This is a genomic window from Streptomyces sp. ITFR-21 (assembly GCF_031844685.1).
GTDB lineage: Bacteria > Actinomycetota > Actinomycetes > Streptomycetales > Streptomycetaceae > Actinacidiphila.
Window position 1 is genome coordinate 3685205 of the sequence record NZ_CP134605.1, and the last position, 113520, is coordinate 3798724.

The window sequence follows — 113520 nt, forward strand, 5'->3', positions numbered from 1 at the left end:
CGGTTCACTGACGGCCCGCCCGGCGCCGTCGCCCAGCACCGCCCGGCCGCCCAGCGAACGGTGCCGCTCGCACCAGGCGCGCAGGGCCTCATAGGCGGCGTGGTCCATGAAGGAGCCGTCGAGCTCCACGACCACGTCGGCGTCCTGCGGAAGCTGGGCGAAGGCCCGGGTCAGCCGCGGCACCGCCAGGAACGTCAGCTGCCCGCTCACCCGCACCCGGTGGCAGCCGGCCTCCTCGCTGACGGCCACCCGGGTACGGGTGAGCCCGCGCATGGCCAGGAAGACGGCGACCGCGCCACCCGCCACGACGCCTTGCAGCACCCCGAAGACCACCACCGAGGCCAGCGTGGCCGCGTACACCGGCAACTCGCGGTGCCGCTGGACGTGCCGGATGTGCGCGAAGCTCACCATCCGCACCCCGACCAGCATCACCAGTGCGGCCAGTGCCGCCAGTGGGATCGCCTCCAGCGCCGAGGCGGCCGCGCCCGCGCAGAGCAGCACCCACACGCCGTGCAGCACCGTGGCCCGCCGGGTGCGGGCGCCGGCCTCGACATTGGCCGAACCGCGCATCGCGCCGCCCGCGATGGGCATGCCGCCGAGCATTCCGGAGACCATGTTGGAGGCGCCCTGCCCGAGCAGCTCCCGGTCCAGCCGGGCCGGCGGGGCGTGGGGTCCCGGGCGGCGGCCCTGGAGGGCGTCCACGGCCACCGCCGACAGCAGCGACTCCATGCTCGCCACAAAGGTGACGGTGACCACCGCCGCGATCACCCCGAGCACCGGGCCTTCCGGCAGCGCGGGCAGGACCGGTGCGTCCCAGCGCGGCAGCTCGACCCGCGGCATCGACAGTCCGGTCGCCACCGCGGTGGCCAGCGCGACGGCCGCCAGCGGCGCCGGGACCGCCCGCAGCACTCTGGCTCTGCCCCGCAGCCGTGGCCAGCCGAGGAGTACGGCCACGGTCAGGGCGCCGACGACCGGCGCTGTCGGGTGGCTGTCCGTCAGCTGGTCGGGCAGGGCGGCGATGTTGGCGACCGCGGAACTCTGCGGACTGCCGCCGAGCACCACATGCAGCTGGCCGACGGCGATGACCGTACCGATCCCGGCGAGCACGCCGTGCACGATGGCGGGGCTCACCGCCAGCGCGGCCCTGGCCACCCGCAGTACGCCGAGCAGGAGCTGCGCCAGACCCGCCAGCACGGTGATCGCGCAGGTGGCGGGCCAGCCGTAGTGCTGGATCAGGCCGGCGGTCACTACGACCAGGCCGGTCGCCGCGCCGCTGACCTGGAGCGGTGCGCCGCCGAGAAGCCCGGCCACGATGCCGCCGACGGCTGCGGCGACCAAGCCGGACTGCGGGGGCGCGCCGGTTGCCAGCGCGAGTCCGAGCGACAGGGGGACGGCGATCAGGAAGACCGTGATCGAGGCGGACAGGTCGGATCGGTGGGAAGTGGGTCGGTGGAGGGTGCGGAGTCTCATTTCCCGTCTCCTTCGCTGGGCGGCGGGAGGAGCCAGCGCGACATGAAGTCATCGCTACGCCCAAGTGCCAGTAAATGGAGAGTAATGGAATGGATGCGGAGAGTGAAGTCCAGAGGTTAAATTGGGAGTGTTTTACCGCTATCGAGTGAATTTTTGGGCGATCGACTTAGCTGTCCGTGCGACGGTGCGTGACGGAAGGCGCACGGGCTCGGCGGTGTCCGCCACGGCGGTCCGCACCCCACCAGCACCGCTCAGCGGGGCCCGGATGCGCATCTCGTCCTCGGGCGCCGGTTCACGGGTGCGCGCCCGGTCATGGCGGCCGTGGTGGCCGGCTTGGCTCCCACCGGCCAGGTCGCCGACGCTCCGCGGATATGCGCGGAGGTCAGCGTGGGGGCGTGGGGGCGTGGGGGCCTGGGGCCGCTGGGGCTGGGGCTGGGGCTGGGGCTGGGGCTGGGGCACGGGGCGGGTCGCCGTGGTCGGCCGGGGCGGACCGCGCGGGTGTCGGGCGCTTGGGCGGGCCGGGGCGTCGCGCGGTGCACGTGGTCACTGCCTTCGGCGCTCGGCGCCGCGTCACCTTGCTCCGGCGGCATCCGCAGAGGTGACCTCTCGGCGGACACGCGGGGCCTCGCGGGCGCCGGTGGCGGCGCCCGCGGACCCTGGACGTCGACGTCGAACAGGTGTCGCCGGGTGGGCGGGAGGAACGGCCGGGCCGTGCGACAGGCGTGCCACCCGGGCGGGTAGAGGTCAGGAACGCCAGGGATCAGGCGCTTGCTGTGACCTCCGGCAGGGACTCGCTCAGGACGAAGCCGGGGTCGATCTGGTCCGCCAGGTCGGCGCCGGTCTTCGCGTTGCCCCAGCTTTCGGCGTTCCGCTGGTGGAAGTGCACCATCTGGCGCGTGTAACGGTCCCAGTCCCTGGTCTCATATGCCTCGTCCGCGCGTGCGTGCATGGTGCGCAGCGCTTTCCGGTTGGACTCTTCCAGTCAGTCGAAGTGCGGCGGACGGCCCTTCTCCACGGCCCGCACCCAGTTCGAGTGCCCGACGCTGACCAACAGGTCGTCGCCCACCTCGGCCCGCAGGAAGGCCAGGTCGTCCTCGCCCTGCACTTTGTTGCCGATCACCGCGAGACTGACGCCGAAGTCCCGGGCGTACTCCTTGTACTGGCGGTAGACGGCGACGCCCTTCCTGGTCGGCTCGGCGACCAGGAACGTCAGGTCGAAGCGGGTGAACATCCCCGAGGCGAAGGAGTCGCTGCCCGCGGTCATGTCGACGACCAGGTACTCCCCGCGCCCGTCCACCAGGTGGTTCAGGCACAGTTCCACCGCACCGACCTTGGAGTGGTAACAGGCGACTCCCAGGTCGGACTCGTTGAACGGGCCGATGACCATCAGCCGTACCTCGGCGGTGTCCGCTCGGCCGCCGTCGTCCCCGCCGCCCCACCCACCGTCGAGCGCGGTCCGGTGGGCGCATGCCGCGTAGAGCGGATTGTCCTCCATCAGCCGCAGCAGCCGGGAGCCGCGGCCGGGCGGGGTGGTCTCGATCATGGCGTCGGCGGAGGTGATCCGCGGATTGGCGCCGCGCAGGTACTCCTTGATCTCCGTCAGGTGGGCGCCGAGCGCGGGAAGCGCGGCGGCCTCGTCCTCGTCGAGGCCCAGCGCGGGCCCGAGGTGCTGGTTGATGTCCGCGTCGATCGCGACGACCGGGACCCCGGGGGCGGCGAGATGGCGGATGAACAGGGACGACAGCGTGGTCTTGCCGCTGCCGCCCTTTCCAACGAAAGCGATCTTCAGGTTCGGTAAGCGTAGCGGCGCGGCCCTGGCCGGGGGCGATGTGGAGTGGGGAAGGCCACTCGATCGTGGTCGTGTCACTGCTTCGGCGGTGCGTAGGGTCGGGAGCATGGCTACGAACACAGCTTCAGCCGCTGCTCCCGAGGCGGGCGACCCGCTGGCCGTACTGGGCGCTCTGCCCGGCGTACCCGATGCGGTGGAATCGGTACGGCAGGCCGTGGACCAGGTCTACGGACACCGGGTGATGCGCCGCCGGTCCGACGAAGTGGCGTCCGAGGCGGCCCTGCGCGGCGCCCGCGCCTCGGCGGCGCTGGCCGGCGCCGACTGGTCGCTTGAGGAGGTCCGCCGGCGCAGCGACTTCTCCGTTGGCGGCGAAGCCCACACCGTCGGCGCGGCCCTTCGGCTGACGGCGGAGGCGGGCCGGCTCCTCGCTGTCTGGCGGCGGTCACCGGTCCAGGCGCTGGCCCGGTTGCATCTGGTGGCAGCCGGCGGCGTGGCCGAGGAGATCACGGTGGGCCGGCCGCGGCTGGCGGGGGAGACCGTGGCCGAGCCGCTGGTCGGACTCGCTGCGGTCCCGCTGCCGGAACCGGGCGAGGTGGCGGCCCGGCTGGACGCTCTGGCCGGGCTGCTGCGGACCGGCACGGCGGCGCCCGCGCTGGTGGCCGGTGCGGTGGTGCACGGCGAACTGCTGTGTCTGCGTCCCTTCGGCTCTTTCAACGGCCCCGTCGCCCGCGCCGCGGAACGGATCGTGCTGGTCGGCAGCGGACTCGACCCCAAGTCCGTCTGCCCGGCGGAAGTCGGATACGCGGAGTTGGGCCGGGCCGACTATCTGAAGGCCCTCGACGGGTATGCGTCGGGGACGCCCGAAGGAATGGCCGAGTGGATCGCGCACTGCGGCCGGGCGCTGGAACTCGGGGTTCGGGAGAGCGTCGCCGTCTGCGAGGCGCTCCAGAGGGGCGCGGCCTGACCGGAGGGCGGCGCGGTCACCGGACGGGCGCACCGGCTACGACCCCGGCATGGTTGCGGCGGCACCGGCAGGTGCCGCCGCTGCCACGTCCGTCGGGTTACCAGTGCGTGCGCGATTTCTGCCCAGCAGGCCGGACCTTCGCCCGTGACCTGATGCGGCTGGCCCGGTTGGCGGGTCGGCTACGCGTGGGTGCACGACTTCCGTGGCCGGTCCGTGGGGCCTACTGCTGTGAACTGCGGTCTTCCTCCCGGAAGTCCGTGGTCTCGCGGGCCGCTGTTTCCTTTGTACTGCCGCCCGGTGAGAAGCGGAACCCCTGGCTACCCTTTTTAGTTTTCACGGCACATCAGGACACAGCCACCGGCCGGCGGCGCCGCGCGGCCAGCCAGACCAGTCCGGCGGTGGCGGCGGCGGCCCCGACGGCGACGGCCAGCGCCGGTCCTGCCGGCATGGACAGCGACGGGATGCGCTGGTTCAGCCGCACCGGACGGTTGAAGGTGAGGACCGGCCAGTCGCGGGCGACCGCCTCCTTGCGCAGCGCGCGGTCGGGGTTGACCGCGTACGGATGCCCGACGGTTTCCAGCATGGGAATGTCGGTCACCGAATCGCTGTAGGCGAAGGACCTCTCCAAGTCGTAGCCCTCCAACTCGGCGAGGTCGGCGATGGCTTCGGCTTTCGCGGGACCGTAGACGTAGTGTTCGATCTCACCGTTGTACGCGCCGTTCTCGACGACCATGCGGGTGGCGACCACGTGGTCGGCGCCGAGCATCTCGCCGATGGGCTCGACGACCTCGGAACCGGAGGCGCTGACGATCACCACGTCGCGGCCGGCAGCGTGGTGCTCCTCGATCAGCGAGGCCGCCTCGTCGTAGATGATCGGGTCGATCAGGTCATGGAGGGTCTCCGCGACGATCTCCCGTACCTGCTGCACATTCCAGCCGCGGCACAGTTCGGAGAGGTATTTGCGCATCCCCTCCATCTGGTCGTGATCCGCACCGCCGACCAGGTACACGAACTGGGCGTATGCGGTGCGCAATACCGCGCGTCTGTTGATGAGACCGCCGTGGTAGAAGGAGCGCCCGAAGGCGAGCGTGCTGGACTTGGCGATCACGGTCTTGTCGAGATCGAAGAACGCCGCGGTGCGCGGGGGCAGGTGGTTTTCCACGAGACGAGCATAGGCACCCACCATTCGGCGTAAGCTCAGGCGCGTGGGTTTGCCTGTGGGGGCCTTCGGGTACACCATGGAAGTCACGGATCGTTCGCGACCGTGCTAACCCGGTCTGGCTCCTCCCCCCCCGAGTCAGATCGTGGGGACGACCCCCGCTCTCCCCCCCGGCGGGGGTCGTCGCATGTCCGGACACGTTTCGCCGCTCTCGGCCGAGTTCCGTCTCGCCGCCGTGCATGTCGATCTCCTTCGTACGCGTGTGCGTTTCCACTGTGTATGACGCGTGACGGACCGTAGTCGTTACCGGCTCGAGCGCAACTCACCCGTCCGAGTGGCGAAGTTATCCACAAAGGCCGAGTTGTCCACAGATTCCAACCGAGACCGTCCCAATTCCTCTCCTTGTCCCAAGCTGATCGCAGGCGCCACACACCGTGCGCGCATCACAAGCGACGGGGGACAGGAAAATGTCAGGAACCAGCAAGTTTGACCGGCTGCCGACTCCGGCGGAACGGCCGGGCGGACCGTTGATTGTCAGTGAGGACGAAAGTCTGCTGGACGATCTGCTGCGGCTGTGCGCGGCCGCGGGCACGGAACCGGAAGTGGTCTTCGCGGGGCCGCCACGCGCGTCCAGTTGGGACAACGCACCTCTTGTCCTGGTCGGAGCGGAAGCTTCCGGAAGAGTCCGGGGAGCCCCGCGGCGCAAGGGCGTACTGCTCGTCGGACGTGATCTGGACGACCCCGAGGCATGGCGCCGGGGTGTCGGCATCGGCGCCGATCATGTCCTTTTTCTGCCCGACGCGGAGAGTTGGCTGGTCGACCGGATCGCCGACATCGCGGAGGGAGTCGGCGAACCCGCACTGACCATCGGCGTGGTCGGCGGCCGAGGCGGCGCCGGCGCCAGCACGCTGGCCTGCGCACTCGCCGTCACCGCCGCTCGCACCGGCCGGCGGACCATGCTCATCGACGGCGACCCGCTCGGCGGCGGCCTCGACATCCTGCTCGGCGCCGAACGCACCGGCGGATTGCGCTGGCCCGACCTCGCGGACTCGCGCGGGCGCGTGAACAGCGGAGCCCTGGAGGAGTCGCTGCCCCGGCTGGACTCACTCAGCGTACTCAGCTGGGACCGCGGCGACTCCGTACTGATCCCGCCGCAGGCCATGCGGTCGGTCCTCGGCGCCGCCCGGCGCCGGGGCGGAGTGGTCGTCGTCGACCTGCCCCGCCGGGTGGACGAGGCCGTCGCCGAGACCCTCGCGCAGATCGATGTCGGACTGCTCCTTGTCCCTGCGGAACTGCGCGCGGTGGCCGCCGCCGCCCGGGTGGCGTCCGCGATCGGCATGGTCCTGAAGGACCTGCGGGTCGTGGCGCGCGGGCCTTTCGACTCCGGCCTTCGCGACCGGGAGATCGCCCGCCTCATCGGGCTGCCGCTCGCCGGTGACCTCCCGCCGGAACCCGCGCTCGCCGACGCACTGCCCGGAGCCGGACCACCGGGTGCCTCCGGCCGTGGCCCCCTCGCCCGATTCTGCGGCGCCTTCCTCACACAGGCGCTGCCGAGCAGCGGGAGCGTGCCGGTATGACCGCCGAACTCCTCGACGCCGTGCGGCTCCACCTTGCCCGAAACGGCGGCGAACCGACGCCCGCGCGGGTGGCCGCGGCGCTGCGCGCTCGGGGACGGCTGCTCGGCGACGCCGAAGTACTCGATGTCGTGGCCGCCCTGCGCTCCGAACTCGTCGGCGCCGGACCGTTGGAACCCCTGCTGGCCGACCCCGAGGTCACCGACATCCTGGTCAACGCACCCGACCAGGTGTGGATCGACCGCGGCCGCGGCCTGGAACGCAGCGACATCGGGTTCGCCGATGCCGCAGCCGTGCGCCGCCTCGCCCAACGGCTGGCCACCACGGCCGGTCGGCGGTTGGACGACGCCAGACCCTGGGTCGACGCCCGGCTGCCGGACGGCACCAGGCTGCACGCCGTTCTCCCGCCGGTCGCCGTCGGCTCGCCGTGCCTGTCCCTGCGAGTGGTACGGTCCCGGGCCTTCACCCTGAGTGAACTGGTCACCGCCGGCACGCTGGACAAGCAGACCGCGGCGCTGCTGCGGGCCGTGCTCGACGCCCGGCTGTCCTTCCTGATCAGCGGTGGCACGGGCTCCGGCAACCCCATGTTCACTTTGGAACACACCTAGATTTTCTATGCACGCGGTATGGGGGAGGGGTGGTGTTTCCGCAGGTCAGGTGCCCGGCCTCGCGTAGTCGGAGTGCTCCGTATGGGGCATGAATGGTTATGCGGAAAGGCGCCGATCATGGACAACGACGAAGGGGTCCTCATCAGTGAGGACCCCTTCCCGCTGTAAGGATCTGGCGGACCTTACGGACCTCCAGGTCATGAGCAGTTGCGTCCGTCGTCCTGACGGAGGCAGGGGTCCGGGCCAGTCCGGACTCCTGCGCGCCCGCGCGGGCCCCGAGCGAAGAGAAAGGGTACGCACTGGTGCGTACCCTTTGCTGCGGACAGGCTGTCCGCAGCAACCGTGGGTCTCTGCCCCACGGTTGCCGGGTAGTCGTGGGGCAGGAGCCACGACTGGGCATCGCCGCAGGTCGGGGAAGCTGCTGGTCGGAGCGGGTGTGAGATCCGGCGTTGTTTTATTACAGCGATCGTCACACCCGGGCGGTGTCCGCCTCGTCCCGTTTTCCCGGCTCCGGGAAAACGGCAGGTCACAGGGATGGACCAGTGAGACACTGGCTCGTCTCCCGGAGGATCGTTCTTGTCGGCATCGACATAAATGCAGGTCAGGACCATTTTGCCCAGATGGACAACTTGGTCTCGGACCTGGTCGGCACAATCTGCTGACCAGCCTCGCACGCACGGGCCGCCCCCTCGCCGACCTGCCGAGATTCGCGACACCCTTTGGGGGTGCCGCGAAATCCCCGTGTCGATATGAGCACGACTGCCGGGCCTGCATGGCGCAGAGCACCATGCAGCATCCCGCCCGCGCCCGCGTGGGGTGGACTTACTTCCTTCAAGGAAGTAAGTGGGATCGGGTCCCGAGCCCGCGCCCGCGTGGGGTGGACGGTCCGCCAGGGGTCAGCACAATCTGCTGACCCCCCGAGCCCGCGCCCGCGTGGGGTGGACCCTTCGCGGCGTGCGGCTTTGCGGGGGTCACGTTGACCCTCACAACGGCGAAGGCCCGCACCGTCGTCCGTGGCGGCAGTGCGGGCCGATGGGCGCCGGGGTGCGGCGACTACCCGCGCGTGGCCCTGTATGCCCTCCTGGACCACGTAGACGGGTGCACGGACTGCCGCGCCCGCCTGGAAGGCTGTCCCGACGGCGCCACGCCGCACTGACTCAGGTGCCGTAGGCGCCGCCGATGGCGCGGCTCCGGTCGGCCAGCGGGTCGTGCAGCTCGAAGCTGTGACCTCCCCGGTGCCCGGCGTACTCCATGCAGGGCTCGCCGCCGCCGACCGCGGGGCAGGGCGGCAGCACCCGCACTTGGGCCGGCACGGTGCCGTCGCACCAGCTGGCCCAGACCGCGCCGGTGTCGGGGCCGTCCAGGTCCAGGACGAACGCCTGGTGGTCGTCATCGCCGTGTGCCTGGAGCGTGCAGCGCAGGTCCCGCTCGACGTCGGCGGCCGAGGCGCGGCCGGGGTGCGGCTCCAGGGCAACGGCGGCGGGGACGAGTGCGGCGGGCAGGAAGCTGCGGCGGCCGCACACCTGCGGCTGGTCGGTGTCGGGCATGGGTGGTCTCTCTTCGGTCGCGGAGGGCGTGCGGTGGCAGGTGCAGCTGCACGCCGTCTCGGGCAGGACTGGCGCGCTGATGCCGGGCAGCCACATGGGGCCGTTGCCGCGGCACCTGGCGTGCTGCGCGGGAAAGTTCACGAGGTGGGCGCCGGCGCAGTACGGGCCGATGGCCGCTGTTGGGCTGTACGTCACGGCTGCTCGCTGCCGAGCTCGGCCCATAAGCCCCGGCCGTCAACGGCCGTTCCCTGGGCGGTGGACAGCTCGGTGATGATGACCCGGCCGGGCCCGTAGAGGGCCTGGAGCGAGAGCATCCGGTCACCCGATGCGGTGATCCGTAAGCGGATGCCCGCGGTGGACACGGTCATCTGCACCTTGGAGGGGTGCACCGCCAGTACGGCGATGAACAGTTCGGCGGTGATCTGCGGCGCGTCGGTGTGGCCGGTGTGGGTGCTCACCCATGCCCGTGCTTCGGCGGCCTGCGCCGCTTCAGGGGGGAAGGCGCGCTGCCAGCTCTGACCCGTTTCAGGCATGGGTGTGTCCCCAATTCCCGTAGCGTTCTGAGTACGGAAAACTTCTTTCTGTACTCAGAATCACGTGAGACTTGGCGCCGGTCAAGACGAACCAGCAATATGTGTGTACAGAAACGGGACGATCACTCACGAGGGTGGGCGCACGTGGCAGAGCGGCCGGAGTACCTCCGCATCGCGGCGGACATCCGCACCCACATCACCGACGCCACCTACCGGCCCGGCGACAAATTGCCCACCCTGCCGGTGCTGTGCGACACCTACGGCGTCAGCGAGACCACCATCCGCAACGCCCTGGCGGTACTGCGCGCCGAGGGCCTGATCGAGACCCGCACCCGCGCCGGGACCATCGTCCGCGACCGGCCGCCCGTCCACCGCCTCACCGCCGACCGCTACCGCACCCAGCCCGGCCCGCCGCAGACCGCCTTCACCCGCGACCAGGGCATCGGCTGGTCCGAGTACCGCCTCGACAAGCGCTTCGAGAGAGTCCGCGCCGGCGCCGACCTGGCGGCGCTCTTCGAATGCGAGGTCGGCGAGGCGCTGCTCGCACGGCACTTCGTCTTCTACGACAGCGACGAGCCCACCCAGATGTCCACCAGCTACGTCCGCTGGTCCGACGTGGCCGGCACCCCGGTGGCCGATCCGATCAACGAGCCCTGGCCCGGCGGGACCCGCGCGCAGCTCGCCCACATCGGTATCCGCGTCACCCGCATCACTGAGACGTTCACCACCGGCATGCCCACCGAGAAAGAGGCCACCGTCCTGCGGATCGGCGGCGCCGTCCCCGTGCTCCGCTTCACCCGCCGGCATCTGGCCGCAGACGGCCGCGTGGTCGAGGTCGCCCACCCCATCGTCAGGAGAGGCGACGCGACCGTGGTCGAGTTCGCCATCGACCTGGACTGAGTAAAAGGCCCCCGCCTCGGTGAGACGGGGGCCGGCCACCGCACAGCCACGTGGATGGGATACCGCCACCGTACCCGCAGGGTCCGACAGCGGGCATGACGAAAGGCCCCCGCCCGGACCCTGAGGTCCAGACGGGGGCTCAGTCGTTATTGCCAGGGCAGCAGTTCGAGGTCGTCGGGCGGCTCTGGCGGCGGACCAGCTGGGCCGGGGTCGATCTTCGCGGCCCACCGACGCAGGTCCACATACGCCCGGGTGAGGAGCTGCCGCTGTTCCCGCTCGTGCGTCAGCTCGCGGTCGAGCCGACGGGTGATCGTCGTGAACGATGACCGCCGGGACTGCCGCCACGCGGCGGCACCGCCGAGGACCGTAGCCACCGCGGTACCGACCGCGCCCAGGTCAATCACGGTCGCCCCCCTTCTTGTCGTACAGGATTCCGACGACCCAGGGCGGTTCCGACATCCCCGCGCACAGCACGATGAAGACGCTGAAGGCCAGCCAGGCCGCCGCCGAGCCACTTGACGACGGCAGGCCGCCGGCCCACGCCGAGCGGGCATAGGTCACGCCCCACAGGACCGCGGGTCCGGACAGTGCGGTGAACCCCGGGGCCTGGTACCGCATCCGCCGGCCCAGGCCCGCCAGGACCGCGACCGCGCCGGCGGCGACCCAGACCCAGCCCAGGCTCGACAGCGGGATGTACCGGGTGATGCCGGCCAGGCCGCGGGAGCGGGCGTACCCGGGGTCGGTGATGATCGACCGGCCGTAGAGGATCCAGCCGGTGCCGAGGACCATGAGGGCCGCGGGGCGCAGCCCCCCGACCAGGCGCACCGCGGCCCGCATCACAGCGCCGTGGTGGGCGGCACCGGAGCGACCGCCGGGGTCCCGCCGATGGCGATACCGCCGTCGGCGTCCGGGTAGTGCGGCGGGCGGGCGAGGCCGAGGAGCCAGCCCCAGGCCGGGGAGACGTGGGCCTCCAGGAGGCGGAACAGGGTGTAGTACGCGGAGCTGAACGCCGCGCCGAGCCACAGGGTCAGGGCCGCGCTGTCGACGCCGATCCCGGCGTGGGCGAGCCACGCGGCGAGGGTGCCGACGATCACGGGGACCAGGGTGCGCCACAGGGACGCGAGGGTGTCGTACACGGTCATGACAGTTCCGTTCTGCTGGTCAGCTGGTGGTGGGCTGGGCGCCGGTCACGTCCACGTCGACGTGCACGACGCTGCTGGCGATGGCGGCCTGGACGGCGGCCACGACGGCGGCGGTGTCGACGCCGGAGCCGATGAGGCGGCCGGCGAGGGTTTCGACGGTGGCGGTGAGGGCGCTCACCTGGGTGAGGAGGCTCTGGGTGTTCGCGGCGGCCTTGGCCGCCTGTCCGTACCCGGCCCAGAGGGCGCCGCGGACGGTCACGGTGTCGGCGCCGGGTTTGGTGGGGTCGTCGATGCGGGTGTCGAGCAGGGTCTTGGCGTCGGCCTGGCTGAAGGTCACGTCGTGCTCCTGGGGGGTGGTGTTGGTGGCCCAGGCGCGGAGGGCGGCCGGGCTGAGGTAGGCGAGGTTGCGGTCCACGGGGGTGCTGGTGAACTGCCAGACCAGCGGCTGGTGCCCGGACGGGGCCGGCCGGGGGCGGGCCGCGGCCTGCGCGTAGGTCATGGCGCCCGCCGGGTAGGCCGGGTACCACAGTGCGTCCGCGTTGCCGGGCATCCGGCCGGCCGCGATGTCCGCGGCCGAGGTGTAGACCCCGACGCGCTGCCCCGGAAACGCCCGCCGCACGGCGGCGATCCAAGCGGTGGCATACGCGCGGATCTGAGCGTTGGTGGCGCCCTGGTAGTTGGCGCCGTCGGTGCGGCGTTCCAGGTCCAGCCAGTGAAGGAACCCGGGCCGGGCGAACGGCCGGACCGCCTCCACGTAGTTGGCGGCCTCGACCGTCGGGCTCTGGTTGGGCCATCCGTAGTGGTACGCGCCAGGGATGAGGCCCGCGGCCAGGATGCCGGTGATGTGCACGGCAAACCGGGGGTCGCGGCTGTGCTGGCCCTCGGACGCCTTGGCGAACGCGAAGGCCAGGCCGTCCCTGGCGAGGGCGGCCCAGTTCTGCGGGGCCTGGTAGGCGGAGACGTCGATGCCGGTGCAGGTGTCCATACGCCCTCCCGGGATATGGCAAAGCCCCGGGCCGGGGTGGCGCGGGGCGGGCGGGACGCGGTGCGTGCGGGGTCAGGGGCAGCCGAGGGTGATGCGCTGCCAGTCGATGCGGGAGGGGGCGCCGACGGCGTCCCAGGTCTCGTAGGCGATCCCGACGTGGACGCGGTCGGTCTTGGCCATGTCGGAGTACGCGGCGAAGGTGTCGGGCCCGGTGATGTCGGAGATGGTGCGCCAGGTGATCCCGCCGTCGTCGGAGCGGCGCAGGGTGAGGTGCCGGCGGACGAGGGGGTCTTCGGGGGCGGTGTACAGCAGCGGGGCGCAGGTCACCCCCTGGGGGTATCCCGGGTCCTGGAGCAGGGAGCCTTCGACTTCGGGTGCGGGGACCTGGGGTGCGGGCCGGACCGGTGCGGAGAATGACGAGCCGGAGGTGAGGCTGTAGGTGTAGCCGCGGCCGAGCGGCGGGGTCAGGGACTGGCCGCCGACGTTGCGGGACAGGACGTACAGGCGTGCGTCGGGGAGTTCGGCGATGGAGGTCTCGCCCGGCCGGACCGGGTCGTCGGTCGCGCTGTGGTCGTCGGTGTCGCCGGTGCGCCAGGTCTGCCCGTCGTCGTCGCTGATCAGGGTCTGGATGCCGCGCAGGCCGGGGGCGGTGTGGTCGGCGGGGGCGACCAGGCGCCCCTTCGCCCGGCCGTACTGGATGGTCACTCCGTGGCCGGGGCCGGTGTTCATCCACCGCCACCCGGCCGCCTTGACAGAGGTGGTGATCTCGCGCCGCGCGGACCAGGTGACGCCGGCATCGTCCGAGGTCTGGACGAAGACCCGGCGGGCGTCCTGCGCACTGACGGTTCCGGCCTCGATCTCGGGCTGGGTGACGCTGCCGCCCTGGCGGTCGAAGACGAGGACGATGGTGCCGTCGTCGGTGACCATCGGGGTGGGGCAGTCGATGGTGTCGTACCAGTCGTCGGCGACCACCTGCTGCGGTGTCCAGGTGCAGCCGCCGTCGGTGCTGCGGCGCTCCAGGATCTCCACGTCGCCGCCGTCCGCGGCGCTGTTCTTGCGGCCTTCGGCGAAGGCGACCAGGGTGCCGCGGGCGGTGACGACGGCGGGGATGCGGTAGGCGGCGTAGCCGCCGGTGCCGGAGGCCCACAGCGTGCTGGTGCAGGCGGTCGCGGTGGCGGGCGCCGCGGTGGCGGCCGGGATGGTGGTGAGGGCGGCGAGCAGGGGAAGTGCTGCTGCCAGGGTGGCGCGTGCGCGAAGGCGCATGGGTGGGTGGGCCTCTCGTCAGGTGGTCGGGTAGGTGAGGGTGGTCAGGCTGATCCGGGTGACGGTGCCGGTGGTGGCCTGGATGGTGAGCAGTCCGGCGGAGGTCAGGGTCAGGTCGGCCGCGGCCGTGGTGGCGCCGCCGCCGACCCGCAGCTCGATGTCGCCGGCCGGCCAGTAGCCGGGGGGCAGTACGGCCACGGTGGTGCCGGCGGTGAGGGTGCCGGGGATGAGGGAGCCGATGAGGCGCACGACGCCGTTGGCTTCCATGCGGACGGCGGGTGCCGCCCAGGACCCGCCCGCCGGGGCCCAGCCGCCCGCGGTGGGGAGTTCCTGCCAGGCGCCGGTGACGGCGGAGCGGCGGGCCGCGCGCAGCTCGGCGAGCTGCCGCTCCAGGCGGGCGATGCGTTCGCCGAGCGCGCGCAGGCCGCCCGGCATCCGGTCTGCGGGCAGTGGCATCTCAGATGTCCTCCAGCAGGATCGGCGTGACGGCGTTGGCGCCCGGGTCGAGCTGCCAGCCGTAGGCGCGGGCGGTGATGTCGACGCCGGACGGGTGGCCCAGGCTCGCCCCGGGCTCGACGTGCAGGCCGATGGAGTCGCCCAGGGCCCAGTCGCGGCCGAGGCGGGGCGCGGCGGACGCGGCGGCGGTGACCGTCCAGGCCGAGGCGCCGGTGCGCAGGTCGGACAGGGCCTGCACCGCGGAGGCGTTGAGGGCGGCGGGGTCGGTGCCGCCGGCGGCGGGGGTGTAGCGGTAGACCCATCGGGGCCAGCCGGCCGCAATCAGGTCGGTGGCGGTGTAGACCGCGCTGTGCAGCCGGGCCGCGCCCTCCCCGGCTCCCCAGGCCAGCACCTGCGTGGCGCCCTTGCCCGCCTCGTAGGACTGGGCCTGGCTGTAGGAGGTGATGCACCCGGGCAGGTCGAAGACCGCGTCCGGGTCGGGCCGGACTACGCCGATGCGGGGGCGGATCCGCAGAACGAGCTGCACGGCGGACCGGCCGGCGTCCGCCCATTGGGTGTCGATGGTCCACTCGGGCCATCCGTCCTGCTGCTGGATCTCCTGCAGCACGGACAGGATGGTGCGGTCGTCGCCGTCGCCCACCGTGTAGGCGCCGGTGACACCCACGGCGGGTGCGTCCACGATGACCGGCGGTCCGTCCACCAGCAGTGCCTGGCTGACGCCGGTCATGATGGCCGCCTGGTCCGCGGTGGCGGTGTAGTCGCCGGTGTACCGGCGGTCCAGGTACGCCTCGGGGGTCGCCAGGCCGAGCGATGCGGTGATGGCGGTGCCCCGGTCCAGGGTGAGGACGATCCCGGTCCACACCGGCTGCTGGGTGAGGCGGTCGACGGCCACCAGCATGGACCGGCCGGGGGTGGTGGCGTACTCCCAGTCGGCCGGCGCCCCGGCCAGGCCCAGGTCCGCGGTGACGCTCGACGACGAGCCCAGACGCCGCTCCAGCGGCCCCGACGGCACCAGCGACAGCAGCTCTTCGACGACGACGCCCGTCATGAGGTCTGCGGCGTACCAGTCGAGTTCGTAGGCCGGCACTCAGGCGATCCGGTGCGCGCGCAGCCATGACCCGGCGCGCACGGTCGTCGCGGCGGCGTCGGAGACGGACTGCCCCCACTGGTAGGTGAGGCTGCCGGCGGTGGTCGTGGTGATGGTGCCGACCGGGCGGCCCGCCACGTTGGTCGTGCTGGGCAGGGTGGATGTCACGGTCCAGCCGCCGGAGCCGACGGCCGCCCGGATCCCCCCGGTGTCGGAGGTGCCGCCCGACAGCGCCCACGGCGACCACAGCATCGTCGCACCGGACGGCGCCGCCCACTGGGCCTTGAACTCGGCGTTGTCCGGGGTGCTGTAGATGATGAAGGCGTCGACGGCGTAGGCCGCGTTGGCTGCCAGGGGCACGGTGAGCTGGCTGTCCGTCTGGAAAGCGGTGCTGGCGCTGACCTGCTGGTCGGCGGTCTTGCGGGCGGTCAGGAACTGGCTGTACGGCACCCAGCCCGTCCCGGTGTACCGCTCCAGGGCGCCCGTGGCCGGGTTGTCCCGGTACTGGCCGGCGTAGTACCCGGACACGGCCCCGCCGGGGGCGATGCCGCCCGGCGCGACCGCGTAGGGGCGCAGATCCTGCACCGTCGGCGTGGTGCTCCCCGCCGGGACCGTGATGGCCGCCAGGGTGATGTAGACCTGCGTGCCGGACGGTGTCGGCGCCGTCCCGGACCCCGGCGTCCCCGCCAGGTACACCACATCGCCCTGGGTCAGGCCGGAGGCGTCCACCGCGCCGTCCCACACCCTCAGGTACACCAGGTCTATCCGGGTCAGGCTGGCGTGCGCGGTGGAGACGGTGCCGGTCCAGGTGGTCGGGCTGAAGGTCCGGTACACCCCCTGTCCGGGGTAAGCGATGGCGGCGACTCCGGCGGCCACGCTGATGGACATGCCGGCCAGGGAGGCCAGCAGGCCCGGATCTCCCGGGCGCACGCCTCCCAGGCTGCCCGCGGCACTGCCGTTGGTCATGAGCGACATGGCCTCGACCCGGCGCATCTCGGCGCCCGAGTATGTCAGGCCGTCGATCCAGACCGGGTCGTCGGTGAAGGGCACGTCCGCCTCCTATTTCCAGGCCGCCCGCCAGGTGGCGGTCAGCTGAGCGGTAGAGCTGTAGACGGGAGCGGAGAAGAGGATCTGCACCGACGACGCCGGGATCGAGGGCCACGGGCCGGACAGATACCGGCGCCGGGACGCGCCCCCGAGCACCGCGGTGTGCGCCGCACAGTCCAGGACCAGGACGTCACCGGCGCCGAGCGTCTGCGAGTACGCCAGGGTCGTTACGGTGCCGTCCGGGTACCGCACGCTGACACTGGGCTGCTGCACCGGCCCGGCGATCGACAGCGCCGGCAGGCTCGCGATGCTGCCCTCATTCGTTGCCGAGATGAAGCCCGTGACCGTGGTGGCGCTCAGCGTCCACGGGGTCGCGGCCGGCAGGACCAGGCCGCCGGTGGTGGACGGCAGCCCAGTGCTGGCTGTCCGCAGGTCGGTGCCGTACCGGCGCGGGTCCGGCGCCGTCACCAGCAGACTCCAGGTGACGACCGTGTCCGTCTCGTACTTGATCACCGGTTTCCCGGACTGCCGCACCATCGCCTGCTTGGGCACCGTCTCGTAGACGGTCAGCGTCGCGTACCCGGACTCCATGGGCACGGCGGCGAGCAGCTGCTCGACCGCCCCGTCCAGCAGCTGGGGCGACGGCGCGGCGATGGTGCCGCCCAGGGTGATGACCCGCTCCCCGAGATAGGTCGGTCCCATCCACGCACCGTGCGCCGCCTCCCGCTGTGTCACGCTCGACCGCACCTCGGCGCTGTCCCAGCCCTGGAGCCCGTCCGCCCCGATCCGCCAGGCCACTCCCTGGCCGTCGACCTGGCCGAGCTGCAGCGGTCCGAGGTCGACCCGCCGGCCGCCGAGCCCCATCCCGGGCATCATCCGGCCACCACCTTCTTCCGGTTCGGGCTGTCAGGCCAGGACGGTCATGTGCCGCAGCAGGTCCGCGCGCTGCTCACCCAAGCTCTGCTGGGCGCCGCTGAGGTGCACGTGCTGCGACCGGTCGACGTGCGTCGGCCCGGCCGGGGCGGTCGCGGGCCCGGCCCACCGGCCGGCGGGCACCAGCTGGTAGCCCTGCGCCGCCGCCGCGGCCGACAGCAGCCCGGCCGACCGGGCGGACCCGTTCTGCGGGATCCACCACTCCGGACTCCCGGCCTCTGCTGCCAGGACGGTCGTCGGCCGGGTCAGCAGCCCGCCACGCGCCATCGCCGTCGCACCGGACTGCCCGGCCAGCTCGGTCAGCAGTTCCGTCCGGTACGCCGCCGGCAGCGCCCGGATCTGGCCCATGATCCGGGGCGCCAGCGCCCGCACCGTGGCCGCGTCCAGGCCCGCGCCGGCCAGCGCCGCGAAGCCGGCGCCGGGCCGGCTCCGGAGGGTGGCCAGGAGGACCAGGGCATTGGCGAGGTCGTCACCCGTGAGCACGGCGTTGCTCTTGGCGACCGCGCTGCTGGCCGCCGCCGCGCCCTTCGCGGAACCGGCCGCCTGGTGGGCGAGGGCCTGCGCCGCGCTGTCGCCCTGCGCGGCCAGGGCCTGCGCGAGGTCGCCGTACCCCTCGCCCGCGAGCTTCTGCAGGTCTGCCGCGAACTGCGCGTTGACCTTGGTCGACGCGTTGACCTGGTTGTTGAAATCCGCGAGCGTCGCCTTGGCGATTCCGGCCGTCGCCAAGAGCTTCTTGGTGATGTCTGCGAACTGCCTGTCCGACGCCTTGGCGAGAGACTTGACCAAGGCGTAGCCGTCCTCCCCCAGGCCCTCCAGCACGCTCTCGATCTCGCTGCCGCCACGGCGGGCGATCTTGGCCAGGTTGGTGCGCCAGGCGTTGGTCGATGCGACCGAGATCGACAGCTGCTTCTGGTAGGCGGCGAGGTTGAAGGCGGGGTTGCGGGAGCCGCGGGCGACCCCGAGGGCGGCGTCTGCCGCGTAGACGTCGCCCTTCGCCGAGGACACCGCCTTGTTGGCGGCCGCCGACGCCTTCCGCGCGTCGGAGAGTTTCTTCTCCGCCGCCGCGAGCTGGGCCTCGGTGTGGTGCCCGCCGCGGACCCGGCGCAGGTTCGCCTCGGCGTCGTGCAACTGGGTGGTCTTCTTCGCCGCGTCCGCGAGGGTCTTGGTCAGCGCCGCCCACGCGGCCTTCAGCTTGTCGTTGGCGGCGTTGTAGCGGTCCATGGGGTTGCCCGTGCCGCCCAGGGTGGGTGACGCGGTGGGGGTGTAGGAGACTCCGCCGTTGGCGTACCAGGCGATGCCCTTGCCGCCGAGCAGCCGCACGGTCTCCTCGGCGATGGCACGCGACCGCCCCCGCTTGGACGGCGCCAGCGGGATGTAGCTCTCCCCGCCGGTCTCCGGCTCCGCCCACAGCCGCATCGCCCCGGCCGGGGCGATCTGCGCAACGTGCCGCTCCACCCCGCCGGACGCGAAGGCCCGGAAGATGTTGCCGTCGGCACTCGCCGCGTTCGGCCCCCTGCCACCCTTGCCGCTGTTGATGGTGCGGTTCTCGGTGGTCAGGACGATCGTCTTGTCCTGCAAGGTGGCCAGGTACGCCTGGATGCGGGCGACCGCGGCCTTCGGCCCGTCGGTGGGCACCGTGACCGAGATCTTCTTGCCAGGCAGAGCGGCAACCTTGAAGCCCAGATCCCTCAGGGCCTTGATCGCCTCGGCGGTCGGCGCCTTGACCGTTACGGTGTGGCCGGCAGGGATGCCGGCCAGCTGCTTCTTCACCGCCTCCAGGCCAGTCACCGCCGGGTCCGTCTTCGCGGCAACCGTGGTGGTGACGCCGGTCGGCACCTTGGCGTAGGCCGCAATGAGCTTGTTGACGACGTCGCGGGAGTAACCGTCCGCGATCATCTTCTTCCGGAGCTGGGCCACGTTCGCGGCCAGCGCCCTCGTCCCGGCCTCTTGGGAGCCGGTCTGCTGGGCGATGGCCTGCGCGTTCTTCTCGGCCGCCTGGGCGGCGTCCAGGAAAGCCTGGGCGTTCTTGCGGCCCTTGTCCGTGTGCTGGTCCAGGCTGTGCCCGTTGTCCTTCACGGACGCCTTGAGGTCGGCCAGACTGCTCTGGAAGTCGATCGAGCTGCTGGCCACGTCGATGTTGATGCCGTTGAGGGCGTCCAGGGCGTCGGTGAGCTTCTCCGCCTCGGTGCGGGTGTCCTGCAGGTCGTCGGCGGTGACCGTGGTCTGGTCGCCCAGCGCTTTCTGGCCGGCCGTTGTGAGCTTGCCCTGCGTTTCCAGTCCGGCCAGTGCGTCCACGTACTGGGGCATCAGCTTCTTGACGTCCGCGACGCTCTTGCCGTGTGCGGCCTCAGCGTCGGTCAGTTGCTTGAACGCGGCAGCGGCGATCTTGGCGTTGCCGGAGGCGACGAGGGCGGCGAGCGACTCGTCGAAGCCCTTGATGTTGTCCTTCGCCTTGTCGAGTTCGCTCGTCCCGAACTGGCCGAATCCGGTGCTGAGCTTGTCGAAGAACTGGATGGCCTTGTTGTTCGCGCCGGACGACGACAGCGTGGAGATGGCGTCGGTCAGGCCGCCGAGGTCTTCGCCGTACTTCTTGGCCAGCGCCCCGGAGACCTTGCCCTTCTGTCCGAGGTCGACCACGGAGGCCGTCAGTTCGTTGGCGCTGGGCCCGGAGCCGTCCATGATCGACTGGAGCTGTCGGGTTGCGGCGCCGAGCGCCACCAGCACGCCGATGACGGCAGAGACCTTGCCCACCGTCAGGAGGGCGGACCGGGTGCCGGCCGCGGTGACGCCCAGGCTGGACAAGGCGGTGCGGGTGGCGGCGATGCGGGGCAGCAGCAGGAGCAGGCCGGCCGCGGCGAGGCCGGCACCGCCGCCGATGCCCGCGAAGAGCGTTACCCCTTTCTGCAGGCCCGGGGGCAGGTCGGCGTAGGCGTTGACCAGCGCGGTGGTCCACTTGACCATGTCGCGCAGCGCGCCGGTCGCCGCGGAGCCGCCCTGGATGAGCGCCACCTCGATGGCTCCGCGCAGCCGCTCCATGTCACCGGAGAGGTTGTCGGTCTGGATCGCGGCCATCCGCGCGGCGGCACCCGAGTCGTTGACCTCGGCCACGTACTTGTTGACGCCTTGGGCGCCCAGCCCGTAGACCACGGTCGCAGCGCGCACCGCGTCCGAGCCGAAGATAACGCCCATCGCAGCGTTGCGGGCCTCCGGCGTGAGGTTCCCGAAGCTCTTCTGCAGCCTGGCCGCCAGCTCGGACAGGCCGACGAACTTGCCGCTGCTGTCGTAGGCGCTGAAGCCCAACTTGTCCATCATGTCCCGGGCTTCCTGGGACTGCGGGGTGAGGTGCTGCAGCATCGTCTTCAGCGACGTGCCGGCGTCACTGCCGATCAGGGCGTGGTCGGCGAACGCGGACAGCACGCCGACGGTGTCCTCCAGGGACAAGCCCGTCTGCTCCGCCAACAGGCCGCCCATCCGCAGGGACTCGCCCAGGCCGTGGACGTCCGCCGCGCTCTTGTTGGCGCCGGCGGACAGGACGTCGGCGATGTGGCCGACGTCCTTGCCCTGCAGGTTGAAGGTGTTCATGGCCTGCGCGCTGATGGTCGCGGCCTCGGCCAGGTCGAGCTGACCGGACGCGGCCAGCGCCAAGGAGCCCTTGAGGGCGCCGCCGGTGATGTTCGCCACCGACACCCCGGCCCGAGCCAGTTCCGCCTCGGCGTCGGCGGCCTCCGACGCGCTGTAGGCGGTGCTCTTGCCCGCGTCCAGTGCCGCGCTGCGGAGCTGTTCCATCTCCTTGCGGGACGCGCCGCTCACCGCGCGGACGTTGGACAAGGATTTGTCGACCTTCGCCGCGGCGCTGACGGCCAGGGCGAAGCCGGTGACCAGGGCCGCGGATGCGGCGGCGCCCGCGCCGGCCAGGGCGTTCGTGGATGATGCGGCCGAGCGGATACCGCGGGTGTAGCCGGAGATGTCCGCCCGCAGACGGACGGTCACAGTGCGGTCAGCCACCGTCAGACCCCCTTGCGGCGCTTGATGTGGACGTGCAGGCCGGCGGGGTTCCCGCCGCCGTCCTGGAATGCCTTGACCCGGGTCGCCGACGCCTTGCAGGCGTGGCAGCGGATCACCTCGGCGTCGAACTCGAACTCGTTCTCTGGGGCGGTCGCGTCGCCCCACTCGGTGCCGCAGTCCGGGCACCGGTCGGCCTCGACCTGGGCGAGCGCCAGGGCCCACGCCCGGTCGTCGGGCAGCCACAGCGGCTCGCCGGGCTGCACGACGCGCCCCATGAACACGGAGCGGGGCACGCCGTGCGCCCGTGCGGCTTCTACTTCTCGCCGCCAAGGCCCGCCAGGAGTGCGGAGGCGGCCAACGAGAAAGGGACAGCCTCGGGCGCGTCGTTGTGGGCGTCCCACGCCGCGTCGAACAGCTTCTTGATCTGGCCTTCGTTGACGACCTCGAACAGCTCCCTGGCCTGGTCCTCGGTCATCACCGGGTCGATGCAGGACGCGGCGATCAGCGCCGGCGGGAACGAGGCCGGGTCGAACGCCTCCTTGTGGTCGGCCGGCGGATGCGCGGCCAGCAGGTCCTGGTACGCGCGGTCGCCGATGTACCGGAACCGGAACTCGACCTCGGCCGCCCGCATCCGCTCCCTGGCGTCCGCGAGCTTGGCTGCGACCTCCCGGCCCGGGTGGACGGCGGTGAGGTCGCCCGGCTCCCAGTCCTCGGAGACCCGGGCCAGCTCGGCGGTGAGCGCGTCGACCTCGGCCGCGACGTCGCCGGCCGTGCAGATCCGGGTGACGGTCTCCCGGGGCCGGGCGGCGGCGAGGATGTCGGCGATGTCGGGCATCAGGCGGCCACCAGCGCGTTGGTCGCCGGCGCCGCGTACACCTTGATCGGCGACACGAACTTCATCACCTCGTTGGCGGCCGGCGACACGTTGGCGCGCTCACCGCAGACCACCGGGTAGACCTCGACCTGCTGGCCGGCGGCCCACGCGGTGGCGTAGTCCACGGCCCGGCGCACGATGACGTAGCAGTGCACGCCGTAGACCAGGTTCTGGTAGGGCCAGTCCTCCTGGGTGGTGGTGCCGCGCTTGAACGTCAACTCGGTGTCGTAGCCGACCCGGCCGACCTCCTTGGTGTCGAACGTCGATGCCAGGCTGGAGGTGTCGACGTCGGCGGTGGTCGGGTCGAGCTTCAGGCCGTCCGGGGTCAGGCGGGGGGTGATGTCCTGGGCGGCCGTGCACTCGGCGACGGTCGGCGCGTTGATGTTGGCGAGGGACAGGGCGATGGCGACCCTGGTCTTTCCGTCGCTGATCACGTCGGTCATGAGCCCTCCTCAGGGCATGAAAAAAGCCCCAGAAGGGGCGGAGACGGGGCGGGGCGGGGGCGGGGTGCGGTCAGATGCGCAGGGCCGCGACGGTGACGTTCGTGGTGGACGAGTAGGTGACGGTGGCCAGGCCGTCGGCGGGGCCGGCGAACAGCTCCCGCGGGATGGGGCCGATCATCACGTCGCCGGTGGTGGCGGGCACGGTCACGACCAGGTCCGCGACGAGCTGCCCGCGGATCTGACCGGTGGCGGTGAGGGTGACGGTCATCGAGCTGCCCGCGGTGTTCTTCACGTGCAGGAACGTCCGCTCGTCGCAGGCGATCTTCGTGCCCGCCGCGGCGGCCGAGTACGTCGGCGCGGTCCCGCCGAGCTTGATGGTCTGCACTGCCAGGGTGGCCATGAGGGGTTCTCCTTCAGGACGGGATGGATTGCAGCCGGTACTGCACCGGCGCGTAGAACAGGGGCGGGGTCACGTCGTCGTCGCGGGCCAGCGGCGGCCCCCCGAGCTCTTCCGGCCGCCACGCCACCCGGCCCTGGACCACCAGCGGGCCCGCGAGTGCGGCCCGGATCTTGTCCGCGACCCACAGGGCCTGCTCCGCGGTGGTGGCCACGCTGGTGATGGTGACCACCCCCGACCAGTGGGTGCGGGCGTCGGCCAGGGACTCGCGGACCGCCTGGCCGGGCTCGGGGTAGAGCACCGCGTACCGGTCGGCCGGCCTCGGCGGGGCCCCGCCGAGATACACGGTCAACCCGCCCGCGGCCAGCGCGGCCTGGACGGCGTCCACGTGCGGCAGCACCTGCGGTGCGGTCACAGCCACGCCAGGCCCCGGCCGACGATCAGGGCCATCTGCGCCTCGAAGCGGGGCGTTTCCGCGTCCAGGGCGCGCCCGCCGTCGCGGTGCGGCGGGTTGCGGGCCGACCCGTACTCCAGCAGGTTGCCCAACGCGCCCTGCGGGCCGGCCTTGTCCGGGCCGATGTCGGCGATCGTCACCGGCCCGGCCCGGTGCACGTCGAAACCGATCGCGTTGGGGTACTGCGGGGCGTGCTTGGGCGCAGACGCGCGGGCGTTGGCCTTCCAGTCGTTCTTGATGTTGACCGCGCCGCGCCGCACCGCCGCGATAGCGTCCCGCTCGGCCTGCGGCAGGAGCCGGATCAGGTGCGCCTCCAGCCGCCGCAGCTCGACGTCGTCCACAGGGTTCGCGCTCACGAACGGTCCTCCGTTTCGATACGCCACGCGGTGGCGGTGGCGGAGAACTGGACGCCGGTCACCCACAGCGTCAGGCCCGTCAGGCGGGCGTCCGGCGACGCGGCCACCTCGACCAGGTCGCCGGGCAGGATCCGCTGCCCTTCCGGCATCGGAGATCCCCACGGCAGCGCCACCTCGTACCGGTTGAAGACGACCTCCCGCTCCCCGGCCTCCTCCTCCATCGCCGTGGACAGCGAGGAGGGCTTCACCCGGCCCCGGCCGGGGCCGTAGAACAGCGTCTGCGGGCCGGGAACGGTGGTGCCGGTCGCCCGGTCGAAGACGCCCTCGCCCTGCCGGTACACCCGCACCGTGTCCACCATCAGATCCTCGTGCGCGGCCCGGCCCCGGGCCAGGAGCACGTCCAGGCCCCTCACGAGACACCCCACTGCGGTCCGGCGAACGCCTGGCGGATGGTGTCCGTCTCGCCCTGCAGGAGCGTGGCGCGGGCGTCAGCGAGGGTCTCGGCGTAGTCGTCGATCGAGCGCTGCCGGATCATGTCGGGGTTGATCAGGCAGCGCTTGACCGCGTCGCACGCCACCGACACCGCGACCTGGTACGCGATGTCGTCCTCGTCCAGACCGTGCGAGTACGTGACCGTCACCGGCCCCTGCCACACCCACCCGTCGAGGCGGGCCAGGGCCTGGCCGCCGTCCCAGGCCCACTGCGCGGCGGTCAGGCCGGCGACCTGGCTCACGTCCCTCACGGGTCGCTGCGGCAGCACCAGCCGCGCTGTGCACGAGCCCCGCAGGATGACCGCGTCGTGGTCCACGCGGGTGATCTGCTGGTAGCCGGCTGCCGCCCGGATCAGGTGGGACGCGTCGGCCAGCAGCCGGGTCGCCTGGGTGCGCTCCATCTCCGACAGTTCCCAGGACACCCGGCCGTTGAGGTCGTCGGCCGTCGCGAACGGCGGCAGCGCCATGTCAGTTCCCGTACTTGGTGATCAGCTCGGCCTTGGTCATCTTCTCGATGGCCGCGGTCTCGTCGCTGTCCTGGGCGCGGGTGGAGGCGTAGGCGCGCCAGTCGGCGACGGGCGCGGCCTGCGCCGGCCGGGGCGTCCCGCTGTCGGTGTCCGGCCCGGCATCCGGCTCGGCGGGCGGGGCGGTGGGCTGAAGGCCGCCGCCGGGCAGGCCCGGGGCGTACACCTCCGGTCCGTGCGGGTTCGCCTGCCCGGCGTTGACCGGCGGCCGGAAGTCCTGCGGCCGGGGGTCGACGGCTGCGTCCCGGGTGGGCGAGCCGACCACGGTGGTGGTCACCTCGCGCGGGTCGGCAACGGCCAGGGCCGGGCCGGCCGCGAGCGGGTTGGACCGCTCGCCGTCGACCAGGTAGCCGGCGCCGTGGCAGTAGCTGATCACCGCCGGGTCGTCGGTCTCGGCGACGCCGTCCACGAAGTGGATCCCGCCGGGGCCGTCGCCGGTGTAGCCGGCGACAGGGGTCTCGATGCGTGCCATGTCGGCGTTCCTCTCAGGCGGACTTGATGTTGCGCAGGACGGCGGCGGCCTTGGTCGCCTTCAGGACGACCGCGGCCGGGCCCAGCTCGACCTCGCCGGTCTTGACGGCGCCCGAGGTGGTGAAATCGGGCAGCCAGTTCTTGACCAGCGGGCGCCCGGCCATGGACACGCCGTGGAAGCCGTCCAGGCCGAAGCGGACCGCGAACAGGTCCCCGAGGTTGGTGATGGTGCCGCCCGCGCCGCCGGCGTCGGTGTCGCGGCTGACCAGGCCGATGACGTCGGTGTTCGCGCCGGCCTTCGCGCCGAGGTCGACCAGCGGGATGCCGTTGTAGCGCTCGACGGGGCGGCCGAAGGCGTCCTGGGTCTTGTCGTACTGGTCGGCCCAGATGGCGAGGGTCTTGAACGCGGCCAGGGTCTTCTTCGGGCCCATGATCGCGCCCGGGGTCTCGTCCATCGCGGACAGCCAGGCGTCCACGTGCCGGAGCTGGACCAGCGCACCTGCCTTGTCGGCGACCGCGGTCCAGTCGAGGTATCCGGTGCTCACGCCGTTGTTGAGCGGCAGGTACTCCGTCGAGCTGCCGGTGAGGATCTTGGACAGGCCGTCGAAGCCGGCGGCGTCCACGGCGGTGTCGCCGTTGATCACCGCGTCGGCGAACTTCGCGCGGGTCGCCTTGATCTTCTGCTGCATCTGCAGCGTGGTCTCCGCGGCGGCCGCGATCCCGTCCAGGACACGGTCGATCTGGAAGCTGCCGCCGAGCGGCTTGAGGTCGACGGTGTAGCGGGCCTTGGTGACCTCGGCCGGGGTGTACTCGGAGTTGATCGCGCGAAACGCCGCGTCGGCCTGGGTGATCAGGCGGGTGTAGCCGTAGGTCAGGGTCGCACCGGACCCGGCCTGGTTCACGACGTCATCGAACGTCATGTTGTCCAGCAGGAAGCTGGACTTCTGGAACTCGTCGATGACGAACGTGTCGATGTCGTCGGTCGCGTTGAGCTTCGCCTGAGCGAGCGTCACGGGCATGGTCTACTCCTGGTCGGTCGGTCAGCCGGACTTGCCGGCGAGCTTGGCTTCGATGGCCTCGCCGAGACTCCCGGCGGCCTTCTTGGCGGGCTTGCGGGCGCCGCTGTCGGCGCCGCCCTGGAATCGCCGGCCGGTGTCCGTCGCGGACTTCGCAGCCAGGTACGGCTCGTTTTCGAGCAGTTCGTCGATCAGCTCGGTGATCGCCTCACGGTCGGGCCGGCCCTTGTCGTTCTTCGGGATGTCGGACAGGTCCAGCAGCCGCGAGGCGAGCTGCGGATTGGCCAGGCGCCCGGCCGCAACCGCGATCGCCGCGGCATCCACCCGGTCGGCCCAGACCTCAGCCTGGGCCTCCTCGCGGGCCAGGCGCCGGATCTCCGCCGGGTCGTCGTCCCCCTCGCCGGTGCCCTGCCTGCCGTCCTGCTTGGCGGCCGGCTTGCCCGTCCCGGACTTCAGCGTGCGGTTCTCCGCCTTCAGGCTGCGGTTCTCCTTGCGCAGCGCCCGCAGCGCCTTGCGGCCCTTCTCCCCGAGCTGGTCGTCGTCCTGGTCGTCGCCGTCGCGGTCGTCGTCCTGGTCGTCGTCCGTGCCGCCGTCGTCGCCGGCGTCGTCTGCGCCGTCGTCCGTACCGCCGTCGGCCCCGTCCCCGCCGTCCGCGTAGAACACGCCGAAGGCGGCCCGACCGTAGGGGTGGGACCAGCCGGCGCCGTCGGCACCGAACAGGACACGGCGGGGCAGGGTGGTGTCGAGCATCGCGCTCTCCTGGGTGTCGTGGGCGGCGTCGCGCCGCACCGGGTCAGATGAGGTAGCCGTACTGCCGCAGCAGCGCGATAGCGTCCTCGCGGGTCGCCGCGGTCTGGTAGATCGCCTCCGGCGTCAGCCGGGCCCCGGCCAGCCGGAACGCGGGCAGGCCCTGCTGGGCCTCGATGCGGTCACGGGCGTACCGGATGCCGGTCTGCTGCGAGATCCGGGCGCGCTCGGCCCGGTAGTAGGCGCCCCGGCGGGTGGTGCCCTCGCGGGTGGCCTGCACCCGGCGGCCGTAGGCGTCCGTGGTCGTGTACAGCGCGCCGCGGCGGCGGATGTTCACCACCGCGTTGATGTCGGCGCCGTCGCGGATCGCGCGGGCCCCGGCCCGGCCGAACGTCGCCTCCTGCTGCGCCCGGGTCAGGCTGTGGAAGTAGGCATCCGGGTCGGTGTGCGGCCGCGAACGCCCCGCGATCGTCGGCTCGTTCGTGCAGTGGCAGTGCGGATGACGCCGGAAGGCGACCTCCGTGTGGAACGTCATCCCGGCCAGGATCACGCACCTGTTGCACGCGCCCGGGGCGATGACCCGCACGTAGCCGGTGCACGTCCGGTTGCTGGTGATGCCCGCCCCGGCCGCCGACCGGCCGGCGTCCGCGGTCTCCGACCCGACGATCCGCAGAAGTTGCACCCGGCCCGCGTCGAGCGCCTGCCGTGGCCCCGCACCGGCTGCCAAGTTGGTCAGCGTCGTGATCCTGGGCTGGTCGAGCAGCGACGCCAGCGAACGCCCGTCGGCCGCCCGGCCGGCGAACGCCGCAGGATTCAGGTCCCCGGCCGGATCGGACTCGCCACCCAGCTCGGTCACCACGTCGTCCACGTAGCTCTGCGCGCCCGCGGCGGCGGCCTGCTGCGCCGCGATGAGCAGCGCGGCCATGTGGTTGGCGATGGTCCGCCACGACGCGGTGATCCGCGTCGGGCTGACCTCCCGCCACAGCCGGTCGGCGGCCCGCATCGTGCGCAGCGCCAGAAGCTGCTGCTGCGCCCGCCGCCGCTCGGCGGCCCGCGTCGGCCCGGCCATCACGCGGCCTCGGGCACCGGCGCCGCATCCGCCGGCGGCACGTCGCCAGTGGTGTCCCCCTCGGGGACGCCGAACGCCAGCGCCCTGGCGGCCCGCGCGGAGTCCTGCTCCAGCATCACTTCCATGCGGTCGATCTGCGTGGGGGTGTAGCCGGCGTCCTCCATGAGCTGCCGCCACGGCACACCCAGCGTCTTCTTCTTCGCCAGGGCGTCCATGAGCTGGGCTTCGGAGCGGTAGGCGACGTTCGCCCAGATCGTCTCCGCGAGCGGGTTGTTACCGCGCTTGGTGTCGCCCTTGACCAGGAACGCCAGCCGCATGACCTCTTCCCAGTCCTCGCCGAGGAAGGTGGTCTTGTCCCCGCACTTGGCGACCAGGCCGGTCTCGGCCGCGGTCATCGTGTCCGCGGCGATGTTCTGGACCTTGCCCATGAAGTACGTCGCGGGCGTCCGGGACATCGCCGCGATGTGGCCGGTCAGCAGCTCGATGCCGGCCACGAAGTTGGACAGGTCGGCCGCGGCGAAGTTCCCGAACTTCGCGGCCGGGTTGGACGCGCGCAGCATCTTGTTGACGGCCAGGCGCCACAGCTCCGGATCATCAATCTCTTGCCCGGTGATCGGATCCTTCGGCAGGTCGATACCCGTACCCCAGCGGGCCGGGAACGCGCCCGCCTCGGCGGCCACCATCAGGTCCGCGACCAGCTTGTTCACCGCGTTCTGCAGCGGCATGACGCCCTTGTGCTCGGGCGTCGGATCGCTCACCAGCCGGGGGCGGTTGCGCAGCTCCACCATGGACACGCGGCCGAGCGGATTGGGGATGCGCTGCTGGTTCGGAGCGTCCCCGCGGGGCTGCCAGCCGGCCGTCAGCGATGCCGGAAGGGCCAGGCTGGAGCTGAGTGAGAAGCGGCGCCACTTCCAGATTTCGTCCGGCAGGTAGAGCGTCGCGTAGGTGAAGCCGTCCTCGCCGTCCCAGCGCTTGAGCGCGGCCTTGCGCCGGCGGCGCGACCCCGGCTCGTAGGCCACGATGCACTGCGTCGCGTCCTCGACCGTGATCTCCGGCTCCGACTGCTCGGCGTCCGGATCTTCCACCCACACCAGCACGAAGGCCCGGCTCTTCACCATGGCCTCGGTGTGGGCGACCTTCGCCCAGGCGTCCATCGAGCTGGCCTGCCAGATCCGCTGGGCGTCCTTGTCGGCCTCAGCCGGCTCCTTGTCGTCGCCGGTGCCGAACCGAAAGCCCACGGGGGTCAGCCGCTCCGCGGGGGCGTCGCAGACCACCTCGCACCAGTTGTCGGCGAAGGTCCCGAACAGCCCCCCGAAGGCGGCCTTGAAGCGGGGCGAGGCGAACCCGAGGTTGTGCTTGCCGCCGTAGTAGTCGTCCCACACGGCAATGTTCTTCTGCCGTTCGTCCAGCTTCTGTTCGAGCACACGGGTGATACGGAGGGCCTCCTGCGCGGGCACCGGCACCGGTGAACCTCCTATCCGTAAGCGGAGAACGAATTCGAGGTGGCCGCGGCCTCGCGCTTGAGCCAGTCCGCGCGGGCCTCGACCGCCAGCGCGGCCGTGACCGCGCTGTCGATCTTCCGGTCGTGGGACGGCTTGCCGATCGCGGTCCCGGACGGGCGCCGGACCGGCATCGCGTTGCCGACGTGGCCGGCCTGCGTCTCGTTGCCGTCGTGCGTCAGCTCGCCCGAGGTCACCGCGGTCTTGAGGCGATCCAGGGCCGGGCACATGCGGGTCGCCACCCGGGTCTCGAAGATGAGGAAGATGTCTTCGCCGAACTCCTCGGCCCACGCGTCACATTCGTCCCGCCAGTCCGGCGGGTCGCCGTAGGCGGCCACGACCCGGTAGGTCTGCCGCAGGTACGTCATCGCCGTCCGGACCTCGGCGCGCGGCACCCGCCAGGAGTCCGGGTCGCCTTGGTCCCACTTGGTCCAGATCATCTGCCGGCCGTCGGCGAACCGCGGGGTGAAAACGTACCCGTCCGACACGCGGCACGCGGTGATGGCGGTGCAGTCGTCATGGTCGGAGCCGTCGAAGCCGAGCGTGATCTCCGTGCCGGGCGCGACCTCCTGCGGCAGCGCGCACCGCTCCCACAGATGCCGGGACAGCCACGTGTCCGACATGCTGACCGGCAGGTTGAGGAAGTACCGGCGGAACTTCGCCCGATCCTGGGACGGCTTGTGCGCCAGGACCACCATGCGGTCCAGGTCCATCCACGACGCCGCCGGGCCATACGCCTGGATCAGCCCCAGCTTCAGCTGTACCGGGTCGTCGTAGACGGCATCCTCGATCAGGCTCGCCGGAGCCTGCCGGTGATCGAAGTGCAGCCGCGGCGCCTTGTGCGCCTTCGCGTCCCGGTGGGTGCGCTCGGCGATGCTGTCCTCGCCGATCGCGTACATGGTCGTGGTCTGGAGGCCCCACGGCTCCGCGGTATACCGCTTCATCGTGTTGCGCTGCACCGTCTCGTACATGTCGCGCAGTTCGGGCAGCACATACAGGTGCGTCTCGTCCGCGACGAAGAACGACTCCTTACCGCCGTCCTTCGCCGCGCTCGATGCGGTCGAGGGCCGGATCTCGCCGCCGCCCGGCAGGAAGACCCGGGTCGAAGTCTGCCAGTCGTTGCCGACGTCCACGCCGGGGTAATCCTCGGCCAGCGCCTCGGAGTGCTCCAGCATGTAGGTGACGTTGGCGTAGGTGTTGCCGGTCTGCGTCTCCTCGGTGGCCAGGCACCGGATGAACGCATAGGTGACCGGGCGGCCGACTGGCTCGCCCTTCTGGTACTCGTACCCCCAGTCGGAGATCTCCCCGGCCTCGGCCCAGTGGTCGAAGCGGACCGGCGCCAGGGCCTCGGCCACGACCAGCATCCCGGCGTACTCGCTCTTAGCGCGGCCCTTCGCCCGGGACAGCACGGCCTCGTCCACCCGCCGCCGGCCCCGGCCGTCGATCGCGTAGCAGCAGACGATGAAGCGCAGGATCTCCTCGTCGAGCTCGATCTCCTGACCCTGGACGTCGCCGGGGCCGTGGATCAGGTAGGTCTCGATCCAGTCCGCGAGGGCGTAGCCGAGGCTCCGGCGCACCCCCGGGGTCCTCATCCCTCGTCGCCGACCGCCCGAAGCCGGGCGCGGGTGTCACCAGTACGCCGCGGCGCTCTGGCGGCCCGCCGGCCGGCCGCGCCTTCGTCCCCGACCTCCCAGCGCAGCCTGGCCATGCTCATGGGGTTCAGACCGAGCCGGTCGGCAAGCATCCGCGCCTCCTTCGACGCGTCCAGATCCCCGAGCTCCGCCTTGATCTTCCACCGCACGTACTGCGCAACCTCGCGCACCGACCGCTGACGCTCCCACATCACCGCCTGCGGCAGCGCCCACAGGTCCGCCCACAGGCCGCCCTCCGCCGCCGCAGCCGCCTCCAACTGCCTGCCTAGGATGTTCGCCTCGGTCCGCGCCGCGTCCAGCTTCTTCTGCGCCGCAGTCCGCTTCCGCCCCGTCAGCTCCGGCTCCAGCAAGGCCAGCTCCAGCTCGTCCGCCAGCCGCCGCGCGGCATCGCGCCGCTCGACCATCGCCACATCGTCCAGCAGTGGCCACACCGGCGCCTCACCCTCGCGCCCGGCCGCCGGAAGCGGCGTCACCTGCTGCGCGTTCCGCCTGCGGGTCTGCGGATTCGGAACCGGTCCCGTGCCTGCCATGCCGATCACCCCTCCGGTGCCATCGCGGCACGTCAGCGCCCCGCCATCGCGGCCGGGCGCAGTTCACAGAGCGTCACTCGACGCATGATCCGAGGACCCCCAGACCCGTACACGCAGCGAGCCACCTCCCCGGCGGTCCGCCGTCTCTTGGCCTTGGGGGTCACCCCCCAGGGGCCTGGTCACCCTCCGTGTCGGCGCCCGGCTCGGTGCCGCAGCAGGCCGGGCAGCGAGCGCTCAGGGTGCAGGTGCAGACACGCTGGCCGATGCCCTCGGGCAGGGGCTGGGTCAGGGTGCGGCTGCGGGGAATCTTGAGCACCTCGTTGCGGTCGGGGTCGATGATCTTGGCACCGTGGGCGCCGACCTGGTGCTCGGTGTAGACGATCATCTGGCGGTCACCGACCTGCTCGATGGTCAGGCCGCACTGGTCGATGAGTCGGGGTTCGAGCCCGTTCGCTTTGGCCCAGGCGATCAGTGCGGGCCGGTGCTCGATGACGTCCTGCTCGGTGACGACGTGGATGACGGTCACTCGCCTGCTCGCAGGTCGGCGGTGGCGACAGCGGCGAGGTCGATGTCGTCGCTGAAGAGCATGATGCGGGCCAGGCCGAGTTGCTGGCGGAGTCCGGTCAGCAGTGGCGCGACTTCCTCATGGTCGATGCTCGGGGCGTTGCCGATGATGAGGACGTCGCCGGGCTTGACGAGGACGATGCGGGTGTCGCTCATGCGTTCCAGCCTCCGGGTTGGTGTCGTGCTGTCGCGCGGGCGTGGCAGGGCTGGCACAGACCGCGGCCGTACTGCGGGTCGTCGGGGTTCAGGCCGGCGGCGGCCAGTTCGCGGCGGCTGCGGGGGTAGTGGTCGGCATGCTGGCTGGGCGCCTGCTGGCACAGGACGCACACCGGGTCGCGGGCGAGTACGCCGGGCCGGAAGCGCTGCTCGTGTGCGGCGCCGTATCCGCGCTGCCTCGCGCTGCCGCGCTGCCGTTCGGCCTGGGCGCGGTGCTGTGCGCACCGGCCGGAGTCGGTGAGCTGGGGGCAGCCGGGGACGGAGCAGACGGTGCGGGCCCGGCGTCTGGCCACGGTGACCACCTCCGCGTTCTACGGTGTGGACCTACGAGAGGGGGTGCATCACGTGCGATGTGATGCTGCTCCGTGGTTCAGGCGTGGGTGGCGGCCTGTTGCCCGTCCCGGAGGCTGGGCCGCTCGTTTGTGCCCCTGCCGTGGCGCCTCCGTGGGCTGGGACGGGTCCGGGGCATGACGAAGGCCCCGGCGGTGTCCGCGCGGGGCCTGCTGTCCTTTGTCCGGACATACGTCTGCGGAAAGATCGTCACACCGGTTGTGACCTGCTGTCAAGCGGCGGCGCGCTCGGCGAGGAGCGCGAGCACCTGCTCGGTGTCGTAGTACGGCTGGCGCGGGCTTCCGCCGACGGCGGTGAGCCGGCCGCGGCGCCGGAGCTCGCGGATGCCGCCCAGGGTGATGCCGAGGGTGGTGGCGGCCTGGTGGGCGGACATGTAGCCGGGGGGCAGGTCGAGCGGTTCCATGCCCTCATGATGCCGCTGTGCGGCCCGGGGCGTGGGTGCCTCGGGCCGCACAGCGGGGTCAGGGGTGGATGTGCTGGCGGGGTGTGGGGGCGGTCTTGATGATGACCGCGGCCCCTTCTCCGATCTGCTCGGTGGTGTTGTTGGTGTTGTTGTTGGCGTGTTGACCTGCGGAAACAACGTCGACAGGGGGTGTCGGGAGGGGTGGGGGGAGCGGGGGCAGGTCGAGCCGGTGGATGCCGGTGGTGACGGCCGGGTCGGCGCCGGGGACGCGGACGGCCTTGGTGGGGATGCCGGCGGCGCGGCAGAGGGCGAGCACGTCGTACTCCCGGCCGGTCTCTTCGAACAGCTGGTGTCCGATCGCGGTGAGGTGAACGTTGCCGCCTCGGGCGACGTCGTGCACCAGTTCCGCGAACGCGTCCGTGTCGAGCAGTTGGTCGTCGTCCTCCATCTCGGCTTCCTCTGTGTCCTCCTGGTCCTCGTCGTCGGACTCGGTGTCGTCGGGTGCGCCGGCGACCCACACGGACAGGGCAAGCAGGCCGCCCGCGGCGCCCCACGCGATGGGCCCGAGTTCGTAGGCCAAGCCGCCGGTGAACCAGGCGGCCACTCCCCCGCCGGTGGCGCGGCCGAGGGCGGCACGGGTGCGGCCGGCGGTCTCGTGGTCGGCGGCGGTGAGCCATGCGCCGGCGGCGGTGAGGAGCTGGTCGAGGCCGCGCAGGATGCGGTCCGGCTCGGGGGTGCTGGTCTGGGTGGTCATGAGGCCATCTCCTGGGTGAAGACGGCGCCGAGCGCGTTGACCGAGGAGCCGAGGGGCATGGCGGCGGCGCCGGCGACGGTGCCGGACAGGGCCAGGCAGATCCCTGCAGCCAGGCCGAGCAGGAGCTTCCAGGAGCGCAGCTTCTTGGAGAACCTGGCGATGCAGACGAGGGTGACGGTCAGGAGGAGGACGACGACGTGGCCGCCGGGGTCGAGGACCAGCTGGTGGGCGCGGGTGACGTCCATGGTGGTGCCGCCGACTCCCCAGCTCAGGGCCTTGTCGCCGATCTGGTTGCCGCCCCACAGGGTGATGCGGGAGCCCCAGCCGAGGAGGCCGCCGCCGGAGAGGGTGATGAGCATGCCGTAGGCGATGGCGAGGATGACGGGGATCAGGGTGCGGGGCCGGTGCTTTTCGCGGTGCCACCAGTAGGTGCCGTAGATGATGAGCAGGGCGGTGCCGGTGGTGACGCCGCCGAGGGTGACGGCTGAGGTGATGTGCACGGGTGGTCCTCAGTGGAGTTGGGCGGCTGCGTAGCCGCCGATGGCGATGACGAGGGCGGCCGTGGTCATGACGGGCCGCAGGGCTCGCCGGTCGATGCGCAGGAGCCAGAGGGCTGCGGTGACGGTGGCGGTGAGGAAGAAGGCCAGGGCGAACGTGGTGACCACGGGTACTCCCGGGGCGCGTGCGGTGTGGTCGCGCGCGGGTCTGCTCGCCGGGTCTGCACGCCGCGCGGGGCGGGGTGCTCGCCGGGGCTCGCCGGTCTGCGGGCTGCGGGCGGCAGCCTCAGCCGGGGCCGTGCCGGGATGGCACGGCCGCGACTGGGGTTGCCGGTCAGCCGGTGATGCCGTCGTCGGCGGCGGTGCCGGTCTCTTCCTCGCGGGACAGGACGGCACCCCAGCTGCGGCGGACGCGCTCCTCGCTGCCGACGAATCCGTGCTCGCGGAAGACGGTCTTGGCCTGCCGGTAGGACAGCGGCGGGTCGTCGTGGTGGCGCAGCCACCGCAGGACGACGGCCAGCTGCTCGTCGTCCAGCGCCTCGCCCGGGACAGGCACGGGCACGCCCGCGACGAGGGCGAGCTCGGCGAGCGTCACGCCCGGGACGGGTACCGGGACGGGTACCGGGACGGCCGGGACGGCCGGGACGGCCGGGACGTGGTCCGGGACGGTGGGTGTCCCGGCGGGTGTCCCGGCCTCGTCCGGCTGGGCCGGGCCGGGGGTGCTGGCCTGCGTGACGGCATCCGGGACACCCGCCCCGCCGACCGTCCCGCCGACCGTCCCGGCCTCCGGTTCGGGTGCGGCCTCCAGGGCGGGCGCGGCCGGTCCTTCCAGGCTGCCCGGGACGCCCGGGACGGGTGCCGGGACGGTGGGCGTCCCGGGCGTGACGGTGGGCGGGACGGTGAGCCCGTACATGGCGCCGAGCGCGGTGTCGGCGGACTGGATCGTGCGGGCGCGCTGCACGGTGACGAGGCCGTCCCCCAGCTCCATGTCGTCCGCTCCCACCCGCCGGGCGAGCTTCCACGCCCGCCGCTCGGCCGACCGGCGCTCCTTCAGGTCGGGGTGGTGGGCGGCGACCGCCCACTCGTAGGCCAGGCGCCGGGTGGTCTCGGCGGTGCGCCGGCGGGCCTCGACATCGACGCCGCTGGTGCGGATGACGATCCGGCGGGCGATGAGCCCGCAGCCCTCGGCGGCCACGCACATCGCGACCGAGGAGATCGCGTAGACGGCGGTCTGGGCGGCGCCCTGGGCGACGGTGGCCCCGATGACGGCGGCGGCCGTCGGGAGCAGCCACAGCGCCACGCGGACGGTGCGGGGGGCGGTCTGGCCGAGCATGATCAGGGCGACGTAGGCGCCGGACAGGATCAGGGTGGCGCCTTCGCCGCCGGCGACCGCGCCGAGGGCGGTGCCGGAGCGGTGGAACGCGGCGCCGAGGTTGGTGTAGGTGCCGTAGGCGCCGGCGGCGCCGATGGCGAGGATCCCGGCGGCGGTGACGCCGAGGATGATCGCCTGGGCGAGCGTCAGCGGGCGTCCCCCGGCGGGCAGCGGGCCGGGTACGGGCGGGCTGGTGGTCATCGAGGTGGTCCTCACAGGAAGTCGCCGCCGCTGTCGGGCAGGGTGTCGTCGGTCTCGGTGACGGTCAGGTCGGGCACGTACTTGCGGATGCGCCCGATGCGTTCCTCCGCGAAGCCGGGGGCGTTGGTGGAGAACTCGTCCAAAAATTCGCCGCCGGGGCCGGTGACGCGGTACTTGGTCATCTGGAGTGCCATGAGGGTCCTTACGGGGGTGGGGTGGGGCGGGGGCGGGGCGATGCCCGGCCCCGCGGCGGGTGGGGTCAGCGGCGGCGGATACCGCGTTCGCGGTCGCGCTCGGCCTGCTGCCACTGCTGGGCGGCACGGTCGGCGGAGCGCGCGTTGCAGTGGTGGCGGCGGGACCGGGCGGCGGAGGCGCGCTCGTCGCGGGGGGTGGCGTGGCCGCCGAGCCACGCGAACAGGCCGCCGCTCACCGCGTCCCGGTCCCGCGGCAGGTGGTGCAGGTCCGCCAGGTGGTGCGGTGGGCGCCGCGGCCGGAGGTGTCCTCCGTGCGCCCGCCGGTGCCGTCGCAGTCCGGGCAGGGCCGTGCCGCCACGGGCAGCCAGTTCGCGGCGCTCACCGGCCCTCACCCGCCCCGGCGCTGCCGCCGTCCCGGACGGCCTCGCCGGCCAGGTCCTGCCACACCTCGTAGTCGACCGGGGCGGCGTCGATGCCGCCCCGGATCGTCTCGGTCATGGCGGCGAGGTGGGCCTGCAAGTTTCTGGGGCTGAGGTCGACGATCACTTGGGCCGCGATGCGGACCGTGGTGGCGCGGTCGGCGAGCAGTTCGTCGCGCCGCTGCCGCCGCTCCAGGATCTCCGCGAAGTCACCGCTGCGGGCGACCCGCGGAACGGTGAGGGCGTCACGGATTGCGGTGAGGAAGGCCAGGACGTCGCTGGACAACGTGGGCTCGCCCGCGGGCGCCTGGGTGGCGTCTCGGGTGCCCTTCGCGGCGGCGGTCTCGGCGTCGTGGTCGGCGAGCAGTTCCTCGGCGAGCTGTGCGGACTGGCGGCCGTGACCGCCGAGGACGAACAGGTCGGTCAGCCGCTCCAGCGGCGTCCCGGCGGTCACCGGGCACCGGCCAGCTGGCGGCCCTGGCGCAGGGCCTCGTCCGGGTCCGGGTCGGAGTCGTCCGGGTGGTCCGTACCGAGGGGCTTGAGAGTTCCGGCGCCGGCCGGGACCAGGGCGCGGTTGGCGAACGACCAGTGGCCGGTGTCGGCGGGCACCTCGCGGGTGTTGCGCATCAGGCGGTAGTGGCGACCCACGGCCTGCTTCGCCATGACGCGGAGCAGGCCGCCGACGCGGGGGCCGAACTCGATGCGCTCGCGGTAGCGGAACAGCGCAAGGAATGTCTCCTGCACCAGGTCCTCGGCGAGGTCGTCGTCGCGGGCGCTGAGCCGGCCGATGATGGTCCACCGGACCATGGCCCGGTGCTCGGCGTAGGCGGCGGTGAACAGCTCGTTGAACAGCTCCTCGGTGGTCTTCGGCGGGCACTGGTGGCCGGAGCTGAGGGGGCCCTTGCATTCGGGGCAGATCGTGTCCGCGTTCGCGGCGGGCGGGGTGCTGTCGGGCAGCACGTGGCGCATGGAAGAATCCATGATCAGCCGTCTCCTTGCTTGTGTCAGGGAGTTCGGTCAGGCCCTTGCCGGGGTGTAGGAGCCCCGGCTTGGGCCGTCTTCAGTTGTGGGGTGTAGCTACGCGGGCTTGGGGGCCTTCTTCTGATGTGCCTTGATGGCCTGGTTGACGCTGGAGCGCTCGATGCCGAGCGCTCGCGCTACTTCGGCCTGGGTGCCGAGTTCGGCGACTCCGTCCAGCAGGGCCTGGGCCCTGGCTGCGGTGGCGAGTTGGTATGCCGTCTGGGCCTTCTTCTGGTCCTCGACGGCTTGGTCATGGCGCTCTTTCCAAGTGGTCACGTCCCTCCTAGTACCGGAGGTGCTGGCGCTTCCACAACTGTAGGTACCCATTCCTACGTTTGTCAATACGGGTACCGACATCAGGCCGCGTCGCTATCGGCGTCACCGCCCGCCGGCCGGTACGCCCGTTGCTCCCGATCTCGGCGGCACTGCTTGCACTGCCGCGCCAAGGTGTCGGGGCGCAGATAGGTGTTGCCCTCATCGAACGGATGGCCGTTGAGGCAGTGCGTCCGACTCGCAAAAGTCAGGTGGGAGCGGTGCTGGTTCTCCAGCGGGCTGACCGCCTCTAGATGATTGAGTCCAAGGGTTGGGGTCACGGTTAGTGGTCGTAGGCGGTCAGGGATCGCTTGATGGGTTGCCCGGTTTTGTCGTTGAGCCAGATCGCGGCGGTCAGCGCGAGGACGCGGGACAGGACTCGTGCGGTGACGCCCGCCGGGCTCTTGCCGCCGTGCCGTTCCAGGTCGAGCTGGCCTTTGAGGGTCTGGTTGATCGACTCGATGGTCTGTCGCAACGGTTTGAACAGGTGCGCGCCGGGCCGTTCGGGTTCGCCCTTGCGGGCCGGTCGCAGCAGGTGCAGGTGACGTTCGGTGAGGTCGTGCTCGAAGTCGTGTCCGTAGTAGTTCTTGTCGCCGATGATCGTCTGGCCGGGGTGGGAGGCGGCCACGTCGGGTGCGGTGTCGAGCATGTCGCGCAGGGTCTCGCGTTCGTCGGCCTTCGCGCCGGTCAGCGCGAACAGGACCGGCAGGCCGCCCAGCGTGCACACCAGGTGCAGGCGCAGTCCCCAGAAATACCGGGAGTGCGACGCGCAGTAGCCGTACTCCGCCCAGCCGGCCAGGTCCGACCGTTTCGCGGTCTCCCGCGAGCAGCCGCAGCCGACCGGTGTGGAATCGACCACCCACACGTCGTCGGTCCACAGCGAGGTGTCCCGGGCCAGGATCCGGATGGTGCTGGTGAGCAGGGACGATGCGGCACGCAGTCGCTTGCCGTAGCCGGAGGGCTGGGGCACGTAGGGGAACATGCCGCGGAAGTCGCGGTCGACGCGGCGCAGCCACCGCCGCTCGGAGGTGTACCCGAGCAGCGCCGACATCACCGCCAGAGTGACCAGTTCAGCATCGCTGAGCGTAGGCGCGATCCCCACCTTCGGCCGCCACGGGGCCAGCCCCGGCGAAGCCTTCAACTCATCATCGATCCGGGCATAGAGTGCAGTCGCGAGGGTGTCCAGGTTTGTCTTCACACACCGACCATGGGCGCCCTCGCACCATGTCCGCAGGCGAACCCTTGGACTCATTCATCTAGGTGGTGCGGGTTGATGCACCGGCGGTGCAAGCACTTCAAGCCGCCAGCGCAGGTGACGTCCTCGTTGTGGCATCGGTGGTCGATCAGCATCCCCTCGGGGATGGGGCCGACGAAGTGCGCGTAGGCCGCACGGTGGGCGTAGAGCATCTTGCCTCGCTTACCGCCCGAGCCGATGGTTCCGTAGCCCTTGTTGTTCAGGTGGGCCGTCCAGATGATGCAGCAGTTCGGTCCGGCTGCGACTTTCTCCAGCAGCCGGTCCACGAGCGGTCGGGTGCGGTCGAGCTTCGTGAAGGTGCCGGCCTTGACGGCCTGCTTCCGCGTGCGGCGGTAGCACCTGCCGCACATGCCACGAGCGTGCGCCGCGTCAAACGCCTCGCCGCAGGCAATGCAAGTCGCGGCTGCGAACACGAGAGCGCCCCCGAGGTGGTCGGTCATGCCATCTCCTGTTCCAGTCGCTGCGGGCCCTCGAACTGGTCCTGGGCCGCCCGGAGTTCCATCCACCGGTCGGGGCCCCAGGGCGTCCGGCACCACGAGCACGTGGCGACCGTCTCTCCGGGCGGGAGCCTCACGACCGAGCCGCAGAGCACTCCGTCCACCGCCGTCGCGCAGTACCCGAGGCGCCGGTCCCGCTCCGGCGGGCTGATCATGCTCAGCACGCCGTGCTCCAGGTCGCGGATCTCCCGGGCGAAGTCCCCCGCCGCCGGCCACGATGCGGCGATCCACTCGATGCTCGCCGCAAGCCGGCTGGCCGCCAGCTGCAACCGCGTCTCGATGGAGCCGCGGACCACCGGCACACCCCACCCACGGTCCTCCGCCAGGGCGGCGTGCCAGTCCTCCAGCGTGCCGACGATCCCACCGGGCCCGCGCAGGTCCAGCAGCTCCACCGACATCGGCAGGGGCGCCTCAGCCGCCCCCGAGCCGCCCGAGTCCAGGCGCGGCGGGCGGGAGGCGGGCGGCAGCAGCATCTCCAGCGCCCGGTAGAGGCGCGGCGCCCGGTGCAGGCGGTTCAGCGTCGCCCGCGTGCACCCGGAGCAGAGCCGGTACTCCTCAAGCTCCGGGCCTTCACAGAGCAGACAACGGTTCACCGCCGGGCCTCCAGCGCGGACACCTTCGCCTCGATGCCGTCGAGCGCGGCCTGGGCCTCGGCGAGGGCCTGTGCGTCGGCGCGGCGGGCCTTCCGGCGGTCGTACACCCCGGTCACCCACCAGGCGGCGAACAGCAGCACCTCGCCGAGGGCCGCCCCGTCGGTCAACAGCGCGATGTCGTGGGCGCTCACGGCCGGGCCGCCATGGCCTCGCGGATCCGGTCGGCGAGTTCGCCGGTCGTGAGGTCGTCCAGCTCGGCGGCTTCGTCGAGTTCGGCCTGCACCCGGGCGAGCGCGGCCTCGGCCTGGTCGGCGCGCTGGCGCTCCGGCTCGCGGGCGGCGTCGAGTACGCGCTGGATCGACTTGTCGGCGGTCGAGAGGGCGGTGGGCTGGCTCATGGTGATGTCTCCTTCGGTGTCCGTCTGGTTGTCCACAGGTCCGAGGGTTATGACCTGCGGGTTGTGGATTGTGGGGTGGGTTTCTGTCCCGTCGGCTGTCACCCATCGGCCGCGCATGTAGCGGAGACCGCAGCAGGGGCACGGGTCGGTGACGTCACAGCGGTCGCACTCGGCATGCCCGGGGCAGGCGGCCGTGGGTGTAGCTACACGGGCGGCCTGGGCGCGGAGCTTCGCGGCGTGACGCCGGGGCAGGCCGCGCCGGCGGGCGGCGTCCATCTCCGCGCGGCGCCTCTTCGCCGCCTCGATCCGGCGGGCGGCATCGGCGATACGGATCTGCACCAGGTCGTTGACGTTCACAGCGGCCTCGGCTCGGGCTGGGCGCGCAGCCTCTTCACCGCGGAGCTGATCCGGCCGGCGCCGATTGCTCGCTGCTGGGCGTGCGTCGCCGCGCGGACCATCGGCTTCGCCGTCGAGTAGGGGGTGTCGGTGATCTCGATCCAGTAACCCCCGTCGTCGTAGGCGCTGTCTCCGGCGTAGCAGTGGGCCAGCCGGTGCACGGCCTCACCGACTGGCGTGCCGCCCGCGCCGTGGATGTGCCAGTGGCAGCACCACCGACACCAGACACGGAGGTCCGTGCCGTGCTCTTTGCGGTCCAGGAAGCCGTAGAGGACGGGGACGCCTTCCATCTCCCGGGGACAAGGGGGGGACAGGGGGACAGGGGGGGACACTCGTTTCGGTCCCGAACTTTCGCGCGTCACGCGAGTCATGATTTTTCTTCCCTTCCCTTATATATCTGCTGGTCACAGCGTTGATTGAATATTTGATATGTGTAATGTGCATCGACATTGGGTCTTGGCGGGCGCCCAGGGGGGACATGTGTCCCCCCTGTCCCCCCTGCGTCAGGTTGGGCGCGACCGTCCTGGGCAGAGCTTTCCGTCGGCCTCGATGACCCAGTCGCGGAGCATGGCGAGGGTGATCCCGTCCGCGATGTGCTTCTTGTCGCGCCCGGGGAACTTGGTGCGGAGCGCGCTACGCGTTGCTGGGCCGCCCTGGTGGACCAACAGGGCCAGCCGGGTCGCTACTCGGTCGGCGCCCTTATCCGACCGGGTCTCCTCGGCTTCCAGCCGGGCCTGGTCAACGCGAACTTCTTCGACGATGCGGGCCTGAGTGCGCTTCTCCTGGTCTGCCTGGCGTTGGCGTTCGCTGTACGCGATGACCCAGTCCCGGGCGGCGCAGGAGGCGCGCCAGACCATCTCCGCCAGCTCCCAGTCCTCGACCGTGACGTGCAGTCGTCCGGCGAGGATGGCGAGCAACGAGGACACCTTGATCTTCATGACAGGCGCGTGGGAGTCGAGCGGCCCCGTGCCCTCCGGCTGCTTCTCGCCGCGAGCGTTGGCCAGGTCGACGCGCCGCAGCTCGGTGGTGATCTCCCGGTCGAAGGTGATGTAGGTGGGCGCCTTGATCAGCGACCCGCCGGGCAGTGAGATCGCGTCGCGCCAGGCCGTCAACTCCCCGGGCCAGTACGGCGCGTCGTCCGGGATCGTGGGGTCGGTGACGACTCCCCAGAGGAAGCGCTGCGGGGTGCCTTCGGCGGTGTCCTGGAAGAGCGGGGCCGCGGTCTCGGGCTGGAAGCCGACGAGCAGGCCCATGCTGTACGAACCGCCGGGGATGTAGCGGGTGTTGTCCTTGCTGGCGTTGGTCTGTCCGAGGGTCTGCCCTACGGCCGCGCTGCGGATCGTTTCACCGAGTGTCGACCCGGTGCGCTCCTTCATGAGCCTGGTGAGGGTGGCGCCCTCATCGACGTAGAAGAACGCGTTGTGCCGGACCTGGGCGCGGACTGTGACCGTGACCGGGTCGCCCTTCTTCGGACCGCTCTTGTGGATCTCCCCGGTCTCCTCCTCGACGGTGCCCATGAAGATCTCGGCCATGCCTTCACCCGAGCCGATGGGCAGGCCGTCACGGAAGTCCATCTCCGGCGGGGCGGTGATGAGTCGGCCGCCGACGCGGACGCCGGTGGACTTGCCAGTGCCTGATCCGCCGACGACGGCCACGAACAAGTTGAGGGAGACATAGTCGGCGATGCCGGTGTCGGCGCGGATGTGGTGGGGGACGATGCCCGAGAGGCGGGCCAGGGTGGAGTAGAAGGCCACGTCGGCGGAACGATTCCGCGAGTGCGCCGCCTGCCGGATGTGATCCAGCTCGGGCCTTGCCGCGTAGAACGCTGCCGGAAGCCGGCCGGGGATGGGCTTGGGTGCAGTGTCGGCGGGCGGTCCCTCGGGCTCGGGCACGCCCTCCTCGGCGTCGCTCCAGTCGACGTGCTGCCCATCATCGGGGGCGGGTGCGATAAGCGCCCGGAGTTCGGCCTCGTCGTCGCGCCGGGAGACCGGCGGCCATGGGTGGCGCGGCTTGGACATCCCCTTGTGCAGGCCCGAGTTGATCGCGGAGATCGCCCTGCTCTCCGGGTGGTTCCCGCCTCGGGCAGCGGAGAGCAGCGCTTCCCATGCCTCGCCTTCGCCGAGCCCTCCCGCGCCCACGATCGTGCCGATGCTGAAGGCGCTGGCGTTGATCTGGTTGTTCTGGTTGCCCTCGGGAGCGTTGACGATCGCGTCGCATTCGGCTTGCAGGGCATTGCGGGTGTACTTGTCGTACCGGTCTGCTGAGATGGTGACGCCCGCCACCGGTCGCGCCGGGGCGCTCCCACGGTCCTGCAACGCGGTCAGCAGCCACTCGGGTGCATCGACCGGTGGCTGTGCGGCGTCCTCCAGGGTGTAGACGGCGCCGCTCGCGTGCAGAGAGCCGGCCGCGATGACGTAGGCGTTGCCCGCGCGGACATCCCCGTCGAACTTGCCCTTGAGCGCGCCGAGGCTGTTGCCGAGCCGGGCGTCGGCCGGGGCCCAGTAGTAGTCGTGGTGTCCCTTGCCCGTCACCACCCGCATCGTGGGGGTGTGCTCGTGACCGAGGGCGTTGGCCACGTCCTCCAGGGCGCGGGGCCGGTCGCTGTCCATGACCACGAGCTGCTTGCCGTCTGGTCCCTGGCACCCGCCGACGAAGATGCCGACGTTGAAGATCCCGTCGCCGAACTGGCGACGCACCTCGGCCTGGTCCTTCGTGTTGCGGTAGGTGAAGGCGACCGCCGGGTGCTTGCCGCGGTCGGTGCACGTCGCCGGGTCGTGGAACTGGCCCACCCCGGCACACCTGGGCAGCGTCGGGTGATCCGCCTTGAAGACGGCGAACCCCTGCCCGGCAAGCCATAGCGCCCAGTTGAGGGCACCCTTCTGGGCGGCCGGGGTGTCGGCCACGGCGCTCACTCGTTGTCCGGGCCGAGGAGTTCACGGACGATGGCGGCGGCGCGTTGGGCTGCGGCGGCGGACCTGCGGCGGCGGAGGAGGTGCCGGGCGGTGGCCGCGACATCGGTGATCTCGTTCAGGTCGAGTCCCTGCGGGGCCATGCGTGCTTCCTTGAGCGCCGCGTCCAGCGTCCCGCTGAAAGCCGCCAACTCCTCATCGGACTTGGCTACCAGCGCCGCGGTGACCTTGTTGTTCTCGGTACTGCTGTTCACGTTCGTGCTCGTTTCTGCGCGGGCCCGGTGGTGGAGATGAAGCCGGGATGCGCGGCGCCGCCCCTCCCCGGACGGCGCCGCGCAGGGGGTCAGCTGTCCTTGGCCATGGCCAGGCGGTGCCGAACGAGAGCCAACTCGTCCAAGACGTTCGACAGGTCCACGGCGTTGACCATGACCGACGTGTCGTCGTCGATCGGCCGGGCTTCCCCGAGGGCGCGGTGCAGTTCCACCTCCTCCTCGCCGCTGAGGTAGGTGGTCACGGACGCGGCGCCCTGGGCGACCCGGGTGGCCCGGTCCTCCTCGGCGAGCTGGAGGACGAACGCGTGGAACAGGAGGTCCAGTGCTCGGGCCTGCTGTACCGGCGTGAGCTGCCTCCACGCGCGGTGGCCGATGGCGACGACGTCGACTCCGCTGGGCGTCTCGCGCAGGAGTTCGGCGCTGGCCTCGCGCACGGCCGCGATGAGACCGGTGGAGTCGCCGGCCAGGGTGACGATGTCGTCGAACGTGTCGTCGGTCATGCTGCTGTCTCCGTCCGGGTGGTGACGCTGCCGAAGGCGATGCGGATCACGGCCTGCTGTTCGACCGTCAGGGGCGGTGCGGCGTTGGCGTGGCGCTCGACCAGCCGCCAGTACGCTGCGCCGCCGGGCCGGGCCGGGCGGCCGGGCACGATGTCCCCGGCCGCCGCGGCCTTCGTGGTGGCGGTCACGACTCGGTCGGCTTCGCGTCGAGCTGGGCGCGCATCGCGGCCAGGCCGTCACGGAAGGCGGTGACGCGGGCGATGAAGGCGTCCAGCTGCGGGCCGTCCAGCACGGCCTCGTCGTCGTCCGGATCTCCGGTTCCGAGCCACAGACTCGTGCCCTTGTACCGGTCGTCCACGTACAGCTCGGCGTGCAGCAGGTAGGCGGGGCCCATGTCCATGCCGTCGGGCGCGTCCAGCAGAAGCCGCTGGCCGTAGTGCTCGGCCGACTGGGTCTCGGGCCGGCTCTCGCACTTCCCGGGCGCGCACCACGGAAAATGCCGCAGGGCCTTGGTGGCGGTCGTCATGCCGTCACCTGCTCCGCAGCCGGGGCGGCCTGGCCGAGCTGGGCGCGCTGTGCCTTGAGGCCGGTCAGGAACGTCTCGAAGTCGGCGATGAGCTCGTCGGCCTCGGCGGCGTCGTAGGTGGTGCCCTCGTCGTAGAAGGTGACGCTGATCTCCGTGTCGGGGCACATGTCGCGGACGTGGGTCAGCCGCGAGTGCAGCAGCGGCAGCTTGCGGTCACCGTGGCGCCCTCGCGCGGGCAGCTCGTTCAGCGGCCCCTGGTGCTCGGTGGCCGACGTGGCGTGCCGGATGCACTCACGGCGCGAGCACCAGGGGTAGTGGCCAGGAAGGACCTTCATGCGGTCACCCCCAGTTCGGCGGCGATCTGCCGGGCGGCGGTGAGGCGTTCCCCGATGCGCTGGCCGGCGGGGAAGAGCAGGCACGGCTCCGGGTCCGCGTCATACCAGCCGACGATGTCGACGTCGCTGAGAGCGGCGGGCTTCTTCGCCGGGTCGACCTCGACGATGACGGCGCCGAGCGCGGCGGCGATCCGCTGGATCTCCGCGTTGTTCTCGGCGAGGATCTTCGCGGCCCCGGCGGTGAACCTCTCCGCGAAGAGGTCGGCGGCCAGGACGGGGTCCGGGGCGCCCTCGATCCGCTTCACAATGCGGGCGGTGGCCGCATCCACGGCCGCGCGGGCGGCGGCGCGGTCCGCCTCCAGCGTGGCGATCCGCGCGGTGATGGGCTCGGTCTCGGCGGTCGCCTCGGGCTGGTTGTTCTGGCTGGGTGTCGCGCGGGGCGCCGTGGGAACATGGGGCATGGCAGTACCTGGTCCTGTGTCTACTTGCTGGTGGACGTACTGGTGTGCTGCTGGACAGGCGCCCCCGGCTGGTACCCGGGGGCGTTGTCGTTTCCGGTCGCGCTCTCGCGGATGGTGATGTCGGAGATGCGACATCCGAGACCCACCGCGATCTTCAGGAGCGTTTCGGGACGTGGCGAGCGACTGCCCCGCTCGATGCGGGAGAGGCCGGCTCCGCTGAGTCCGATGGCAGTGGCGAACCGGGCAAGGCTCACGCCGCGCTCGATGCGCATCTGCCGGATCTTCAGTCCGTTCGTCTGCACGGCTTCACGGTAGGCAATAACTGGCAATGAAGCAAGCATCGAGGCTCCGATGCCAGGAAACAAGCCCCTCACCTGCTGGTATCGACCGAAACGAACTAGGCATCGTTGCCGAGTTCGTTACCTGGAAGTACCGTTGAGCCGTTGCCAATCGTTGCCAGGAGGAGGAGTCGTGAAGTGGAACCCGGCGGACTGGGAGCGCCTCGGCCGCAGGATCCGAGAGCGCCGGGAGGGGCTCGGGTTCAGCCGCGAGAAGCTGGGCGCGATCGCATCGGCGTCGCCAAAGACGATCCAGAACGCCGAAGACGGGCGGGTGCCCACGCGCTGGCCGTCAACGTTCGGCAGGATTGAATCCAGTCTCGGCTGGCTCGCGGGGAGCTTTCGAGAAGTTCTCGACGGGGGCGAGCCAACCGAGTTGGACTCTGGACTGTTCGATGAGTATCTGTCTGCCGTGAAAGAGCCAAATGCTCCCACCTTGGAGCGGCGGGCGGAAATCCGTTCACGCCTGGAGCGTGGACATCACCTATCTGTGGTCGAGAGAATGACGCTCAGTGAAATGGGGCGGACAGAGCAATTTCCGGAAGAAATCGAAGTGCGGCTGCGTGCAGTGTTTGAATTTGGTCAACTATGCGAGAGGTATGGGGCTCCGTCGCAGCTGACAGCGGGGTATGACTACGCCGTAGCAGATCTGCTAGCGGCCCTCGTTGAAGCTAGGAAAGGGCGCGGTAGCGTGACTTCGCGGCCAGCCGGCTACCGGACTTCGACGGCGAGCCCGCATTCGTCTCAGTATCACGGCGGCGCCTTCTCTGGCGAGGTTTCTCAAGGCGAGGTCGCAAAATCGAGAGAACGTGGGGAGGGTCTTGACTTGGATGGGCGGAAGGTCGAACAGCGGGAAGCCTCCGACGCCGAGTTGGTTGAACGGCTCGTCCAAGAATCCGAAAGGGTCAGTACGCTGATCGAGACGCTAAAAGAAAAGCAAGCCACCGTCGCTCAGATTTATCAGAAACTGGCGGCCTTGGACGATCCGAATTAAGGCGTCCGCTTCCATTCGAACTCGATGCTTTCCATGTCCTGATACGACCCGTCGGGCATCCGTCCGCGCCGGCCGGGCCTGATCCGCACGGTGACCAGGGCCCGCAGCACGTTGCGGCGCTGCTCCAGCTCCATGCCCTTCCACACCGCCCACGGGTCCGCCGTGCCCACCAGGTCCACGAGCGGATCCTTCGACGCGGCGGCGGCCAGCTGCGCCAGCACGGTCGACAACTGGGCGTTGATCACGCTGGAGCCCTCGGCCAGCTGCGAGGCATCGACCAGCCCGGACCCGAAGGCCGAGGCCAAAGTGGTCAGCCGTCCGCGGAGCTCCACCTGCTGGGCCTGCAGCTCCGCCACCGCACTCTCGTCGGCCAGGGGCAGCAGCAGCCCCGCCGCATCCGGGCGCGACAAGCGCTCCAGGATCACATCCCGCACATAGTCGTCGAGGACATCGGCCCGGCGGGTGACCTGCCCGAGCTGGCACCGGTACGCCGGCCGGTGGTCCTTGTTGCCGGTGCCGGAGACCTTCATCGGTCCGGGGCAGAGGCAGCCCTCCTTGCCGCACTCGAACAGCAGCGATCCGAGCCACCTCGGCCGGTTCCCTGGAGTCGTCCGCCGCGCGGGGTCTTCCAGGACCGCCACGGCCGCCCGCCACGTCGGTTCGGGCACGATGACGTCCCACTTGCCCCTACCGACCGGCTGACCCCGGTAGATGACGATCCCGGCGTTCCTCGGCCGCAGCAGGATGTCCCGCCACTCGATCGTCCCGATCGGGTTCCCCATCGTGGAGACCACGCCCTTGTCGGCGAGCAGCTGCACCCAGCCGCGGAGGGACTTGCCCGCGATGATGTCCTCGGTGGACTCCAGGACGAGGGCCGCCTCGCCCGGCACAGCCTTGTCGTAGTCGAGCACCGGCACTTCGATCTCGTCACCGGTCTTCTTGTCGGCCACGACGCGGGTTCCCCCGGTGGGCAGCCCCCAGCCGAACGGGCGGATCCCGCCGGCCCACTCGCCTGCCTGTGCCTTCTGGAGCCGGGCGCGGGCGACGCGTTCGCCCTTGTGCTCGGACTCCTGGCGGGCGACCGCGCCGAGCATGCGGGCCACCATCCGGCCGGACGGTGTGGCGAGATCGAGTTCGCCGGCCTGCACGGTATGGGTGGTGATGCCGCGCCGCTCGCAGAGGCTGATGTACTCCTCCAGCTCAGTGGGGGAGCGGTGCAGCCGGTCGGTGTGCCAGCAGATGACGACCGTGGCGGTGCCCGCATCGAGGTCGTCGAGCATCCGCCGGTACCCGGGGCGCTTCTTCCCGCTGAACGCCGAGATGTCGTTGTCCGGGTAGACCCTGACGACCTCGAAGCCCATGCGCTCGGCCAGGGCCTCGCAGTCCTCGCGCTGCCGCTCGACGCCGAGGCCGGCCCCGGTCCGGTCCTGGCTGATCCGGACATAGATCACTGCGCGGATCTGCTGTCCGTCGGGGGTCTTCATCGGCCGAGCCGCCCAGACTCCACGCTGTAGGTCTCAACGCCCAGCCGGTTCGAGATTTCGCTGTACGCCTTCTGGAGGTCGGGATCGCGGTAGAGGCGGTCTTCCCTGAAGACGAGGACCGCGGCGGCATCGCCTCGTTCAAGTCCGGCGAGCATCTCCTCGTAGGCCGGCCGGTTGGCCGAGCGCCCTGAGCCGCCGTCGTCCTGGAAGACGCGAACGACCTGGTACTCGGCGCCCGGCCCGGAGAGCGATCCGGCGAGGGCGTACCCGTCTTGGATCTGTCGCTGGATAGCCAGAGGGTTGCTCCGCGCGACGTGCGCGTACACGTAGCAGCGGATTACCTGCGGCTCTGTACTGGCGTCGCCAGCCTGGGTGCTCTTCATGGTCTCAGTCTGCCGCAACAGGTATGCCCCAGTCCCGGTTTCGGGAAGACAACGCTGCTGAGCTGTCTGCTCGGCCTGGTCGACCCGGCTGCGCGCGTCGTGCTCGCCGAGGACTCGGCGGAACTGCGCCCCGACCACCCCCATGTGGTCCGGCTGGAGACCCGGCCGGCCAATCAGGAGGGCGCCGGCCAGGTCACCTTGCGCGACCTGGTACGGCAGGCGCTGCGGATGCGGCCCGACCGACTGGTCGTCGGCGAGGTGCGCGGGCGCGAGGTCGTCGATTTGCTGAGTGCGCTCAACACCGGTCATGAGGGCGGCTGCGGCACCGTGCACGCGAATGCCGCGGCCGACGTGCCCGCCCGGCTCGAAGCGCTCGGCAGCACCGCGGGGCTCGATCGTGCCGCGTTGCACAGCCAGGTGTCGGCCGCCCTGTCGGTTGTCGTCCACCTGGTACGGGACGGCTCCGGGCGCCGCCGCCTCGCCGAGATCCATGTCCTGCGGCGTGGCGCCGACGGACTGGTCACCACGGTGCCCGCTCTGGTCCGGGACGGACATGACCGCGTCGACCGCGGCCCCGGCTGGCAGCGGCTGGCTGCCCTGTGCGCGGCGGGTGTGCGATGAGCCCCGGACCGGCTCCCGCGGCCCTCGCCTGGGCGGCGGCCCTGTGCGCGGTGGCGCTGCTGACGCGCGTGCCCCGCCCCGGAGCAGGAGTGCGCCGCCGCGCGCTCCGGCTGGTGGGCTCGGTGGAGTTCCGGGCCGGGCGTTCGCCGGGGGAGCGGTTGCGCAAGCTGGATGCCTGGGCGCGGCGGGCGCTTGCCGGGCGCCCCGGGGTGCTGTGCCTGCCGGTAGGGCTGGTACTGGGATTGGCGACCGGGTCGCCGCTGCCGGTGGCGGCCGGGGTGCTGGGCGCGCCGCTGGTGGGACGGGCTTTGCGGAGACGAGCCGAGCGGGCCGCAGCCGACCGTGGGATCGCGGCGGTCGCCGCGCTGTGCGGGACGGTGGCCGGGGATCTGCGGGCCGGACGGCCGCCGAACGCGGCGCTGGCGGACGCTGTGGATTCGGCCGGATGGGCGAGAGGCCCCGAACTGGCCGGTGCGGCAAGCCTGCTGCTGTCGGCCGCCCGCTTCGGCGGGGACGTGCCGCAGGCGCTGCGGGCCGCCGCCCGGCTTCGCGAGGGCATCCTGGGGCTCGCCGCGGTCGCCGCCTGCTGGCAGGTCGCCGTGGACGGTGGCGCCGGGCTGGCCGCCGCTCTGGACCGGGTGGCCGCCGCGCTGCGGGCCGAGGCCGATCAACGGGAAGACCTGCGGGCCCAGTTGGCGGGCCCACGCTCCACGGCCGTGCTGCTGGCGCTGCTCCCACTGTTCGGGCTCGTCCTGGGCGCGGGGCTCGGCGCTCGGCCCTCGGCGGTGCTGCTGCACACCCCGGTCGGCCTGTGCTGCCTGGCCGCAGGCGCGGCCCTGGAGTGGGCGGGCCTGGCCTGGACGGCGCGCATCATCCGGGACGCCGAGGACGGCTCCGCCGTTGGACAGCGCGGGGCGCGAAAGGCGCAGCGGGAGACAGCCGAAAGAGTCCCGGCGGGGAGGGGGACGTTGTGAGGGGTGGAACGGGCTGGGCTGTCCACAGCCTGGGGACAGCCGGGGCGGTTCTGGCGGCGCTGGCCGCCGGGCTGCTGGCAGCGGGAGGGGCGCGGCAGCGGGTCGTGGGGATCCGGCGGCTGCGGAGCGTGCTGGGGACGCCGTGCCGGACACGGAGGCCGGCGGAGACGCTGCGGCGGCTGCGTGGGCCGCTGACGGGGTGGGGCCCGGTGGTCGCCGCGGGGCTCGGGGTCGGGGCGCTGATCGGCGGGCCGCTGGGCGTCCTGGCGGGAATCGGGACGGCGGCCGGAACCGGGCGATGGCTCAAGCGCCGTCAGAAGGCCGCTGGGCGACTCGCCGGCGCCGCGGAGGCGGGGGACGCGGACCTGCCGTTCTGCGCCGACCTGATGGCCGCCTGCCTGGCCGCCGGCGCCACGCCGGGGGAGGCGGCGGGGGCCGTGGGCCGCTGCTTGGACGGGCCGCTGGGAGAGGCGCTGATACGGGTGCGGGCCGAGTTGCGGCTCGGAGCGGAGCCGGCGGAGTGCTGGGACCGGTTCGGCCGGCTACCCGCAGCCCGGGAAATGGGCCGGTGCCTGGCCAGGGCCGCCACGACCGGGAGCGCACCGGTCGCGGAGATGGCCCGGCTGGCGGCCGAGTGTCGTGCCGCGCGCGCCCGTACGGCCCTGGCCCGGGCCAGGCGTGCCGCGGTTTTGGCCACCGCGCCGCTGGGCGCCTGCTTCCTGCCGGCGTTCCTGCTGGTCGGTGTCGCCCCGGTGGTGATGGGACTGGCCGGAAGGGTCCTGGGCGGCGGGGCGGACTGACCCGCCTCCGACACCGGCCTTTCGCGAAGCACGTCGGCTCTTGGCCCGCGCTTTCCCGACCAGCGCCAGTGCACCGCCGTATCGCCGAACGACTGCCTGACTGCCTGACCGCATGACCCGACCGGCGCCTGAGCCGGAACAACCGACAGCGGAACAACCGACAACGGGAGAAACCCCATGACGAACACGATGAACATGATCGACACGACGAGCACGACGAGCACGACGAGCACGGCAGGTCCGGTGGGGGCGAGCACGGCGAACGCGCCTCGCAGCACGCCCGCGACCCGGCGGGTGAAGGGCGGCGGGACCAGGACGGCGTGGGCGGCCCGGCGGGTGGGGAGGTGCCGGGCGGTGGCGGAGGCCGGGATGAGTACGGCGGAGTACGCCGTCGGGATTCAATTTATCTAGTGTTGTCAAGCGAAGGTGCTGGCCAATGGGCAAAGAGCTCTTCTGGCACATGAGTTACGTTGTACGTGTGGGCATCGCTGTCGAGCGCCTAGGCCGACGACTACGCCGCCTTGCAGGCAGGACCGAGTGGAGCATGAGCGGCAGGCTCGTGACTGGCGTGGCACCGCGCTGGACGCCTTGCCGCCCTCGCCAGGAGACGCCGCTCCACCGGGGGAGCAGGCCCGTGGTCTGGACGTTCCGGGTCAAAACCCTGACGAGCACAGGGCACTCGTGCCAACATCAACTCACCTGCAACGCTGGCATATCTGACCTCTCAGATCGGGACGATCGTGCAAATCGCCTTCTTTGATGCTGACTCAAATGAGCTTACGAGCAACAAGAAGGGGACCTTGTTTGAACGGTTTACGGCCAGGCTTGTGGAGATGTCTGGGTACCGAGATGTGCAGCTGCGTGCCAAGAGGTCGAGTCTCGAGTACGACATTGAAGCGACTTCATCACTCCATAGTCGCAAACTATTTGGTGAGGCCAAGGCGCATGAAGCGTCCATGTCGGGCAAGGAAGCGTCCGCATTTGTTGGCAAGCTCCTGCCGCTATCCCTGAGCGCTGGCGGAGTGGATGGGCTCTTTATCTCGACATCACCCTTCACTCCTGAAGCCAACGATTATTTGGAGAGCCTAAAAAGCTCCGGTGCTACTGTCGCTGGGATTACCTTGCGGACGTTGGCTGGTGATGAAATCCCCAGATTTCTGGCCGAAAGGGGGATCGGGATTCCCGAATCACATCTTCGCGACAAGGTCCAACGCGAAACCGGATTGCAAGCTTTTGATGCCTGGATCGTTGTCGCAGAGCGTGGCGACTTCTTCGTTTTGAGCTTGGGCCAAAATGTGATGTCGACTGCCACTGCGTTCTCTGTATTCTCGCTCGCGGGCGACTGGATCGCTATTAGCGATACGGAAGCCACCAGATTGTCGAATCAGGTTTCTGATCTTAAGGAGCTTAGGCTTCTCGCACCACAGGCGCCTCAGGTCAGGACTGATAATGAGGCCCAGACGCTTCCCGCCGTGGTGGCTGGATCCGGCTGGTTTGATTACAAGTTTCCCAGCCCGCCAGAATGTTTTATCGGTCGCGAGGCTGCATTGATCGAGATCGACAAATTTCTTGCTGAGATCAGCGGTGGATCGACGACATTGCGCGCGGCACAAGTACTAAGTCGTTCGGGTGTCGGAAAAAGTTCGCTCCTTCTCAAGGTCGCTGCGTCCGGCCGAGGTATCGCGGCTGTAACTGTCGATGGGCGAAACCTCCGCGTTCCGGCAGACTTGCGTCTGATTGCTGCGGAACTGGTCGAGCTCGTAAATTATTCTGCGGGGTCGGAAATCTCGATCCCAGCCAGACAGGATGACATTGGGGAGGCCTTCGCATCCGTCGGAAGGCACCTTGAATCACAAAATCAGCTAGCACTCCTGCAGGTCGACCAGTTCGAAGCTCTGCTGGCGCGGCCGGCAGTGTTCCAGGCAATCCTGGATCTTCTCATTGCTTGCACTAGCCTCAATTTGCCTATTGTTTGGATTATGGCTCGCAAAAACGACCTGGCGGCAACATACGACGAGGGTGCTGCCATTGATCTACTACAGATGAACCAGCTCAGCAGGCCTATCCGCCTCGACGATTTCAGCCCGCCTGAGGAGCGTGCGCTCCTTAACCGCCTGGCGAGTGAGCTTGGTGCTCCAGTGTCCCAGCCCCTGGCAGAGGCGCTCTTGACCTTCTCTGCTGGTTTCCCATGGCTTCTCAAGCGCGTCTGCGCTCACGTGATCAGCATGTCACGGGAAGGGGTTAGCCAAGCGAATCTGAGCCGGGGAGGATTGCGTGCTGAAGATCTCTTCAACGAGGATCTTGCGGGTCTCGAAGAGGGAGACAAGGCACTCTTGAAGACCCTCGCGGCAAACATGCCAAATACGGCAGGCGAGCTCTCTCGGCGTCTGGAGGGAGAGGTTTCTATTCAGCGCCTAACTCAGAATCTCAATGATTTCTTGGGCAAAAAGCTCCTGCGCCTTTCTGGTGATGTATACGACACCTACAATGACGTATTCAAAGCATATCTTCTCACCGATCGAATCCCCTTCCAGACGCGCTTCGTATTCCGCGTCACTCCTGGACCTGCTTTCGCGTTGCTTTCCAGGATCGCCGAAGATGGCCCAATGGACATGGGCAGTTTCACTACTCGAGTTGGAGGAAATGCCACTGCTACTTACAACAAACTAAGAGAGCTTCGACTTTTGGGACTCCTGGACCCCCAGCCGGGTCGGGTTGCCTTGTCCCCCGAGGCCGCAGCGGCTCTGGAATCGGATAGCCTCGGGGATTACCTGAGAAGAGCACTACGCAGTAACTCCCTCGTCGGCAGGCTTTTGGATCTCATCGCCAATGAGGATTCGGTTACCTTTGATGACATCTCGGAACTACTTCAGCGAGAGTTGCCTCACATCACCGCTAGCACAAGCACTTGGTCGACTTATGCGAGCGTCATGGTCAACTGGGTGAGATATGCGGGCCTGCTGGATGTTGAGGGTGACAGAGTTCGCTCAAAGGAGTCAGTATCGGACGAACTCTTGTTGCACCGAGCGTTCACGCGGGGAACCTTCTCCGCCGGGACTTTCCTTCCGTCGGTTCGGCCCAGCATGGTGAAGTCACTGCTTATCTACCTTCACGATGGCGCAAAGAGCGGGGAAGATATTCGCTCAAAGTTTGGAAGCAAGTCAAGTGCATCACTCATCCGGGACTCCCAGGCGCTTGGCCTGATTGATGGCCAGCCGGATGGGCTTGTGCTTTCGGCGCAAGGGCGGGCAATCGTCGGCAATCCAGATGAGCTGACCGAGAAAAGCGTAGCCATGCTCTGTTTGAGCAAGCAAAATGTTTCCGCCCTGTTGAGTGAGGCAGCGGAGGGGCCTGTGAGTATCGAAAACCAGCAAGCGATAGTAGCCCGGTTCGGCGTGGCTAACTGGGCAGAAGGAACTTGGAAGTGGCGCCTTGGCATCCTGAACGCCTGGTTGGTGGCCTCCGGGCAGGCAAAGTCTGGCCGCACGGGAATTCGGCTGTCAGTGTGAATTCCTGAACGTGACGCCAAGCGGGGCCGCCGCCAGTTTGTGTTGGTCACCAATGGTCGCGACCCGACATCCCGTCTAAGAGCCAGGTGGCGCTTTTGGAGTTCCGCTTCGGATCAATCAGTGCGGGTGATGCCCCGTCCTCTGACTCCAAGGAGCTGGCTGCTCAAAGTCCATTGAGTGCGGGGGACAGTCATGCCGGCTGACCCGCCAGGGTTGGGTGCGAGGCTGCTGCCGGAGGTGGGGGCGGTTCGGCAGGGCGCCCCGTGCCGACACGAGATCCGTCGCTTCGTCACTCGCCAGGATCCTTGCGATTGACCTCTTGCATCAGGCGCCTCCGTGCCTCCCTGGAGGCGATGAGGTCGTCCTGGGCTTCGGCCAGCTCCTCTTGAAGGCGGTCTCGTTCCTCACTCAGGGCGGCAAGTTCTCGGTTGCGACTACGAGCGTCTTCCTCCAGCACCCTGACGCGGGCAGCGACGTCTTCAGATGCCGCCGACTCCACCTGCTGCCCGAGCTTGCGCCGAAGCGCATCCCTGAGCTCATCTCGTTCCTTGACGACGGCTTTCAGCTCGGCTCTCGCGAGTTGGAGATCGACCGCGAGACTGCCTTGGCTCACCGCCGTGCCGGTCTCAGTACCTCGGTCGCCAGCGAGCTCCTGCTGGCCCCGGGCCTTGTCGATGTACTGCTTGATTTCCGGCTGATAGACGAGCCAGACGGATACCTCGGCCGCCCTTGCGACGGTGGCGCAAGTGATGGCCTGGCCGGCAGCCTTCATCTCATCGACGCGGGCAAGGACGCGGGCCCGCTTTTCCTGGCTGTCCTTGCGGCGCGCTTCGCGCAGGACGTCGGCTGGCCTGCGCTTGGCTTCGGCGCTCACTCGGCTGTCTCCTTCGGCGGCCCCAGGGTCGGAAGCCCCAGTGTGACGGTTCGAGCCTTGGATCCAGCGCGGACCTTGCGCAGAACCGCTGCGGCCTCCTCCACCTCCTGCCGCTCCTGGGGTGTCATGGCCTCCAGCCTGCGCTTCTGGTTCTCCCTCACGCCCTGGTATGCCTCGATCTGATCGTCGAAGTTGTTGACCACGAATTGGGCGACCCCGGCATCCAGGGCAGCCTCGCGATCGGCCTTGAGCGCCCGGATATGGTCCTCGATGGCCGGCAGATAGGACGGATCAGGCCGGTAGGACGGGCAGCCGGCGCACTGATGACGGATCGGGCAGGCAGCGCCGCCCGCCTTCACGTTGTTCGGCTCGATGCAGTTGCCCCAGGCCACGGCCACCGACCGCTGTTCGTAGGCAAGGTTGGAGGTCATGGGCGCCGGGTTGCCCAGACGGTCGGTGACATGCGCTCGCACGGCCTTGATCGCCTCCCGCTTCCGCTTGAGCGACACCTTGTAGTACCCGGACGTCGTGGTCGGGCTGACATGATCCATGAGGGACTGAAGGACGTCTTGGGGAACATCCGCGTCGGCGTGGCGCTGGCAGTACGAGTGCCGGAAGGCGTAAGGGATCACGCGCTTCCGCTCGAAGGGCTCAGGGGTGCCGTCGGGGCCGGATATCTCGGAGTCCAGGACGGGAATGACATCGGCCCAGTTCCTGATGAACTGCCAGATGTCGGTGGTGACAGGGTGGTCGTATTCGCCCTCCGCGGTGCGGGCCGGGAAGAGGTACTCACGGCTTCCCTCAGGGACGTTCATGGCCAGCCGGAGCTTCTTCCAGGCCAGGATGATGTCCACCGTCGACTGCGTGATTGGCAGGCGCCGCCGGTAGCGGCCGGCCTTGTGGTTGTCCCAGATGAGTTGCCAGTCCCCGCCGTCCTTCTCAAGGCAGTCCAGAAACAGACTGCCGATCTCGTAGGGCCGTCGGCCGGTATCGCGCAGGAGGAAGTAGAAGGTTCTGGCCATGGCCTTCACATCCTCGGTGGCCATGGCGCCATAGGGCATCCCCTCGCCGAGCTGGTCGACGTGCGCGTCCAGTTGCCGGATCACCGACTCCGGGATGTTCTTCCCGATCTGCTCCTCGTTCTCCTCGTCCCGGTAGGAAATGTTGTGGTCCCTGTGGCGTCCGAACTTCTGCGACAGGTCCTCCAGAAGGTCGTGGTTGCGCCCCCACTCAAGGAAGTCGAAGAACTTCGTCGCGTAGATCGCCTTGCTCTTCGACTTCAGCGGCGTGCCATCGGCTTTGGTCATCGCTTCGACGGACTTGATCACGGCAGCCATGTCGGTGAACTTCAGCGTGGCCGGATCGCTGCCCCCGCCGGGACGCTGGGCCAGCGTCTGGGACGCCAGGACGCAGACCCGGTAGTGGAACCAGAGGTCTCGGCTGACCGGATGCGTATCGGTGGCCCATTGCATGAGCAGGTCACGCAGCCACAGCACCTCGATCTTCCCAAAGTCCATCGTGCCGGGGTTGCGACGGCTCTTCTTGCGGTTGGAGTCCCGGCGCACGACCCCGACGGCGGTCAGGTCCCAGACGAGGTGGTCGGTCGGCTTGATGCCCTGGAACTCCTCCAGGGCGAAGCGCAGTTGATTCTGGATCTCACGCAGGAGGGCACCGCGGTTGCCGCCGTAGTTCCTCTCACCGGTCTTCGGCATGAGGAAGGACTCACCCGCCAGCGCGATGCTCGGCAGGTCCGCCAGGTGCCTGACCGCGAACCGGATCGGCGCTGGTTCGAGCTTCTTGCCGCGCAGGCCGCCCCGCTGCAAGACATACAGAAGCTCCAACCGAGCCAGCTCGCTCAGCGGGGCGAGCGAGAAGTCCGGGGCTTGGAGGTAGGGAGCCATGGTCCCCGCCCACGCTTTCCTTCCGGTCTCGCTGTCGGCCGCCCCTGTGGCCTTGCGGTGGTCCCGCCACTGTCTGCGGTGATCCGGGCACAGTTCGTTGATCGCGGTTCTCTGGTAGAGGCATCCGCCGACCGCGCACGACGGAAGCGCGGCGAAGGGCTCCTCGGTCTCTGCCCAGGAAGTGAGCTCCAGCTCGGGGCTGCGGCCCGAACGGTTCCTCCAACGGGCGTAGTGGGCAGCGCAGAGCCCATGCGTGGCGCTGTCGCGGCCGCAGTCGCCGTTCGCAGCCCAGCAGATCGCGGCGAACCCGTACATCCGGTTGCGGTTCGGTTGATGGCTGGTCTGGAACTCGGTCAGGTCGGGCTTCCCCAGGCGCTCGAAATCCCGCGAGCAGTCGGTGCAGAAGGTCCGGCCAACGGTGAGAGTGGGGCAGGCCGCGACGGTGCATTTGCGTACCGCGGTTAGGGGATTGGTTGGGTCTCCCCGGAACAGCATCAGCTCGTGCTGCCACTCGCCGCGGCGCCAGTCGCGATCGACGCGCTCGCAGAGCCACGCCGTCCACTCATCCACGCGGTCTGCGAGGCTGCGCTGGCGGGCCTCGATGAGCCTGGAGGGCGCGACGACGGTGGTCACTTAACGGCCTCCCGGCGTGCGGCGACCATATCGACGGCCTTCCGCTTCTCTTCGTCGCTGGCGTGGACGTAGGGGTTCATCGAGACCGGCGAGACGTGACCCATGAAGCCCTGCACAACGTCCCGCCCCACCCCTGCGCGGATCCACTCGGTGGCTGCGTAGTGGCGACACATGTGCGGATTCGCCTCGAACCCGGCCTGCTTGGCGAGACGCTTGAACAGCTCGTAGGTCGAGGGGTACTTCATCGCAGCCCCGAGCGGTGCGCGAAAGAGATTGACGAAGACGAAATCCGACCCCTCAGCCTCCGTTACCTCGTCACGCTCGTGCTGGTAGGCGGCATAGGCGCCGGCGAACTCCTCGTCCACCGGGATCCAACGCGGCTGCCGCGCTTTCGCTACCGCGCCGTTCGCGTTGTCTTCACGCCGCACAACATGGATGTGTGGGCCCACCACGGAGCATCCGACGGTCCGCGAGTCCGGCAGCAGGTGCATGTCCTCGCGCCGCATGCCCAGGGCTTCACCGATTCGCACGCCCGTGGCGGCCATCAGGTGCACCAGGAACCTGTCCCGTGCGTGCAGCGCGGAGGCGATGATGGCGTCCACCTGCGCACGAGTGAGCCACTCGTATCCGGGGACGGCGACTTTGAACTTGAGCTTGCGGGCGCTGATCGAGCGGAACTGCCCGTTCTCGCCTGGGTCGTGGGCGGGCGGAGCGAAGGTCAGCTGCTTCGGCTCCGTCAGCTTCGAGACAACGCTTGCCGGAGCGTAGTCCTGGAGCCCGCAGAAGCGAAGAAACCCGAACACGGTCGTCAAGATGGCGTTCGCCGTGCCCTTGCTCCGGTACCGCCGCTCGGTCGGCGGCTTCCGCCCCCGCGACGGAAGGGGCTCCTCGACCAGCCACGACTTGAACGAGCTGAGCTGGCGGAACGTCGGATCACCCCAGTCGACCCCGAACATCGCGCACCACGTGAGGTATTGGGCGACCCGGATCGCGTAGGTGCGTTGGGTGTTCACTGAGTCGCCTTCATCCCTGAAGGACGCGATGAACGCACTGGCGGCAGAGTGCAGCTCGTAGCGGTTGTCAACCACCACCCAGAAGGTCGTTCCGTTCCTCGGCGATACGGCCCTCTCGGCCTTGAATCTGAGAGCCGGTGGAACGGTCGCAACAGACGTCACTAAAACTCCTTGGATAGCCTTAAGGCACGTAGAGATAAGATGACATAACTCATGTGCCTTAAGAGGTAGATGGCCCCCAAGATAACCATCGCGGCATGCGGCTTCGCGGCCGTGCTCTACAAGATCGTGACGAGCGGGCCGGTGCGGACCGCGCTCACCGGGGTGATCGAGAAGGCCCTCCATGTGCCGTTCTGAGCGGTGTGCCGAGTGGGTGGGGCCGCCGGGCCGGAGCGAGGGCGGGTATGTCACGGCTGAGGCGGCCATGGTGATCCCGGTACTGGTGGCACTCACCGCGCTCCTGGTGTGGGGCCTGATGGCGGGTGCCGCGCAGGTGCGGTGCGTGGACGCGGCCAGGGCCGGAGCGCGGGCGGCGGCCCGGTCCGAGCCGCCCGCCGAGGTGGTGCGGGTGGCCCGCGCCGCCGCGCCCCGCGGCTCGGAGGTGAGCCTCGGGCGGGACGGGGACCTGGTGCGGGTGCGGGTCACGGTGCCGCTGCCGCGCTTCCCGGTCCCGCTGACCGCAGTGGCCGACGCCCTGGACGAGAACGCGGTCGAGGGGACGCGGGGAGGTGGCGGGCCGTGACGCCCAGGTGGGTGCGGGCCGAGCGTGTGAGGGCCAAGCGTGTGATGGCCGAGTGCGTGCGGGCCGACGGAGTGCGGGGCAGGGCCGCGGGGCGTTGCGACCGGGGTTCGGCCACGGTGTGGTCGCTCGGGCTGATGAGTGTGCTGCTCGCGCTCTTCGCCGCCGTGATGTACCTGGACCGCGCGGTGGTGGCCCGGCACCGGGCGGGCGGGGCGGCCGACCTGGCGGCCCTCGCCGCGGCCGATCACGCCCTGGACGGGCAGGGGACGGCCTGCGCCCTGGCCGCCCGGGTTGCGGTGGCCCAAGGCGCGGAGCTGAGGGGTTGCCGGCTGACGGGGGAGGTGGTGGACGTCGTGGCCGAGGCCGGCGGGGTGCGGGCCGTATCACGGGCGGGTCCGTCACTGGCCGCCGGGAGGGCCGCCGACGACCTCCTGCGGACCGCGCGGGACCGGCTGGGCCGGAAGGACCCGCCCCCGCCCGTCGCCCGGGACGTCGCCCGTGCCGCCCTGTGCGGGCCCGGCCCCGGCTGCGGCCGGCCTTCCGGCCGGGTCCTCGCCCGCCGCCTCCCGGGCCGCGTCCTCGGCGGCGGCCGGCTTCTCCGGCGCGGCCGACAGGAGGCAGTCCAGGAGGCGGACGGCGGCGGCTTTGTCGAGGGGGTCGTTGCCGTTGCCGCACTTGGGCGACTGGACGCACGAAGGACAGCCGAACTCGCACTCGCAGGAGGCGATGGCCTCGCGGGTGGCCGCGAGCCAGGCGCGGGCGGTGCCGTAGGCCCGTTCGGCGAAGCCCGCCCCGCCCGGGTGGCCGTCGTAGACGAAGACGGTGGGCAGGCCCGTGTCGGCGTGCAGCGGCACCGAGACGCCGCCGATGTCCCAGCGGTCGCAGGTGGCGAAGAGCGGGAGGAGGCCGATGGAGGCGTGTTCCGCCGCGTGCAGCGCGCCGGGCAGCTCCTCGGGGTGGACGCGGGCCGCGTCGAGCTGGTCGTCGGTCACCGTCCACCACACGGCCCGGGTGCGCAGGGTGCGCGGCGGCAGGTCGAGCTTGGACTCGCCGAGCACCTCGCCGGTCAGCAGCCGGCGGCGGAGGAAGGACACCACCTGGTGGGTGACCTCGACCGAGCCGAAGTGGATGCGGGCCGCACCCCAGGGCTCCTCCAGCTCGTCGGACAGGACGCGGATCTCGGTGGTGTCGCGGGCCATCGTGGAGTAAGGCGGGTCGGCCGGTTCGACGAGGGCCACGTGGTCGTCCAGGTCCAGGCGCCGGACGAGGTAGGTGCGGCCCTGGTGCAGGTGGACGGCGCCGTCGTGGACGGATGTGTGGGCGGCGCCGGCGTCCACCGTGCCGAGCAGCCGCCCGGTCGCGGACTCCACGACCTGGACGGGCGTGCCCCCCTCGCCGCGGATGTCGGTGAGGTCGGAGGCCCGCTCACGGCGGGTCCAGAACCAGCCGGCCGGACGGCGGCGCAGCAGCCCGCGCTCGACCAGTTGCGTCACCAGGGAGGCGGCCTCCGGCCCGAAGAGGTCCAGGTCGGCTTCGGTGAGCGGCAGCTCCGCGGCGGCGGCGCACAGGTGCGGGGCGAGGACGTACGGGTTGTCCGGGTCCAGGACGGTGGACTCGACAGGCTGCTCGAAGATCGCCTCGGGGTGGTGGACCAGGTAGGTGTCCAGCGGGTCGTCGCGGCCGACCATGACGGCGAGGGCGCCCTGCCCGGCGCGCCCGGCGCGGCCCGCCTGCTGCCACAGAGAGGCCCGGGTCCCCGGGTAGCCGACGAGCAGCACCGCGTCGAGGCCGGAGACGTCGACGCCGAGTTCCAGGGCGGAGGTGGAGGCGAGGCCGAGCAGCCGGCCGGAGTGGAGGTCGCGCTCCAGGGCGCGGCGTTCCTCGGCGAGGTAACCGCCGCGGTAGGCGGCGACCCTGCCGGGAAGCGAGCCGTCGATCTCGGCGAGGCGTTCCTGGGCGATCAGGGCGATGAGTTCGGCGCCGCGCCGGGAGCGGACGAAGGCGACGGTGCGCACACCCTGGAGGACGAGGTCGGTGAGGAGTTCCGCGGCCTCGGCGGTGGCGGTGCGGCGGACCGGGGCGCCGTGTTCGCCGGAGAGCTCGGTCAGCGGCGGTTCCCACAGGGCGAAGGCGAGCTCGCCGCGCGGCGAGGTGTCCTCGGTGACCTCGGCGACCCGTACCCCGGTCAGCCGTCCGGCCGCCCGCCCCGGGTCGGCGGCGGTCGCGGAGGCGAGCAGGAAGACGGGCTCGGCGCCGTAGCGGGCGCAGATCCGCCGCAGCCGGCGCAGCACCTGGGCGACGTGGGAGCCGAAGACCCCGCGGTAGGTGTGGCACTCGTCGATCACCACATAGCGCAGCCCGCGCAGGAAGGAGGCCCAGCGGGCGTGGCCCGGCAGGATGCCGCGGTGCAGCATGTCGGGGTTGGTCAGCACGTAGGTGGCGTACCTGCGGACCCACTCCCGCTCCTCGAAGGGCGTGTCCCCGTCGTAGACGGCCGGCCGGACCGCGGTGCCCAGCGGAGCGGCGAGCGCGCTCACCGCGCGGCGCTGGTCGGCCGCCAGCGCCTTGGTGGGCGACAGGTACAGCGCGGTGGCGCCGCGCGCCCCGGCGCCGGCGCCGTCCAGCAGGGCGCTGAGCACCGGCGCCAGATAGGCCAGCGACTTGCCGGAAGCGGTACCGGTGGCGACGACCACCGACTCGCCGCGGGCCGCGTGGCCGGCGGCGAGGGCCTGGTGTTCCCACGGACGGTCGATTCCGGCCGCCCGAATGGCCGCGACCACCTCCGAGCGGATGCCCTCGGGCCAGGACGCATGGCGACCGACCCGCGCGGGCACGTGCTCCGTATGGGTGATGCGTACGGCGCGGTCGGCCCCCCCGGCGAGCCGCTCCAAAGCGGTCCGGGGGGACGGGCGACCGTGCGCCGACTGAGGAAGACGATCCTGGGCCATCGGCACTCAGTGTGTCACCGGTGTGACGGACAAACGCAGTAAGCCGTCGTGCGGGCCCACCGCGAAGTGATTGAATGCCATCGCGGCTGCCGGTCCTTCCCCTACCTTCGGTGGGGAGGCCCCTACCTGCCTTACGGTGGGAAGGCCCCCACTACCGTTCGGTGGAAGGGGCTCTGGGGGGAGCCGCGTCGATGCAAGGTGCTGGAGGATCCGTGGACCTGTCCCTGTCGACCCGAACCGTCGGCGATCGAACGATCGTCGAGGTCGGCGGCGAGATTGATGTGTACACCGCGCCCAAGCTGCGTGAGCAGCTGGTGGAGCTCGTGAACGACGGCAGCTACCACCTGGTCGTGGACATGGAGGGGGTCGACTTCCTCGACTCCACCGGTCTGGGTGTGCTCGTCGGCGGCCTCAAGCGGGTGCGTGCTCATGAAGGATCGCTGCGTCTGGTGTGCAACCAGGAGCGCATCCTCAAGATTTTCCGTATCACCGGTCTGACCAAGGTGTTCCCCATCCACACCTCGGTCGACGAGGCTGTCGCGGCCACCGACTGACGTCGAGCCGAGACCGACGCGAGAGGGGTACCGGGCGGGTCACCGTCCGGAACCCTGTGACGCCCACCCATGGAACCGAGGGGGAGGCCAGGCCATGCCCACCGTAGAACTGCTCTTCAGCGCCCAGCCCGAGCATGTGCGCACCGCACGGCTCGTAGCGGCACAAGTGGCGCGCCGGGCGGGGGTGGACGAGGCGGCTCTCGACGAGGTGCGGCTGGCCGTGGGCGAGGCCTGCAGCCGGGCCGTGGGCCTGCATCGCAGCAACGGTGTGACGGAGCCGGTGCGGGTGCTGCTCAACGAGGAGGAGAAGAAGTTCTCCATCGAGGTGGTCGACGAGGTGCCGGGGAACGCCACCGGTTCCGCGCCCGACACCGGTGACGACGCGGCGGCCGACGACGAGGGCGAGATGGGCCTGGCGGTGATCAGCGGTCTGGTGGACGACGTCGAGGTCATCGAGGGCGACAGCGGCGGCACGATCCGCATGAGCTGGCCCACGGTCACGGTTTGAAGGCCTGACCTCCGCGGTGTTTCCCGCCGTTCGCCGGCAGCGGGTGGAGCGGTTCCGGGCGGTTGTCCGCTGCTGCGTCGAATGGCTTCATTAGTGGGCAGATCCGACCGGACCGGGTCAGGTTTTGCGGAGCGGTACCCCTCATCCGTGTAAGTTCCGGGGCGATAGGGCCACGGAAGGGATCCATCCGGTGAAGGTGAACAACAGGCTCCTGGCCGCGCTGTGCGGTGGGTCGGCCGTGCTTCTGGCGCTGTCGGGATGCGGTAGCGACGACACCGGCAAAAGGCGCGATGCGTGGGCCAAGGGCGTCTGCGACCAGGCCGCCGGACAGATCAAGCGGATCGACGACGCGAACACCGCGATCAGCAGGGTGGACGGCGGCGGCCGCCCGCAGGCCGTGCAGACCGCGGACTCCGCCGCCTTCCAGACGATCTCCGCGGCCTACCGGTCGCTGTCCGGGATCTTCGACGCGGCGGGCGCAGCGCCCGGCGGTGACGAGGGCCAGAAGTTCCAGCAGAACGCGGTATCCGTCTTCGCCGGCCTGTCCTCGCAGTACGCGAGCCTGAAGAAGCAGGTCGACGGGCTCGACACCCGCAGCCAGGCCAAGTTCGCCGACGGCCTCAAGGGTGTCTCCGACTCACTCAACAAGACCACCGCCAGCGCTCAGACGTCCCTGGACACCCTCCGCCAGGGCGACACCGGCAACGCGCTCGCCAAACAGCCCGGCTGCCAGCAGGTCTCCGGCTCGGTCTCCCCCTCCCCGTCGGCCTCCTGATCCGGCCTGAACCGGTCCGGCCTGAACCGGTCCGGCCTGAACCGGTCCGGCCCGGACCGCTCCGAACCGGTGCGCCCGGCCCGGCCCGCGGTCCCGCAGCCCTCCCCCCTCGCGCGGGCCCGGCCCCGCTGCGGGCGCCGGGCCCTGTCCCGTCCGCGACAATGACGGTGTGAGTACGCCCCGCCTTCCCGCCCCCGGCTCAGCCGCCCCGCTGCGCGACGAACTGCGCGCCGCCGCCTTCACCGCGGACGGCTGCCTCGAACTGCTCGGCGCGGTCGCCTACGCGGCCCTGTCCCGGGCCGAGACCGTCCCCGCGCTGCGTGCCACCCGTGGCGGCAGCCCGCTGGAGACCCTGGTCCGGCTCTTCCTGCTCCAGCAGGCCGTCCCCCGCGGGCGGGCCCGCGCCGCCCTCAAGGACCTGGAGCGCTACGAGGCCGACGGCTGGCTCCAAACGGCCCCCCGAGCCGCCCAGGCCCCCCGGACCGCCCGAGCCGCCGAGGACAGCCGAGGGGACGCGGTACGGGCCACCGTGGACGTACGCCCCTACGCGGGCGACGGCGGCGAGGACTGGTGGATCGTCTCGGACCTGGGCTGCTCGGTCGGCGGGGCGGCCGGCATCGGCAGCGCGCCCGGCGTGGACCGGGCCGACCTCGTCCTCGGGGTCGGCGGGGCGTCCACCACGCTCGCCGGGCTGACCGTACGGCAGCCCTTCGCCAGTGCCCTGGACCTCGGCACCGGCTCCGGCGTCCAGGCGCTGCACGCCTCCCGCCACACCACCCGGGTCACCGCCACGGACGTCAACCCGCGGGCCCTGCACTTCGCCCGGCTCACCCTCGCGCTGTCCGGGGCCGGGGAGACGGACCTGCGGCAGGGCGGCCTCTTCGAGCCGGTGGCCGGCGAGCGGTACGACCTGATCGTCTCCAACCCGCCGTTCGTGATCTCGCCCGGCAACGCGGCCGAAGGCGGTCGGCTCACGTACCGCGACGGCGGGATGGCCGGTGACGACCTGTGCCGCAGCCTCGTGCAGCAGTCCGCCGAGCACCTCAACGACGGCGGCTGGTGCCAGCTGCTCGCCAACTGGCAGCACGTCGAGGGCCAGGACTGGCGGGACCGGCTCGCCTCCTGGGTGCCCCCGGGCTGCGACGCGTGGATCGTGCAGCGCGAAGTGCAGGACGTGGCGCAGTACGCCGAGCTGTGGCTGCGCGACGGCGGCGACCACAGGGGCGACCCGACCGCCTATGCGGCGCGGTACGACGCGTGGCTGGCGGAGTTCGAGCACAGCAAGGTGAACGGGATCGGCTTCGGCTGGATCACGCTGCGCAGGTCCGGTGCCGAGCAGCCCGTGTTCAGCGCGGAGGAGTGGCCGCACCCGGTGGAGCAGCCGCTCGGGCCGCACGTCGCGGACTGGTTCACCCGGCAGGACTTCCTGCGCGCCCATGACGACGCGGCCCTGCTCGCGGCCCGCTTCACCCTCGCCCCCGACGTCGTGCAGGAGCAGGTGGGGCTGCCGGGAGCGGAGGACCCGGAGCACGTGGTGCTGCGGTCGGCCCGCGGCATGCGGCGGGCGACCAAGGTGGACACGGTCGGCGCGGGCTTCGCGGGCGTCTGCGACGGTACGCTGCCGGCCGGCCGGATCGTGGACGCCATCGCCCAGTTGCTGCGGGAGGACCCCGTGATACTGCGCGACCGCACGCCGGAGTCGATCCGGCTGCTGGTCGAACAGGGCTTTTTGGAACCGGTGCGCTGACCGCCGTGCGGCGGACCGCGGCTGCCCGGGAGCCCCTCGCGCACAACAGGTGGGCCCGGCCCTACGAGGCGTCAGCCGCGGGGGCACACCAGCCGCCGCCACGTCACCCGGGCAGCCGGGTCCGGGCAACGGACACGGGCGGCCGGTTCCGGGCAATCCGCCCCGGTGACCGCCACAGCGGCCCTGACACAGCGCCCGGCCACGGCAGCCGAGCGCAGTCCGTCCCGCGCACCGCGCCCTAAGGAGTTCCACAGGCCGTCAGCCGCCGGGCACCGCGCCCTCAGCGGTGGACGTTGCGGACGACCGCCCACACCACCGAGACGCTCAGCAGCGCGTACTGCGCCCGCGGACTCAGCACCGGCCGCCAGCGGCGCCCCCGCAGCCCCTCGACGAGCCACCGCCCGCACATCCACAGCGCCAGCGGCGAGACGACGAGCATCAGCGCGTTCTCGTGGAAGGCCCGGACCGGATCGCCGTGCAGCAGGTCGTACACCAGCCGGGTACCGCCGCAGGCCGGGCACAGCAGCCCTGTCAGCCAGTTGAACGGGCAGCGCGGCAGCCAGTGGCCGCTCTGGTGCGGATCGGTCCCGTAGAGGTACACGGACGCGCCGACAGCGGCCCCCAGCGACGCCAGCGGGGCGACGGCCGGGTGCCGCAGGGGTCCGGCGGGCCGGCGGGCCACAAGAGGCGCGCCGGCCCGCCGGATGTGGTCAGCCACGCAGGACCCGACCCTCCGCGTCCGTTTGGTCCTTGCCTGCCAGCAGCATGATCCCGTCGATCAGGGCCCAGACCCCGCAGCCGCCGCAGGTGAACAGCTGGGCGAGCGCCATCCCGGTGTGGCCGGTGTAGAAGCGGCCGACGCCGAAGCCGCCGAGGAGCAGTTGCAGCACGCCCGCCGTGACCTTGGACTTCTCCGAGTATGGCCGCCCGAAGGGGTCGTAGCCGTAGGGCGCGGCGGGATCGCCGGTGTACGCGCCCGGCTGGGCCGGGTAGGCCGGGGCCTGCGGCGGGTAGCCGTAGCCCGGCTGCGGCGGGGTGCCGGGCGGCGGTCCGGGCTGGGCGCCCTGCGGGTAGCCGTAACCCGGCTGACCCGGGGTGCCCGCCGGCGGCGGGTAGCCGTAGCCGCCGGGTGCCGCCTGCGGCTCTTCGTACGGATTCTTGCCGTATGGCGTCTCTCCGTACGGATTCTGGTCGGACATGAGCGTCCCCCCTAATATGTGCGATTGTCGTGGAACCATCCTGGCAGCCGACAGGTGCACTCGTCCCGGCCCCGTGTCAGACCGTCGTCAAGTTGTGGCAAGAGTGTCGAGCAGCCGGAGCCGGACGGCGCCGACGCGCGGGCGGACGCCCGCGCTGCCGCCGGGGCAGGACGGGAACGCCCCGGCCCGGAATCGCCCTCGGCCCCAGCGCCGATACGTGTTTTCAACCGGTTCTGGTGGGCGGTGAGGCCGCGCGCCCGGCAGCCCGGAGGCAGCGGACCCGCCCCGTCCGCTGCCGCCGAACCCGCCGGGGCCCACCGCGCCGCCGCCACCGCGACCAGCGCCCCGAGCTGCGGGCCGGCCGTCACCCCCACCCTTCCGGGGCGCTCTCCGGGAGCCCTCACCGCGGCGCGGCATCGACCGGAGGTGCGGCCGGAGCACAGGCAATTTCAGGCGCGATCCGGTCGGGGGACGTAGCCTGCTTGGGGACCCCGACAGTGTGGATAGAACGTACATCGGGTTACCGTTCGAGTGGCGTTGTGGACTTTTCCCGTTTGACACGGGCCCAGGAGGTACGGTCACACTCCGCAGCGACACCCCTTCGACCCGGAGAGAAGAGCGAAGTTGTCCCCGACCCGCGAGACCGCACACAGCGGCCGCCGACTCGTCATCGTCGAGTCGCCTGCCAAGGCGAAGACGATCAAGGGCTATCTGGGCCCTGGATACGTCGTCGAGGCCAGCGTCGGGCACATCCGCGACCTCCCCAACGGGGCCGCCGAAGTGCCGGCGGAGTACAAGGGCCAGCCGTGGGCCCGGCTTGGCGTCAATGTGGACAGTGATTTCCAGCCCATCTACGTCGTGAACGCCGACAAGAAGGCTCAGGTCAAGAAGCTCAAGGATCTTCTGAAGGACTCCGACGAACTATTCCTGGCGACCGACGAGGACCGCGAGGGCGAGGCCATCGCCTGGCATTTGCAGGAAATCCTCAAGCCCAAGGTGCCGGTGCACCGGATGGTGTTCCACGAGATCACCAAGGACGCCATCCAGGAAGCCGTCCGCAATCCGCGGGAGCTGAACCAGCGGCTGGTGGACGCCCAGGAGACCCGCCGTATCCTCGACCGCCTGTACGGCTACGAGGTCTCCCCGGTGCTGTGGAAGAAGGTCATGCCGCGGCTGTCGGCGGGCCGTGTGCAGTCCGTGGCGACCCGCCTGGTCGTGGAGCGCGAACGGGAGCGGATCGCCTTCCGCTCCGCGTCCTACTGGGACCTGACCGGCACCTTCGACACCGGCAGGACCGGGGACGCCTCCGACCCGTCGACGCTCGTCGCCCGGCTGATCGCGGTGGACGGCCGCCGGGTGGCCCAGGGCCGCGACTTCGACCCCTCGACCGGCGCGCTCAAGGACGGCGCCAACGTCCTGCACCTGGACGAGGCCAACGCCGCGGGGCTGGCCGCCGCGCTCGCCGAGACCCGGTTCTCGGTCCGCGCCGTCGAGTCGAAGCCGTACCGCCGCTCGCCCTACGCGCCCTTCCGCACCACCACCCTCCAGCAGGAGGCGTCGCGCAAGCTCGGCCTGGGCGCCAAGGCCACCATGCAGGTGGCCCAGAAGCTGTACGAGAACGGCTTCATCACCTATATGCGTACCGACTCCACCACGCTGTCGGAGACCGCGGTCCGCGCCGCCCGCGCCCAGGTCACGCAGCTGTACGGCGCCGACTACCTGCCGGACCAGCCGCGGGTCTACACCGGCAAGGTGAAGAACGCGCAGGAGGCCCACGAGGCGATCCGCCCGTCCGGCGACCGCTTCCGCACCCCGGCCGAGACCGGCCTGACCGGCGACCAGTTCCGGCTCTACGAGCTGATCTGGATGCGGACCGTCGCCTCCCAGATGAAGGACGCGGTCGGCCGGTCCGTCACCGTCAAGGTCGCCGGCACCTCCGCGGACGGCCGGGACGCCGAGTTCTCCGCGTCCGGCAAGATCATCACCTTCCACGGCTTCCTCAAGGCGTACGTCGAAGGCGCCGACGACCCGAACGCCGAGCTGGACGACCGCGAGCGCCGGCTGCCCCAGGTCGCCGAGGGCGACCCGCTGACCGCCGAGGAGCTGACCGTCGACGGCCACTCCACGAAGCCGCCCGCCCGCTACACCGAGGCGTCGCTGGTCAAGGAGCTGGAGGAGCGGGAGATCGGCCGCCCGTCGACCTACGCCACGATCCTGGGCACCATTCTCGACCGCGGCTACGTCTTCAAGAAGGGCACCGCGCTCGTCCCGACCTTCCTGTCCTTCGCGGTGGTCAACCTGCTGGAGAAGCACTTCGGCTGGCTCGTCGACTACGACTTCACCGCGTCGATGGAGGACGACCTCGACCGGATCGCCCGCGGCGAGGCGCAGTCCGTGCCGTGGCTGCGGCGCTTCTACTTCGGCGCCGAACCCGACGCCGCGCCCGCGCCGACCGCCGTCGGCGGCAACGGCGACGGGGACCACCTCGGCGGCCTCAAGGAGCTGGTGGAGGACCTCGGCGCCATCGACGCCCGGGAGATCTCCTCGTTCCCGGTCGGCGAGGGCATCATGCTGCGCGTCGGCCGCTACGGCGCCTATGTCGAGAAGGGAGAGCGCGGCGAGGAGGACCACCGCCGCGCCGACGTCCCCGAGGACCTGGCGCCGGACGAGATGACCGTGGAGTACGCCGAGGAGCTGTTCGCCAAACCCAGCGGCGACTTCGCACTCGGCGACGACCCGGTCACCGGGCGGCCCATCGTCGCCAAGGACGGCCGCTACGGGCCCTACGTCACCGAGGTGCTGCCCGAGGACACCCCGAAGACCGGGAAGAACGCGGTCAAGCCGCGTACCGCCTCGCTCTTCAAGTCGATGTCCCTGGACACGGTGACGCTGGAGGACGCGCTCAAGCTGATGTCGCTGCCCAGGATCGTCGGCAAGGACGCCGAGGGTGTCGAGATCACCGCCCAGAACGGCCGCTACGGGCCCTACCTGAAGAAGGGCACCGACTCGCGCTCCCTGGAGACCGAGGACCAGCTTTTCACCATCACCCTGGACGAGGCGCTGGCCGTCTACGCCCAGCCCAAGGCCCGTGGCCGCGCCGCCGCCAAGCCGCCGCTCAAGGAACTGGGCACCGACCCGGTCAGCGAGCGTCCCGTCGTGGTCAAGGACGGCCGCTTCGGCCCGTACGTCACCGACGGCGAGACCAACGCGACGCTGCGCCGCGACGACGACGTCGAGACGATCACCCCTGAGCGCGGCTACGAACTCCTGGCCGAGAAGCGGGCGAAGTCACCCGCCAAGAAGACGGCCAAGAAGGCGCCGGCGAAGAAGACGACCGCGACCGCCGCCAAGAAGGCGCCCGCGAAGAAGGCCGCCGCCAAGAAGACGGCAGCCAAGAAGACGCCGGCCAAGAAGACGACCACCTCCGCGGACTCCGCCTCCTGAGTCACGCGGCGTTTTCCGCGGAACGGCCCGTCCCACCGGCGGCGCCTTCTGCGGAGCGGCCCGCCCCGGCGGGGACGCACGCCGGCCGCGCGGAGTGCCCGCCAAGGCCGTCGGCGACCGCGCCGGCGGCCCGGGTACGACCGGCGGGACGGCCCTCGCCGGGCCGACGACACCCGCGACACCCCGCGGCTTCGGCACAGTGTCCCGGGGCCGTCACAACACCGCGCGTTTGTTCGGCCAGGCACGTTTGGTTTACCCGCTCCGGATAGGCTGTCGGGATGACGCCATCCGAGCAGCCAGCCCAGCCCGCGGACGTCACCGACGCGTTCGCCGCCGACCTCGCGGCGGACTCCCGGGAGCGGGCCGTGGGAGCGCTGCTGAAGATCCCGGCGCTCCGCAGGCTGTGGAGCGCCCAGCTGACCGGCGCGGTCGCCGACCGCCTCGGGATGCTGGCACTGGTCGTGCTCACCGTCCAGGCCGTCGCCGGCTCGGGCGCCTTCGGCGGCGGCTACCGGGGCGTCGCCCTGGCCACCGCCGCTGTCCTGGCCGCCCGGCTCGTCGCGACACTGCTCTTCGGGGTTGTGCTGCTCGGCCCGCTGTCCACGCTGACCGACGCCGCCGGGCCGCTCGACCGGCGCTGGACGCTGATCGGCGCCGACGGCGTACGGCTCGCGCTGTTCATCGTCGCCCCGCTGTGGGTCACCTGGGTGCCGGGCTCCGCGCACCTGTGGCTGCTGCTGACCGCCTTCGTCACCGGCCTCGCCGACCGGCTGTGGGCGGTGGCCAAGGACGGCGCCGCCCCCTCGCTGCTGCCGCCGCCCGGCGACACCTCGGTACGGCCCGCGCCTGACCACCTGGCCACGCTGCACCGGCTGTCACTGCGCACCGGCTTCGTCGCGCTGCCGCTGGCCGCCGCCGCCCTGGTCGTCGTCACCCTGGTCAACACGCTCATCGGGGTCGGCGTCGACTGGTTCCACCTGCACCAGGTGGCGCTGTCCTCGTACGTGGCCGCCGGGCTGTTCTCCTCCTCGGTCGCGGTCCTGTTCCAGCTGGAACTGCCGTCCGAGACCGCCGCGAAGCAGCGCTCCCCGCTGGAAGGCCTGCGGCTGCCCAAGGGGCCCGTGGGCGCCGAACGCGGCCGGTCCGGCGCGCTGCCGCTGCTCGTCCTGGCCACGTCTGCGGTGGCCGGCGCGATCGGCGCGGCCGTGGCCGTCTCGGTCCTGCACGCGGGCGACCTCGGCTTCGGCCCGGTCGGGTTCGGACTGCTGGTACTGGCCTTCACCGCCGGTACGGTCGTCGGCATCCGGGTCGCCCCGCGCACTCTGCCGGGCCTGTCCCGGCGCCGGCTGCTGTCGCTGGCCATCGGCGTCACCGGCCTCGCCCTGCTGCTGACCGGTGTCGTCGCCGACCAGACCACGGTGGTACTGCTCGCCCTGCTCTCCGGGATCAGCGCCGGCGTCACCGCCAACACCGGGCACGTGCTGATCGAGCAGGAGGCCGAGGAGCCGCGCCGGGCGCGGACCACCGAGCACCTGCAGGCCGTCGCCCGCGCGGTGGTCGCCGTCGCCGCCGTCGGCGCCCCGCTGCTGGCCGCCGCGATCGGCCCGCACCGCATCCACCGCGGCCACTTCACCTTCGACCACGGCGGCGCCGAGTACACCCTGATGCTGATCGGCGCGCTGCTGCTGCCGATCGCCGCACTCGTCCTCGGCAAGACCGACGACCGCAGCGGCGTACCGTTCCGGCGCGACCTGCGCGAGGCGCTGCGCGGTGGCGAGCCGGCCGCGGCGCCCGCGGCCACCGGCTTCTTCATCGCCCTGGAGGGCGGCGACGGCGCCGGCAAGTCCACTCAGGTCGACGCGCTCGCCCGCTGGATCCGCGCCAAGGGGCACGAGGTCGTCGTCACCCGCGAACCCGGCGCCACCGCCGTCGGCAAGCGGCTGCGCTCGATCCTGCTCGACGTCTCCTCCGCCGGGATCTCCAACCGCGCCGAGGCCCTGCTCTACGCGGCCGACCGCGCCGAACACGTCGACAGCGTGGTCCGGCCCGCCCTCGCCCGCGGCGCAATCGTCATCTCCGACCGCTACATCGACTCCTCGGTCGCCTACCAGGGCGCCGGCCGCGACCTCGCGCCGACCGAGATCGCCCGGATCAACCGCTGGGCCACCGGCGGGCTCATCCCGCACCTGACCGTGCTCCTCGACGTCTCGCCCGAGACCGCCCGCGAACGCTTCACCGAGGCCCCCGACCGGCTCGAATCCGAACCGGCCGCCTTCCACCAGCGGGTACGCGCCGGATTCCTCACCCTCGCCGCCGCCGACCCCGCCCGCTATCTGGTGGTGGACGCCGGCCAGGCGCCCGAAGCGGTCACCACCGTCGTACGGCACCGGCTGGACCGGCTTCTGCCGCTGTCCCAGCAGGAGATCGAGGCCCGCGCCGAAGCCGAGCGCAAAGCGGCGGCCGAGCGCGCCCGCCTCGCCGCGGAGGAGGCCGCCCGCAAGGCCGAGGAGGAGCGCGCCGAGCGCGAACGGCAGGCCCAGCTGGAAAAGCTCCACCGCGAGGAGCAGGAGCGCCGCCTCGCCGCGGAGGAGGCCGCCCGCCGCGAGATCGCCGAACGCAAGGCCGAGCAGGAGGCGGAGGAGGCCCGGCTGCGGCAGCAGGAGACCGACCGGATCGCCGCCGAGGCCGCCGCCCGCCGCGCCGCCGAGGAACAGGCCCACGCCGAGGAGCAGGCGCGGCTGCGCCGCCTCGCCGAGGAGCAGACCCGCCTGCGTGCCGAGGCCGACGAACGCCGCCGGGAGAAGCAGCGCAAGGCCGAAGCGGCTCTCCTGCGGGCCGAGGCGGCCCGTACGGCCGCCGCGGCGGCCGCCGCGGCCGCGGCGGCCGAGGGGCCCGGGGCGTCGCAGGAGACCGCGAAGCTGCGGGCGGTCCCCCCGGCGGAGGCCGAGCGCACCGTCGAACTCCCCGCGGTGCCGGACGACACGGCCGTGCTGCCCGCCGTCCCCGACGAGACCGTCGTGCTGCCCGCCGTGCCCCCGGCGGGCGCCGCGGACGAGACAGCGGTCCTCCCGGCCGTCCCCGCGGAGCAGCCGGGAGGTTCCGGCGGGACCGCGGACGAGGACGGCGGCCGGGACACCGAAGACCGCTACGGGGACCCGTCCGGCGACACTCCCGGCGCCGCCGAGCACGCCGTCCCGGGCGCCGCCTCCGGTGAGAACACGACCGTACGGACCCCGGTGCCCTCCTCCGAGAACACCACCGTGACGACCCCGGTCCCGGCGCCGCCGGAACCCGCCTCGGACCCCTCCGAGACGACCAGGGTGCTGCCCCCGGTCGCACCCGTGGAGCCGCGGTCCCCGGAGCCCCGGCCGCAGCGCCCCCAGGACCGGCCGCGGACCGGTGACACCGACGACACAGCCGCCCGCCCGCCGGCCCGCGACACCGGCTCCGCGACTGACCGGGTCCCTGAGTGGCTGTTCCGCCCCGAGCGCCCGGAGTCCGAGCGCACCCGTGAACTCCCCACGCCCGCCCCCGCGCCGAAGCCGCGCAGCCGACCCCGTCCCGACTGGGCCGAGGAAACCCCCCTCGACGACCTCCCCACCCTCGCCGACGAGCTCCTGGGGTGGCACTACGACGAGGACGACGGCCCCACCGACCGCCGCCCCCGCTGACCCCCCTCCGAGCCCGGCAGCCGGGGGCCCGCCGCGCGTCCTTAGGCGGCGGGCCGGGCCCCGGGCGGGCCCCGGGCGGGCCCCCGGGTGCCCTTGCCGACCGCGCCGATCCCTCGGCGCGCGGTCCTGCGGACCCCGCGAACAGGCGGGAATAGCGGCGCCCGAAGGCCCGGTTCCCCTGGTGCCGTTGTCACGCGGCGCGGCACAAGGAACCCAACCGGAAGAGGAAAGCCGTGAAGGTCGAGATCTACTCGGACATCGCCTGCCCGTGGTGCTATGTCGGCAAGACCCGCTTCGAACGCGCGCTGGCCGCCTTCCCGCAGCCTGTGGAAGTCGTGTACCGGCCGTTCCGGCTCGACCCGTCCGCACCGGAGCGCCCCCGTCCGCACCGTGAGGTGCTGGCGGCCAAGTTCGGCTCGCAGGCCCCTGCTCTGGACGACCGCCTCACCAGGGTCGGCGCCAGCGAGGGCATCACCTTCGACTTCGACACGGTGCTGGAGAACAACTCCCTGCTCGCCCACCGCCTCCTGCGCTTCACCCTTGAGGAGTACGGGGCCGAGGCCCAGGGGCGTCTCAAGGGGCGTCTGATGACCGGTCACTTCAGCGAGGGCATGGACATCGGCGACAGTGCCCAGCTCGTCGAGTCCGCCGTGGCCGTCGGTCTGGACCGCGAGGCGGTGGTCGCCTTCCTGGAGGGCGACGCCCTTCTCGACGAGACCCTCGCCGACCTCGACGAGGCCCACCGGCTGGGCATCACCGCGGTCCCCACCTTCGTCTTCGAGGGCCAGTGGGCCGTCCAGGGCGGCCAGGAGACCTCGACGTTCCTCAAGGTGCTGGAGCAGATAGCCAAGGAGACGGCCGCCGCCGAGGAGCCCGAGGCGGTGGACGCCGCCGACGCCTGCGCCGACGGCGTGTGCGAGGTCCCGGCCGACCACCCGGCGGCGGCCAAGTAACCGGGGCCGTACCGGCTACGAGCAGGTGATCTCCGCGTCCGCCCAGTCCGCGAGGCCGGCCAGGACCGGTCCTTCCGGCTCCGGCCGGACGACGAGCCTGACGGTCGACACCCCGCTGAGGTCGGCATGCACCGGCACGGCGGGGTCACCCCCGCGTACCACCGGCGAGGACCACAGCCGGACCCCGTCGCCGTAGACGGAGAACCGCAGCGGCGTACCCGGCCACCGGGCCAGGTCGTCGACACCGGCACGGGCGTCGTAGGACACACAGGCGCGGTTGAGGTCGATGGTCACCGTGGAGCGCCCGTGCACGGTGATGCCGTACGGGTACGAGATGCCTCCGATGTCCAGGCCCCACCGGTCCCACCACCAGCCGCTCGCTCCCCGGCGGATGGTGGGACCGGTGGCGCCCTGGCCGGGACGGCCGACCGGCAGCGCGTTCACCCGGTACACCACCGGATCGGGCGTCGTCGTGGGCGGCGGTGTCGTGGGCGGCGGCGTTGTCGGGGGTGCCGGGGCCGGGGTGGCCGGGGTGGCCGTGGCCGTCGGGGACGCGCTGGGGGCGGGGCCGGTGCCGAGCGTGGGCACCGGAGACTTCGGCGCGGGCGCGGGCGCGGGCGCGGACTCGGGCGGCCGCGCCGTACGACCCGGGCCCGGTATGGGCGTCGTCGGTGTTACGGCCGGGGCCGGCACCGCGCCGACCGGTTCCCGCGTGCGCGGCCCGGGTTTCGGGGCCGGGGCCGGCGTGGCCGGCGGCGCGACGGCCGGCACGGTCACCGGGGGCCTGGCGGCGGCCGGCGCGGGCCGGTGCTTCCCGTCGCCGCCGGTGAGCGCGAACGCCACTCCCGCCGCGGCCACAGCGGCCACCACAGCCGCCGCGATCCCTGCCTTGGCGGGGAAGCCCAGCCCTTCGGCCGCGCCGCCTCCTCCGGCCGCCCCGGCGCTCGTCCCGGACGCCGCGCCGGCCACCGCCGCGGCGCCCCCCGCGGCTCCGGCGGCGGCGGCTCCGCCGGCCACCGCGATTCCCGCCTTGGCGGCGTAGACGGCGGCGAACCAGCCGATGTACGCGACCGGCAGCAGACCCTTGAGCGCCGAGTTGAGGTCGGCCAGCTCCGTCGAGGCGGCCGAGCAGCGGGCGCACTCCTTGAGGTGACGATTCAGCTCCCGGTCCGCGCGGGTCCGCAGCGCGCCCCGGGCGTGCGCGCCGAGCCGGTCGGCGTACCGGGCGCAGTCGCCCCCGGCGGTGAGCGTGGAACTGACGTGCGCCTGCAGATACGCCTGACGCAGGCCCTCGCGGGCCCGGTGGGCGAGGACGGCGGTGGCGTTGGGGGTCAGCCCGAGCAGCGGCGCGATGTCGCTCGGCGACTCGTCCTCCACCGCGGTGTGCCACAGCACGGTCTGCCAGCGCTCCGGCAGGGTACGGAACGCCCGGATGGCCAGCGACCGTTCGGCTTCGCGCATCGCCCGCACCTCGGCGCCGAGGTCCGCGTTCTCCTCGGTGGCGCCGGCGCCCGCCGCCGACACCGCGAACACCGCGAAGTCCTCGACGAGCTGCTCGCGCTTGGCGGTGTTGCCCCAGGCGGCGGCGACCCGGCGGACAGTGGTGAGCAGATAGGCGCGGACGGATGTCTCCGGGCCGCTGCCGCCCCGGATCGCCTGGAGGGTACGGGCGAAGACCTCGCCGGTCAGGTCCTCAGCGGTGTGGGCGTCGCGGCAGCAGGTGCGGGCGTAGCGGCGTACCGATTCGGCGTGCCGCCGGTACAGCTCCTCATAGGCGTTGTCCTGGCCGCCGCGCACCCGGGCGAGCAGTTCGGTGTCCGACAGCTCGGAGCGGAGGCCGCCGTACGGCGCCGGGTGGCCCGCGGGGGACACGCCCGCGGGGGACACGCGACGGCCGCCGGGCACGGCACCGGGCTCCGCCGCGGGCCCTTCGGCGTGGGCGGGTCCTTCCGGCGCCCGCCGGGGCTCGGAGCGGGCGGTTTCCGGCGGCGCGGGCTCGGACCGCGTCACGGGACCGCGCTGTCCCGGCACCCTCTGCTGCGGTACCTCGTCACCGGTCCGCGCGACCGGTCCCGTCGTGCCGGATTCCCCGCTTGCCTCATCCACGCCCGCAAGCCTGGCACACGACGGCCGCGCCGCGTCAGGCCGAACGGCGGAACCACCCGTCCGAGCGCCTTTGCCGCGCGCAACGCGCCGCCCTCACCCGACCGGGCGTGGTGCGCGTACGCCGAAGGGCCGACCCGCGGCTACTCAAGTGCTCCCGGAGCGCGGTCCGGTGCTCGGAACGGAACCCGGGCCGCAGCTCGCCCCGGAGCGCGACGAAGCTCGGACCGCGGACCGCCGCGTCCTGGGCCGTCCCGTCCTGGGCCGTCCCGTCCTGGGCCGTCCCGTCCTGGACCGTCCCGTCCTGGACCGTCCCGTCCTGGGGACACCGCGCCAGGACCGCCGGTTCGGCCCGGCACCGGGCAGGGGCGCACGCCCGCGCGGCGGCGCGGGACCGCCGCCCCGCGATCCGCGGGCGGGATCCGGGACCTGACCGCGGCCTGGTCCCGGGCCAGGCCGCCGGCTCCGTCCGGGACCGCGTCCCGGACAGGGCCGGACGTCACCGCGGTCCGGCGGCAGCCGTGGCCGTGCGCTCGCCGGGACGGGACCGCAGCCCCTCCAACAGGATGTCCAGCAGCCGCGCGGACGCCGCCGCGTGCTGGTCGGGGTCCGGCAGCGCGGGCGCGGCGGTCGCGATGACCAGCAGTACGTCCGCCACCGACACGTCCCCGCGCAGCTCACCCGCGGCCCTCGCCCGCTCCACGAGCTGGCCGACGACGTCCAGCAGCGTGCCTATCCCGCCCTGGTCCGGCTCGTCCTCCAGCAGCCCCTCGGACGCCGTTCCCAGCCGGTCCTGTGCGCGGCCGGCCGGATCGGCGGCGAGGTCACCGGCCCGGGTGTGCTCGGCGCTGAACCGCGCCGGATCCACCAGCGCCGGACCGACCTCCTCCGGGCCCGGTTGCCCGGCGCCCACCTCCTCGACGCCCGCGTCGTCCGAGCCGGCGTGTCCCGAGCCGGTGTGCTCCGCGCCCGGCAGGGCGAGCGGGGCGCGCTGCTGCGGAACCCTGATGTCCTCGATCTCCTCGCGGTGCGCGTCAGGTCCGGTGTGCCCGCCACCCGCCGGGGCCTGCACCCGCAGGACCTGCGGCGGCAGCAGCCGGCCGGCACCGGAAGCCGCCGAGGTGCGCAGGAAGCGGGCCAGCGCGGACCACGCCTCGTTCTCCTGGCCGAGCGCGGTGCGCGCCTGCTCGGTCAGCCGTGCGGTCTCCTCCTCGGCGATCCGCCTGACCAGTACGTCCTTGCTGGGAAAGCGCCGGTAGACGGTGCCGACGCCGACCCGGGCCCGCCGGGCGACGTCCTCCATGGGCGCGCCGTAGCCGAGTTCGCCGAACACCTCACGAGCGGCGCGCAGCACGTGCTCCAGATTGCGCTGCGCGTCGACCCGGAGCGGAGCAGGTCCGCCCGCTCCGCCTCGTACCGCGGTACCTGTCGCCGTGGCGCGTCGAGAGTCCTGAATGTGCATATGTGTATCCCCCGGTAAATCTCATGTCTCCCCCCGGAGACTCCCCACCCTTAACGAAGATCACTGCGCATACCGCGCAGTACTACGAGATACAAACATAGTTGAGCGCGCGTCAAGAAAGAAGGGGGCAGGGGAGGCAGGACAGCGCCCATGGGGCGCACGGGCCCGCGCCCGGGCGCCTCGGGCGTGCGACCTTTGCCCGCCGACGGGCGGCGGCACGGGCCCACCGGCAGGGATTTCCCGGAAAGGTCGTGTCCGGCCTGTGGACAAACGGCCCGCTCCATTGCCTCATGGAGCAATGACCGAGTCGGCAGCGTTGGCCACAGCATCTACCCCGCGGATTCTCGTTGTCGGCGGCGGCTATGTCGGGCTGTACGCCGCCCTGCGGCTGCAGCGGAAGCTCAGGCGCGGCGAGGCCGAGATCGTGGTGGTCGAGCCCCAGCCGTACATGACCTACCAGCCGTTCCTGCCCGAGGCCGCGGCCGGCTCCATCTCCCCCCGGCACGTGGTGGTGCCGCTGCGCCGGGTGCTGGGCAGGTGCCGGATCGTGCCCGGCGAGGCCCGCTCGGTCGACCCGGTCAAGCGGATCGTCACCGTCGTCACCCCGGCCACCGCCGAGGAGGGCGGCGACGCCCTGGAGCTCTCCTACGACGAGCTGGTCCTCGCCCCCGGCTCGGTCTCCCGCACCCTCCCGGTCCCGGGCCTGGCCGAGTACGGCATCGGCTTCAAGACGGTCGAGGAGGCCATCGGACTGCGCAACCACGTACTGGAGCAGCTCGACATCGCGTCCTCGACCCGCGACGCGGCCGTCCGCGAGGCGGCGCTGACCTACGTCTTCGTCGGCGGTGGCTACGCCGGGGTGGAAGCGCTCGCCGAGCTGGAGAACATGGCCCGGTTCGCGGTGCGCTACTACCACAACATCCGCCCCGAGGACCTGCGATGGGTGCTGGTCGAGGCGAGCGACCACATCCTCCCCGAGGTCGGCGAGGCCCTCGGCAGGTACGCGGTACGGGAGCTGCGGGGCCGCAACGTCGACATCCGGCTGGAGACCCGGCTCCAGTCCTGCGAGCACCGCGTGGCCGTGCTCTCCGACGGCAGCCGGCTGCCCACCAGAACCCTGGTGTGGACGGCCGGGGTCAGACCGGCGCCGATCCTCGCCGCCTCCGGGCTGCCGCTCAACGAACGCGGCCGGCTGCGCGCCGAGGCCACCTTGCGGGTCATCGGCGCCGACGGCGTCTGGGCGGCGGGCGACGCGGCCGCCGTCCCGGACCTCACCGCCGACCGGCCCGGCACCGAGTGCGCCCCCAACGCCCAGCACGCTGTCCGCCAGGCCAAGGCTCTGGCCGACAACATCGTCGCGACCCTGCGCGGCCGGACGCCGACCCCGTACCGGCACCAGTACGTCGGCTCGGTCGCCTCCCTCGGCCTGCACGAAGGCGTCGCCTGTCTCTACGGCCGGAAGATCAAGGGCTACCCGGCCTGGTTCATGCACCGCGCCTACCACCTCAGCCGGGTGCCCACCCTCAACCGCAAGGCGAAAGTGCTGGCCGAGTGGGTGCTCGCCGGGCTCTTCAAACGGGAGATCGTCTCGCTCGGATCGCTGGAACACCCGCGGGCGGAATTCGAACTCGCCGCCGGAACCGGCCCCAAACCCGACGCATCCTGAGCCGTGCCAACCCCGGCACGATTCCCCCCGGGGCCGCCGGTCGGCCACACTGGGCGGGTGACCACGCGTGCACCAGCACTGGCGATCAGTGCCACATACGAGGAATCGGACGTTTGAACCTTACGCGCTGGAGCGCCCGGCTCCCCGGAACACAGCGACGCGGTGCCGTACCGGCAGCACGCGGCAAGGCCGGCGATCCCACGGGACCGGCCGCCGGAACCCTCGCCGCAGCCGGTCCCGGCGGCCCCGACCGGCAACCGCAACCGCCGTCCGTCCAGACCGCACCGAGCGGTGAGCCCACCGTCCGGGGGGTCCTGCGCCTGCTGCCCGCCCTGATCGCGGTCACCTACGGGCCCACCCACCGCGTCGGTTTCGTCAACGACGCCTACACCGACGTCTTCGGCGCCCGCGACACCGGCGCCCCGGCCCGCGACGCCCTGCCGGAACTCGACGAACTCGGCCTGCTCCCGCTCATGGACCAGGTCCACCGCAGCGGCAGGCCGCGTACCGTCAAAGCCCGCAAGGTCACGTGGACCGACAGCTCAGCTGTCACCCGTCCGGGTTACTTCACCTTCACCTGTACCCCGGTCCAGCCCGACGACCCCGACCCCGAACGCCGTGGCGTCCTGGTCTTCGCCGCCGACGTCACCGACCAGGTGCAGTCCGCGGAACGGCTGCGGGAGAGCGAACGCCGCCTGCACGAGACCGCCGTCACCCTCCAGCGCAGCCTTCTGCCGCAGCAGCTGGAACAGCCCGACGACCTGCGGGTGGCCGCCACCTACCAGCCGGGCGGCACCGACGCCGCGGTCGGCGGCGACTGGTACGACGTCATCACCCTCGGCGCCGGCCGCACCGCCGTGGTCATCGGCGACGTGATGGGCCGGGGGGTACGGGCCGCCGCCGTGATGGGCCAGCTCCGTACCGCCGTACGCGCCTACGCCCGCCTCGACCTGCCGCCGCACGAGGTCATCCAGCTCCTCGACGGGCTCGCCTCCGAGATCGACGCCACCCAGATCGCCACCTGCGTCTACGCGGTCCACGACCCCAGCGAGGGCCGGCTCTCCTACGCCAGCGCCGGCCACCCGCCGATCCTCATCCGCGACCCCGACGGCACCGTCCGGCGCGCCGACGAACCCACCGGCCCGCCACTGGGCACCGGCGGCTGGGTCCACACCTCCGGCAGCATCCCGCTCGGCCCCGGTTGCACCGCCGTCCTCTACACCGACGGCCTGATCGAACGCCGGGACCAGGACATCGACGAGGGCGTCGCCGCCCTCACCCGGGCGCTGGCCGGTGCCACCGGGGCGCCCCAGGTGATCTGCGACCGCCTGATGCGCGCGCTCGGCGTCACCTCCGAGCACGACGACGACGTGGCGGTCCTGGTCCTGCAGTACCCGGACCACACCGGCGCCGACGCCGAGCTCTTCCGCAACGCCTCACTCGACCTGCTCGGCGGCGTCGAGGCAGCACCCCGCGCCCGAGCCTTCGCCGCCGGGGTGCTCGCCTCCTGGCGCTTTTCCGTCGAACTCGCCGACCTCGGCGTGCTGGCCGCCGGCGAACTCGTCGCCAACTCGCTCCAGCACGGCACCCCGCCGATGCGGCTGCGGCTGCGCCGCACCGACCGCCGACTGGTCATCGAGGTCACCGACGGCGACGACCACCTGCCGCGCCGCCGCCGCGCCGAACCCGCCGACGAGGCCGGCCGCGGCATCTCGATCATCGCCACCGTCGCCTCCGCGTGGGGCTCCCGCCGCACCCCGGGCGGCGGCAAGGCCGTCTGGTGCGAGTTCGCCCTGCCGGACTGACCGGAGACCACGCCGACACCCGGCCCCCCGCACGGCGGATCCGCCCGATCCGGGCCTTGCGCCGCGGCGGCCGGAGCCGGCGGCGCGGGGCGGCGGACGCGGCACGGGGGAGCCGGGCCCGCGCCGCCCCGGGGGCCGGTCGGGCCCGACCGGGCCCGGCGGGTCAGGCCGGCAGGCGCTCGCCCGCCGGGTCCGGCGCCGGGCGGCGAACCACCACCAGGGAGGGCCGCGACGGAATCTCCTGCGCCGGGGTCAGCCGACGGCCCATGACCAGCGCGGTCACCGAGATCGCCAGCGAGCTGACCACCAGCATCACGATGTACAGGCCGTACGCCCCCGCGCCCGCTATCAGACCGCCGGCCGCCGGGCCCAGCGCCAGCGCCAACTGCTTTACCAGCGCGAACGCCGAGTTGTACCGGCCCACCATCCGGGCCGGCGCCAGATCGGCCACCAGAGGGGCCACCGTCGGCGCCAGCATCGCCTCGCCGAGACCGAACAGCGCGTACGTCGAGATGATCGCCGCGACCGCCGCCGTGTGATGGCCGTGCGCCAGCCCGGACCCGCCGGCCACCAGCCAGGCGACCGCCCAGACCACACCGACGGCCGCGATCACCCGGCTGCGCCGCCGCCGCTCCACCAGCCGGAGCACCACGAACTGCGCCAGCACGATCACCGCCGTATTGGCCGCCAGCGCGATCCCCAGCGTCGCCGGGGAGATCCGGGTGACCTCCACCGCGAACGCCGACAGACCCGACTCGAACTGTCCGTAGCAGGCGAAGAACATCACGAAGCCCAGCACGCAGACCAGCACCATGGCCCGGTTTTGGAGCAGCGGCCGCCAGCCGCCGACCGCCGGACCGGCATCCGGACGGGCGGCCGCCGCCGAGCCCGCCCGGGGAGTGCGGGGCAGCCGGACCCGGGCGATCACCGCGCCGAGCACCAGGAACATCGACGCCTCTGTCGCGAACAGGCGCACGAACGACGCCGGGTGCGCGGTGTCCACGATCAGCCCGCCGATCAGGCCGCCGACTCCCAGCCCCAGGTTGTTCAGGAAGAACTGGGTCGCGAACGCCCGGGACCTGGTCGCCGTGGTCGAACACCAGACGATCATGGTGGCCAGCGCGGGCTGCACCACGGCCACGCCCGCCCCCAGCGAACCGGCGGCCATGATCACCGCCGGTTCGCTGCCGGACAGCCCGAGCCCCAGCGACCCGCAGGCCGCCAGCACCGTGCCCGCCACGGCCACCGGCACCGGGCCGCGTCGGTCGATCAACCGTCCGGTGAAGGGCAGCACGAAGAGCGCGGCCACGGCGAAGGTCGCCAGCACCGCGCCCGCGGCGCCGGCGCCCAGCCCCCGCACCTGCGCCACGTACACGAACGTGAAGGGCACGGTGAAGCCGTTGCCGAACGCACTCAGCGCGTTCCCGAGTTGGATCCGGCGCAGCACTGCGCCCGTCGCGGTGGTCACGGTCACCTCATCCGATCGGAGAAGCCCGGCCCACGCCGCCGTCCGCACGGGACTTCGAGGTGAGAGACTTCACAGGGTTAGAGTTCGAGACTAAAGAATACACAGTAAAGGGCTTTAACGCAAAGTCCTGCCGTGCGATACTTGGGGCATGACCGCCTCAGGAGGCTCCTCCGGAGCACCGCAAGAGCTGGATCTCGACGCCCAGATCGCCGCCTATCAGCGCGAGTTCCCCGAGGTCGACCCCCAGATCGAGAAGGTGGTCACCGCCCTGGGACGGCTGAACCGCCGGATGAACGTCGCCTATGGCCGCCAGCTCGTCGACCTCGGCATCAGCAACTCCGAGTGGGAGGTTCTCAAGGCCCTCGTCGTCGTGGGCCGGCCCTACCGCCTCGGACCGGGGGACCTCGCCAAGCGACTCGGCCTCACCCCCGCCGCCATGACCCACCGGGTCGACCGCATGGTCGCCGAGGGCCTGGTCACCCGGGCACGTGACGAGAACAACCGCGTCCGCGTCATCGTGGAGCTCACCGACGAGGGCCGCGAGAAGTGGCTGCAGACCATGCGCCTGGCCACCGCCTTCGAGGACGAACTCCTCCAGGACCTCACCCCCGTCGAGTGCGCCGCCCTCGGCGAGATCCTCACCCGGCTCCTGCGCCGCGTGGAGTCCACCCAGCCCGACGCCGGCGGTCGCCTCCAGGACCTCGGCTGAACCCGGCGGGCCGACACCTCAGGCCCTCCGGATCCTCCGGTCCCTCCCGCGCTCCCGGCCGCACTCGCGAGGCCGACCGGGTCGCCCGGCTGCTCCTCCGCCCGGCGACACTCCGAGCTGCCCGATCTGACCGGGAGCGCCCGGCTTGACGAGGGGTGCGCAGATGCGTAGTGTCCTCCGGGTTGTCCGACGTGAGCGCCGACCACGGTCGGTCCCCGGACAGCCATCCCGCAAGACCCATCGGCCGACCCGACACGCGCGACTCGTCGCCTTGTCGTTCTGTCGTGTGTTTTTCGGAATGCCAGCCGGACATTCGAACCGCCGGGCCGATTTGGCCAGGCGGGAGCGGGTCGGCTAAAGTCTCACTCGTCGGAACGGCCTAGCGGTCGGAAAGACAGGCCCCGCTGACTGGGGGTCAGGCGCCGGAAAGGGTCTGATAGAGTCGGAGACACAGCGAAGGGAAAGCCCGGAGGGTAGCCGGAGACGGTGAGCCGATGGCAGCTTCCGTTCCTTGAGAACTCAACAGCGTGCCAAAAGTCAACGCCAGATATGTTGATACCCCGTCCTTGGTCGTAGTGGCCGGGATGTGGTTCCTTTGGGAAAAAGTCCTTCCTTAGTGGGAAGGCGATACAGCGAGGACGCTGTGCACTGCGGGGATTATTCCTTCCTGTGGTGCCGCTCTGTCGTGGAGACATTCACGGAGAGTTTGATCCTGGCTCAGGACGAACGCTGGCGGCGTGCTTAACACATGCAAGTCGAACGGTGAAGCCTTCGGGTGGATCAGTGGCGAACGGGTGAGTAACACGTGGGCAATCTGCCCTGCACTCTGGGACAAGCCCTGGAAACGGGGTCTAATACCGGATATGACCTGGGGAGGCATCTTCCCGGGTGGAAAGCTTTTGTGGTGCAGGATGAGCTCGCGGCCTATCAGCTTGTTGGTGGGGTGATGGCCTACCAAGGCGACGACGGGTAGCCGGCCTGAGAGGGCGACCGGCCACACTGGGACTGAGACACGGCCCAGACTCCTACGGGAGGCAGCAGTGGGGAATATTGCACAATGGGCGGAAGCCTGATGCAGCGACGCCGCGTGAGGGATGACGGCCTTCGGGTTGTAAACCTCTTTCAGCAGGGAAGAAGCGTGAGTGACGGTACCTGCAGAAGAAGCACCGGCTAACTACGTGCCAGCAGCCGCGGTAATACGTAGGGTGCGAGCGTTGTCCGGAATTATTGGGCGTAAAGAGCTCGTAGGCGGCTTGTCGCGTCGGATGTGAAAGCCCGGGGCTTAACTCCGGGTCTGCATTCGATACGGGCAGGCTAGAGTGTGGTAGGGGAGATCGGAATTCCTGGTGTAGCGGTGAAATGCGCAGATATCAGGAGGAACACCGGTGGCGAAGGCGGATCTCTGGGCCATTACTGACGCTGAGGAGCGAAAGCGTGGGGAGCGAACAGGATTAGATACCCTGGTAGTCCACGCCGTAAACGTTGGGAACTAGGTGTTGGCGACATTCCACGTCGTCGGTGCCGCAGCTAACGCATTAAGTTCCCCGCCTGGGGAGTACGGCCGCAAGGCTAAAACTCAAAGGAATTGACGGGGGCCCGCACAAGCAGCGGAGCATGTGGCTTAATTCGACGCAACGCGAAGAACCTTACCAAGGCTTGACATACACCAGAAACATCCAGAGATGGGTGCCCCCTTGTGGTTGGTGTACAGGTGGTGCATGGCTGTCGTCAGCTCGTGTCGTGAGATGTTGGGTTAAGTCCCGCAACGAGCGCAACCCCTGTTCTGTGTTGCCAGCGTGCCTTTCGGGGTGATGGGGACTCACAGGAGACCGCCGGGGTCAACTCGGAGGAAGGTGGGGACGACGTCAAGTCATCATGCCCCTTATGTCTTGGGCTGCACACGTGCTACAATGGCCGGTACAATGAGCTGCGATACCGTGAGGTGGAGCGAATCTCAAAAAGCCGGTCTCAGTTCGGATTGGGGTCTGCAACTCGACCCCATGAAGTCGGAGTTGCTAGTAATCGCAGATCAGCATTGCTGCGGTGAATACGTTCCCGGGCCTTGTACACACCGCCCGTCACGTCACGAAAGTCGGTAACACCCGAAGCCGGTGGCCCAACCCCTTGTGGGAGGGAGCCGTCGAAGGTGGGACTGGCGATTGGGACGAAGTCGTAACAAGGTAGCCGTACCGGAAGGTGCGGCTGGATCACCTCCTTTCTAAGGAGCTTCTTGGCTCGTTTCCCCTGTTGGGGGTGGGTCCAGGGCTGGTTCATCGGCGAGTGTCCGGTGCCGGTTGCTCATGGGTGGAACGTTGACTATTCGGCATGGGTGGTTTTCTTCTCTAGTACTGCTTCGGCGTGGAACGGGTTGGGGTTGCCTGTGTTGGGCGCGCTGTTGGGTTCTCAGGGAATCGGGGGTGTTGTTTCCTTGAGTGTTGGTTGTTTGAGAACTGCATAGTGGACGCGAGCATCTGTGGCCAAGTTTTTAAGGGCGCACGGTGGATGCCTTGGCACCAGGAACCGATGAAGGACGTGGGAGGCCGCGATAGGCCCCGGGGAGCTGTCAACCGAGCTGTGATCCGGGGGTGTCCGAATGGGGAAACCCGGCAGTCGTCATGGGCTGTCACCCTTGCCTGAATATATAGGGCTTGTGGAGGGAACGCGGGGAAGTGAAACATCTCAGTACCCGCAGGAAGAGAAAACAACCGTGATTCCGGGAGTAGTGGCGAGCGAAACCGGATGAGGCTAAACCGTTTGCGTGTGATACCCGGCAGGGGTTGCGCGGGCGGGGTTGTGGGAGTTTCCTTGATCGGTCTGCCGGCTGGTCGGAGAGTGATAAACCGTTGGTGTAGGCGAAGGACATGCGAAAGGTCCGGCGTAGAGGGTAAGACCCCCGTAGCTGAAACGTCAGCGGCTCTCTTGGGGACCACCCAAGTAGCACAGGGCCCGAGAAATCCTGTGTGAATCTGGCGGGACCACCCGCTAAGCCTAAATATTCCCTGGTGACCGATAGCGGATAGTACCGTGAGGGAATGGTGAAAAGTACCGCGGGAGCGGAGTGAAATAGTACCTGAAACCGTGTGCCTACAAGCCGTGGGAGCGTCGCATTGAGTGCTTGCGCTTGGTGTCGTGACTGCGTGCCTTTTGAAGAATGAGCCTGCGAGTTTGCGGTGTGTTGCGAGGTTAACCCGTGTGGGGGAGCCGTAGCGAAAGCGAGTCCGAATAGGGCGTTTTAGTAGCATGCTCAAGACCCGAAGCGGAGTGATCTAGCCATGGGCAGGTTGAAGCGCGGGTAAGACCGTGTGGAGGACCGAACCCACCAGGGTTGAAAACCTGGGGGATGACCTGTGGTTAGGGGTGAAAGGCCAATCAAACTCCGTGATAGCTGGTTCTCCCCGAAATGCATTTAGGTGCAGCGTCGTGTGTTTCTTGCCGGAGGTAGAGCACTGGATAGGCGATGGGCCCTACCGGGTTACTGACCTTAGCCAAACTCCGAATGCCGGTAAGTGAGAGCGCGGCAGTGAGACTGTGGGGGATAAGCTCCATGGTCGAGAGGGAAACAGCCCAGAGCATCGACTAAGGCCCCTAAGCGTACGCTAAGTGGGAAAGGATGTGGAGTCGCAGAGACAACCAGGAGGTTGGCTTAGAAGCAGCCATCCTTGAAAGAGTGCGTAATAGCTCACTGGTCAAGTGATTCCGCGCCGACAATGTAGCGGGGCTCAAGCGTACCGCCGAAGTCGTGTCATTGCAGTATTGACTCCTAACGGGGGCTGTGATGGGTAGGGGAGCGTCGTGTGCCGGGTGAAGCTGCGCCGTAAGGCAGTGGTGGACGGTTCACGAGTGAGAATGCAGGCATGAGTAGCGATACAAGAGTGGGAAACTCTTGCGCCGATTGACTAAGGGTTCCTGGGTCAAGCTGATCTGCCCAGGGTAAGTCGGGACCTAAGGCGAGGCCGACAGGCGTAGTCGATGGACAACCGGTTGATATTCCGGTACCCGCTTTGGAACGCCCAGTACTGAGTCTTCTGATGCTAAGGCCGTGAAGCCGCCTGCTGAGTCTTCGGATGAGGTGGGAGTGGTGGAGCCGCTGGTCCAGGGAAGTAGTAGGTAAGCGATGGGGTGACGCAGGAAGGTAGTCCAGCCCGGGCGGTGGTTGTCCCGGGGTAAGGGTGTAGGGCGTTGCTCAGGTAAATCCGGGTGGCATGTGTCTGAGACCTGATGCCGAGCCGATTGTGGTGAAGTGGATGATCCTATGCTGTCGAGAAAAGCCTCTAGCGAGTTTCATGGCGGCCCGTACCCTAAACCGACTCAGGTGGTCTGGTAGAGAATACCGAGGCGTTCGGGTGAACTATGGTTAAGGAACTCGGCAAAATGCCCCCGTAACTTCGGGAGAAGGGGGGCCATTTCTGGTGATGAGACGTGCTCTCTGAGCTGGGGGTGGCCGCAGAGACCAGCGAGAAGCGACTGTTTACTAAAAACACAGGTCCGTGCGAAGCCGTAAGGCGATGTATACGGACTGACGCCTGCCCGGTGCTGGAACGTTAAGGGGACCGGTTAGTCGTGCCTTCGGGTGTGGCGAGGCTGAGAACTTAAGCGCCAGTAAACGGCGGTGGTAACTATAACCATCCTAAGGTAGCGAAATTCCTTGTCGGGTAAGTTCCGACCTGCACGAATGGCGTAACGACTTCTCGACTGTCTCAACCATAGGCCCGGTGAAATTGCACTACGAGTAAAGATGCTCGTTTCGCGCAGCAGGACGGAAAGACCCCGGGACCTTTACTATAGCTTGATATTGGTGTTCGGTTCGGCTTGTGTAGGATAGGTGGGAGACTGTGAAGTCGCGGCGCCAGCCGTGGTGGAGTCGTCGTTGAAATACCACTCTGGTCGTGCTGGATGTCTAACCTCGGTCCGTGATCCGGATCAGGGACAGTGTCTGGTGGGTAGTTTAACTGGGGCGGTTGCCTCCTAAAGGGTAACGGAGGCGCCCAAAGGTTCCCTCAGCCTGGTTGGTAATCAGGTGTTGAGTGTAAGTGCACAAGGGAGCTTGACTGTGAGACTGACGGGTCGAGCAGGTACGAAAGTAGGGACTAGTGATCCGGCGGTGGCTTGTGGAAGCGCCGTCGCTCAACGGATAAAAGGTACCCCGGGGATAACAGGCTGATCTTCCCCAAGAGTCCATATCGACGGGATGGTTTGGCACCTCGATGTCGGCTCGTCGCATCCTGGGGCTGGAGTCGGTCCCAAGGGTTGGGCTGTTCGCCCATTAAAGCGGTACGCGAGCTGGGTTTAGAACGTCGTGAGACAGTTCGGTCCCTATCCGCTGCGCGCGTTGGAGTCTTGAGAAGGGCTGTCCCTAGTACGAGAGGACCGGGACGGACGGACCTCTGGTGTGCCAGTTGTTCTGCCAAGGGCATGGCTGGTTGGCTACGTTCGGGAGGGATAACCGCTGAAAGCATCTAAGCGGGAAGCCTGCTTCGAGATGAGGGCTCCCACCCACGTGATGGGGTAAGGCTCCCAGTAGACGACTGGGTTGATAGGCCGGATGTGGAAGCCTTGTGAGGGGTGGAGCTGACCGGTACTAATAGGCCGAGGGCTTGTCCATGTGTGCTCGCGTCCACTGTGTGGTTCTGAAACAATCAGCCGCCGTATTCCCTGCTCCTGTTTTTGTGGGGTGTGTGGGGTGGTGTGTGTTTCGTGGTGTTTCGGTGGTCATAGCGTTAGGGAAACGCCCGGTTACATTCCGAACCCGGAAGCTAAGCCTTTCAGCGCCGATGGTACTGCAGGGGGGACTCTGTGGGAGAGTAGGACACCGCCGAACAAATAGTGAAGCTCGGACCCCCGACGCAGTCGGGGGTCCGAGCTTTTTTGCGTTGTCGGCCCCTTTTCCCGCCCCTGCCGGGACTCAGGCGATGCGGGCCAGCTGCTCCGCCCGTATCGCGCCCAGCAGCGGCCGGCCGCTGATCCAGCGTTCCAGCTCGTCGACCGCGTATGCGCCCAGGCGCTGGACCTCCGTGCCCTGGCAGCCCGCGATGTGCGGGGTGATGAGGACGTTGGGAAGGGCCCGTAGCGGGTGCTCAGGCGGGAGGGGCTCGGGGTCGGTGACGTCGAGGTAGGCCTCGACGCGGCCGGTTGCGCACTGCTCGGTGAGGGCCTGGGTGTCCAGGAGCCGGCCGCGGGCGGTGTTGATGACGGCGGCGCCGTCCTGGAGGAGCCGCAGGCGCCGGGCGTCGAGGAGATGGTGGGTCTCGGGGAGGTCCGGGGCATGGACGGTGACGATGTCCGAGCGGTGGCAGAGCTCGTCCGGGTCGACGAGTTCGACGCCCAGGGCGGCGGCCTCGGCGGCGGAGACGTAGGGGTCGGCGAGCAGCACGTGGAAGCCGGCCGGGGCGGCGAGCAGGCGGGCGATGACGCCGCGGCCGATCCGGGAGGCGCCGATGACCCCCACCACCGCCCCGTCCGCGCCGCGGCGTTCGCGGTAGCCGGGATAGTGCCCGGTGCCGTACCCGGCGGCCGCTCCGAGGGTGCGGCGGGCCGCGAGCCAGACGGTGGCCAGGGTGAACTCGATGACCGGTGCCGCGTTGGCGTCGGCGGCGGAGGAGACGGCGATGCCGCGCTGCCAGACCTCGGGTCCGACATGGCCTTTGACGGTGCCGGCGGCGTGCAGGACGGCGGCGAGCCGGGGCGCGCGGTCAAGCAGGGCGGTGTCCAGCGGGGGGCAGCCCCAGCCGGTGAGGAGCACGTCGGTGGTGGCCAGGTCGGCCCCCGACCAGTCGGTGAGCGGTGGTCCGGCCGACACGTCGGCGAGGGTGTCGAGGCGGGCGCGCAGCGCGGGCGGGAGGACCAGGTCCACGATGTCCGGGCGCATCGCCACTACCGCGTTCGGCCGGTCCGCCATATCTGCCCCTCGGGTGTAGGCGACGTGGAGACGTGCGAACCGCGGGGTAAGCGGTTACCCCGACGGCGTCTGGAGGCTAGGCCCGCCCCTGCCACACGTCAATGGAGGTGCCGGGAACCGGTACCCGAACCGTAGGTCGGGCGCACGGGACGGGCCGCCGGCTCCCGGTCGGAGCGGACCGTGCTCGGGGAGACCGGTTCGGACCGCCGTCCGACGCCGAGTGCCGGAGTCGCTCGCCGCGGGCCCGGGGCCGTCGGGCTCGCCGACGGCGCCCGCGACGGCCGTGACCCCCTTCGGCGCCCGCCCGGCGGCCCCGGCCGCCTCCCGCCGAGCCGGCCCACCCTTCGCGCCCCTCTTCCGCCGCGGGCGGCGGCACTACGCTGGGCCGCGGCGCGGGGCACGGCGACAGCCGTGCGGATGCCGGGGGTGGTAGCGGATGACGCAGCGGGCGGGCGTGGCCGGCGGCCGGATCACGGGACGTGGCCGGGCGGGCGGGTGTCTCGGTGGCGACCGTCTCCCGGGTGCTGGCCGGGAACTACCCGACGTCCGCGACGGCGCGGGCCAAGGTGCTGCGCGCGGTCAGGGACCTGGACCACGTCGTCGACGGGCGGGCGCGGGCGCTGGCCGGGACCGGGCCGAAGACGGTCGCGGTCATCGTCATGTCGGTGGACAGCCCGTTCTACGCGAGCGTCGCCCAGGGCGTCGAGCAGGAGGCCGCGGCGGGCGGACGGCTGTGCATGGTGTGCAGCCACGGCGGCGACGAGGCGCGCGAGCTGGCGCTGGTGCAGATGATGCGCGAGCAGCGGGCCGAGTTCGTGGTGCTGGTCGGCGGCGCGGTCGAGGACGAGCGGTACCGGGCCCGGCTCGGCGAGTACGCGTACGGACTCGCCGCCGCGGGGTCCCGGCTGGTGCTGTGCGGGCGGCCCGCGCCGGGCCCCGAGACGCCCGTTCTGGTCGTCGAGTACGACAACGAGGCCGGTGCGTACGCGCTGGTCAGCCATCTGCTGTCGGCCGGGCACCGAAACATCCTGTATCTCGGGCGGCTACCCGGGCACACCACCGTCGAGCCGCGGATCGCCGGGTACCGCAGGGCGCTGGCCGACCACGGACTGGGGCCGGGCGCCGAGCGGATCGGCGGCTGGGGCTTCGGCCGGGACCACGGTTACGCCTCGATGCGGCAGATCCTCGCCGAGTGCGACGGGCGGCCTGACTTCACCGCGGTCTTCGCCGGCGACGACCGGGCGGCGGCGGGGGCGATGGCGGCGCTGCGCGAGCGCGGCCTGCGGACGCCCGAGGACGTGTCGGTCGTCGGCTACAACGACGACGCCCTGGCCCAGGACCTCAACCCGCCGCTGACCACGGTGCGCATCCCGGCGTACGAACCGGGCCGGGAGGCGGTGCGGCTGGGCGCTCGCCGAGGAGCGGCCCGCCGGGGGCGCCGCGCGGCACCGGGCAGCGGCGGCAGCTGCTGGGTACGCACATCGTGCTGCGCGCGTCGGTGGCGCGTCCCAGGGCGTGACGGGGGACCGTACGTGCGCGGGCCTTACGGATCGGTGACCGATGGTCCCGGTGTCCGGTCGTCCACAGGCGGCGGCGTTAGCGTACGGACAGAGCCGGAGCCGTCGCGTACCTGGACCGCGGCGGCCGGCCGGTCCCGGAGGTCGCTGTGCTCACGCTGGTGCTGATCGGGCTGGCGGGCGGGTTCATCACCGGTGTCTCGCCGTGTGTGCTGCCGGTGCTGCCCGTGGTCTTCCTCACCGCGGGTGCCGCGCAGCCCGGCAGCGGCGGCGTGTAGGGCGGCGGGAGCGGCGGGAACGCCGGTGGGCGGCGGCCGTATCTGGTGGTGGCCGGGCTCGCGCTCAGCTTCAGTGTCTTCACCCTGCTCGGCACGCTGGTGCTCGGCGTGCTGCCTTTGCCGTCGGACACCATCCGGTGGGCGGGGCTGGCGGTGCTGACTGTGCTGGGCGTGGCGATGATGTTCCCGCGGGTCCAGGAGCTGCTGGAGCGGCCGTTCTCGTACGTGGGGCGGCGGCAGGTCAGCGGCAGGCACGGCGGGTTCGTGCTCGGGCTGGCGCTGGGCGCGGTGTACGTGCCGTGCCGGGCCGGTGCTGGCGGCGATCACGGTGGCGGGCGCGACGCACCGGATCGGGGCGCAGACGGTCGCTCTGGCGTTGGCGTTCGCGGTGGGTACGGCGCCGCTGCTGTTCTTCGCCCTGGCCGGCCGCGGGGTCGCCGACCGGGTGCGGGCGTTCCGGGAGCGGCAGCGGTCGGTGCGGTTCGCCGCCGGGCTGGTGGTGATCGGGCTGGCCGTGGCGCTCACCTTCAACGGCACCGACGCGATCCAGCGGGCGGTGCCCGACTACACCGCCCGGCTGAACCAGGCGCTGGACCGGGCGGGGGCGATTTCGGGGCTGAGCCCGCAGCAGAGCGCGGCGCTCCAGGCATGTGCCGGCGCGGAGACCGACGACCTGCTCGACTGCGGCAAGGCGCCGGCCGTGACCGGTGTCCAGCAGTAGTTCAACACCTCCGGCGACCGGCCGCTGATGACCTCGGCCGACCTGACCGGGAAGCTGGTGCTGGTCGACTTCTGGGCGTACTCCTGCATCAACTGCCAGCGGGCCATCGAGCATGTCGACGCCTGGTACCGGGCGTACCGGGACGACGGTCTGGTGGTGATCGGCGTGCACACCCCGGAGTACGCCTTCGAGCACGACAAGGGCAATGTGAAGGCGGGCGCGGCGCGGCTGCACATTGCCTGTCCGGTGGCGCTGGACAACGACTACGACACCTGGGACGCCTTCGGCAACACCTCCTGGCCGGCGTCGTACCTGGTCGACGCGACCGGTGAGGTGCGGCATGTGGCGATCGGCGAGGGCGGCTACAGCGGCGACGAGACGCTGATCCGGCAGCTGCTGTCGGCCGCGCGCCCGGTGGTCGCGCTGCCGGAGGCGACGGAGGTGCCGGACCGGACGCCGACCGACCCGTACCAGACCCCGGAGACGTACCTGGGCTCCGACCGCGCCCAGGGTGTCGCCAACGGGTCGCTGCGCGCGGGCACGCACGCTTTCACGCTGCCGCTGCCGCTGCCGCTGCCGCTCCGGTGCCGGAGAACGAGTTCGGACTCGGCGGTACGTGGTCGGTAGGCGGTCAGGCGCTGACCGCGGGGCGGTCGGCGGCGATGGAGCTGAACTTCCTGGCCGACGACGTCTACCTGGACGTCGGCGGCACCGGTACGGTCACCGCCGTGTTCGGCGGGCGTACCCGGACCTTCGCGGTCTCGGGCGCGCCGGACATCTGTCCGGTGGTGAGCGGGAGCACCGAGCAGCAGGGGGTGCTCAAGCTGACGTTCTCGCCGGGCCTGAGCGCGTACTCCTTCACCTTCGGGTAATTGGAGGCGGCCCGGCGGGCCGCGCGCCCGGTGGTCGGCTGCCGGTGTGGCGACCGGTGTGGCGACCGGTGCGGCGGCCGGCTGTCAGCGGATGCGGACGGCGTCGTGGACGGTCGGGGGGAGTGCGTCGGCCGTGTCGTCGCCGAGGGCCAGGCGGATGTCGGCGTGCTGCCACAGGGGGGACTGCCACCGGGCGAGGGCCTGTTCGGGGGAGCGCAGGACGGCGAGGGTGGGGAGGCCGGCCGTGTGTCCCTCGGCGAGGAGGTCGGGGAGGGCGGGGATCGGCGCGAGGGCGCCGATGTCGTCCAGCACGAAGGTCATTGGTGGGTCGAGCCGACCGGCGGATGACCGTGCGGCCATGTGCCGGCCGTGCTCGACCACGCTGGAGAGGAGTGCGGTGAGCAGAGGCATCGCGCCCGGTCCTGACCGGGGGTCCTCGGTCCGCTCACCCACCACGTAGAGCGTTCCCCGTTCGGAGGTGAACGACTCCAGGTCGAGGCCCCCGGTACGGGTCGGATTGCACGCGTCGCGGATGTGCACCGCGTTGAGCGGTTCGAGCAGCCGCCGGATCAGCGCCTGCGCGGCGTCCCGGCGTTCGGGGTGGGCGTGCAGCGCCGATTCCAGCTCGCCGTTCCAGCCGGAGGCGGCGCCGGTGTCGGTGCGCAGGATCCGTACCGGCTCCCCGGCGGTCACGCCGCCGGCCGCCCAGCGCTGCACCTGGCGGAAGGGCCGGCCGTCGACGGCCGCGGCGTGCAGCCAGCAGCGCAGCAGTGTCACCGCGGTCTCGTGCACGATCGCCTCGTCGGACCTGGCGGTGCGCAGCGGTGCGAGCAGCGCGGCGGCCCGCAGCCGGGCTGTCTGCGGGCGCTCGCAGCCGTCGTGGGGGGCCCAGCGCAGCCGCCCGGGGACGTCCAGCAGGTGCGCGGGGTCGAAGACGTGCACCGGGCCGAGCTTGGCGCGGTTGCCGGCGGTCTGGTGGTACGTGTCCGGGTCCGCGGTGGTGACCACGACCGGTCCGGCGGCGGCCAGCACGGCGGGCTGGGTGATCCGCTTGGCCTTGTCGCTCCGGGGGGCGGCGAACAGCGCGTAGGTGCGGGTGACCTCGCCGTCGGCGAGGTGGTCGGAGCCGGGCCCGGGGCGGGCGGCGGCCGGGGCGCCGGGGTGTCCGTCGGGGACGGCCGGCAGCACGGTGGTCGGTGTGTCGTCCCGTGCGAAGGGGGCGGCCCGCGGCACGGTACGGAACCAGGCGTCCAGGCCGTCGCCGGAGTCCTTGCCGAGGGGGCGGGCGCGGTCGTGGCGGCGGGGCGCCTGCAGCGCGGTGTCGTCGGCCGCGGTGGCGGTGGGTGCGGGGCGGGCCGGGGGCGCCGGGCGGGGGCGCGCGGCGCGGGCGTCGCGGGAGCGCAGCCGCGCCACGATGTTCAGCACCCACACCGTCAGCACGAACAGCACCATGAACTGTCCGATGAACACCCCCCAGAACAGCCCCGCCTTGGGCAGCTGCCGGGGAGGGGACTGCGGCCAGGCCGCGGCCAGGTCGTGCGGGTCGCCCATCAGCGACCGCATGGCCTGCGGGGTGCGGGTGAAGTGCGCCGCGTCCGGCCAGCCGCCGTGGGCGAGCAGCCCGGCGATGCCGGTGGCCGTCCACACCAGCAGGGTCACGCCGAGCAGGAAGCCGATGATGCCGACGACCAGGCCGTCCGGCAGGCCCCCGGGGGAGTCCCTCTTCCGCTGCGCCATCTCGTCCCCGTCAGGTCCCCGTCACGCGACGGCGTCGTCTGCCATGTGCTTGGCCAGGGCGGCCTGGGCCGCCGCGTGCGCTTCCGCGCGCGCCTCGGCCTCGGCTTCCGCCTCGGCCTCCAGGTCCGCGGCGTGCTCCACCGAGGTCTCGGTCATGGCGCGGTCGGTGAAGACCAGCGGCCGCTCGCTCTCGGTGATCAGGTGTTTGACCACCTGTACGTTGCCGTTGACGTCCCACACCGCGATACCGGGGGTGAGCGTCGGGATGATCTCCACCGCCCAGCGCGGCAGGCCCAGCACCCGCCCGGTGGCGCGCGCCTCGTCGGCCTTCTGGGCGTAGATGGTGCGGGTGGAGGCCATCTTGAGGATCGCCGCGGCCTCCTTGGCCGCGGCGCCGTCCACCACGTCGGACAGGTGGTGGACGACCGCGACGAAGGACAGGCCGAGCCGCCGGCCGAACTTCAGCAGCCGCTGGAAGAGCTGCGCGACGAACGGCGAGTTGATGATGTGCCACGCCTCCTCGACCAGGAAGATGCGTTTCTTCCGGTCCGGGCGGATCCAGGTGTGCTCCAGCCACACGCCGACGATCGCCATCAGGATCGGCATCGCGATCGAGTTGCGGTCGATGTGCGACAGGTCGAAGACGATCAGCGGCGAGTCCAGGTCGATGCCGGCACTGGTCGGCCCGTCGAACATGCCCCGCAGGTCGCCGTCGACCAGCCGGTCGAGCACCAGCGCCACGTCCAGGCCCCAGGCCCGTACGTCGTCCAGGTCGACGTTCATCGCCTCGGCGGACTCCACCAGCGGGTGCCGCAGCCGTTCCACGATGTCGGTCAGGATCGGCTGGCGCTCCGTCACCGTCTCGGCGACGTAGGCGTGGGCGACCTTCAGCGCGAAGCCGGATCGCTCGTCCAGGGCGCGGCCCATGGCGACCTCGATGATGGTCCGCAGCAGCGCCAGCTGGCCGGTGACGGTGATCGCCGGGTCCAGCGGGTTGAGCTTGATGCCGCCGTCCAGGGCCGCCATCGGGTCGAGCCGGATCGGGGTCAGGCCCAGTGCCCTGGCGATCAGGTTCCACTCGCCGACGCCGTCCTCGCCCTGCGCGTCCAGCACCACGACCTGCCGGTCGCGGAACCGCAGCTGCCGCAGGACGTAGGTCTTCTCCAGCGCCGACTTGCCGTTGCCGGACTCGCCGAGCACCAGCCAGTGCGGGGCGGGCAGTTGCTGGCCGTAGAGCTGGAAGGGGTCGTAGATGTAGCCCTTGCCGGAGTACACCTCGCGGCCGATGATCACGCCGGAGTCGCCCAGTCCCGGCGCGGCGGTCGGCAGGTAGACCGCCTGCGCCTGGCCGGTGGAGGTGCGTACCGGCAGCCGTGTGGTCTCCACCCGGCCGAAGAGAAAGCCGGTGAACGCGTCGGTGATCGCCGCCAGCGGGTCCAGCATGGGCATGGCAGTGGCCTCCTCGTACGGGCGGGCTAGCGGCGGATGCCGGTCGCGAACGGCAACGTGTTCACAAACGCCCGGTGGTGCTCACGATCGCACCATTCAAGCTTCAGATATGACTTACCGGCGGACGCGCGGATCGTGCGCTTGTCACGCGCCAGCGCTTCGGGGGAGCGCGAGGAGACCGTGATGTAGCCGACGATGTTCACCCCGGCGGCGCCGCTGGCCAGGTCCTCGCCGCGCTGGTCGATCCGCCCGTGGTGGGCGACGTCGCGCGGGTCCACCACCCGGTTCATCTTCGCGGCGCGGCTCGCCTCGGCGTCGTCGTTGGTCTTCTCGGTCAGCATCCGCTCGATCGCCACGTCGGTGGGTTCGAGGTCCATGGTCACCGCGACCGTGCGGATCACGTCGGGGGTGTGCACCAGCAGCGGTGCCAGGAAGTTGACGCCCACCGGGGTCATCGGCCACTCCTTGATCCAGGCCGTGGAGTGGTGCCAGGGCGCCCGGGTGCTGGACTCGCGGGTCTTGGCCTGCAGGAACGTCGGGTCGGTGGCGTCGAGTTCGGCCGGCCAGGCGTTGCGGCGGGTCATCGCCTGGATGTGGTCTATCGGGTGGTCCGGGTCGTACATCGAGTGCACCAGCGACGCCAGCCGGGCCTGGCCCAGCGGCTGCCGGACCCGGATGTCGGCCTCGGCCAGCCGGGCGCAGATGTCGTTGAGCTCGCGGGCCATCACCGCCGCGAGCCCGGCGTCCTTGTCGACCTTCTGGCCGTGGACGGCGGTGGCGCGGGCCATCGCGTTGCCCTCGGCGGCCAGCTCGCGGGTGAAGTGCATGCAGGCGACGAGGTAGGCGCGGTGCTGCTCGGAGGAGGTGGACACCATGGACTGCAACTGCTCGTAGGAGTCCTTGAGCCACCGCTCGGCGTCCGGGTCGCCGCGCTGGGCGACGTCCTTGGCGTGCGCGTCGGGGTCGGCGGGCAGGGTGCGGGCCAGCATCTGGAGCCGGGTCACGAAGCCGTCCCCGTTGGCCACGTGCTTCAGCAGCGTGCCGAACCGCTCGACCAGCGCCTCCTGGTCCTCGCTGTCGCGCAGCCCCACGCCCGGACCCTCGATCTCGATGGCCGCGGTGACCGTGCGCCGGTCCACGTGCAGCAGCACCGCGATCTCGTCGGGGCCGAACGGCGCCGACAGCCAGCTGATCCGCCCGATCCCCGGCGGCGGCCCGACCTCCACCTCCCGCCCGTCCAGGCCCACACCGGCCTCCTGGACGGCCGAGCGGTAGGCGGGGGTGGTGCGCAGGGTGCGGCGGTAGGTGCGGTTGATCTCGAACCAGCGGTAGAACGTACGCCGCCGGTAGGGCATGTACACCGCGGCCAGCGCCAGCATCGGCCAGCCGACCAGGCCGACGATGCGCAGCAGGAGTATCGGCATCAGCAGGCCGAACAGCATGCCGAGGCCGGCGCCGGCGATGATCAGCGCGATCTCACCGGTCTCCCGGTTCTTGCCCACGATCGCGTTGGGCCTGGCCTTGCCGATCAGATAGGTGCGGCGCGGCTGGGTGAAGGGCTGGGTCGTCACCGGCGATCACCTCCCTGCGAAGTGCCGTTGTTCGAGCCTGGTGCGCCGCCTCGGGGGGACCCGGGGCCGTTGCGGAAGGGGGAGCCGCTCAGCGGGTTGCCGCCGCCGCTACCGCTGCTGCCGCCGGAGCCGGTGCCGGCGCCGCCCGGGGAACCGCCGCGGCCGCTGTGCGCGGCCATGCCGCCCGCCATCGGGTTGCTCGGCACGCCGCCGCCCTGGGCCTGCTCCTGCGGGCCGCCGCGGGCGCTGTGCGTCTTGATGCCCTGCTTGACCAGGGCTGCGGGCGAGGAGATGACCGCGGCGGCGCCGCTCTGGCCGCCGGCGGACTTGCGGCTGTTGCGCAGGTTGACGACGTCGTCGCCGAAGCCGGGGACGAAGCGGTAGATCATGAAGCTGGCGAAGATCGCCAGCAGGATGATGGCCAGGCCCGACACCACGGCGGAGAACGCGTCGGGGCCGTCGTCGCTGGACGACAGCGCGCCGGCCAGCCCCAGCACGATCACGATCACCGGCTTCACCATGATCACGGCGATCATGATCCCGGCCCAGCGGCGGACGTTGTGCCACATGTTCTTGTCCACCAGGCCGGCGTACACCGCGGTGCCCAGCAGCGCGCCCACGTACAGCAGGGCGGCCCTGATCACCAGCTCCAGCCAGAGCACGCCGGCGGCCACCACGGACACCAGCGACACCAGGATCAGCATGATCGGTCCGCCGCCGATGTTGTCGCCCTTGGTGAGGGCGCCGGAGAACGAGCCGAAGAACACGTCGGTGTTCGACTTCGTGCCCGAGGAGATCACGTCGGTGACGGCGTCGGTCGCCGAGACCACCGTGTACAGGATCAGCGGGGTGAACGCGGAGGCCAGCACGGTCAGCCACAGGAACCCGACGGCTTCGGTGATCGCCTCGGTGAGCGGCACACCGCGGACCGCCCGCTTGGCCACCGCGAGCAGCCACAGCACCAGCGTCAGGATCGTCGACGCGGCGAACACGACGGCGTACTGCCGCAGGAACGCGGTGTTGGTGAAGTCCACCTGGGTGGTCTTGGTGACCGCGGTGGACAGCTTGTCGATGGTCCATGACGCGGCGTCGGCGCAGCCTTTGCCGAGCGAGGTGAGGGGGTCCAGGGAACTGGTCAGGCCGTTGGTCCCGCCGCCTCCGCTGCCGCTGCGGCCGTTGTCGTTCTCGCAGAAGTCCTTGGCGGAGCCGACGAGCAGCCGGCACGGGTCGGGGGCGTGAGTGTTCTTGCCGACGGAGGGGACCGGCGTCGGCGTGGCGGCCAGTGCCACCGTCGGCAGCGCGGCCAGGACGGCGGTCATGACGGCCACGGCGGACCAGCGGCGGCGACCAGGGGGCGGACCCACGAAGGAGGGGTAGTGGTCGGCGGGGCCGACGCGGGGGCCGCGCGGGACGGCGGGGGCGACGCGACGCTCGCCCCGGGAGCCGCGTGTGCGGCCCGGTGCGGCGGTGCGACTGCCCGGCATGGGTCGGCTACCTGGCATAAGTGAAGCCTCCGTAGTCCCGTACGGCGCCGGCGATCTCGTCCGCCGTGGCGGCCCGGTCGTCGCCGCCCACCGGTGCTGGCCCATCCTTCTGGCTGGAGGACTCGATCTTCCAGTCCCCCTCGACCCATACAAGCTTCTCGGTGGTCGTGAACCACGCACTGCTGACCGGGTTCGTCGACCCCTGGCCGGCCAGGCCGACCAGGTCCGTGCACCACACCTCGACGGTCACCGCGTCGGCCGCCTCCGCCGTCACCTTGGTGCCCACCGGCACGGTCCGGGAGACGAAGGTGAGGCCGCCTGGCGCGGTGCCGTCGGCGTTGAGGCCGAGGGACTTCAACGCGTCCCCCGAGTACGCCTGGTCCAGCGCGCTCTGTAGCCGGGGCGTGACCGCGGGGTCGTGCACTGCCGCCACGATCTCGTGCCGTCGTGCTGTGTTGAACATGTCCACGCCGCCCAGCGCCACCGCGTAGTTCGCCGCTGCCGACTGCGCGCCCTGGGGGTCGTGGGCGAAGCCGGAGGGGATGCCGGTGGCGGACTTGCCGGTGACGGGGCGTTCGCCGGAGGGGGCGGTGGTGGAGGGCGCGGAGTGGGCTCCCGAGCCGGTGCCGGTGCCGGTGCCGGTGCCGGTGCCGGAGGGGGCGCCCGAGGCGGTGGAGGGTGAGTCGTGGCCGCCGCGGTTGGCGAAGGCGATCGCGGCGATCAGCAGCACTATGACGCCCACCACCGTCACCAGGGCCCGCCGGGGCTGGCCGCGGCGGCCGGCTCCGGCGTGGGCTGAGCCGTGCCCCTCGGGCATCCTCGTCCGGGTGGGAGGCCCGTCCTGGCCGAGACTCATCGCGCCGTCGCCCCCTGGGGCCCCGCGGGCACGCCGGAGCGGCGTGTGCCGCGGACGGCACCGCTGCTTGGTCGAGTGGGCATCAGCACGCAGCCTCGGAAGGGACGGTGGAGCCGGGGACGGACTCCGGGACGGGAGCGTCGGTGGGTGTGGTCGGGGATCGGGCGCCGGCCGGGGCCGGGGTCCGGCGGGGCTAGACGGCCATCCCGTACACGATGGTGAACAGCGTGCCGAGTGAGCCGATGATGAACACGCCGGTCAGTCCGGCGATGATCAGGCCCTTGCCCTGCTCCGCGCTGAAGGTGTCGCGCAGTGCCGTGGCGCCGATCCGCTGTTTCGCGGCGCCCCAGATCGCGATGGCCATGCACAGCAGGATCGCTGTCGCCATGACCACTTCGATCATCACACGTGCCTCGTTGCCCAGGGAACCGAAGGGTCCCCAGTCTGGGGCGATGCCACCGATGATGGTGTTGATGTCGCCCTTCGCGGCTGCCAAAAACATGTAACTCACCACCCCGCTCGATCAGTTGGCTCCCTCGCCGGGGCGCAAGGGGCCAGGACCCAGTCTGACGGAGGATTCCGCTGTTGCATGTCGACTCGGCGACTTTCTCGGCGGATCGTCCGTGGAAATCGGTCCGCAGCCGTCAGACTGGGGGCCGGACCGGTGTTCGAAGGACGTCGTCGACTACTCTGTGTATCACGAGTGTGACCATAGGGCAACGATGGGAACGTACGACAACGCACGGGACCTCCGGCGGCGAACGCGAACGGAAGGGGACGGGCGACCGTGCGCAAAGTCTGGCTCACCGTCATCATCGGCGCGGGCCTGTGCCTGTCGTTCCTGGCGCTGCTGGTGGTCGGCACGTTCTCGGCCGCCGCGGACCTGGCCAGGAACGGCGCCGGGGCGGTCACTCTGGCCAAGGGTACGGTACCCGCCGTCTACCAGCCGATCGTGCTCAAGTGGGGCAACCTCTGCCCGGCGCTCAACCCGGCGCTGCTGGCCGCCCAGCTCTACCAGGAGAGCGGCTGGAACGCGCAGGCGCAGAGCGGGGCGGAGGCCCAGGGGATCGCCCAGTTCATCCCCGGCACCTGGGCCACGCACGGCGTGGACGGCAACGGCGACGGCGTGGCGAACGTCTGGGATCCTGAGGACGCGATCCCGTCGGCGGCCTCGTACGACTGCGAACTGGCGTCGTACGTCAAGAACGTGCCGGGCGACAACACCGACAACATGCTCGCCTCCTACAACGCGGGCGCGTACGCGGTGATACGGGCCGGGGGCGTACCGCCGTACGCCGAGACGCAGCACTACGTGAAGATCATCCGCACCCTGGAGAAGAGCTTCGCCGCGCCGGTCGGGCTGGTGGCGCCCTCGCAGCAGGCCGCCGCCGCGATCTACTACGCGCAGCAGCAGCTCGGCAAGCTGTACCTGTGGGGCGGCGAGGGCACGGCGGCGCAGGGCGGGCGGTTCGACTGCTCGGGTCTGACGCAGGCGTCGTACCACTCGGTCGGCATCGAGCTGCCGCGTGTCGCCAACGACCAGTGGAACGCGGGGCCGCACCCGAGCCGGGCCGATCTGCTCCCAGGGGACCTGGTGTTCTTCGCGTACGACCTGGACGACCCGCGGTCCATCCACCACGTGGGGATCTACGTCGGCGGCGGCTACATGATCGACGCGCCGCACACGGGGGCGGTGATCCGGTTCGACCGGATCGACTCGCCGGACTACATCGGGGCCACCCGGGTCACGCAGGCGGGCGCGGAGGCGCTGCCGACGGCGGCGGCCTGAGGGAGGCCGCGGGCCGGGTCCGGGGGCAGGCCGTCCCGGGGGCGTACGGCCCGGCGGTCGCGGCTCCCGCGCGGGGTCGCGGGCCGGGTCCAGGACCCCGGGTCGGCTTCCGGGCGGGGCGGGGTCGCGCGGGCGGCGCGGTCCGCGGGTTGCGGACCGCGGACAGGCTGTCGGGCCGGGTCCGCTGTGACGGATGCGATTGGTGAGGTCGTGGCCCAAGCCTCGCCGGGCGGGGGTGATTTGCCCCTCTGCCCTGGTCACCCTTGCATAACAGCATGGTGATCATCTGGCGAAGACCGGAACGCCGCATACCGCGCCGGCGGTTGTACGGGTGAGAATGGCACGGGACGCAAGCGACGGGGGTTGCGGACGAGCCCGAACCGCACCGTCAGTCGTAGGTAAGGGGCACCACCGCCATGGCAGAGGTCGCAAACGACAGCGTGAACCCCGACATCGGCCTGCTCCGCGACATCAACGGCCTCGCCGAGCGGGCGCCCCACGGCGTCGACCGCGCCGTGCAAATCCTCGGCGACCACGGGCTGATCGCCCTGGTGGCCCTGCTCGCCGTCTGCTGCTGGTGGCGCGTCGCCCGCCGCTGCGCCGACGCCCCCGCCGCCGTCGCCGGCGTGCTGTGGGCCCCGCTGGCCGGCGGCCTCGCGCTGCTGCTCAACATCCCGATCCGCGGTTTCGTGCGGCGCCCCAGGCCGTACACCGAGCACGACGGCCTCGACGTCCTCGCCCGCGGCGGCCACCACTTCTCCTTCGTCAGCGACCAGACCGCCCTCACGGCCGCGGTCGCCGTCGCCCTCTTCATGGTCAGCCGCCGCCTGGGCGCCGTCGCGCTGCTGGCCGCCCTCGCGGAGGGCTTCACCCAGGTCTACCTCGGCGCCGACTACCCCACCGACGTCGTCGGCGGCTTCGCCCTCGGCGCGGCCACGACCCTCCTGCTCGCCCCCCTCGCGCTGGCCCTCCTGACGGCCCTCACCACCGCCCTGGCGACCACCCGCCTCGCCCCCCTCGTCCGGGCCCGGACGGCCCGCGCCGCCGTACCGCCCCCGCAGGGCGACGCGCCGACGCAGCGTCAGCGGGCGGAGGACAACGGGCTGGCGGCGTAGCCCGCCCGCTCACCCGGCGCGGCCGGCGCGCCGCCGGGCCGGCGGCCTGACGCCGGGTGAGCGGGCCGGGATCCCCGCGCCCGCGCCCGGTGGGGGCGGTGCGCGGCGTCCGGCGTGTCGGCGTCCGTCGTGACGCGAACCGTACCGATCGAGGATCGCCCCTACAGCCCCATCCTGCGCGCCGGTAGTGTCAAGGCCCACCGCAACCGACCGGAACCGGACGACTCACGGGGGATTCCGCAGTGACCCGCTCTTCCCTGCCCATCGCCGTCCCCCTGGCCGCCGTCGCGGCCCTCCTGCTGACAGCCTGCGGCGCGGGCGCCTCGGACACCTCCGACAAGATCCAGCCCCCGCCGCCGCCCCGCACGACCACCCCGCCCCCGCCGGCGGCGCCGACGACCGCCGGGGCCGCGGTGCCCGACGCGCCGACGTTCGCCCTTCCGCCGGACATCACCGTGGAGTTCAAGGGGTTCGACGGAACGGCCGAGAACAAGGCCGTGCTCCAGGACGCCGTCTACGCGGCGAAGTCGGTGCTCGAACTGGAGGCGAGGACCCGCTCCAAGGCGACGTCGAACTTCGCCCGATTCTTCACCGGCGAACGCGGCGCGGCGTACGCCGACGCACTGATCGGCCAAGGCAAGGACGGCGGTGTCATCACCGGCACCTACCGCTACTACAGCTCTGCGGTGAAACCCCTGCAAGGCGGGAACCTCCAGGTCCAGTACTGCGAGGACCAGCGCAAGGCGTACGCCAAGGACTCCAAAACGGGCAAGGTCGGCGTCACGACGCCTTCGGCGTCGGACTTCCGCCTGTGGACACTGCTGATGTCGAAGTCGCCGTCCGGCGAGTGGCACGTTTACGACCACACCTGGATCAAGGGGGCGAAGCAGTGCGAGGTCGCCTGAGGACCCGGCTTGTCCGCGGTGCGGTCGTTGTGACGGCGTGCCTCGCCATCCTTGTCTTGGGGGTTGTGACGGCGTCCGCCGGAGACGGCAAGGACCAGGGCGGCAGCACGACCACCGACACCGGCGGCGGTGGCACGACGTTCTACTCCCGTGTGACGTACACCCACAGGGGCGACGGGAACGGCGGCAGCTTCCAGTGGATCGTCTCGTCCGACGCGAACTGGACTCCGCCGGTGTGCTGGTACGAGAGCATGACGCCGGCGGATTTCCAAGCCGAGATCGAGCGGCGGTACTACACAGCCGGCAACGACGGCGCCGACTCGGTCTACGACTACTACTACCAGGTCCAGTCGAAGCTGAACGAGGTCAAGTACCACCAGGGGGACGACGGCAGCTGGTGGGTCCTGGTCTGGGACGAGAAGGTGCTCAACCGGCCCCACGCGCCGATGTGCCCCTACGACCAGGGCTGGTTGTGGCAGGGGCCGGGGGACCCGCCACCACCGCAGCCGGTCAGTCCGGCGCTTCTCGCGCAGGCCGCGTACGGGCAGATGACCCTCCCGCCGCGCGAGGTGGCGCTCAGCCCGGTGGCGCAGAACCAGAAGGTCAACCTGCCCACGTATGTCAGCTTCGACGACGGCATCCCGCAGGCGTCCGTCACCGCGCAGGTCGGGCCGGTCGCGGCGACCGTCATGGCGGTCCCGTACAGCCTGCGGGTCGAGGCCGGTACGTCGTACGCCCAGCCGGGCAGCTGCGACTACGCGTTCACCCCCTCCGGCCGCAGGTACGTGGTCGACAGCGCCGACGAGCCGTGCAATGTCACCTACCAGAAGGCGACGTCCCCTGGCGGGACGTACCTGCTCCAGGCACGGATCACCTGGCGCGTGACGTGGACGCCGACCGCGACCCCGCAGCCCGGCGGCCGGGCGATGAACGACGGGTTCTCCGACTCCCGGCAGGCCGTCAGCGTCCAGGAGATCCAGACCGTCAACCGCTGAACCCCGGGGGCCTCACAGCGCCTGCGGAAAGGTGAAGAGCCGGTTCGGGTCCAGGCGGGACTTGAGGGCGGTGAGGCGGGGGGCGTTGGGGCCGTAGTAGGCGGTGCGCCAGGTGGGGAGGGTCGGGTCGGTGTAGTTCTGGTAGGCCGCGCCGGAGGCGTAGCGGCGGAGGGCGGCGTGGGTGGTGTCGAGCCAGGAGGTGGTGGAGAGGGCGTCGGAGGCCAGGTACTGGACGAGGACGCGGGAGGTGCGGTGGGGGAAGGCCGTGGCCGTGGGGGCGGGCCGGTTGACGGCGCCGCCCAGCGCGGTGAGGGCGATGCTTCCGGCGCCGCCGCCGGACTGGTTGGCCAGCCGCTGGGCCTGGGTGAGCAGGGTGTCGACGCCGGAGTCCGGCAGCTCGGTGTCGTAGAAGTCGGAGCGGGCGGTGTAGGTCTCGCGGCCCAGGTGCCCGGTCGGCGACAGGTGGCACTGGGCGGCGGACAGGCCCGAGCAGCCGGCGTAGGAGAACATCGCGTCGAGGAACTCGTGCGGCCGTAGCGAGACGGTGGCGGCGGGGCCGGGCCCGCCGGGGGCGTCGGCCAACCGGTCGGCCGCGGCGGCCAGGTCGTCCCGGGAGCCGGTGGAGAGCATGGCGACGGAGACGGCCGGGGTGCCGCCGGGCGCGCAGTCCAGGTGCAGCGCGGACCAGATGTGGTCGGGCTGGTCGGGGCCCCAGCGCTGCCAGGAGCGGACCACCGCTGCGGCCCGGCTCCACGGCCAGGTGAGGTAGCCGGTGACGACGTCGGGCGTCGGGTGGGTGGCGAAGCGCAGCGAGGTGACGACGCCGAACTGGCCGTTGCCCGCGCCGCGCAGCGCCCAGAAGACGTCGGGTTCGGCGTCCGCGGAGACCTCGTGGGTGCGGCCGTCGGGCGTGATCAGGGTGGCGCCGGTGAGGTTGTCGCAGGTGAGGCCCATGGAACGGCTCAGTACGCCGTGGCCGCCGCCGAGCGTCAGCCCGGAGATGCCGACCGAGGGGCAGGAGCCGCCGGGAACGCAGCGGCCCTGGTCGCCCAGGGTGCTGTAGACGTCGATCAGTCTGGCGCCGGCGCCGATGGTGGCGGTGGTGCCGTCCAGGCGGACGGCGTCGAGCCGGGAGACGTCGATGATCAGTCGCCCGTCGCCGCTGGACCAGCCCGCGTAGGAGTGGCCGCCGCTGCGGACCACCGGGACGGTCCCGGTGCGGGTGGCGAAGTCCAGGCAGGCCCGGATGTCGTCGGCGCCGGTGACGTAGGCGATGCCGGCCGGGCGCAGGCCGTCGTAGCGGGCGTTGTAGAGGCGGTGGTCGGTTTCGTACCCGCTGTCGCCGGGCCGTACCAGGTCGCCGTCGAGGGCGGAGGCGAGCGCTTTCCAGTCCGGCCGGACCCGGGTGGGGGTGGCGGTGGCGGGAGGCGTGGCGGGGCGCGTGGTGGCGGGGGCCGGATCCGCCGCGGCGGCGGAGTTCTTGGCGTCGTCGGCGCCGCCGCCCGTGCAGCCGGCCAGCCAGGCCGCGGCGAGCGCGCCGCCGGCCTTCAGCGCGGCACGCCGCCGCGGCGGCCGGCGCACCGGCCGCTCTATGGGGGGCTGCTGGTCCGCCGCCGTCTCGTTCACCGTGCTCCACCGCCGCATCGCGTATGGGGCCTGGCCGGCCCCTGGGTCGGGTGCGTATGTGTCCTGCTGCTCCCGCGCACCTTTGGTAACCCAAGACGACGCAGCGGGTGCTCCGGTTGCGCTGATCTGCGCGGATGGCGAGCGTACCCGTCGGCGTGGAGCCGGCCGCCGGCCGGGGTCGACCGCCGACCCGGCTCGGGCCGCCGGTCCGCGTTGCGCCCTCCCCGGCCGCGGCGCCGCGGGGTCAGTCGCCGGCGTGCTCCGCGGCGTCCCGGCGGGCGCGCGTCCTGGCCCGCCGGGACCAGCCGCGCCAACCGCAGGTGCAGCGCGCGGAGACGAAGGCGCCGCTTTCGGCGAGGGAGGTGCGGTGCGCCGTCCCGGTCCCGGTCCCGGCTCCGGCCGGGCCGCGGCCGTCCGGTCCGGTGGCGGGAGCGGCGGGAGCAACGGAGGCGGCCACATTGCGCACGCCTCCGCCGTAACGGGCGTGACGGCGTCCTCAAGACCGTCGTTAGCCGGATGAGGTCTCAGCCGGTCGGCAGGCGGCGCCGGGCGGCGGCCGTACAGGGATGGGTGAGTGATGGTGGCGGCGATTCCCACGGGGACGAGAGCGGCGCGGACGGTGGCGCCCGGCCAGGTGGCGGCGGAGCGCCCGGTGGCGGGCGGCGGCGGGACGAGCGGTCCACCGGACACTCCCGCGCGGCCGGCGGCCCCTTGGCCTTCGAGCCGGGCCGCCGCGTCCGAGACCGGTACGGGCCCTGGCCGCCGCGCCTGCTGGAGCGCCCCCGCGGGCGACGCGCGGACGCCACCGGCCCCTGCCCCGGCGGGGGCCGACAGGCGTACGCCGACAGCCTTCGCGACCCTTCCTGCGGCCCCCGCTGCCCCGCCGCCAGCCCTCGCGACCCTTCCGGCCGCGGCTGACGGGCGTACGGCCGGCGCCCGCGCCCACCGGGCAGCTGCTCCCGCCCGGGGCGCCGCCGGCCTCGCCCTCGCCGCGGTCACCGCCGCCGCCCTCAGCGGGTGCGCCGGCAGCGGCGGCGTCGCGCAGGCCCAGGAAGGGGCGCCGGGGGAGGCGGCGGCCAGGGCGGTGGAGCAGGCCGCGGACGCGCTGGTACGGGCGGGCAGTTCGCGGGTGAGCACGTCGATGCGGATGGCCAGCGGCGGCACGTGGCTGACCATTACCGGGATCGGCGGGTTCGACTACGCCCGGCGGCAGGGGCAGTTGACGCTGGAACTGCCCGAAAACGCGGTGGGCTCCGAGGAGCACAAGCCGATCACCGAGCTGCTGACGCCGGGCGCGCTGTACATGAAGGACCGGGGCGCGGGGGTGCCGGCCGGCAAGTGGGTGCGGGTCGACACCACCCGGCTCTCGGACGGCAACCTGGTGACCGGCGGCGCCACCGAACCGCTCGCGGCGGCCGAACTGCTGCGCGGCGCGCAGGCGGTGGCCCTGGTCGGCGAGGAGACCCGCGACGGGGTGAAGGTGCGGCACTACCGCGGTACCGCCGACATCGCCCGCGCCGCCCTGGCCGCCCCCGCGGCCGACCGGGCCCCGCTCCTGGCCGCCGCCAAGGGCTTCACGGTGACGCGGGTGCCCTTCGACGCCTGGCTGGACTCGGCGGGCCGGCTACGGGAGCTGAGCCAGCGGTTCACCTTCACTACGGCGGCCCCGGACCGGAGCGGGGAAGGGACGTCCGGCGCGGCTGGCGGGGACGCGGCGGCCGGGGAGGCGGGCGGCACGCCCGGCGGCGAAGGGGCCCCCGGAGCGGAGGGCACGGACGGCGCGGAGGGCGCGCGAGGCACGGAGGGCACGCGAGGCACGGAGGGCACGGAAGGCACCGGTGGCGGCGCCGGCCCGCGCGGTGCGAAGAGCACGCCGGGCCCGCGAGGGACACCGGGTACGCGGGCCCTCGAAGCGCCCGCCACCGGAGCCACCGGCACCCCCGGCAGGGGGCGGCGCGGGGCCGCTGACGCGGAGGGGACGGCCGCGCGGACGGCCGGATCGGGTCGGCGGGCCGGCCGTGATGTGACGGTGGTCTCCACCACTCGCTACGACCGGTTCGGCGCCCCGGTGCCCGTGATCATGCCCCGGCCTGGGGACATCTGGACCGGAAAGATCGTTTCCGCTCAAGCGCGGTAAGGGTCCCGCCGGATCGGGCCTCAACGAAATGGCCCATCCGTGCCATGCGCCGGAGCACGTATGGTCCCTACGCTGGAGTAGGCCGCGGGGGTCTGGGGCGAGTCGTGAGCGAGGAGGTGGTGCGCGCATGGTGCCGTCGCCCGGAACTTCGGTGCAGGACGATCCGGTGGCCCTGGCCGAGATCGAGCTGTGCGGTGAGCTGATGATCGCCGCGTCCGCCGCCGACGAGGACCGGCTCAGCTTCGCCCGGATCGACGAGGTGCTGGAGGTCGCCAGGACCGTGTCCTCGACCGCCTGCTGACCGAGGGGCGCCCTCGGGCCCGTCCCCGGGGGCCGCGCGAGGTCAGGTCCGCATCATCCGGGCTATCGCGGCCGTGGCCTCCGCCACCTTCTCGTCGATCTCCGGGCCGCCGCCGCGGGCCGCCGCCGCGACGCAGTGCCGCAGGTGCTCCTCCAGCAGTTGCAGCGCGAAGGACTGGAGGCCCTTGGTACTCGCCGAGACCTGGGTGAGGATGTCGATGCAGTAGACGTCCTCCTCGACCATCCGCTGCAGGCCCCGGATCTGGCCTTCGATCCTGCGCAGCCGTTTGAGGTGGGCTTCCTTGTCATGGCTGTAGCCATGCGGTCCGTGCGGCTCCACAATCTCCCCCGCGACGCTTTCCGAGGTCATCCGGCCTGCCCGCCCTTCTGTCCCGTTATACCCCCGATGGGTATAGCTTACCGAATCGATACCTTGTGCGAGGCATCCCCCGTCAGGGGCATTCGCCTCATGGGCGACACTGGGTGACACCGGTCAGCCGTGGCCGGATGATGCACCTAGCATCGAACGAGACCGAAACCGAGCACCCCGAGGACCTCAACGTGCGCTTTCGTCTGACCCCAAGGGAGACGAGCTTCTACGACATGTTCGCCGCTTCGGCGGACAACATCGTCACCGGTTCGAAGCTCCTGATGGAACTGCTCGGAGCGGACTCGGCCACCCGGACCGAGATCGCGGAGCGTATGCGGGCGGCGGAGCACGCGGGGGACGACGCGACGCACGCGATCTTCCACCAGCTCAACTCCTCCTTCATCACCCCTTTCGACCGTGAGGACATCTACAAGCTGGCCGGTTCGCTCGACGACATCATGGACTACATGGAGGAGGCCGTTGACCTGGTCGTCCTCTACAATGTCGAGGAGCTGCCCAAGGGGGTCGAGCAGCAGATCGAGGTGCTGGCGCGGGCCGCGGAGCTGACCGCGGAGGCGATGCCGAACCTGCGCACGATGTCCCACCTCACCGAGTACTGGATCGAGGTCAACCGGCTGGAGAACCAGGCCGACCAGATCCACCGCAAACTGCTCGCCCAGCTCTTCAACGGCAAGTACGACGCGATAGAGGTGCTCAAGCTCAAGCAGATCGTGGATGTCCTGGAGGAGGCGGCGGACGCCTTCGAGCACGTGGCGAACACCGTGGAGACCATCGCGGTCAAGGAGTCCTGATCTCCGTGGACACCTTCGTGCTGGTCGTGACCGTCGGCGTCGCGCTCATCTTCACCTATACCAACGGCTTCCACGACTCGGCGAACGCCATCGCCACCTCGGTGTCCACCCGGGCGCTCACGCCCAGGGTCGCGCTGGTGATGGCCGCGGTGATGAACCTGCTCGGCGCGTTCCTCGGGCAGGGGGTGGCCATGACCGTCATCAAGGGCCTGATCGTCACTCCGCACGGCCGCTCGGGCATGGGCGTGCTGTTCGCGGCGCTGGCCGGGGCGGTGCTGTGGAACCTGTTCACCTGGTACTTCGGGCTGCCGTCCAGTTCCACCCACGCGCTGTTCGGCGGCCTGGTGGGCGCCGCGCTGGCCGGCGGGGTGGGCGTGTACTGGT

General features: G+C 71.2%; 109 protein-coding genes, 3 rRNA genes and 5 pseudogenes (2 of these 117 only partly in view). 39 read left to right on the plus strand and 78 right to left on the minus strand.

Annotated elements, in window-relative coordinates; genetic code table 11:
• Window positions 1-1470, minus strand: partial view of a SulP family inorganic anion transporter gene (locus RLT57_RS16085; protein ID WP_311298091.1) — the 5' portion only. The gene continues 867 nt to the left of window position 1, outside the view; only the first 1470 of its 2337 coding nucleotides appear in the window; its start codon is at window positions 1468-1470; its stop codon lies off the left edge, out of view.
• Window positions 1471-2230: 760 nt separating this feature from the next.
• Window positions 2231-3259 (minus strand): annotated as a pseudogene (locus RLT57_RS16090) (ATP-binding protein).
• Window positions 3260-3365: 106 nt separating this feature from the next.
• Between RLT57_RS16090 and RLT57_RS16095 the strand changes: the two are divergent.
• Entirely contained in the window at window positions 3366-4223 is an 858-nt protein-coding gene (locus RLT57_RS16095) for an oxidoreductase (protein WP_311298092.1), read from the plus strand.
• A 343-nt stretch (window positions 4224-4566) separates the two neighbouring features.
• On the opposite strand, the gene RLT57_RS16100 is transcribed toward RLT57_RS16095, so the two are convergent.
• The gene (locus RLT57_RS16100; RefSeq protein ID WP_311298093.1) at window positions 4567-5409 is read right to left on the minus strand and encodes an HAD family hydrolase; all 843 of its coding nucleotides are present in this window, start codon (window positions 5407-5409) and stop codon (window positions 4567-4569) included.
• Window positions 5410-5849: 440 nt separating this feature from the next.
• On the opposite strand from RLT57_RS16100, the gene ssd reads away from it, so the two are divergent.
• Complete coding sequence (gene ssd, locus RLT57_RS16105) at window positions 5850-6959, plus strand: septum site-determining protein Ssd (protein ID WP_311298094.1); 1110 nt, start codon at window positions 5850-5852, stop codon at window positions 6957-6959.
• Window positions 6956-7534, plus strand: a pseudogene (locus tag RLT57_RS16110) (ATPase, T2SS/T4P/T4SS family); the annotation flags it as partial. The gene ssd and the pseudogene RLT57_RS16110, both read left to right, overlap by 4 nt.
• A gap of 1187 nt (window positions 7535-8721) precedes the next feature.
• Here the strand turns inward: RLT57_RS16110 and RLT57_RS16115 are convergent.
• Both RLT57_RS16115 and RLT57_RS16120 read right to left on the minus strand, forming a co-directional pair.
• A complete protein-coding gene (locus tag RLT57_RS16115; RefSeq protein ID WP_311298095.1) occupies window positions 8722-9111 on the minus strand; it encodes a hypothetical protein in 390 nt (129 codons plus the stop codon).
• 191 nt (window positions 9112-9302) lie between these two features.
• Window positions 9303-9644 carry a hypothetical protein gene (locus RLT57_RS16120; RefSeq protein ID WP_311298096.1) on the minus strand — a complete coding sequence of 114 codons (342 nt, stop codon included), beginning with the start codon at window positions 9642-9644 and terminating at the stop codon, window positions 9303-9305.
• 144 nt (window positions 9645-9788) lie between these two features.
• On the opposite strand from RLT57_RS16120, the gene RLT57_RS16125 reads away from it, so the two are divergent.
• The gene (locus RLT57_RS16125) at window positions 9789-10544 is read left to right on the plus strand and encodes a GntR family transcriptional regulator (RefSeq protein ID WP_311298097.1); all 756 of its coding nucleotides are present in this window, start codon (window positions 9789-9791) and stop codon (window positions 10542-10544) included.
• Window positions 10545-10690: 146 nt separating this feature from the next.
• Here RLT57_RS16125 and RLT57_RS16130 read toward each other — a convergent pair whose 3' ends face one another.
• The 52 genes from RLT57_RS16130 to RLT57_RS16385 form a co-directional block, all read right to left on the minus strand.
• A complete protein-coding gene (locus RLT57_RS16130) occupies window positions 10691-10948 on the minus strand; it encodes a hypothetical protein (protein ID WP_311298098.1) in 258 nt (85 codons plus the stop codon).
• Window positions 10941-11381 (minus strand): hypothetical protein, encoded by a 441-nt coding sequence (locus tag RLT57_RS16135; protein ID WP_311298099.1) that lies wholly within the window; start codon window positions 11379-11381, stop codon window positions 10941-10943. Before RLT57_RS16135 ends, RLT57_RS16130 begins: the two co-directional genes overlap by 8 nt.
• Window positions 11381-11686, minus strand: coding sequence for a hypothetical protein (locus RLT57_RS16140; RefSeq protein ID WP_311298100.1), 306 nt, complete (start codon window positions 11684-11686; stop codon window positions 11381-11383). The genes RLT57_RS16135 and RLT57_RS16140 overlap by 1 nt, the downstream gene beginning before the upstream one ends.
• 19 nt (window positions 11687-11705) lie before the next feature.
• Window positions 11706-12671, minus strand: coding sequence for a glycoside hydrolase family 25 protein (locus RLT57_RS16145; RefSeq protein WP_311298101.1), 966 nt, complete (start codon window positions 12669-12671; stop codon window positions 11706-11708).
• Window positions 12672-12743: 72 nt separating this feature from the next.
• The gene (locus RLT57_RS16150) at window positions 12744-13934 is read right to left on the minus strand and encodes a sialidase family protein (RefSeq protein ID WP_311298102.1); all 1191 of its coding nucleotides are present in this window, start codon (window positions 13932-13934) and stop codon (window positions 12744-12746) included.
• An 18-nt stretch (window positions 13935-13952) separates the two neighbouring features.
• Complete coding sequence (locus RLT57_RS16155; RefSeq protein WP_311298103.1) at window positions 13953-14390, minus strand: hypothetical protein; 438 nt, start codon at window positions 14388-14390, stop codon at window positions 13953-13955.
• Window position 14391: 1 nt separating this feature from the next.
• Window positions 14392-15477 (minus strand): hypothetical protein, encoded by a 1086-nt coding sequence (locus tag RLT57_RS16160; protein WP_311298104.1) that lies wholly within the window; start codon window positions 15475-15477, stop codon window positions 14392-14394.
• Window positions 15478-16527, minus strand: coding sequence for a hypothetical protein (locus RLT57_RS16165; RefSeq protein ID WP_311298105.1), 1050 nt, complete (start codon window positions 16525-16527; stop codon window positions 15478-15480).
• A 9-nt stretch (window positions 16528-16536) separates the two neighbouring features.
• On the minus strand, window positions 16537-17400 hold the full coding sequence (locus tag RLT57_RS16170) for a phage tail domain-containing protein (protein WP_311298106.1): 864 nt from the start codon (window positions 17398-17400) through the stop codon (window positions 16537-16539).
• Window positions 17401-17430: 30 nt separating this feature from the next.
• Window positions 17431-21462: a phage tail tape measure protein gene (locus tag RLT57_RS16175; RefSeq protein WP_311298107.1), complete on the minus strand. Its 4032-nt coding sequence runs from the start codon at window positions 21460-21462 to the stop codon at window positions 17431-17433.
• A gap of 2 nt (window positions 21463-21464) precedes the next feature.
• Window positions 21465-21755: a hypothetical protein gene (locus RLT57_RS16180; protein ID WP_311298108.1), complete on the minus strand. Its 291-nt coding sequence runs from the start codon at window positions 21753-21755 to the stop codon at window positions 21465-21467.
• A 20-nt stretch (window positions 21756-21775) separates the two neighbouring features.
• Window positions 21776-22297, minus strand: a complete 522-nt coding sequence (locus tag RLT57_RS16185) for a hypothetical protein (RefSeq protein ID WP_311298109.1) — start codon at window positions 22295-22297, stop codon at window positions 21776-21778.
• The gene (locus RLT57_RS16190; RefSeq protein ID WP_311298110.1) at window positions 22297-22779 is read right to left on the minus strand and encodes a hypothetical protein; all 483 of its coding nucleotides are present in this window, start codon (window positions 22777-22779) and stop codon (window positions 22297-22299) included. The genes RLT57_RS16185 and RLT57_RS16190 overlap by 1 nt, the downstream gene beginning before the upstream one ends.
• A gap of 70 nt (window positions 22780-22849) precedes the next feature.
• Window positions 22850-23179 (minus strand): hypothetical protein, encoded by a 330-nt coding sequence (locus tag RLT57_RS16195; RefSeq protein WP_311298111.1) that lies wholly within the window; start codon window positions 23177-23179, stop codon window positions 22850-22852.
• A gap of 13 nt (window positions 23180-23192) precedes the next feature.
• The gene (locus tag RLT57_RS16200) at window positions 23193-23591 is read right to left on the minus strand and encodes a hypothetical protein (RefSeq protein ID WP_311298112.1); all 399 of its coding nucleotides are present in this window, start codon (window positions 23589-23591) and stop codon (window positions 23193-23195) included.
• Window positions 23588-23986, minus strand: a complete 399-nt coding sequence (locus tag RLT57_RS16205; protein WP_311298113.1) for a hypothetical protein — start codon at window positions 23984-23986, stop codon at window positions 23588-23590. The genes RLT57_RS16200 and RLT57_RS16205 overlap by 4 nt, the downstream gene beginning before the upstream one ends.
• Complete coding sequence (locus RLT57_RS16210; RefSeq protein ID WP_311298114.1) at window positions 23983-24399, minus strand: DUF6093 family protein; 417 nt, start codon at window positions 24397-24399, stop codon at window positions 23983-23985. The genes RLT57_RS16205 and RLT57_RS16210 overlap by 4 nt, the downstream gene beginning before the upstream one ends.
• Complete coding sequence (locus RLT57_RS16215; protein ID WP_311298115.1) at window positions 24396-24944, minus strand: hypothetical protein; 549 nt, start codon at window positions 24942-24944, stop codon at window positions 24396-24398. Before RLT57_RS16215 ends, RLT57_RS16210 begins: the two co-directional genes overlap by 4 nt.
• A 1-nt stretch (window position 24945) precedes the next feature.
• Window positions 24946-25473 carry a hypothetical protein gene (locus RLT57_RS16220; protein WP_311298116.1) on the minus strand — a complete coding sequence of 176 codons (528 nt, stop codon included), beginning with the start codon at window positions 25471-25473 and terminating at the stop codon, window positions 24946-24948.
• Between the two features lie 13 nt (window positions 25474-25486).
• Window positions 25487-26491, minus strand: coding sequence for a major capsid protein (locus RLT57_RS16225; RefSeq protein ID WP_311298117.1), 1005 nt, complete (start codon window positions 26489-26491; stop codon window positions 25487-25489).
• A 21-nt stretch (window positions 26492-26512) separates the two neighbouring features.
• Window positions 26513-27277 (minus strand): hypothetical protein, encoded by a 765-nt coding sequence (locus RLT57_RS16230; protein ID WP_311298118.1) that lies wholly within the window; start codon window positions 27275-27277, stop codon window positions 26513-26515.
• A 4-nt stretch (window positions 27278-27281) separates the two neighbouring features.
• Entirely contained in the window at window positions 27282-28304 is a 1023-nt protein-coding gene (locus RLT57_RS16235) for a hypothetical protein (protein WP_311298119.1), read from the minus strand.
• Complete coding sequence (locus RLT57_RS16240; protein WP_311298120.1) at window positions 28304-29767, minus strand: phage portal protein; 1464 nt, start codon at window positions 29765-29767, stop codon at window positions 28304-28306. Before RLT57_RS16240 ends, RLT57_RS16235 begins: the two co-directional genes overlap by 1 nt.
• An 11-nt stretch (window positions 29768-29778) precedes the next feature.
• Window positions 29779-31380, minus strand: coding sequence for a terminase TerL endonuclease subunit (locus RLT57_RS16245; protein WP_311298121.1), 1602 nt, complete (start codon window positions 31378-31380; stop codon window positions 29779-29781).
• 11 nt (window positions 31381-31391) lie between these two features.
• Entirely contained in the window at window positions 31392-31985 is a 594-nt protein-coding gene (locus tag RLT57_RS16250) for a hypothetical protein (protein ID WP_311298122.1), read from the minus strand.
• A gap of 160 nt (window positions 31986-32145) precedes the next feature.
• Window positions 32146-32511, minus strand: a complete 366-nt coding sequence (locus tag RLT57_RS16255; RefSeq protein ID WP_311298123.1) for a hypothetical protein — start codon at window positions 32509-32511, stop codon at window positions 32146-32148.
• Window positions 32508-32705 (minus strand): hypothetical protein, encoded by a 198-nt coding sequence (locus tag RLT57_RS16260; RefSeq protein WP_311298124.1) that lies wholly within the window; start codon window positions 32703-32705, stop codon window positions 32508-32510. The genes RLT57_RS16255 and RLT57_RS16260 overlap by 4 nt, the downstream gene beginning before the upstream one ends.
• A complete protein-coding gene (locus tag RLT57_RS16265; RefSeq protein ID WP_311298125.1) occupies window positions 32702-33058 on the minus strand; it encodes a holin in 357 nt (118 codons plus the stop codon). Before RLT57_RS16265 ends, RLT57_RS16260 begins: the two co-directional genes overlap by 4 nt.
• A 269-nt stretch (window positions 33059-33327) precedes the next feature.
• On the minus strand, window positions 33328-33519 hold the full coding sequence (locus tag RLT57_RS16270; RefSeq protein ID WP_311298126.1) for a hypothetical protein: 192 nt from the start codon (window positions 33517-33519) through the stop codon (window positions 33328-33330).
• Between the two features lie 58 nt (window positions 33520-33577).
• On the minus strand, window positions 33578-34273 hold the full coding sequence (locus RLT57_RS16275; protein ID WP_311298127.1) for a hypothetical protein: 696 nt from the start codon (window positions 34271-34273) through the stop codon (window positions 33578-33580).
• On the minus strand, window positions 34270-34773 hold the full coding sequence (locus RLT57_RS16280; RefSeq protein ID WP_311298128.1) for a hypothetical protein: 504 nt from the start codon (window positions 34771-34773) through the stop codon (window positions 34270-34272). The genes RLT57_RS16275 and RLT57_RS16280 overlap by 4 nt, the downstream gene beginning before the upstream one ends.
• A 9-nt stretch (window positions 34774-34782) precedes the next feature.
• On the minus strand, window positions 34783-34938 hold the full coding sequence (locus RLT57_RS16285) for a hypothetical protein (RefSeq protein WP_311298129.1): 156 nt from the start codon (window positions 34936-34938) through the stop codon (window positions 34783-34785).
• Window positions 34939-35104: 166 nt separating this feature from the next.
• Complete coding sequence (locus tag RLT57_RS16290; RefSeq protein WP_311298130.1) at window positions 35105-36343, minus strand: hypothetical protein; 1239 nt, start codon at window positions 36341-36343, stop codon at window positions 35105-35107.
• Window positions 36344-36354: 11 nt separating this feature from the next.
• The gene (locus RLT57_RS16295) at window positions 36355-36537 is read right to left on the minus strand and encodes a hypothetical protein (protein ID WP_311298131.1); all 183 of its coding nucleotides are present in this window, start codon (window positions 36535-36537) and stop codon (window positions 36355-36357) included.
• Window positions 36538-36602: 65 nt separating this feature from the next.
• Window positions 36603-36773, minus strand: a complete 171-nt coding sequence (locus tag RLT57_RS16300) for a hypothetical protein (RefSeq protein ID WP_311298132.1) — start codon at window positions 36771-36773, stop codon at window positions 36603-36605.
• A 142-nt stretch (window positions 36774-36915) separates the two neighbouring features.
• On the minus strand, window positions 36916-37410 hold the full coding sequence (locus RLT57_RS16305; protein WP_311298133.1) for a hypothetical protein: 495 nt from the start codon (window positions 37408-37410) through the stop codon (window positions 36916-36918).
• A complete protein-coding gene (locus tag RLT57_RS16310) occupies window positions 37407-37937 on the minus strand; it encodes an RNA polymerase sigma factor (protein ID WP_311298134.1) in 531 nt (176 codons plus the stop codon). Before RLT57_RS16310 ends, RLT57_RS16305 begins: the two co-directional genes overlap by 4 nt.
• Before the next feature lie 96 nt (window positions 37938-38033).
• Window positions 38034-38252 (minus strand): hypothetical protein, encoded by a 219-nt coding sequence (locus RLT57_RS16315; RefSeq protein WP_311298135.1) that lies wholly within the window; start codon window positions 38250-38252, stop codon window positions 38034-38036.
• 319 nt (window positions 38253-38571) lie between these two features.
• Window positions 38572-39486: an IS982 family transposase gene (locus RLT57_RS16320; RefSeq protein ID WP_311296332.1), complete on the minus strand. Its 915-nt coding sequence runs from the start codon at window positions 39484-39486 to the stop codon at window positions 38572-38574.
• A 50-nt stretch (window positions 39487-39536) separates the two neighbouring features.
• On the minus strand, window positions 39537-39983 hold the full coding sequence (locus RLT57_RS16325; protein WP_311298136.1) for an HNH endonuclease: 447 nt from the start codon (window positions 39981-39983) through the stop codon (window positions 39537-39539).
• Window positions 39980-40633, minus strand: a complete 654-nt coding sequence (locus RLT57_RS16330; RefSeq protein ID WP_311298137.1) for a hypothetical protein — start codon at window positions 40631-40633, stop codon at window positions 39980-39982. The genes RLT57_RS16325 and RLT57_RS16330 overlap by 4 nt, the downstream gene beginning before the upstream one ends.
• Window positions 40630-40824 (minus strand): hypothetical protein, encoded by a 195-nt coding sequence (locus RLT57_RS16335; RefSeq protein ID WP_311298138.1) that lies wholly within the window; start codon window positions 40822-40824, stop codon window positions 40630-40632. Before RLT57_RS16335 ends, RLT57_RS16330 begins: the two co-directional genes overlap by 4 nt.
• Window positions 40821-41387 carry a hypothetical protein gene (locus RLT57_RS16340; protein WP_311298139.1) on the minus strand — a complete coding sequence of 189 codons (567 nt, stop codon included), beginning with the start codon at window positions 41385-41387 and terminating at the stop codon, window positions 40821-40823. The genes RLT57_RS16335 and RLT57_RS16340 overlap by 4 nt, the downstream gene beginning before the upstream one ends.
• Window positions 41384-41716 (minus strand): hypothetical protein, encoded by a 333-nt coding sequence (locus tag RLT57_RS16345; protein WP_311298140.1) that lies wholly within the window; start codon window positions 41714-41716, stop codon window positions 41384-41386. Before RLT57_RS16345 ends, RLT57_RS16340 begins: the two co-directional genes overlap by 4 nt.
• A gap of 213 nt (window positions 41717-41929) precedes the next feature.
• The gene (locus tag RLT57_RS16350) at window positions 41930-44329 is read right to left on the minus strand and encodes a bifunctional DNA primase/polymerase (protein WP_311298141.1); all 2400 of its coding nucleotides are present in this window, start codon (window positions 44327-44329) and stop codon (window positions 41930-41932) included.
• A gap of 5 nt (window positions 44330-44334) precedes the next feature.
• On the minus strand, window positions 44335-44589 hold the full coding sequence (locus RLT57_RS16355; RefSeq protein WP_311298142.1) for a hypothetical protein: 255 nt from the start codon (window positions 44587-44589) through the stop codon (window positions 44335-44337).
• A gap of 89 nt (window positions 44590-44678) precedes the next feature.
• Complete coding sequence (locus tag RLT57_RS16360; RefSeq protein ID WP_311298143.1) at window positions 44679-45107, minus strand: hypothetical protein; 429 nt, start codon at window positions 45105-45107, stop codon at window positions 44679-44681.
• The gene (locus RLT57_RS16365) at window positions 45104-45295 is read right to left on the minus strand and encodes a hypothetical protein (protein WP_311298144.1); all 192 of its coding nucleotides are present in this window, start codon (window positions 45293-45295) and stop codon (window positions 45104-45106) included. The genes RLT57_RS16360 and RLT57_RS16365 overlap by 4 nt, the downstream gene beginning before the upstream one ends.
• Window positions 45292-45633 carry a DUF6907 domain-containing protein gene (locus RLT57_RS16370; RefSeq protein ID WP_311298145.1) on the minus strand — a complete coding sequence of 114 codons (342 nt, stop codon included), beginning with the start codon at window positions 45631-45633 and terminating at the stop codon, window positions 45292-45294. Before RLT57_RS16370 ends, RLT57_RS16365 begins: the two co-directional genes overlap by 4 nt.
• Window positions 45630-45968 carry a DUF6907 domain-containing protein gene (locus RLT57_RS16375; protein ID WP_311298146.1) on the minus strand — a complete coding sequence of 113 codons (339 nt, stop codon included), beginning with the start codon at window positions 45966-45968 and terminating at the stop codon, window positions 45630-45632. Before RLT57_RS16375 ends, RLT57_RS16370 begins: the two co-directional genes overlap by 4 nt.
• The gene (locus RLT57_RS16380; protein WP_311298147.1) at window positions 45965-46429 is read right to left on the minus strand and encodes a hypothetical protein; all 465 of its coding nucleotides are present in this window, start codon (window positions 46427-46429) and stop codon (window positions 45965-45967) included. The genes RLT57_RS16375 and RLT57_RS16380 overlap by 4 nt, the downstream gene beginning before the upstream one ends.
• 20 nt (window positions 46430-46449) lie before the next feature.
• Entirely contained in the window at window positions 46450-46731 is a 282-nt protein-coding gene (locus RLT57_RS16385; protein ID WP_311298148.1) for a helix-turn-helix domain-containing protein, read from the minus strand.
• A 169-nt stretch (window positions 46732-46900) separates the two neighbouring features.
• Here RLT57_RS16385 and RLT57_RS16390 point away from each other — a divergent pair, with 169 nt between their 5' ends.
• Window positions 46901-47761, plus strand: coding sequence for a hypothetical protein (locus tag RLT57_RS16390; RefSeq protein ID WP_311298149.1), 861 nt, complete (start codon window positions 46901-46903; stop codon window positions 47759-47761).
• Here the strand turns inward: RLT57_RS16390 and RLT57_RS16395 are convergent.
• Both RLT57_RS16395 and RLT57_RS16400 read right to left on the minus strand, forming a co-directional pair.
• On the minus strand, window positions 47758-49245 hold the full coding sequence (locus RLT57_RS16395) for a recombinase family protein (protein WP_311298150.1): 1488 nt from the start codon (window positions 49243-49245) through the stop codon (window positions 47758-47760). The two genes, RLT57_RS16390 and RLT57_RS16395, sit on opposite strands and share 4 nt — an antisense overlap.
• Window positions 49242-49628, minus strand: a complete 387-nt coding sequence (locus RLT57_RS16400; RefSeq protein ID WP_311298151.1) for a recombinase family protein — start codon at window positions 49626-49628, stop codon at window positions 49242-49244. Before RLT57_RS16400 ends, RLT57_RS16395 begins: the two co-directional genes overlap by 4 nt.
• A 36-nt stretch (window positions 49629-49664) precedes the next feature.
• Here RLT57_RS16400 and RLT57_RS16405 point away from each other — a divergent pair.
• The 5 genes and pseudogenes from RLT57_RS16405 to RLT57_RS16425 form a co-directional block, all read left to right on the plus strand.
• A pseudogene (locus tag RLT57_RS16405) lies at window positions 49665-50249 on the plus strand (CpaF family protein); the annotation flags it as partial.
• On the plus strand, window positions 50246-51223 hold the full coding sequence (locus RLT57_RS16410; RefSeq protein ID WP_311298152.1) for a type II secretion system F family protein: 978 nt from the start codon (window positions 50246-50248) through the stop codon (window positions 51221-51223). The pseudogene RLT57_RS16405 and the gene RLT57_RS16410, both read left to right, overlap by 4 nt.
• On the plus strand, window positions 51220-52023 hold the full coding sequence (locus tag RLT57_RS16415) for a type II secretion system F family protein (protein ID WP_311298153.1): 804 nt from the start codon (window positions 51220-51222) through the stop codon (window positions 52021-52023). The genes RLT57_RS16410 and RLT57_RS16415 overlap by 4 nt, the downstream gene beginning before the upstream one ends.
• A gap of 177 nt (window positions 52024-52200) precedes the next feature.
• Window positions 52201-52434 (plus strand): hypothetical protein, encoded by a 234-nt coding sequence (locus RLT57_RS16420; protein ID WP_311298154.1) that lies wholly within the window; start codon window positions 52201-52203, stop codon window positions 52432-52434.
• A 329-nt stretch (window positions 52435-52763) separates the two neighbouring features.
• The gene (locus RLT57_RS16425) at window positions 52764-55532 is read left to right on the plus strand and encodes a restriction endonuclease (protein ID WP_311298155.1); all 2769 of its coding nucleotides are present in this window, start codon (window positions 52764-52766) and stop codon (window positions 55530-55532) included.
• A gap of 289 nt (window positions 55533-55821) precedes the next feature.
• Here the strand turns inward: RLT57_RS16425 and RLT57_RS16430 are convergent, their stop codons facing one another.
• The 3 genes from RLT57_RS16430 to RLT57_RS16440 are packed head-to-tail and all read right to left on the minus strand — an operon-like array spanning window position 55822 to window position 60031.
• Entirely contained in the window at window positions 55822-56406 is a 585-nt protein-coding gene (locus tag RLT57_RS16430) for a DUF6262 family protein (protein WP_311298156.1), read from the minus strand.
• Window positions 56403-58940: a tyrosine-type recombinase/integrase gene (locus tag RLT57_RS16435; protein WP_311298157.1), complete on the minus strand. Its 2538-nt coding sequence runs from the start codon at window positions 58938-58940 to the stop codon at window positions 56403-56405. Before RLT57_RS16435 ends, RLT57_RS16430 begins: the two co-directional genes overlap by 4 nt.
• Entirely contained in the window at window positions 58937-60031 is a 1095-nt protein-coding gene (locus RLT57_RS16440) for a tyrosine-type recombinase/integrase (RefSeq protein WP_311298158.1), read from the minus strand. Before RLT57_RS16440 ends, RLT57_RS16435 begins: the two co-directional genes overlap by 4 nt.
• 168 nt (window positions 60032-60199) lie before the next feature.
• On the opposite strand from RLT57_RS16440, the pseudogene RLT57_RS16445 reads away from it, so the two are divergent.
• The 3 genes and pseudogenes from RLT57_RS16445 to RLT57_RS16455 all read left to right on the plus strand — a co-directional run.
• Window positions 60200-60310, plus strand: a pseudogene (locus tag RLT57_RS16445) (DUF4244 domain-containing protein); the annotation flags it as partial.
• A gap of 67 nt (window positions 60311-60377) precedes the next feature.
• Window positions 60378-60695 carry a TadE family type IV pilus minor pilin gene (locus RLT57_RS16450; RefSeq protein ID WP_399128802.1) on the plus strand — a complete coding sequence of 106 codons (318 nt, stop codon included), beginning with the start codon at window positions 60378-60380 and terminating at the stop codon, window positions 60693-60695.
• A 134-nt stretch (window positions 60696-60829) separates the two neighbouring features.
• Window positions 60830-61054: pseudogene (locus RLT57_RS16455) on the plus strand (Rv3654c family TadE-like protein); the annotation flags it as partial.
• 39 nt (window positions 61055-61093) lie between these two features.
• On the opposite strand, the gene RLT57_RS16460 reads toward RLT57_RS16455, so the two are convergent.
• Window positions 61094-63643, minus strand: coding sequence for a DEAD/DEAH box helicase (locus tag RLT57_RS16460; protein ID WP_311298160.1), 2550 nt, complete (start codon window positions 63641-63643; stop codon window positions 61094-61096).
• 212 nt (window positions 63644-63855) lie between these two features.
• On the opposite strand from RLT57_RS16460, the gene bldG reads away from it, so the two are divergent.
• From bldG to RLT57_RS16480, 4 genes are all read left to right on the plus strand, one after another.
• Window positions 63856-64197 carry an anti-sigma factor antagonist BldG gene (gene bldG, locus RLT57_RS16465; RefSeq protein ID WP_031520166.1) on the plus strand — a complete coding sequence of 114 codons (342 nt, stop codon included), beginning with the start codon at window positions 63856-63858 and terminating at the stop codon, window positions 64195-64197.
• A gap of 94 nt (window positions 64198-64291) precedes the next feature.
• Complete coding sequence (locus RLT57_RS16470; protein WP_311298161.1) at window positions 64292-64705, plus strand: ATP-binding protein; 414 nt, start codon at window positions 64292-64294, stop codon at window positions 64703-64705.
• Window positions 64706-64895: 190 nt separating this feature from the next.
• On the plus strand, window positions 64896-65480 hold the full coding sequence (locus RLT57_RS16475) for a small secreted protein (protein ID WP_311298162.1): 585 nt from the start codon (window positions 64896-64898) through the stop codon (window positions 65478-65480).
• A gap of 169 nt (window positions 65481-65649) precedes the next feature.
• The gene (locus RLT57_RS16480) at window positions 65650-67227 is read left to right on the plus strand and encodes a class I SAM-dependent methyltransferase (protein ID WP_311298163.1); all 1578 of its coding nucleotides are present in this window, start codon (window positions 65650-65652) and stop codon (window positions 67225-67227) included.
• A 280-nt stretch (window positions 67228-67507) separates the two neighbouring features.
• Here RLT57_RS16480 and RLT57_RS16485 read toward each other — a convergent pair whose 3' ends face one another.
• Both RLT57_RS16485 and RLT57_RS16490 read right to left on the minus strand, forming a co-directional pair.
• Window positions 67508-67909 carry a DUF2752 domain-containing protein gene (locus tag RLT57_RS16485; protein ID WP_399129861.1) on the minus strand — a complete coding sequence of 134 codons (402 nt, stop codon included), beginning with the start codon at window positions 67907-67909 and terminating at the stop codon, window positions 67508-67510.
• 28 nt (window positions 67910-67937) lie between these two features.
• Complete coding sequence (locus RLT57_RS16490) at window positions 67938-68426, minus strand: TM2 domain-containing protein (protein WP_311298165.1); 489 nt, start codon at window positions 68424-68426, stop codon at window positions 67938-67940.
• A 624-nt stretch (window positions 68427-69050) separates the two neighbouring features.
• Here RLT57_RS16490 and topA point away from each other — a divergent pair.
• From topA to RLT57_RS16505, 3 genes are all read left to right on the plus strand, one after another.
• Window positions 69051-71870, plus strand: coding sequence for a type I DNA topoisomerase (topA, locus tag RLT57_RS16495; RefSeq protein ID WP_311298166.1), 2820 nt, complete (start codon window positions 69051-69053; stop codon window positions 71868-71870).
• A 278-nt stretch (window positions 71871-72148) separates the two neighbouring features.
• The gene (tmk, locus tag RLT57_RS16500; RefSeq protein ID WP_311298167.1) at window positions 72149-75541 is read left to right on the plus strand and encodes a dTMP kinase; all 3393 of its coding nucleotides are present in this window, start codon (window positions 72149-72151) and stop codon (window positions 75539-75541) included.
• A 233-nt stretch (window positions 75542-75774) separates the two neighbouring features.
• Window positions 75775-76494, plus strand: a complete 720-nt coding sequence (locus RLT57_RS16505; protein ID WP_311298168.1) for a DsbA family oxidoreductase — start codon at window positions 75775-75777, stop codon at window positions 76492-76494.
• 15 nt (window positions 76495-76509) lie between these two features.
• Here RLT57_RS16505 and RLT57_RS16510 read toward each other — a convergent pair whose 3' ends face one another.
• Together RLT57_RS16510 and RLT57_RS16515 are read right to left on the minus strand one after the other, a co-directional pair.
• Window positions 76510-78366 (minus strand): sigma-70 family RNA polymerase sigma factor, encoded by a 1857-nt coding sequence (locus tag RLT57_RS16510; protein WP_311298169.1) that lies wholly within the window; start codon window positions 78364-78366, stop codon window positions 76510-76512.
• Between the two features lie 730 nt (window positions 78367-79096).
• On the minus strand, window positions 79097-80059 hold the full coding sequence (locus RLT57_RS16515) for a TetR/AcrR family transcriptional regulator (protein ID WP_311298170.1): 963 nt from the start codon (window positions 80057-80059) through the stop codon (window positions 79097-79099).
• A 298-nt stretch (window positions 80060-80357) separates the two neighbouring features.
• Between RLT57_RS16515 and RLT57_RS16520 the strand changes: the two genes are divergently transcribed.
• Both RLT57_RS16520 and RLT57_RS16525 read left to right on the plus strand, forming a co-directional pair.
• Window positions 80358-81725: an NAD(P)/FAD-dependent oxidoreductase gene (locus RLT57_RS16520; RefSeq protein ID WP_311298171.1), complete on the plus strand. Its 1368-nt coding sequence runs from the start codon at window positions 80358-80360 to the stop codon at window positions 81723-81725.
• A gap of 113 nt (window positions 81726-81838) precedes the next feature.
• Complete coding sequence (locus tag RLT57_RS16525) at window positions 81839-83530, plus strand: SpoIIE family protein phosphatase (protein ID WP_311298173.1); 1692 nt, start codon at window positions 81839-81841, stop codon at window positions 83528-83530.
• A 163-nt stretch (window positions 83531-83693) separates the two neighbouring features.
• On the opposite strand, the gene RLT57_RS16530 is transcribed toward RLT57_RS16525, so the two are convergent.
• Window positions 83694-84998, minus strand: a complete 1305-nt coding sequence (locus RLT57_RS16530; protein ID WP_311298174.1) for an MFS transporter — start codon at window positions 84996-84998, stop codon at window positions 83694-83696.
• Between the two features lie 148 nt (window positions 84999-85146).
• On the opposite strand from RLT57_RS16530, the gene RLT57_RS16535 reads away from it, so the two are divergent.
• The 4 genes from RLT57_RS16535 to rrf all read left to right on the plus strand — a co-directional run bounded on the left by RLT57_RS16535 (window position 85147) and on the right by rrf (window position 91525).
• Window positions 85147-85707 carry a MarR family winged helix-turn-helix transcriptional regulator gene (locus RLT57_RS16535; RefSeq protein ID WP_311298175.1) on the plus strand — a complete coding sequence of 187 codons (561 nt, stop codon included), beginning with the start codon at window positions 85147-85149 and terminating at the stop codon, window positions 85705-85707.
• Between the two features lie 694 nt (window positions 85708-86401).
• A 16S ribosomal RNA gene (locus tag RLT57_RS16540) occupies window positions 86402-87925 on the plus strand.
• 257 nt (window positions 87926-88182) lie between these two features.
• Window positions 88183-91309: ribosomal RNA gene (locus RLT57_RS16545) — 23S ribosomal RNA — on the plus strand.
• Between the two features lie 99 nt (window positions 91310-91408).
• Window positions 91409-91525 (plus strand): 5S ribosomal RNA (gene rrf / locus RLT57_RS16550).
• Together the 16S, 23S and 5S rRNA genes form the textbook arrangement of a ribosomal RNA operon.
• Window positions 91526-91609: 84 nt before the next feature.
• Here the strand turns inward: rrf and RLT57_RS16555 are convergent.
• On the minus strand, window positions 91610-92602 hold the full coding sequence (locus tag RLT57_RS16555; protein WP_311298176.1) for a hydroxyacid dehydrogenase: 993 nt from the start codon (window positions 92600-92602) through the stop codon (window positions 91610-91612).
• Window positions 92603-93105: 503 nt separating this feature from the next.
• Here RLT57_RS16555 and RLT57_RS16560 point away from each other — a divergent pair.
• The 5 genes from RLT57_RS16560 to RLT57_RS16580 all read left to right on the plus strand — a co-directional run bounded on the left by RLT57_RS16560 (window position 93106) and on the right by RLT57_RS16580 (window position 95990).
• Window positions 93106-94287 carry a LacI family DNA-binding transcriptional regulator gene (locus RLT57_RS16560; protein WP_311298177.1) on the plus strand — a complete coding sequence of 394 codons (1182 nt, stop codon included), beginning with the start codon at window positions 93106-93108 and terminating at the stop codon, window positions 94285-94287.
• Entirely contained in the window at window positions 94269-94397 is a 129-nt protein-coding gene (locus RLT57_RS16565) for a hypothetical protein (RefSeq protein WP_311298178.1), read from the plus strand. The genes RLT57_RS16560 and RLT57_RS16565 overlap by 19 nt, the downstream gene beginning before the upstream one ends.
• A 310-nt stretch (window positions 94398-94707) precedes the next feature.
• Window positions 94708-95118 carry a hypothetical protein gene (locus tag RLT57_RS16570; protein WP_311298179.1) on the plus strand — a complete coding sequence of 137 codons (411 nt, stop codon included), beginning with the start codon at window positions 94708-94710 and terminating at the stop codon, window positions 95116-95118.
• A 27-nt stretch (window positions 95119-95145) separates the two neighbouring features.
• Entirely contained in the window at window positions 95146-95745 is a 600-nt protein-coding gene (locus RLT57_RS16575; protein WP_311298180.1) for a redoxin domain-containing protein, read from the plus strand.
• Entirely contained in the window at window positions 95703-95990 is a 288-nt protein-coding gene (locus RLT57_RS16580; RefSeq protein WP_311298181.1) for a hypothetical protein, read from the plus strand. The genes RLT57_RS16575 and RLT57_RS16580 overlap by 43 nt, the downstream gene beginning before the upstream one ends.
• Before the next feature lie 84 nt (window positions 95991-96074).
• On the opposite strand, the gene RLT57_RS16585 is transcribed toward RLT57_RS16580, so the two are convergent.
• The 6 genes from RLT57_RS16585 to RLT57_RS16610 all read right to left on the minus strand — a co-directional run bounded on the left by RLT57_RS16585 (window position 96075) and on the right by RLT57_RS16610 (window position 103589).
• Window positions 96075-97727 carry a type IV secretory system conjugative DNA transfer family protein gene (locus tag RLT57_RS16585; protein ID WP_311298182.1) on the minus strand — a complete coding sequence of 551 codons (1653 nt, stop codon included), beginning with the start codon at window positions 97725-97727 and terminating at the stop codon, window positions 96075-96077.
• 21 nt (window positions 97728-97748) lie between these two features.
• On the minus strand, window positions 97749-99170 hold the full coding sequence (locus RLT57_RS16590; protein ID WP_311300733.1) for an ATP-binding protein: 1422 nt from the start codon (window positions 99168-99170) through the stop codon (window positions 97749-97751).
• Between the two features lie 32 nt (window positions 99171-99202).
• Entirely contained in the window at window positions 99203-100747 is a 1545-nt protein-coding gene (locus RLT57_RS16595) for an SCO6880 family protein (RefSeq protein WP_311298183.1), read from the minus strand.
• A complete protein-coding gene (locus RLT57_RS16600; RefSeq protein ID WP_311300734.1) occupies window positions 100744-102066 on the minus strand; it encodes a hypothetical protein in 1323 nt (440 codons plus the stop codon). The genes RLT57_RS16595 and RLT57_RS16600 overlap by 4 nt, the downstream gene beginning before the upstream one ends.
• A gap of 172 nt (window positions 102067-102238) precedes the next feature.
• On the minus strand, window positions 102239-103048 hold the full coding sequence (locus tag RLT57_RS16605) for a hypothetical protein (RefSeq protein WP_399128811.1): 810 nt from the start codon (window positions 103046-103048) through the stop codon (window positions 102239-102241).
• 232 nt (window positions 103049-103280) lie between these two features.
• A complete protein-coding gene (locus RLT57_RS16610) occupies window positions 103281-103589 on the minus strand; it encodes a hypothetical protein (protein ID WP_093736924.1) in 309 nt (102 codons plus the stop codon).
• Window positions 103590-103874: 285 nt separating this feature from the next.
• On the opposite strand from RLT57_RS16610, the gene RLT57_RS16615 reads away from it, so the two are divergent.
• The 4 genes from RLT57_RS16615 (at window position 103875) to RLT57_RS16630 (ending at window position 107891) form a co-directional block, all read left to right on the plus strand.
• Window positions 103875-104876 carry a bifunctional lytic transglycosylase/C40 family peptidase gene (locus tag RLT57_RS16615; RefSeq protein ID WP_311298185.1) on the plus strand — a complete coding sequence of 334 codons (1002 nt, stop codon included), beginning with the start codon at window positions 103875-103877 and terminating at the stop codon, window positions 104874-104876.
• A gap of 416 nt (window positions 104877-105292) precedes the next feature.
• Window positions 105293-105991, plus strand: coding sequence for a phosphatase PAP2 family protein (locus RLT57_RS16620; protein WP_311298186.1), 699 nt, complete (start codon window positions 105293-105295; stop codon window positions 105989-105991).
• Between the two features lie 242 nt (window positions 105992-106233).
• Window positions 106234-106896: a hypothetical protein gene (locus RLT57_RS16625; RefSeq protein WP_311298187.1), complete on the plus strand. Its 663-nt coding sequence runs from the start codon at window positions 106234-106236 to the stop codon at window positions 106894-106896.
• A 65-nt stretch (window positions 106897-106961) separates the two neighbouring features.
• Window positions 106962-107891, plus strand: coding sequence for a hypothetical protein (locus tag RLT57_RS16630; protein ID WP_311298188.1), 930 nt, complete (start codon window positions 106962-106964; stop codon window positions 107889-107891).
• A 12-nt stretch (window positions 107892-107903) separates the two neighbouring features.
• Here the strand turns inward: RLT57_RS16630 and RLT57_RS16635 are convergent, their stop codons facing one another.
• Together RLT57_RS16635 and RLT57_RS16640 are read right to left on the minus strand one after the other, a co-directional pair.
• The gene (locus RLT57_RS16635; RefSeq protein ID WP_311298189.1) at window positions 107904-109517 is read right to left on the minus strand and encodes an FAD-binding oxidoreductase; all 1614 of its coding nucleotides are present in this window, start codon (window positions 109515-109517) and stop codon (window positions 107904-107906) included.
• Window positions 109518-109761: 244 nt separating this feature from the next.
• The gene (locus tag RLT57_RS16640) at window positions 109762-109983 is read right to left on the minus strand and encodes a hypothetical protein (protein ID WP_399128814.1); all 222 of its coding nucleotides are present in this window, start codon (window positions 109981-109983) and stop codon (window positions 109762-109764) included.
• A gap of 618 nt (window positions 109984-110601) precedes the next feature.
• On the opposite strand from RLT57_RS16640, the gene RLT57_RS16645 reads away from it, so the two are divergent.
• Together RLT57_RS16645 and RLT57_RS16650 are read left to right on the plus strand one after the other, a co-directional pair.
• Window positions 110602-111654 carry a hypothetical protein gene (locus RLT57_RS16645; RefSeq protein ID WP_311298190.1) on the plus strand — a complete coding sequence of 351 codons (1053 nt, stop codon included), beginning with the start codon at window positions 110602-110604 and terminating at the stop codon, window positions 111652-111654.
• Between the two features lie 127 nt (window positions 111655-111781).
• Window positions 111782-111955 (plus strand): hypothetical protein, encoded by a 174-nt coding sequence (locus RLT57_RS16650; protein WP_311298191.1) that lies wholly within the window; start codon window positions 111782-111784, stop codon window positions 111953-111955.
• Between the two features lie 42 nt (window positions 111956-111997).
• Here the strand turns inward: RLT57_RS16650 and RLT57_RS16655 are convergent, their stop codons facing one another.
• The gene (locus RLT57_RS16655; RefSeq protein ID WP_311298192.1) at window positions 111998-112324 is read right to left on the minus strand and encodes a metal-sensitive transcriptional regulator; all 327 of its coding nucleotides are present in this window, start codon (window positions 112322-112324) and stop codon (window positions 111998-112000) included.
• A 191-nt stretch (window positions 112325-112515) separates the two neighbouring features.
• Between RLT57_RS16655 and RLT57_RS16660 the strand changes: the two genes are divergently transcribed.
• Window positions 112516-113136, plus strand: coding sequence for a DUF47 domain-containing protein (locus RLT57_RS16660; protein WP_311300736.1), 621 nt, complete (start codon window positions 112516-112518; stop codon window positions 113134-113136).
• A 5-nt stretch (window positions 113137-113141) separates the two neighbouring features.
• On the plus strand, window positions 113142-113520 hold the 5' portion of the coding sequence (locus RLT57_RS16665; protein WP_311298193.1) for an inorganic phosphate transporter. It continues 617 nt past the right edge of the window; the window shows 379 of its 996 coding nt (coding positions 1-379); it begins with the start codon at window positions 113142-113144; its stop codon lies off the right edge, out of view.

What these genes read in the sequence shown, in the direction of transcription:
- RLT57_RS16535 (WP_311298175.1), top strand. Translation starts at nt 85,147, where the DNA reads ATGACCGCCTCAGGAGGCTCCTCCGGAGCACCGCAAGAGCTGGATCTC.
- RLT57_RS16590 (WP_311300733.1), bottom strand. Translation starts at nt 99,170, where the DNA reads ATGCTGGACCCGCTGGCGGCGATCACCGACGCGTTCACCGGCTTTCTC.
- RLT57_RS16520 (WP_311298171.1), top strand. Translation starts at nt 80,358, where the DNA reads ATGACCGAGTCGGCAGCGTTGGCCACAGCATCTACCCCGCGGATTCTC.
- RLT57_RS16470 (WP_311298161.1), top strand. Translation starts at nt 64,292, where the DNA reads ATGCCCACCGTAGAACTGCTCTTCAGCGCCCAGCCCGAGCATGTGCGC.
- RLT57_RS16410 (WP_311298152.1), top strand. Translation starts at nt 50,246, where the DNA reads ATGAGCCCCGGACCGGCTCCCGCGGCCCTCGCCTGGGCGGCGGCCCTG.
- RLT57_RS16250 (WP_311298122.1), bottom strand. Translation starts at nt 31,985, where the DNA reads ATGGCAGGCACGGGACCGGTTCCGAATCCGCAGACCCGCAGGCGGAAC.
- RLT57_RS16400 (WP_311298151.1), bottom strand. Translation starts at nt 49,628, where the DNA reads ATGAAGAGCACCCAGGCTGGCGACGCCAGTACAGAGCCGCAGGTAATC.
- RLT57_RS16395 (WP_311298150.1), bottom strand. Translation starts at nt 49,245, where the DNA reads ATGAAGACCCCCGACGGACAGCAGATCCGCGCAGTGATCTATGTCCGG.
- RLT57_RS16515 (WP_311298170.1), bottom strand. Translation starts at nt 80,059, where the DNA reads ATGCACATTCAGGACTCTCGACGCGCCACGGCGACAGGTACCGCGGTA.
- ssd (WP_311298094.1), top strand. Translation starts at nt 5,850, where the DNA reads ATGTCAGGAACCAGCAAGTTTGACCGGCTGCCGACTCCGGCGGAACGG.
- RLT57_RS16145 (WP_311298101.1), bottom strand. Translation starts at nt 12,671, where the DNA reads ATGGACACCTGCACCGGCATCGACGTCTCCGCCTACCAGGCCCCGCAG.
- RLT57_RS16325 (WP_311298136.1), bottom strand. Translation starts at nt 39,983, where the DNA reads ATGACCGACCACCTCGGGGGCGCTCTCGTGTTCGCAGCCGCGACTTGC.
- RLT57_RS16585 (WP_311298182.1), bottom strand. Translation starts at nt 97,727, where the DNA reads ATGGCGCAGCGGAAGAGGGACTCCCCCGGGGGCCTGCCGGACGGCCTG.
- RLT57_RS16195 (WP_311298111.1), bottom strand. Translation starts at nt 23,179, where the DNA reads ATGGCCACCCTGGCAGTGCAGACCATCAAGCTCGGCGGGACCGCGCCG.
- RLT57_RS16610 (WP_093736924.1), bottom strand. Translation starts at nt 103,589, where the DNA reads ATGTTTTTGGCAGCCGCGAAGGGCGACATCAACACCATCATCGGTGGC.
- RLT57_RS16150 (WP_311298102.1), bottom strand. Translation starts at nt 13,934, where the DNA reads ATGCGCCTTCGCGCACGCGCCACCCTGGCAGCAGCACTTCCCCTGCTC.
- RLT57_RS16135 (WP_311298099.1), bottom strand. Translation starts at nt 11,381, where the DNA reads ATGCGGGCCGCGGTGCGCCTGGTCGGGGGGCTGCGCCCCGCGGCCCTC.
- RLT57_RS16225 (WP_311298117.1), bottom strand. Translation starts at nt 26,491, where the DNA reads ATGCCCGTGACGCTCGCTCAGGCGAAGCTCAACGCGACCGACGACATC.
- RLT57_RS16095 (WP_311298092.1), top strand. Translation starts at nt 3,366, where the DNA reads ATGGCTACGAACACAGCTTCAGCCGCTGCTCCCGAGGCGGGCGACCCG.
- RLT57_RS16650 (WP_311298191.1), top strand. Translation starts at nt 111,782, where the DNA reads ATGGTGCCGTCGCCCGGAACTTCGGTGCAGGACGATCCGGTGGCCCTG.
- RLT57_RS16450 (WP_399128802.1), top strand. Translation starts at nt 60,378, where the DNA reads ATGGTGATCCCGGTACTGGTGGCACTCACCGCGCTCCTGGTGTGGGGC.
- RLT57_RS16275 (WP_311298127.1), bottom strand. Translation starts at nt 34,273, where the DNA reads ATGACCACCCAGACCAGCACCCCCGAGCCGGACCGCATCCTGCGCGGC.
- RLT57_RS16420 (WP_311298154.1), top strand. Translation starts at nt 52,201, where the DNA reads ATGACGAACACGATGAACATGATCGACACGACGAGCACGACGAGCACG.
- RLT57_RS16555 (WP_311298176.1), bottom strand. Translation starts at nt 92,602, where the DNA reads ATGGCGGACCGGCCGAACGCGGTAGTGGCGATGCGCCCGGACATCGTG.
- RLT57_RS16370 (WP_311298145.1), bottom strand. Translation starts at nt 45,633, where the DNA reads ATGACGACCGCCACCAAGGCCCTGCGGCATTTTCCGTGGTGCGCGCCC.
- RLT57_RS16575 (WP_311298180.1), top strand. Translation starts at nt 95,146, where the DNA reads ATGACCTCGGCCGACCTGACCGGGAAGCTGGTGCTGGTCGACTTCTGG.
- RLT57_RS16375 (WP_311298146.1), bottom strand. Translation starts at nt 45,968, where the DNA reads ATGAAGGTCCTTCCTGGCCACTACCCCTGGTGCTCGCGCCGTGAGTGC.
- RLT57_RS16655 (WP_311298192.1), bottom strand. Translation starts at nt 112,324, where the DNA reads ATGACCTCGGAAAGCGTCGCGGGGGAGATTGTGGAGCCGCACGGACCG.
- tmk (WP_311298167.1), top strand. Translation starts at nt 72,149, where the DNA reads ATGACGCCATCCGAGCAGCCAGCCCAGCCCGCGGACGTCACCGACGCG.
- RLT57_RS16270 (WP_311298126.1), bottom strand. Translation starts at nt 33,519, where the DNA reads ATGGAACCGCTCGACCTGCCCCCCGGCTACATGTCCGCCCACCAGGCC.
- RLT57_RS16345 (WP_311298140.1), bottom strand. Translation starts at nt 41,716, where the DNA reads ATGGAAGGCGTCCCCGTCCTCTACGGCTTCCTGGACCGCAAAGAGCAC.
- RLT57_RS16620 (WP_311298186.1), top strand. Translation starts at nt 105,293, where the DNA reads ATGGCAGAGGTCGCAAACGACAGCGTGAACCCCGACATCGGCCTGCTC.
- RLT57_RS16170 (WP_311298106.1), bottom strand. Translation starts at nt 17,400, where the DNA reads ATGATGCCCGGGATGGGGCTCGGCGGCCGGCGGGTCGACCTCGGACCG.
- RLT57_RS16215 (WP_311298115.1), bottom strand. Translation starts at nt 24,944, where the DNA reads ATGGCGCTGCCGCCGTTCGCGACGGCCGACGACCTCAACGGCCGGGTG.
- RLT57_RS16120 (WP_311298096.1), bottom strand. Translation starts at nt 9,644, where the DNA reads ATGCCTGAAACGGGTCAGAGCTGGCAGCGCGCCTTCCCCCCTGAAGCG.
- RLT57_RS16490 (WP_311298165.1), bottom strand. Translation starts at nt 68,426, where the DNA reads ATGTCCGACCAGAATCCGTACGGAGAGACGCCATACGGCAAGAATCCG.
- RLT57_RS16310 (WP_311298134.1), bottom strand. Translation starts at nt 37,937, where the DNA reads ATGGATTCTTCCATGCGCCACGTGCTGCCCGACAGCACCCCGCCCGCC.
- RLT57_RS16600 (WP_311300734.1), bottom strand. Translation starts at nt 102,066, where the DNA reads ATGACCGCCGTCCTGGCCGCGCTGCCGACGGTGGCACTGGCCGCCACG.
- RLT57_RS16185 (WP_311298109.1), bottom strand. Translation starts at nt 22,297, where the DNA reads ATGCCCGACATCGCCGACATCCTCGCCGCCGCCCGGCCCCGGGAGACC.
- RLT57_RS16220 (WP_311298116.1), bottom strand. Translation starts at nt 25,473, where the DNA reads ATGGCACGCATCGAGACCCCTGTCGCCGGCTACACCGGCGACGGCCCC.
- RLT57_RS16380 (WP_311298147.1), bottom strand. Translation starts at nt 46,429, where the DNA reads ATGCCCCATGTTCCCACGGCGCCCCGCGCGACACCCAGCCAGAACAAC.
- RLT57_RS16235 (WP_311298119.1), bottom strand. Translation starts at nt 28,304, where the DNA reads ATGGCCGGGCCGACGCGGGCCGCCGAGCGGCGGCGGGCGCAGCAGCAG.
- RLT57_RS16115 (WP_311298095.1), bottom strand. Translation starts at nt 9,111, where the DNA reads ATGCCCGACACCGACCAGCCGCAGGTGTGCGGCCGCCGCAGCTTCCTG.
- RLT57_RS16605 (WP_399128811.1), bottom strand. Translation starts at nt 103,048, where the DNA reads ATGCCCGAGGGGCACGGCTCAGCCCACGCCGGAGCCGGCCGCCGCGGC.
- RLT57_RS16190 (WP_311298110.1), bottom strand. Translation starts at nt 22,779, where the DNA reads ATGACCGACGTGATCAGCGACGGAAAGACCAGGGTCGCCATCGCCCTG.
- RLT57_RS16155 (WP_311298103.1), bottom strand. Translation starts at nt 14,390, where the DNA reads ATGCCACTGCCCGCAGACCGGATGCCGGGCGGCCTGCGCGCGCTCGGC.
- RLT57_RS16140 (WP_311298100.1), bottom strand. Translation starts at nt 11,686, where the DNA reads ATGACCGTGTACGACACCCTCGCGTCCCTGTGGCGCACCCTGGTCCCC.
- RLT57_RS16295 (WP_311298131.1), bottom strand. Translation starts at nt 36,537, where the DNA reads ATGGCACTCCAGATGACCAAGTACCGCGTCACCGGCCCCGGCGGCGAA.
- RLT57_RS16360 (WP_311298143.1), bottom strand. Translation starts at nt 45,107, where the DNA reads ATGACCGACGACACGTTCGACGACATCGTCACCCTGGCCGGCGACTCC.
- RLT57_RS16290 (WP_311298130.1), bottom strand. Translation starts at nt 36,343, where the DNA reads ATGACCACCAGCCCGCCCGTACCCGGCCCGCTGCCCGCCGGGGGACGC.
- RLT57_RS16460 (WP_311298160.1), bottom strand. Translation starts at nt 63,643, where the DNA reads ATGGCCCAGGATCGTCTTCCTCAGTCGGCGCACGGTCGCCCGTCCCCC.
- RLT57_RS16260 (WP_311298124.1), bottom strand. Translation starts at nt 32,705, where the DNA reads ATGAGCGACACCCGCATCGTCCTCGTCAAGCCCGGCGACGTCCTCATC.
- RLT57_RS16100 (WP_311298093.1), bottom strand. Translation starts at nt 5,409, where the DNA reads ATGGTGGGTGCCTATGCTCGTCTCGTGGAAAACCACCTGCCCCCGCGC.